Origin of the sequence: Pseudoalteromonas sp. A3, assembly GCF_025942345.1 — a bacterium.
Lineage (GTDB): Bacteria > Pseudomonadota > Gammaproteobacteria > Enterobacterales > Alteromonadaceae > Pseudoalteromonas > Pseudoalteromonas atlantica.
In genome coordinates, this window is sequence record NZ_JAPCKL010000001.1 from 126,146 (window position 1) to 241,488 (window position 115,343).

General features: G+C 39.9%; 95 protein-coding genes, 5 tRNA genes and 2 pseudogenes (1 of these 102 cut by a window edge). 62 read left to right on the forward strand and 40 right to left on the reverse strand.

Annotated elements, in window-relative coordinates:
- The 8 genes and pseudogenes from OIZ54_RS00575 to OIZ54_RS00610 all read left to right on the forward strand — a co-directional run.
- Positions 1–622 (forward strand): annotated as a pseudogene (locus tag OIZ54_RS00575) (galactokinase); the annotation flags it as partial.
- A 10-nt stretch (positions 623–632) separates the two neighbouring features.
- Positions 633–1,661: a UDP-glucose 4-epimerase GalE gene (gene galE / locus OIZ54_RS00580; RefSeq protein ID WP_264389392.1), complete on the forward strand. Its 1,029-nt coding sequence runs from the start codon at positions 633–635 to the stop codon at positions 1,659–1,661.
- A 67-nt stretch (positions 1,662–1,728) separates the two neighbouring features.
- Positions 1,729–4,074, forward strand: a complete 2,346-nt coding sequence (locus tag OIZ54_RS00585) for an alkaline phosphatase D family protein (RefSeq protein WP_264389393.1) — start codon at positions 1,729–1,731, stop codon at positions 4,072–4,074.
- A 209-nt stretch (positions 4,075–4,283) separates the two neighbouring features.
- Positions 4,284–7,748, forward strand: coding sequence for a TonB-dependent receptor (locus OIZ54_RS00590; RefSeq protein WP_264389394.1), 3,465 nt, complete (start codon positions 4,284–4,286; stop codon positions 7,746–7,748).
- A 73-nt stretch (positions 7,749–7,821) separates the two neighbouring features.
- Positions 7,822–9,702, forward strand: a complete 1,881-nt coding sequence (locus tag OIZ54_RS00595) for a TonB-dependent receptor plug domain-containing protein (RefSeq protein ID WP_264389395.1) — start codon at positions 7,822–7,824, stop codon at positions 9,700–9,702.
- A 24-nt stretch (positions 9,703–9,726) separates the two neighbouring features.
- A complete protein-coding gene (locus OIZ54_RS00600) occupies positions 9,727–11,055 on the forward strand; it encodes a c-type cytochrome (protein ID WP_264389396.1) in 1,329 nt (442 codons plus the stop codon).
- Between the two features lie 7 nt (positions 11,056–11,062).
- On the forward strand, positions 11,063–12,514 hold the full coding sequence (locus OIZ54_RS00605; protein WP_264389397.1) for a hypothetical protein: 1,452 nt from the start codon (positions 11,063–11,065) through the stop codon (positions 12,512–12,514).
- A 7-nt stretch (positions 12,515–12,521) separates the two neighbouring features.
- Positions 12,522–13,427 carry a ThuA domain-containing protein gene (locus OIZ54_RS00610; RefSeq protein WP_264389398.1) on the forward strand — a complete coding sequence of 302 codons (906 nt, stop codon included), beginning with the start codon at positions 12,522–12,524 and terminating at the stop codon, positions 13,425–13,427.
- A gap of 229 nt (positions 13,428–13,656) precedes the next feature.
- On the opposite strand, the gene OIZ54_RS00615 is transcribed toward OIZ54_RS00610, so the two are convergent.
- Genes OIZ54_RS00615 through OIZ54_RS00625 form a run of 3 tightly spaced genes read right to left on the reverse strand, consistent with a single transcriptional unit; the run spans position 13,657 to position 16,523 of the window.
- Positions 13,657–15,585: a CRTAC1 family protein gene (locus tag OIZ54_RS00615; RefSeq protein WP_264389399.1), complete on the reverse strand. Its 1,929-nt coding sequence runs from the start codon at positions 15,583–15,585 to the stop codon at positions 13,657–13,659.
- A 12-nt stretch (positions 15,586–15,597) separates the two neighbouring features.
- Positions 15,598–15,813, reverse strand: coding sequence for a hypothetical protein (locus tag OIZ54_RS00620; protein ID WP_264389400.1), 216 nt, complete (start codon positions 15,811–15,813; stop codon positions 15,598–15,600).
- Positions 15,814–15,818: 5 nt separating this feature from the next.
- A complete protein-coding gene (locus OIZ54_RS00625; RefSeq protein WP_264389401.1) occupies positions 15,819–16,523 on the reverse strand; it encodes a hypothetical protein in 705 nt (234 codons plus the stop codon).
- Positions 16,524–16,929: 406 nt separating this feature from the next.
- On the opposite strand from OIZ54_RS00625, the gene OIZ54_RS00630 reads away from it, so the two are divergent.
- Positions 16,930–19,293 (forward strand): alkaline phosphatase D family protein, encoded by a 2,364-nt coding sequence (locus tag OIZ54_RS00630; protein ID WP_264389402.1) that lies wholly within the window; start codon positions 16,930–16,932, stop codon positions 19,291–19,293.
- A 231-nt stretch (positions 19,294–19,524) separates the two neighbouring features.
- Here the strand turns inward: OIZ54_RS00630 and OIZ54_RS00635 are convergent.
- From OIZ54_RS00635 to OIZ54_RS00655, 5 genes are all read right to left on the reverse strand, one after another.
- Positions 19,525–19,606, reverse strand: a tRNA-OTHER gene (locus OIZ54_RS00635).
- Positions 19,607–19,651: 45 nt separating this feature from the next.
- A tRNA-Val gene (locus tag OIZ54_RS00640) sits at positions 19,652–19,728 on the reverse strand.
- A 45-nt stretch (positions 19,729–19,773) separates the two neighbouring features.
- Positions 19,774–19,850 (reverse strand) — tRNA-Val (locus OIZ54_RS00645).
- A gap of 113 nt (positions 19,851–19,963) precedes the next feature.
- Positions 19,964–21,010, reverse strand: a complete 1,047-nt coding sequence (locus OIZ54_RS00650; protein WP_264389403.1) for a DUF3080 domain-containing protein — start codon at positions 21,008–21,010, stop codon at positions 19,964–19,966.
- A complete protein-coding gene (locus OIZ54_RS00655) occupies positions 21,003–22,352 on the reverse strand; it encodes an MATE family efflux transporter (RefSeq protein WP_024033477.1) in 1,350 nt (449 codons plus the stop codon). The genes OIZ54_RS00650 and OIZ54_RS00655 overlap by 8 nt, the downstream gene beginning before the upstream one ends.
- A gap of 128 nt (positions 22,353–22,480) precedes the next feature.
- Here OIZ54_RS00655 and OIZ54_RS00660 point away from each other — a divergent pair, with 128 nt between their 5' ends.
- A complete protein-coding gene (locus tag OIZ54_RS00660) occupies positions 22,481–23,107 on the forward strand; it encodes a riboflavin synthase subunit alpha (RefSeq protein WP_126007261.1) in 627 nt (208 codons plus the stop codon).
- On the opposite strand, the gene OIZ54_RS00665 is transcribed toward OIZ54_RS00660, so the two are convergent.
- Both OIZ54_RS00665 and OIZ54_RS00670 read right to left on the reverse strand, forming a co-directional pair.
- Positions 23,104–23,307 (reverse strand): CPXCG motif-containing cysteine-rich protein, encoded by a 204-nt coding sequence (locus OIZ54_RS00665; RefSeq protein WP_004586763.1) that lies wholly within the window; start codon positions 23,305–23,307, stop codon positions 23,104–23,106. The genes OIZ54_RS00660 and OIZ54_RS00665 overlap by 4 nt on opposite strands.
- Before the next feature lie 197 nt (positions 23,308–23,504).
- Complete coding sequence (locus OIZ54_RS00670) at positions 23,505–24,368, reverse strand: fructosamine kinase family protein (protein WP_264389405.1); 864 nt, start codon at positions 24,366–24,368, stop codon at positions 23,505–23,507.
- 109 nt (positions 24,369–24,477) lie between these two features.
- On the opposite strand from OIZ54_RS00670, the gene OIZ54_RS00675 reads away from it, so the two are divergent.
- Complete coding sequence (locus tag OIZ54_RS00675) at positions 24,478–25,170, forward strand: hypothetical protein (RefSeq protein WP_055253787.1); 693 nt, start codon at positions 24,478–24,480, stop codon at positions 25,168–25,170.
- Positions 25,171–25,219: 49 nt separating this feature from the next.
- Here the strand turns inward: OIZ54_RS00675 and OIZ54_RS00680 are convergent, their stop codons facing one another.
- Entirely contained in the window at positions 25,220–25,585 is a 366-nt protein-coding gene (locus tag OIZ54_RS00680; RefSeq protein ID WP_054982616.1) for a DUF3718 domain-containing protein, read from the reverse strand.
- A gap of 250 nt (positions 25,586–25,835) precedes the next feature.
- Between OIZ54_RS00680 and OIZ54_RS00685 the strand changes: the two genes are divergently transcribed.
- The 3 genes from OIZ54_RS00685 (at position 25,836) to OIZ54_RS00695 (ending at position 29,359) form a co-directional block, all read left to right on the forward strand.
- Complete coding sequence (locus OIZ54_RS00685) at positions 25,836–26,621, forward strand: hypothetical protein (protein WP_264389406.1); 786 nt, start codon at positions 25,836–25,838, stop codon at positions 26,619–26,621.
- A gap of 100 nt (positions 26,622–26,721) precedes the next feature.
- Positions 26,722–28,104 (forward strand): amidohydrolase, encoded by a 1,383-nt coding sequence (locus OIZ54_RS00690; RefSeq protein ID WP_004586758.1) that lies wholly within the window; start codon positions 26,722–26,724, stop codon positions 28,102–28,104.
- A 10-nt stretch (positions 28,105–28,114) separates the two neighbouring features.
- The gene (locus OIZ54_RS00695; protein WP_264389407.1) at positions 28,115–29,359 is read left to right on the forward strand and encodes an amidohydrolase family protein; all 1,245 of its coding nucleotides are present in this window, start codon (positions 28,115–28,117) and stop codon (positions 29,357–29,359) included.
- Between the two features lie 282 nt (positions 29,360–29,641).
- Here OIZ54_RS00695 and OIZ54_RS00700 read toward each other — a convergent pair whose 3' ends face one another.
- Both OIZ54_RS00700 and cspD read right to left on the reverse strand, forming a co-directional pair.
- A complete protein-coding gene (locus OIZ54_RS00700) occupies positions 29,642–31,864 on the reverse strand; it encodes an NADP-dependent isocitrate dehydrogenase (protein WP_055253781.1) in 2,223 nt (740 codons plus the stop codon).
- 448 nt (positions 31,865–32,312) lie between these two features.
- Entirely contained in the window at positions 32,313–32,531 is a 219-nt protein-coding gene (gene cspD / locus OIZ54_RS00705; RefSeq protein ID WP_004586755.1) for a cold shock domain-containing protein CspD, read from the reverse strand.
- Between the two features lie 209 nt (positions 32,532–32,740).
- On the opposite strand from cspD, the gene clpS reads away from it, so the two are divergent.
- Entirely contained in the window at positions 32,741–33,049 is a 309-nt protein-coding gene (gene clpS / locus OIZ54_RS00710) for an ATP-dependent Clp protease adapter ClpS (RefSeq protein WP_004586754.1), read from the forward strand.
- Positions 33,050–33,117: 68 nt separating this feature from the next.
- Positions 33,118–35,379, forward strand: coding sequence for an ATP-dependent Clp protease ATP-binding subunit ClpA (gene clpA, locus OIZ54_RS00715; protein WP_004586753.1), 2,262 nt, complete (start codon positions 33,118–33,120; stop codon positions 35,377–35,379).
- Between the two features lie 245 nt (positions 35,380–35,624).
- Here the strand turns inward: clpA and infA are convergent, their stop codons facing one another.
- From infA to trxB, 4 genes are all read right to left on the reverse strand, one after another.
- Positions 35,625–35,843: a translation initiation factor IF-1 gene (gene infA / locus OIZ54_RS00720; protein WP_002962494.1), complete on the reverse strand. Its 219-nt coding sequence runs from the start codon at positions 35,841–35,843 to the stop codon at positions 35,625–35,627.
- Positions 35,844–35,933: 90 nt separating this feature from the next.
- Positions 35,934–36,638: an arginyltransferase gene (locus tag OIZ54_RS00725; protein ID WP_264389409.1), complete on the reverse strand. Its 705-nt coding sequence runs from the start codon at positions 36,636–36,638 to the stop codon at positions 35,934–35,936.
- Positions 36,631–37,347, reverse strand: a complete 717-nt coding sequence (aat, locus tag OIZ54_RS00730) for a leucyl/phenylalanyl-tRNA--protein transferase (RefSeq protein ID WP_004586751.1) — start codon at positions 37,345–37,347, stop codon at positions 36,631–36,633. Before aat ends, OIZ54_RS00725 begins: the two co-directional genes overlap by 8 nt.
- 93 nt (positions 37,348–37,440) lie before the next feature.
- Positions 37,441–38,391 (reverse strand): thioredoxin-disulfide reductase, encoded by a 951-nt coding sequence (trxB, locus tag OIZ54_RS00735; protein WP_024033489.1) that lies wholly within the window; start codon positions 38,389–38,391, stop codon positions 37,441–37,443.
- 287 nt (positions 38,392–38,678) lie between these two features.
- Here trxB and pssA point away from each other — a divergent pair, with 287 nt between their 5' ends.
- Positions 38,679–40,004, forward strand: coding sequence for a CDP-diacylglycerol--serine O-phosphatidyltransferase (pssA, locus tag OIZ54_RS00740; protein WP_264389410.1), 1,326 nt, complete (start codon positions 38,679–38,681; stop codon positions 40,002–40,004).
- 115 nt (positions 40,005–40,119) lie between these two features.
- Here pssA and ald read toward each other — a convergent pair whose 3' ends face one another.
- Positions 40,120–41,241: an alanine dehydrogenase gene (gene ald / locus OIZ54_RS00745; RefSeq protein WP_004586748.1), complete on the reverse strand. Its 1,122-nt coding sequence runs from the start codon at positions 41,239–41,241 to the stop codon at positions 40,120–40,122.
- 142 nt (positions 41,242–41,383) lie between these two features.
- Here ald and lrp point away from each other — a divergent pair, with 142 nt between their 5' ends.
- The 6 genes from lrp (at position 41,384) to serS (ending at position 48,195) form a co-directional block, all read left to right on the forward strand.
- On the forward strand, positions 41,384–41,863 hold the full coding sequence (gene lrp / locus OIZ54_RS00750) for a leucine-responsive transcriptional regulator Lrp (protein WP_004586747.1): 480 nt from the start codon (positions 41,384–41,386) through the stop codon (positions 41,861–41,863).
- A 154-nt stretch (positions 41,864–42,017) separates the two neighbouring features.
- A complete protein-coding gene (locus OIZ54_RS00755) occupies positions 42,018–44,546 on the forward strand; it encodes a DNA translocase FtsK (protein WP_264389411.1) in 2,529 nt (842 codons plus the stop codon).
- On the forward strand, positions 44,546–45,172 hold the full coding sequence (gene lolA / locus OIZ54_RS00760) for an outer membrane lipoprotein chaperone LolA (RefSeq protein ID WP_096739538.1): 627 nt from the start codon (positions 44,546–44,548) through the stop codon (positions 45,170–45,172). Before OIZ54_RS00755 ends, lolA begins: the two co-directional genes overlap by 1 nt.
- Positions 45,165–46,508, forward strand: a complete 1,344-nt coding sequence (locus OIZ54_RS00765; RefSeq protein ID WP_248442183.1) for a replication-associated recombination protein A — start codon at positions 45,165–45,167, stop codon at positions 46,506–46,508. Before lolA ends, OIZ54_RS00765 begins: the two co-directional genes overlap by 8 nt.
- A complete protein-coding gene (gene crcB, locus OIZ54_RS00770; RefSeq protein ID WP_004586743.1) occupies positions 46,501–46,881 on the forward strand; it encodes a fluoride efflux transporter CrcB in 381 nt (126 codons plus the stop codon). Before OIZ54_RS00765 ends, crcB begins: the two co-directional genes overlap by 8 nt.
- 9 nt (positions 46,882–46,890) lie before the next feature.
- Positions 46,891–48,195 carry a serine--tRNA ligase gene (gene serS / locus OIZ54_RS00775; protein WP_055018482.1) on the forward strand — a complete coding sequence of 435 codons (1,305 nt, stop codon included), beginning with the start codon at positions 46,891–46,893 and terminating at the stop codon, positions 48,193–48,195.
- A gap of 225 nt (positions 48,196–48,420) precedes the next feature.
- On the opposite strand, the pseudogene OIZ54_RS00780 reads toward serS, so the two are convergent.
- Positions 48,421–49,382, reverse strand: a pseudogene (locus OIZ54_RS00780) (integron integrase).
- A 251-nt stretch (positions 49,383–49,633) separates the two neighbouring features.
- Here OIZ54_RS00780 and OIZ54_RS00785 point away from each other — a divergent pair.
- From OIZ54_RS00785 to OIZ54_RS00815, 7 genes are all read left to right on the forward strand, one after another.
- Positions 49,634–50,050 carry a hypothetical protein gene (locus OIZ54_RS00785; RefSeq protein ID WP_264389412.1) on the forward strand — a complete coding sequence of 139 codons (417 nt, stop codon included), beginning with the start codon at positions 49,634–49,636 and terminating at the stop codon, positions 50,048–50,050.
- 81 nt (positions 50,051–50,131) lie between these two features.
- Positions 50,132–50,548 carry a hypothetical protein gene (locus tag OIZ54_RS00790; protein ID WP_264389413.1) on the forward strand — a complete coding sequence of 139 codons (417 nt, stop codon included), beginning with the start codon at positions 50,132–50,134 and terminating at the stop codon, positions 50,546–50,548.
- 152 nt (positions 50,549–50,700) lie between these two features.
- Positions 50,701–51,261 carry a hypothetical protein gene (locus tag OIZ54_RS00795; protein WP_264389414.1) on the forward strand — a complete coding sequence of 187 codons (561 nt, stop codon included), beginning with the start codon at positions 50,701–50,703 and terminating at the stop codon, positions 51,259–51,261.
- A 211-nt stretch (positions 51,262–51,472) separates the two neighbouring features.
- Complete coding sequence (locus OIZ54_RS00800; protein ID WP_264389415.1) at positions 51,473–51,775, forward strand: GNAT family N-acetyltransferase; 303 nt, start codon at positions 51,473–51,475, stop codon at positions 51,773–51,775.
- Positions 51,776–51,856: 81 nt separating this feature from the next.
- Positions 51,857–52,831 carry a transposase gene (locus tag OIZ54_RS00805; RefSeq protein ID WP_096041621.1) on the forward strand — a complete coding sequence of 325 codons (975 nt, stop codon included), beginning with the start codon at positions 51,857–51,859 and terminating at the stop codon, positions 52,829–52,831.
- A 625-nt stretch (positions 52,832–53,456) separates the two neighbouring features.
- Positions 53,457–54,266 (forward strand): hypothetical protein, encoded by an 810-nt coding sequence (locus OIZ54_RS00810; RefSeq protein ID WP_096739541.1) that lies wholly within the window; start codon positions 53,457–53,459, stop codon positions 54,264–54,266.
- Entirely contained in the window at positions 54,254–54,646 is a 393-nt protein-coding gene (locus OIZ54_RS00815) for a hypothetical protein (protein WP_264389416.1), read from the forward strand. Before OIZ54_RS00810 ends, OIZ54_RS00815 begins: the two co-directional genes overlap by 13 nt.
- A gap of 127 nt (positions 54,647–54,773) precedes the next feature.
- Here OIZ54_RS00815 and OIZ54_RS00820 read toward each other — a convergent pair whose 3' ends face one another.
- Positions 54,774–55,961: a PQQ-dependent sugar dehydrogenase gene (locus tag OIZ54_RS00820; RefSeq protein WP_264389417.1), complete on the reverse strand. Its 1,188-nt coding sequence runs from the start codon at positions 55,959–55,961 to the stop codon at positions 54,774–54,776.
- Here OIZ54_RS00820 and OIZ54_RS00825 point away from each other — a divergent pair.
- Positions 55,946–56,401, forward strand: coding sequence for a hypothetical protein (locus OIZ54_RS00825; RefSeq protein ID WP_264389419.1), 456 nt, complete (start codon positions 55,946–55,948; stop codon positions 56,399–56,401). The genes OIZ54_RS00820 and OIZ54_RS00825 overlap by 16 nt on opposite strands.
- Positions 56,402–56,485: 84 nt before the next feature.
- Here the strand turns inward: OIZ54_RS00825 and OIZ54_RS00830 are convergent, their stop codons facing one another.
- Positions 56,486–57,748 (reverse strand): valine--pyruvate transaminase, encoded by a 1,263-nt coding sequence (locus OIZ54_RS00830; RefSeq protein WP_264389682.1) that lies wholly within the window; start codon positions 57,746–57,748, stop codon positions 56,486–56,488.
- Positions 57,749–57,987: 239 nt separating this feature from the next.
- On the opposite strand from OIZ54_RS00830, the gene OIZ54_RS00835 reads away from it, so the two are divergent.
- From OIZ54_RS00835 to OIZ54_RS00845, 3 genes are all read left to right on the forward strand, one after another.
- On the forward strand, positions 57,988–59,082 hold the full coding sequence (locus tag OIZ54_RS00835; RefSeq protein ID WP_264389683.1) for an endonuclease/exonuclease/phosphatase family protein: 1,095 nt from the start codon (positions 57,988–57,990) through the stop codon (positions 59,080–59,082).
- A 144-nt stretch (positions 59,083–59,226) separates the two neighbouring features.
- The gene (locus OIZ54_RS00840; RefSeq protein ID WP_264389420.1) at positions 59,227–59,646 is read left to right on the forward strand and encodes an MAPEG family protein; all 420 of its coding nucleotides are present in this window, start codon (positions 59,227–59,229) and stop codon (positions 59,644–59,646) included.
- A gap of 124 nt (positions 59,647–59,770) precedes the next feature.
- Positions 59,771–61,147, forward strand: coding sequence for a hypothetical protein (locus OIZ54_RS00845; RefSeq protein WP_264389421.1), 1,377 nt, complete (start codon positions 59,771–59,773; stop codon positions 61,145–61,147).
- A gap of 169 nt (positions 61,148–61,316) precedes the next feature.
- Here the strand turns inward: OIZ54_RS00845 and OIZ54_RS00850 are convergent, their stop codons facing one another.
- From OIZ54_RS00850 to OIZ54_RS00870, 5 genes are all read right to left on the reverse strand, one after another.
- Positions 61,317–62,189 carry a family 16 glycosylhydrolase gene (locus tag OIZ54_RS00850; protein WP_171036152.1) on the reverse strand — a complete coding sequence of 291 codons (873 nt, stop codon included), beginning with the start codon at positions 62,187–62,189 and terminating at the stop codon, positions 61,317–61,319.
- Between the two features lie 453 nt (positions 62,190–62,642).
- Positions 62,643–63,917 carry an Ig-like domain-containing protein gene (locus OIZ54_RS00855; protein WP_096041629.1) on the reverse strand — a complete coding sequence of 425 codons (1,275 nt, stop codon included), beginning with the start codon at positions 63,915–63,917 and terminating at the stop codon, positions 62,643–62,645.
- A gap of 33 nt (positions 63,918–63,950) precedes the next feature.
- Positions 63,951–64,463, reverse strand: coding sequence for an outer membrane beta-barrel protein (locus OIZ54_RS00860; protein WP_096041630.1), 513 nt, complete (start codon positions 64,461–64,463; stop codon positions 63,951–63,953).
- A 174-nt stretch (positions 64,464–64,637) separates the two neighbouring features.
- Positions 64,638–66,485, reverse strand: coding sequence for an ABC transporter ATP-binding protein (locus tag OIZ54_RS00865; RefSeq protein WP_264389422.1), 1,848 nt, complete (start codon positions 66,483–66,485; stop codon positions 64,638–64,640).
- Positions 66,486–66,576: 91 nt separating this feature from the next.
- The gene (locus tag OIZ54_RS00870; protein ID WP_064385110.1) at positions 66,577–67,416 is read right to left on the reverse strand and encodes a hypothetical protein; all 840 of its coding nucleotides are present in this window, start codon (positions 67,414–67,416) and stop codon (positions 66,577–66,579) included.
- A 204-nt stretch (positions 67,417–67,620) separates the two neighbouring features.
- Here OIZ54_RS00870 and OIZ54_RS00875 point away from each other — a divergent pair, with 204 nt between their 5' ends.
- On the forward strand, positions 67,621–68,025 hold the full coding sequence (locus OIZ54_RS00875; protein WP_264389423.1) for a GFA family protein: 405 nt from the start codon (positions 67,621–67,623) through the stop codon (positions 68,023–68,025).
- A 1-nt stretch (position 68,026) separates the two neighbouring features.
- Here OIZ54_RS00875 and OIZ54_RS00880 read toward each other — a convergent pair whose 3' ends face one another.
- Positions 68,027–68,824, reverse strand: a complete 798-nt coding sequence (locus tag OIZ54_RS00880; protein WP_264389424.1) for a hypothetical protein — start codon at positions 68,822–68,824, stop codon at positions 68,027–68,029.
- A 228-nt stretch (positions 68,825–69,052) separates the two neighbouring features.
- Here OIZ54_RS00880 and OIZ54_RS00885 point away from each other — a divergent pair, with 228 nt between their 5' ends.
- Positions 69,053–70,456, forward strand: coding sequence for a M28 family peptidase (locus tag OIZ54_RS00885; RefSeq protein WP_138611494.1), 1,404 nt, complete (start codon positions 69,053–69,055; stop codon positions 70,454–70,456).
- 142 nt (positions 70,457–70,598) lie between these two features.
- Positions 70,599–71,045 (forward strand): DUF4826 family protein, encoded by a 447-nt coding sequence (locus OIZ54_RS00890; RefSeq protein ID WP_264389425.1) that lies wholly within the window; start codon positions 70,599–70,601, stop codon positions 71,043–71,045.
- A 46-nt stretch (positions 71,046–71,091) separates the two neighbouring features.
- Here OIZ54_RS00890 and OIZ54_RS00895 read toward each other — a convergent pair whose 3' ends face one another.
- The 5 genes from OIZ54_RS00895 to mnmA all read right to left on the reverse strand — a co-directional run bounded on the left by OIZ54_RS00895 (position 71,092) and on the right by mnmA (position 75,888).
- Positions 71,092–71,550: a GNAT family N-acetyltransferase gene (locus tag OIZ54_RS00895; protein ID WP_024033514.1), complete on the reverse strand. Its 459-nt coding sequence runs from the start codon at positions 71,548–71,550 to the stop codon at positions 71,092–71,094.
- 9 nt (positions 71,551–71,559) lie between these two features.
- Positions 71,560–72,705: a cupin domain-containing protein gene (locus OIZ54_RS00900; RefSeq protein WP_264389426.1), complete on the reverse strand. Its 1,146-nt coding sequence runs from the start codon at positions 72,703–72,705 to the stop codon at positions 71,560–71,562.
- 77 nt (positions 72,706–72,782) lie between these two features.
- Complete coding sequence (gene purB / locus OIZ54_RS00905; protein ID WP_024033516.1) at positions 72,783–74,153, reverse strand: adenylosuccinate lyase; 1,371 nt, start codon at positions 74,151–74,153, stop codon at positions 72,783–72,785.
- 32 nt (positions 74,154–74,185) lie between these two features.
- Positions 74,186–74,788 (reverse strand): high frequency lysogenization protein HflD, encoded by a 603-nt coding sequence (gene hflD / locus OIZ54_RS00910; RefSeq protein ID WP_004586725.1) that lies wholly within the window; start codon positions 74,786–74,788, stop codon positions 74,186–74,188.
- Positions 74,788–75,888 carry a tRNA 2-thiouridine(34) synthase MnmA gene (gene mnmA / locus OIZ54_RS00915; protein ID WP_004586724.1) on the reverse strand — a complete coding sequence of 367 codons (1,101 nt, stop codon included), beginning with the start codon at positions 75,886–75,888 and terminating at the stop codon, positions 74,788–74,790. Before mnmA ends, hflD begins: the two co-directional genes overlap by 1 nt.
- A gap of 339 nt (positions 75,889–76,227) precedes the next feature.
- Here mnmA and OIZ54_RS00920 point away from each other — a divergent pair, with 339 nt between their 5' ends.
- Positions 76,228–77,496 carry a sensor domain-containing diguanylate cyclase gene (locus tag OIZ54_RS00920; RefSeq protein ID WP_264389427.1) on the forward strand — a complete coding sequence of 423 codons (1,269 nt, stop codon included), beginning with the start codon at positions 76,228–76,230 and terminating at the stop codon, positions 77,494–77,496.
- 54 nt (positions 77,497–77,550) lie between these two features.
- Here OIZ54_RS00920 and OIZ54_RS00925 read toward each other — a convergent pair whose 3' ends face one another.
- The 7 genes from OIZ54_RS00925 to OIZ54_RS00955 are packed head-to-tail and all read right to left on the reverse strand — an operon-like array spanning position 77,551 to position 80,696.
- Positions 77,551–77,994, reverse strand: coding sequence for an NUDIX domain-containing protein (locus tag OIZ54_RS00925; RefSeq protein WP_248450907.1), 444 nt, complete (start codon positions 77,992–77,994; stop codon positions 77,551–77,553).
- Complete coding sequence (locus OIZ54_RS00930; protein ID WP_264389428.1) at positions 77,987–78,673, reverse strand: rRNA large subunit pseudouridine synthase E; 687 nt, start codon at positions 78,671–78,673, stop codon at positions 77,987–77,989. The genes OIZ54_RS00925 and OIZ54_RS00930 overlap by 8 nt, the downstream gene beginning before the upstream one ends.
- Positions 78,673–79,002 carry a TusE/DsrC/DsvC family sulfur relay protein gene (locus OIZ54_RS00935; RefSeq protein ID WP_004586720.1) on the reverse strand — a complete coding sequence of 110 codons (330 nt, stop codon included), beginning with the start codon at positions 79,000–79,002 and terminating at the stop codon, positions 78,673–78,675. The genes OIZ54_RS00930 and OIZ54_RS00935 overlap by 1 nt, the downstream gene beginning before the upstream one ends.
- Before the next feature lie 3 nt (positions 79,003–79,005).
- Complete coding sequence (gene tusB, locus OIZ54_RS00940; RefSeq protein WP_264389429.1) at positions 79,006–79,272, reverse strand: sulfurtransferase complex subunit TusB; 267 nt, start codon at positions 79,270–79,272, stop codon at positions 79,006–79,008.
- Positions 79,269–79,625, reverse strand: coding sequence for a DsrE family protein (locus OIZ54_RS00945; protein ID WP_264389430.1), 357 nt, complete (start codon positions 79,623–79,625; stop codon positions 79,269–79,271). The genes tusB and OIZ54_RS00945 overlap by 4 nt, the downstream gene beginning before the upstream one ends.
- Positions 79,622–79,975 carry a sulfurtransferase complex subunit TusD gene (gene tusD / locus OIZ54_RS00950; protein ID WP_264389431.1) on the reverse strand — a complete coding sequence of 118 codons (354 nt, stop codon included), beginning with the start codon at positions 79,973–79,975 and terminating at the stop codon, positions 79,622–79,624. Before tusD ends, OIZ54_RS00945 begins: the two co-directional genes overlap by 4 nt.
- Before the next feature lie 55 nt (positions 79,976–80,030).
- Positions 80,031–80,696, reverse strand: coding sequence for a Bax inhibitor-1/YccA family protein (locus OIZ54_RS00955; RefSeq protein WP_004586716.1), 666 nt, complete (start codon positions 80,694–80,696; stop codon positions 80,031–80,033).
- A 251-nt stretch (positions 80,697–80,947) separates the two neighbouring features.
- Here OIZ54_RS00955 and OIZ54_RS00960 point away from each other — a divergent pair.
- The 21 genes from OIZ54_RS00960 (at position 80,948) to OIZ54_RS01060 (ending at position 110,521) form a co-directional block, all read left to right on the forward strand.
- A tRNA-Ser gene (locus OIZ54_RS00960) sits at positions 80,948–81,038 on the forward strand.
- A 52-nt stretch (positions 81,039–81,090) separates the two neighbouring features.
- A tRNA-Ser gene (locus tag OIZ54_RS00965) sits at positions 81,091–81,181 on the forward strand.
- 770 nt (positions 81,182–81,951) lie between these two features.
- Positions 81,952–82,332 carry a hypothetical protein gene (locus OIZ54_RS00970; protein ID WP_264389432.1) on the forward strand — a complete coding sequence of 127 codons (381 nt, stop codon included), beginning with the start codon at positions 81,952–81,954 and terminating at the stop codon, positions 82,330–82,332.
- 128 nt (positions 82,333–82,460) lie between these two features.
- Positions 82,461–82,919 carry a GAF domain-containing protein gene (locus OIZ54_RS00975; RefSeq protein ID WP_264389433.1) on the forward strand — a complete coding sequence of 153 codons (459 nt, stop codon included), beginning with the start codon at positions 82,461–82,463 and terminating at the stop codon, positions 82,917–82,919.
- Positions 82,919–83,197 (forward strand): hypothetical protein, encoded by a 279-nt coding sequence (locus OIZ54_RS00980; RefSeq protein ID WP_004586713.1) that lies wholly within the window; start codon positions 82,919–82,921, stop codon positions 83,195–83,197. Before OIZ54_RS00975 ends, OIZ54_RS00980 begins: the two co-directional genes overlap by 1 nt.
- Before the next feature lie 15 nt (positions 83,198–83,212).
- Positions 83,213–83,851: an RNA chaperone ProQ gene (proQ, locus tag OIZ54_RS00985; protein ID WP_004586712.1), complete on the forward strand. Its 639-nt coding sequence runs from the start codon at positions 83,213–83,215 to the stop codon at positions 83,849–83,851.
- A gap of 26 nt (positions 83,852–83,877) precedes the next feature.
- Positions 83,878–85,902, forward strand: a complete 2,025-nt coding sequence (prc, locus tag OIZ54_RS00990; protein ID WP_248442228.1) for a carboxy terminal-processing peptidase — start codon at positions 83,878–83,880, stop codon at positions 85,900–85,902.
- Positions 85,903–86,083: 181 nt separating this feature from the next.
- The gene (nhaC, locus tag OIZ54_RS00995) at positions 86,084–87,544 is read left to right on the forward strand and encodes a Na+/H+ antiporter NhaC (protein WP_264389434.1); all 1,461 of its coding nucleotides are present in this window, start codon (positions 86,084–86,086) and stop codon (positions 87,542–87,544) included.
- 42 nt (positions 87,545–87,586) lie between these two features.
- Entirely contained in the window at positions 87,587–90,181 is a 2,595-nt protein-coding gene (pepN, locus tag OIZ54_RS01000; RefSeq protein ID WP_264389435.1) for an aminopeptidase N, read from the forward strand.
- A complete protein-coding gene (locus OIZ54_RS01005) occupies positions 90,182–90,403 on the forward strand; it encodes a DUF2835 domain-containing protein (protein ID WP_024033528.1) in 222 nt (73 codons plus the stop codon).
- A gap of 250 nt (positions 90,404–90,653) precedes the next feature.
- Positions 90,654–92,747: a DUF1302 domain-containing protein gene (locus OIZ54_RS01010; protein WP_264389436.1), complete on the forward strand. Its 2,094-nt coding sequence runs from the start codon at positions 90,654–90,656 to the stop codon at positions 92,745–92,747.
- Positions 92,748–92,760: 13 nt separating this feature from the next.
- On the forward strand, positions 92,761–94,125 hold the full coding sequence (locus OIZ54_RS01015; protein ID WP_024033529.1) for a DUF1329 domain-containing protein: 1,365 nt from the start codon (positions 92,761–92,763) through the stop codon (positions 94,123–94,125).
- 127 nt (positions 94,126–94,252) lie between these two features.
- Positions 94,253–95,248 (forward strand): WD40/YVTN/BNR-like repeat-containing protein, encoded by a 996-nt coding sequence (locus OIZ54_RS01020; protein ID WP_024033530.1) that lies wholly within the window; start codon positions 94,253–94,255, stop codon positions 95,246–95,248.
- Positions 95,248–97,569 carry an efflux RND transporter permease subunit gene (locus OIZ54_RS01025; RefSeq protein WP_096041646.1) on the forward strand — a complete coding sequence of 774 codons (2,322 nt, stop codon included), beginning with the start codon at positions 95,248–95,250 and terminating at the stop codon, positions 97,567–97,569. The genes OIZ54_RS01020 and OIZ54_RS01025 overlap by 1 nt, the downstream gene beginning before the upstream one ends.
- A gap of 213 nt (positions 97,570–97,782) precedes the next feature.
- Positions 97,783–102,624, forward strand: a complete 4,842-nt coding sequence (locus OIZ54_RS01030) for an NAD-glutamate dehydrogenase (RefSeq protein ID WP_054982573.1) — start codon at positions 97,783–97,785, stop codon at positions 102,622–102,624.
- 117 nt (positions 102,625–102,741) lie between these two features.
- On the forward strand, positions 102,742–103,752 hold the full coding sequence (gene pyrD, locus OIZ54_RS01035) for a quinone-dependent dihydroorotate dehydrogenase (protein ID WP_264389437.1): 1,011 nt from the start codon (positions 102,742–102,744) through the stop codon (positions 103,750–103,752).
- A gap of 130 nt (positions 103,753–103,882) precedes the next feature.
- Complete coding sequence (locus OIZ54_RS01040) at positions 103,883–104,413, forward strand: cell division protein ZapC (RefSeq protein ID WP_024033533.1); 531 nt, start codon at positions 103,883–103,885, stop codon at positions 104,411–104,413.
- A gap of 89 nt (positions 104,414–104,502) precedes the next feature.
- The gene (rlmKL, locus tag OIZ54_RS01045; RefSeq protein WP_054982571.1) at positions 104,503–106,620 is read left to right on the forward strand and encodes a bifunctional 23S rRNA (guanine(2069)-N(7))-methyltransferase RlmK/23S rRNA (guanine(2445)-N(2))-methyltransferase RlmL; all 2,118 of its coding nucleotides are present in this window, start codon (positions 104,503–104,505) and stop codon (positions 106,618–106,620) included.
- A complete protein-coding gene (locus OIZ54_RS01050) occupies positions 106,613–106,849 on the forward strand; it encodes a glutaredoxin family protein (RefSeq protein ID WP_264389439.1) in 237 nt (78 codons plus the stop codon). The genes rlmKL and OIZ54_RS01050 overlap by 8 nt, the downstream gene beginning before the upstream one ends.
- A 13-nt stretch (positions 106,850–106,862) precedes the next feature.
- Positions 106,863–108,773: an ABC transporter ATP-binding protein gene (locus OIZ54_RS01055; RefSeq protein ID WP_264389440.1), complete on the forward strand. Its 1,911-nt coding sequence runs from the start codon at positions 106,863–106,865 to the stop codon at positions 108,771–108,773.
- An 11-nt stretch (positions 108,774–108,784) separates the two neighbouring features.
- Positions 108,785–110,521 (forward strand): DUF3466 family protein, encoded by a 1,737-nt coding sequence (locus tag OIZ54_RS01060; RefSeq protein ID WP_264389441.1) that lies wholly within the window; start codon positions 108,785–108,787, stop codon positions 110,519–110,521.
- 137 nt (positions 110,522–110,658) lie between these two features.
- On the opposite strand, the gene OIZ54_RS01065 is transcribed toward OIZ54_RS01060, so the two are convergent.
- A complete protein-coding gene (locus OIZ54_RS01065) occupies positions 110,659–111,171 on the reverse strand; it encodes a DUF2062 domain-containing protein (protein WP_024033538.1) in 513 nt (170 codons plus the stop codon).
- Between OIZ54_RS01065 and OIZ54_RS01070 the strand changes: the two genes are divergently transcribed.
- The 3 genes in view from OIZ54_RS01070 to lpxK are tightly spaced (at most 60 nt apart) and all read left to right on the forward strand, a layout consistent with a single transcriptional unit that may run on beyond the window.
- A complete protein-coding gene (locus OIZ54_RS01070; RefSeq protein ID WP_264389442.1) occupies positions 111,151–113,415 on the forward strand; it encodes a DNA internalization-related competence protein ComEC/Rec2 in 2,265 nt (754 codons plus the stop codon). The two genes, OIZ54_RS01065 and OIZ54_RS01070, sit on opposite strands and share 21 nt — an antisense overlap.
- A gap of 60 nt (positions 113,416–113,475) precedes the next feature.
- Positions 113,476–115,221 carry a lipid A export permease/ATP-binding protein MsbA gene (gene msbA, locus OIZ54_RS01075; RefSeq protein WP_264389443.1) on the forward strand — a complete coding sequence of 582 codons (1,746 nt, stop codon included), beginning with the start codon at positions 113,476–113,478 and terminating at the stop codon, positions 115,219–115,221.
- Positions 115,218–115,343, forward strand: partial view of a tetraacyldisaccharide 4'-kinase gene (lpxK, locus tag OIZ54_RS01080; RefSeq protein ID WP_264389445.1) — the start only. The gene runs 855 nt beyond the window's last position; the window shows 126 of its 981 coding nt (coding positions 1–126); the start codon lies at positions 115,218–115,220; the stop codon falls past the right edge of the window. The genes msbA and lpxK overlap by 4 nt, the downstream gene beginning before the upstream one ends.

A 115,343-nucleotide genomic window follows, 5' to 3' on the forward strand; every position in this document is an offset into this window, starting at 1 on the left:
AGCATGTGGTAAGCAGGGGCAAGCACTGGGTATTGATTGCCGCTCACTTGATTTAATTGAAGTGGGTATTGACCCAAGCATGAGCATTTTGATGATTAACTCTAACGTTAAGCGTGGCTTGCTAGATAGCGAATACAACTTACGCCGCGAGCAGTGTTATGAAGGTGCTGAGGCCTTAGCTAAATCAAGCTTACGTGAGGTTAGTATTGAGGAGTTTGAGGCGCAAAAGCATACCTTAAAAGCAGATGTTGCAAAACGTGTTGAGCATATAGTGTATGAAAATGCGCGAACTCTAGAGGCGATGCACGCGTTTAGTAATAACGACACCACAGCATTAAGCAAACTGATGATGCAAAGCCATGAATCCATGCGTGATTTGTTCGAAATCACGACATCAGAAATTGATTTTCTTGTGGATATTATTGCAAATGTAATTAATACACATGGCGGCGTAAGAATGACGGGCGGTGGTTTTGGTGGCTGTGTGGTTGCATTTGTTCCTAAAGTTTTAGTAAAGGATGTAATTTACGCTATTGAATCGCAGTACGAGCAGCAAACTGGATTAAAAGAAACAATATACACAAGCGTACCTTCAACAGGTGTATCACTTATTAGTGCATAAGGAGAGCCAAATGGACAAAGTACTGGTAACAGGTGGGGCGGGCTATATTGGCAGCCACACTGTTTTAAGCTTATTAAGAGATGGTTTTGATGTAGTTGTAATAGATGATTTAAGTAACTCAAGTCGTGAAGCGCTAACTCGTGTAGAGGCCTTAGCAAAGCGCAAAGTAGAATTTATTCATGCCAGTTTACTCGATACTGACAAGTTATCTGCCACATTTTGCGAGCACAAGTTTGATTCTGTTATTCACTTTGCTGGCTTAAAAGCGGTTGGCGAATCAATAAAAAAACCACTTGAATATTACTATACCAACTTGGTATCTACCTTAAACTTATGCCAGTGCATGCTTAAATATAACGTTAATAAGCTAGTTTTTAGCTCTTCAGCAACGGTTTATGGTCAAGGTGCTTCAGTCCCTTATACCGAAGACTTACCGCTTGGACGCGCGGCAAGCCCATATGGGCAAACCAAAGTAATGATCGAACAAATTTTGCAAGAAATCGTTGCCTCTAACACAGCTCTCCAAGTGGCAAGTTTGCGATATTTTAATCCTATAGGAGCAGATGTTAGCGGCCAAATAGGAGAAGACCCATTAGGTATTCCTAATAACTTAATGCCTTTTATTGCTCAGGTAGCTGTAGGTAAACGTGACAAACTCGCTATTTTTGGTGGTGACTATCCTACAGAAGATGGCACGTGTGAGCGTGACTATATACATGTGAGCGACTTAGCCGAAGGACATATAAAAGCGCTTGTATGGCTAGGTGAGCAAAAGCATAGCCTTTATGAGGCATTTAACTTAGGTACAGGCACGCCTTATTCTGTGCTTGGCATAGTAAAAGCATTTATTCGCCATACGGGGGTTGATATTAAGTTTAACATAGTCAAAAGACGCGATGGCGACCTTGCCGCGTTTTGGGCTGACTCTACGAAAGCGAAGACTGTTTTAGGTTGGTACTGCAAATATACTCTCGAAGATATGATGAAAGATACATGGCGTTGGCAAAGCAATAATCCTAATGGCTATTTAGGTGTATAACTCCCTTTTGTATAAACACTTTTTATACAACGCAGTTTAACTCACACACAATAATACAGGTGATTAAATGAAGCGTAGAAGTTTTTTAAAACTCAGTGCCGGCTTAATTGGCTCAAGTATGTTAAATGGCTGTGCTGGGCTATTTGCCTCCTACAGAGGAGATTTAGCATCAACAGCACCTATAGATAACAACATGCTGAGTAAGCAAGTATGGTTAGGAGCGCATTTTTGGGGAAACAGACTTCAAGATTGGCAGCGCGAAGGGAATGAGCTCATATGTATACGAGAAGGTAAAAGCTTTGAAGCACGCACCGTCTCGTTATTAACTAGGCAGCTCAATAGCTCTTTACAAAGCGCTCGCCTAAAAACCACCGTACGTAATTTAACCCCGGGTGAAAATGGGTTCTGTGGATTTTTACTTGGCGTTGGAAAAGGGGAGTTAACCGCTAAAGGAGCTGCACTGGCTCAGCGAGCGGGAGGAGTCAATGGCGGGATAATTGCAGCATTTGAAAGCAGTGGTAAGCTTTCGTTTCGACGCTTTGATGATGAAAATAAACCACTTAAATTTGAGACAATTAATAGAGACCTGTTCACCTTAAAGCAGTATCAAGATGGAAAGAAAATAACGCTTGATTGCCATATAGATCCCATAGAAAGCGAGTATTTTGATATACGTTTAGTGGCTACTGATGCAGAGAGTGGTCAAGAGCTTGGTTTTGCTTTACTTCACAAAGTACCAAGCGAGCAATTACAAGGCGGCATTTCTTTATTAAGCTCCTCTGAACCACTAGGAGATGGCGCGCGTTGGGGGTTTAGTGAGATTCAAACTGGTGGAGCAAAAATAACTAAAAATATTAGTAATACATTAGGACCCGTTGTAGGTTGCATGTATACAGTAAATAAGGAGGTACTAAAGTTAACGTGCCAATTAATGCCGCTTGATACACAGGCTTTGCCATCCGTAAGCTTAGAATATAAAACGCAAGGTGATAAAAATTGGCGATTAGCTGCCAATGCAAAGATTGAAGATGGCTACGTAGCGCGCTTTAGAGTCACTGGCTGGGATTATTTACACACTCACTCATACCGTATAGTTGACCCAAATAATGCGCGCGATAGTTTATACCACGGCACCGTGGCGAAGGACCCTCAAAATAGTAAAGAGTTTGCTATTGCACTGTATTCTTGCATTATACCTACATCGAAAAGCCTTGATAATACCTATTACACTAAGCTTATCGCCACAGAGCGAGAACTTGGACGCTACACTAAAGACAATATTTTATTTCCCCATACTGAACTGATAGAAAATACTGCTTATCATAATCCCGATATGTATGTCTTTTGTGGTGACCAATACTATGAAACTTACCCAACTCGGTATGGCCGCCACACACCTGATGCCAAGCTAGATACCCTATATAAATGGTATTTATGGTATTGGGCGTTTGCCGACAGCATAAAAGACAAACCAACCATCATCCTTGCTGATGACCACGACGTATTGCAAGGTAACTTGTGGGGAGATGGTGGTGAAAACTCAGATAAAGCAAAAGAAGAAGATGGTGGCTTTAAATGGGATAAAGATTTGATCAGAATGGTTTATCGCATTCAACATGGGCATAACCCGGATCCGTACGACCCTACACCAATTAAATATGGCATTCCAGTGGCTTACGCCACATTTGAATATGGTGGAATTAGTTTTGCCATTGTAGAGGATCGTAAATTTAAATCTCCACCGGATTATAAAGCAGACAAACTTGCAACAACGGGTGAACTATTAGGTCAACGCCAAGAGGAATTTTTAAAAGCTTGGCAAAGCATGCACCCAGGTAAACCTAAAATTTGTATTACGGCATCAATATGGGGGTCACCACAGACAGATGAAAAAGGGGAAGCTCTTATTGACTTTGATTCAAATGGTTACCCAGCGGATGGTAGAACCAGGGCAGTTAAGTTGGTCAGTGAAGCCAATGCGTTGGTTATTGCCGGTGATCAGCATTTAGGCTTGTTAGCTTATCAAGGCATTGAAGATTACGATGATGGTAGTTTATTTTTTGCCTGTCCTGCCAGTGCCGCATTTTGGCAGCGTTGGTTTGAGCCTAAACCAGCGCTCTCAAATCAACGCAATAAGGATAGAAATACGGGAGAATTTATTGATACCTTTGGTAATAAAATGCGTGTATTAGCGGTGGCAAATCCAAAAATTAGCCACCTAGAGTTTGCCAAACAAAATAACAGCTGGGGCAAATTTTTGGCCGACCGAGAGCTCAAAAGTGAAGGCTATGGCATTATCAAGGTCAATCACCAGCAGCAACACTATCAATTAGAGTGTTGGGAATGGCGCACCGACCCTGCAACGGGTAAACAATTTGCAGGTTGGCCTTATGTTAAAAAATTTAACAAATAATTTAACTGACTTTATAAATAACGTTGAATCCCTTTAATTTAGCGAAACCGTGATAAAGGGTGCGAAGTAAGCGTGAAAGCAGCTTCGCTTTTTTTAGAATTAATTTAATATTGTTAACAAAATACAGTTGACAATGAATTGCTACTCATACTATGTTTACAAAATAACAATCTGACAACATAATAAAACCTTCAACAGGGAACACACACATGACGACAATAAAGAAGACATTTAAACTCAGCGCATTGACAGCAGCGCTATTTGCTTCGAATTTGATTTATGCACAACAACAAGAAGATGAAAAAACAAAAGCTGAAGATGATATTGAAATTATTGAAGTAAGTGGATTAGCTGCAAGTGTAAAAAAATCAATTAATGATAAACGTTTTGCTGAAAACGTAGTTGATTCAATTAACGCTGAGGATATTGGTAAATCGACAGACCAAAACATTGCCGATGCACTCTCACGTGTAACGGGTGTGTCAGTACAGACAGTAGATGGTGAAGGCGCACGAGTGACTGTTCGTGGTGCTAACTCTCAGCAAAATAATATTAGTATGAATGGTGTACAGCTCGGCTCAACGGGCTATAGCCAAGGTGTCGATTTATCTCAGTACTCATCAGATATCTTATCAAAAATCGAAGTCGTAAAGACCCCAAGTGCAGATCATGAAGAAGGTGCATTAGGTGCGAATATTAATTTGACCACAACCAAGCCGCTCGATTTAAATTATGAAATAAACACCATGACGCTTGAAGGTCGTTATAACGACTTATCAGAAGAAGATAACTATAAAGTCTCGGGCACGTTTTCAAGAAAATTCTTTGACGATACTTTTGGTTTTGTTTTTACGGCTGTCAAAGAAACTAATGCGTATCGTAAAGATCAATACTCTGCAACAGAGTGGTATGCAATTGAGTCACCTTTAGCAAGAGATACTGAGGGTAATATAGTTGAAAATGCAGTTGGTATTACACCGCGTAATGTGCAGTATCAATATCATGAAAGTCAAAATGATCGTATTAACTTTAATTTAGGCCTGCAATGGCGAGCCTCAGAGGACACCGAGTTTAACTTTAATGCTATTATTGGTAAGCAAGATATTAATAACTCAATGCACGGTATTAATACCCGCTCAGTGGAGACCAAAAACTTAGTTGAAGGTGAAGATCCTGGATTAGCGGGTGTTATCGCGGGTTACACCGATCCAGAAGAAGATTGGCGTACCATTGATTTAGAAACCAATACATTCACTAAATACGTTAACCGTTTCGGTAGTGGTGGTTTAGTACAATCTGAAGGCGATTTTGAAAATAAAAATCAAATATTCTCTTTAGATATGAAGCATAATTTTAGTGATTCACTGACTATGGATGCGGGTATTGGTTACTCTAAAACAGAGCAAATTCCAAATAACTCTGTGTTTGTGGCATTACAAAACTTTGCCAATATTAGTGCATGGAGTTTGGCAACGGTGCCTCCAGAAGATATGGAGCCTGTGGGTTATGATTGTAGCAATGGTGGGCAATGTAATTTAGTAACCGGAACGGGCTTAATTGACTATGGCGAAAATGATACTTTTGGTGATCCTAACAGCCTTTGGGATAATTACAGCACCACGGGTTTTAATCCGGACGAATTAGATGCTCAGCATCTATCTTACATGGGCAGAACATTAAACACTGTAGAAGATGAGCAAAAGTCTTTGTTTGTCGACTTTGACTACGTGCTTGATTCCGATAACTTTCGCTCAATTGAGTTTGGCGCGAAGTGGTCAAATCGCACTAAGTATGTTGATGCGCAACAAGGTACTTTTAATAATGTAGGTGAAGGAGTTGTAGTAACAAACCCAAACACTGGATTGCCAGCGGTCCTGGGCAGTGGCCTGCGTGATATTACCGGTGAAATGATAACCGATGGTGGAGAATTCCCTGTTGATGACTTTATGGCGGGCCTTGGATATGGTCGCGATGCTGTGACAGATGGTTGGAGTAGTTTCTCTGCATTCAAAGCGTTTGAAGTAGCATTAGGTAGCCCCGAAGTAGCATTTAATACGGATGATTCGAATACCCGAAATACAGAATTAGATAATCTAGCATTTTACACAAAGCTTAACTTTGACCTGCAGGATGGCCGTATCACTGGTGATGTAGGTATTCGTTATGTAAAAACAACGGTTGAAGTGCAAGGCGCCTCTGGTGTGCAATTTGCTTATGACCCCTCAAATAATGCCCGCTTAATGGACCCTTTCAAGCTTGCTGAGCTGCGCGACCCAAGCTTACCACTTTGTGCTGCGACGCCGTTCTATGGCACCGATTATAATGAAGAAATTCGTTGGTCTAGAACAGATGGCTTGGGTTATGACACCTTAGGAACCAATGATAAGACTGATGATGTTAAGATACCAGATCAAGGTCCGTGCCATGATCCTAATGCAATACAAGGTAGTGAGTTTGAATCAGAATGGTATTTATGGCGTCACGCTGATGTGTCTACAGAGAAGCATTGGATATACGGTGAACGAGTTTATGATGAAGCAGGTAACTTATTACCAACGGAAGATAGAAGCTTACGTTCTTTTGCCGTTACAGATGAGCACGAATATGATTTATTTTTACCGAGCTTAAATGTCAATTACTTATACAGTGAAGACACAATTATTCGGTTCGCGGCATCAAAAACAATGGCACGCCCACAGATTGATTCGCTTCGCCCTGGCTTTAAAGTAAAGGAAACGCAATGGGGCGGCGAAAATCGTAATAACACCATTACTTTGACGAATCCTAAGCTAGATCCTTTGGAGTCATTTAATCTCGATTTATCCTATGAGTGGTATTTTAATGAATCAGGTTTATTAGCGGCTACTTTATTTTATAAAGACATGACTAACTTTGAAGAATCAGAAACCATCGTTACCTATATGGATGATTTACGTGATGTTGGTTTAACTGAGGGGGAAACATATGATCCAAATGATCTCGTACTGATTGCTGGTGAAGATAGCTTAGAGGGGTGTATGCCTAAGCGTTTTCAAGGCGGCCAAGATTACGAGCTAGATTGGATGTATTCAGGTGATTTAGAGCAAATGTGTGCCAAGTTTAATACAACACAGATTAAAAATGGTAAAGGTGCATCAATTAAAGGTCTTGAATTACAGTACATGCAAACGTATGACTCACTCCCTGGGATCTGGTCTGGTTTAGGCTTGCAGGCAAATTATACCTACCAAGATTCAAAATATGATCAAGAAGTATCTTCAATTGATAGCGATGTGAAAGTACCTTCTCTTGCTGTGGCGTATACCCCTGAGCATAGCTATAACTTGACCGGCTTTTGGGAGAAAAACGGTCACCAGTTACGTTTATCGTATCAAGGTACAACTGATCAGTTAGTTCAACGCTCATGGGAGAATGGTTCGCTTTGGGAAGAAGGCCGTCAAACACTTGATTTCTCAGCAAGTTATAAAGTGAATGATAATATCAGTGTTTCTTTTCAAGTCGCTAACCTAACAGATGAAGGCGTTAGACAATATTTCACTAGCCGTTTCTTACAAGCGGGTGGTGTAACCTTTGATGAAGGGAGCCCACTTGAAGGTGAAGCCACTAAATCACGTACGGTTTATCAATACCATACCGGACGTACATTTAGACTTAATACCCGTATTAATTTCTAACTATTTTGCCTAAGTACGTAGCCCGCAGTATTGCTGCGGGTTTTTTGGTTTAGTTATAAAAAATAGGGTTGTAATGTTTTATCAAATGAAATTAATGATGCGTGCGACAATAACGTCATTTATCTTTGTCGCGTCGGTTAACGCGCAGATTGAGCAGCTGCAAGTTTACGGTAATTACTATCCCGTAGAAGCAAATCAAATACCGAGTTCACTATTCGTACTCGAAAAGAGCCAAATAGACACTATCGCAGGGTTGTCGGCACTCGATATATTAACCTTGGTGCCAGGAATTCGAGTACAAAAATCAGGTGTAAGCCAAGAAATTTTTTTACGTGGTGCTGAAACAAACTTCGTTATTGTTCAGATAGATGGGGTGCAAATAAATAACCCATTGGACAGTCGTGGCGGCAGTTTTGATTTAGGTACGCTATCGAAAGACTTGATTCAACGTGTAGAAGTGATTAAAGGCGCACAATCGTCAATTTATGGCTCTGATGCCATTGCTGGTGTGATCAATTTTATTACCTATGATGCTGATGCCAGTAACACCTTGGTTTCGGCCGGTGCCTTTGATAATGGTTCACAAACCGCGACGGCGACAGTCGCGTTCGATAGCGCAGAAATAGGTTTAACGGCAATCAATAGTGACGACTCGGCTACTGGTGATGAGCAAGAATCTATTGAACTGAATGCACACAGTGTCATTAGATATAATAACGACAGTGAGACTAAGTTGAGTGTTCGTTTCAGCGATTATCAACAAAAAGCGCTTGCAGACCAAAGTGGCGGCATTTTATATGCTCAAGACTCGATAAAAGATGACAAACAAGGCCAAGTATATTCAGGTAGTGTACGTCATAATCAAGTGATTTCACAAAGTCATCAGTTAGCATTGCAGGCAGAAGTTTTCAGCTCGTCAGATAGTTTAAAATCCCCAGGTATAGCACCTTATTTTTCAGCGCCACCAAGCTACTCTGAGAACGACTACTCGTACTACAAATTACGATTTTTAAATGGGTTGCAGTTTAACCATGCACTGGTCACTGTGGGTATTGATTTTAAATCAGAATCGGGTGAAACCAATGGCAGTACGCAAATGCATACCTTTACAGATATGGGACAAATGGTTGTGTTTGATCTGCCTAGCGAATATGACATAGACAGAGAAAACCTAGCAGGCTTTGTAGATGCCAAGTGGCAAGTGGATAGATTAACGGTTTTCTCAGGTATTAGATACGACAGCACCAAAGATTTTGGCAATCAAACGACGTGGAAATTAGGCGTAAATTATCAATTTAATGAACAAGTGCGAGTGTTTGCCAATACTGGTACCGCTTTTAAATTGCCAAGTTTATATGCACTGAGTAATAACTTGATTGGTAACCCTAATTTGAACCCTGAGGAAGCAACAAACCAAGACATTGGTGTTGAGTTTATATTAGAACAAACCAACGTTAGCTTGTCAGTGTTTAACTATGAATATACCGATCTTGTTGATTTTGATTTCGCCACATTTTCACTGGTAAACCGCTCAAAAATCATTAGCTCAGGTATCGAGCTAATTGTGCAAGGACAACTGAACGATGATTTTTCATATAATTTCGACCTTACTTACATTGACCTTCAAAGTAGCGAAAATGAAATTCTAACTGGGCGTCCTGATTGGCAGGGCGGCTTAGGAATTCAATACCAAGTGAATGACAATGTGACCACTTCGCTAAATATGGATTATGTTGGAGAGACCCTTGGAACAAGCCAACATACTGGCGAAAATAGCGTTTACGACTTGGGCGCTTACAATAAAATTGATATCACGACACAGTGGCAAATTCGTTCAGACATTAGATTAAACGTCTATGTACAAAACCTTTTTGATAAAAGCTATCAAGTGGCCGTTGGTGTTCCAGGCCAAGAGCTTGGATTTGGTGCAAACGTTCAATGGACGATTGATTAGTCTTTGACTGTGGAGTGTATTGATATGATAAAACGACTTTTTATTGTTGCTCTAATGCTGTTTACGGCTGTTGAGGTTAATTCTGAAGAGCTAGATGAAAGTCTGATCCAAAGCAGTACTAATCCTGTTGTGTTGCAACATGGGAAAGTACTGTTTGAGCAGGTTTGTGCGTCTTGTCACAACAAAGATTTGAGCGGCGCAAGTGGATTTAATTTAAAAGATGGCGAATGGGTTCACGGAAAACGACCCTCAGAAATATTAAACAATGTAAAAAACGGTTTTATGAGTGCCGGAATGCCTGGGTTTGCTGATGTCTTTTCTGAAGAACAGCTTCGCTCAATTGTTTCATATGTGTTGTCAAAGCGAGAAGGGTGGGATGATCTTCAATATAAGCTCTATCAATTAGACAATGAACATGATCAGGTTGTGAGGGAAGACAAATTGATCAAGTCTGGGCAACTTGCAAAGAACCTTGCTGACTTTGCGATACCTGAGGTACAAGATTATTTTATTGAGTTTGAAGGCGATTTTTACGCGCCTAAGGATAAAGATGCTCAGCTTTGGTTAGAGTGGGGCGCACCTCATGAAATGGAAGTATTTATAAATGGCAAGCAGGTTCAAAGAGGCGGAACGCCGTGGTTTCCAACCTGGCGACTTAAGCGAGGCAAACAGCGTTTAAAGCTTACTTACCGCTCTGGAAAGAGTAAACCTGGGCAAAGAAACTTAACCGTTATCGCTACTAATTTAGACATGACCATTAAGTTATTTGCAGTTTCGAGCCGCGCTAAAGTGATCATGGACGGCAAAAAATTTGAAATCAAAGCGACGTCAGACACCATAGTTCTAAGAAAACGCATCCATAAGCTTCCGCCTTTGAGCATATCTGTAGGAATGCCAACCAAGTTGAACTATGCATTCAATAGCAAAACTTGTTCTATTAATGGGCTATGGCAAGGAGATTTGCTCAATATAGGGCCAAATATATCAGGTCGCGGTGAAGATCCAAGTTTACCGTTGGGTGAGTGGATATTTAAGTCGCCTCAAGGCATAAAGCACGTAACCGACGCTCAGCAGGTGTGCAGTTATAAAGGCTATCAACTGGTTAATTCAAACCCTATTTTCAACTATGCAATTGGGGATATTAATTTTAGTGTCACTGCAATTGCTAAACACAGCAACAAAATAAGCTTTTTGTTCAACTCAAACAACGAAAATAAAACAGTCACTTTACGTTTGCCCACCTCTGAGAACTTAATTTGGTCGTCCGAGAATGGCAAAATCACTGCGGATAAAGCAGTCATTACTACTAACAGCAAAGGCTCGTTTGAATTGACAGCCTCAATAGAGAAGTGAAACTAGTATGAAAATAATAACTAATTTTTTATCATCGATAATAATGCTGTCCGTTGCTTTGTCGATTAATGCACAACAAGCGCCACAACATGAATATAAACCTGATGGGTATAAAATAATCACTGTGGAAACACCAAAAGATGTTCGTTTTCATGTTACTGGGTTAGACAGTGATAGTGCTGGCATTATTTGGGTTGCCACTCGTTTTGGTGAGGTTTGGTATCTTAAGCAAGGGCAATGGTCAAAGTTTGCTGAAGGCCTACATGAGCCAACGGGGTTAATGGTTGACGACGATGGCTCAATTTTAGTTGCGCAAAAACCAGAACTGACGCGATTAATTGATACTAATAATGATAATAAAGCAGATGCTTATATACCCGTGGCAAATGATTGGGAGTTTCACGACAATTATCATGAGTTTACCTTTGGGCCTGTAAAAGACAATGCGGGCAATTTATTTGGCACTCTTAATTTGAGCCACAATAACCCCGATGCTTTCACTATGGGCGCGATGGGAAGCGCTGGTGGAAATCGCGGTTTTGCCTTTAAAGTAGATGAAAATGGTCGCTACTCTCCTTATGCGTTCGGCTTACGTTCTCCTGCCGGGATCGGTGCTAGCCCTAGTGGCGAAATATTTTTTACCGATAACCAAGGGGATTGGGTACCAACCTCAAAGATGCATTTGTTACAGAAAGATAAGTTTTACGGCCACCCTGTATCTTTGATTGAAATGGATGGTTTTACTAAAGAAAAAATAAAAAATTTATCGTTAGACACCTTGGCAGCAATGAGTGAAAAACCAGTGGTTTGGATACCACATGTAGAAGTCGCCAACTCACCCGGCAACCCCGAATGGAATACCACGAAAGGAAAATTCGGACCATTTGAGGGGCAGATTTTTATAGGCGACCAAACGCAATCAAACGTTTTCCGTGTTTTATTGGACCAAGTGAACGGCAAATACCAAGGTGCGGTTATTAACTTCATGAATAGGTTTCAAAGTGGCAATGTGCGTGCAGAATTTGACGTTAACGGCCAACTTTGGATTGGACAAACTGCAAGAGGTTGGGGGGCACAAGGTGGCAAACCATTCGGTTTAGAAAAAGTGGTTTGGGATGGAACCAATCCATTTGAATTATTAGACATTAAACTCACCAAAACAGGCTTCAGATTAACATATACGGATGAGTTGGACGCAGCGTCTGTGAAATTGGACAGTTTGTCGGCGCAATCTTGGCATTATCATTATTCAGGCAATTATGGTTCGCCGAAAAAAGACTTAACTCAGTTATCAGTCAGTCACATAACGCTAAGCAAAGACAAAAAGTCGATTGATATTGAACTGCCATTAATGGCAGATAAAATTGTGCAAATTGACTTTGCTGGTCTCAAAGATATCAATGGCCGAAGTGTTAGCGTAGAGAAAGTCTATTACACATTAAATGAGCTTATTGAATAGGAATTTCATGATCAAATTACTCATCACGTTATTAACAGTGCTTTTGTGCGGTTGTACATCACTATTTGCCAGTACTTCATCAATAAAAGTGTTGCTAGTAGACGGTCAAAATAACCATTCTGTTTGGCCGAAAACATCGAACATGGTGAAAACATTTCTTGAGCAAACAGGTCAGTTTGAGGTTGATATTTATCGAACCGCAAAAACGTGGAATGGTGGCAAGTTGCAGGAGCAATTTCCTGCTAATGATGGAAGAAAGCATCAAGATTTCGAACAGCCTGTAACAGACGAAACATTTTCACCTAACTTTGCTGATTATGATGTAGTGATTTCTAACTTTGGTTGGAAAGCGGCACCTTGGCCGAAACAAACAAGATTAGCGTTCGACAAATTTATGAAAAATGGTGGTGGTTTTGTATCTGTTCACGCTGCTAACAACTCGTTTCCTGAATGGTTTGAATACAATCAAATGATTGGACTGGGTGGTTGGGGCGGTCGTAACGAGAAGAGTGGCCCTTACATTTATTTTGATGAACAAGGACTATTAAAGCGTGATACATCAAAAGGACAAGGCGGTGGACACGGTAAAGAGCATGTATTTGAAATCGTTTTAAGGCAGCCGCACCCGATTACACAATTACTTCCTCAAAGGTGGACTCATAGCAAAGACGAATTATACAACCGCCTACGCGGCCCAGCACAAAATTTAACAGTGTTAGCAAGTGCATTTGACGATAAAAAATTCAATGGATTTGGACGCCATGAGCCTGTGCTGATGACGGTCAAGTATCATCAAGGTCGAGTGTTTCACACGACGTTAGGGCATGGCATTGAAGTATTCGAAGATGAGCACTTTATAAATGTTATGCGCCGTGGGGTGGAATGGGCAGCGATAGGCAAGGTAAAAGATTAAACCAATGCATTAATTATGAAATCCAAACTAAAATATTTGATGGTATTTACCTTGTTGTATTAACAAAGGCTCAGCGTAATTTTTATTGGATTAATAGAGACTTAACTATTATCAATAATCGACATCATTGCTTTGAAGGTACTTCAAATTTAAGTTTGAAAACGTGATAACTCTTTATGAGAAAAAACAGTTGTTAAATATTAAAAAGCCCCAAAACTGGGGCTTTTTATCAGTATTTTATATTACCTATATCGATTAAACGGTCTGCGGGTTGATTACGCAATACTTGATTGCTGCCATCACGCCAAGTGACATTAATCGCCTTGATGTTAGCATCATTCCCTAAGCCAAAATGGGCAATGTTCATTAAGCTTTGTGAGTGGTTTGCACTGTGCGAACCGACAACTTGATATTGGGTCGTTTGGGCCGTTTTTATTTCAACCTTTGCCCCTATTGCATCAATCCCTGATGGCGAATATCCGATACGCACTAAGCTATAATGGTTATTAAGCATCGCTGAGGTGTTTTTATACAAGTGCCAACGACCGTTGTCGTCATCGCCACTGAGCAGATCAAGCTTACCGTCATGGTTGTAATCAAATGCTGCGCCCATATCACCATGAGAATCTTGATTTAACTCGCTGGTGGCTGAATTTAATAGCTGGCTAGTAAATTGGTTATTGCCTTGGTTAATAAGCATCACATCAGCCACGCGTTGCTTTAAATGGCCAAATCGATACACCACGAAATCAATTAAAGTGTCATTATTAAAATCACCCGGCACCACGCCCCAGTTATTATCAATAGTTTGTTTTGGTAATTGCGCTGATATATCCGTAAGTTGACCTTTATCGTTACGTAGTAAAATATCACTTAATGCTAGGTTTTGTGGTGTCCAATCTGTGTTATAGCTAGTGACATTTTTGAACGAAGCGCGCACATCCCATGCTAAATTATCCTCTAAATACCATTCTACCCGCCATTTGTTGTTACCTAAATGACCAATATACCAGCCTGTTTTATTGATATTTTTTGCAAATCCTTGGGCTTGATCTGCAGCGATGCTTTGCTCTGAGACTGGCGTGTTTATGGGTAGCTGTTCGGCACCTAAAAAGACCGGCATAGCTTTCATTTTTTTGCCCCGAGGAAAATGATAAAAATCACTTAGAATCAAATCCCCCTGTGTTGTTAGGCTCAAGCCATCATGACTTTTATTGCCTTCGTCTCGTAAGTCTAAACGCTTTAGTTGGTCATTGTATGAGATACTATTATTGGCGATGGTGTAATGTAATTTGCCCCTAGCAAGGTAGTAGTCCATATCTCCATCATTATCGATATCGGCATGGGCAAGAGTTAAAGTACCCGTTGTATCGATTGATTGTGGCAACACCTTAGCTGTGACATCGGTAAAACTAAAATCATTGTTGCCTTGTAAAATTACTAACGGGCTGTAACCATTAAAGCCGAAAATATCAGGAATGTTATCGTTATTAAAATCAGTGATCAGCACGCGCTCGCTATTTAAATTTTCAAAGACGGGGGAAGGGTGATAATCGAATGTTCCATTGCCGTTATTTTCAAATAAAATGTTACGGGGGCTTTGCTCTGTCACCATTTTTTCAGCGTTAACTTGCATAAAGTCCAAGTCGCCATCGTTATCTAGATCAATCCACCGAACAGAACGTCCTCGCGCTCCCATTTCTGATAAGCCAGCTTGCGCTGTAACATCAGTAAATTGACCTTGGTTGTTTTGTAATAACCGCTGTGGTTGCGGGCTAAGGCCATTACCGCCGCCTAATGATAATAAAATGTCATTATCGCCATCATTATCGTAATCGCCACTGGCCATGCCGTGTAAGTCAACTCGTGGGTAAATATCAGCTTGCTTGGTAAAACTAAAATCACTATTTGATAAGAATAACTGAACAGGCGTAGAGTCATGATTAGTTAGTAATAAATCATAGAGGCCATCATTATTTAAATCAGAGAGGGATGGGCCGCCGTACTTCCAGTTTTTATCAGTTGTTAATCCCACTTCAACAGAGACATCGTCGAACATTATTTTAGGTTTAGCTTGCATGCTGGTGTGTTGATTACTGCAAGCTGTGATGCTAAGTGCAATAGATATAGCACTGAGTTTAAATACTGTATTGCTCATAGAAAATACTCCTTATAAGGTGTTGGTTGTGGGCTTAACCAAAGTAAACTCATTAATGTAGCTTTCTAAGTTTTCAACAATATCAGCTAAGTTATCGACCGTTTGTTGGTTACTTTGGATAGTACTTGTTACAGATTGAGCATCAGTGTTGATTAAGGTTATTTGCTCATTGATGAAATTAGACACTGATGTTTGTTCTTCTGTGGCTGTGGCAATTTGCAGGGCCATGTCGATCAGCTCTTTAAGTACATTTCAATGGTGCGCTGTTGTATGGCTGACACATTTTTAACAACCTCTGGCCAATAAGTGCCAGCGATATTTAGCGGTTTATTGATTGTTTGATAGATGTTTTCACGGGTTTGTAGCGTCACTTCTTCAGACTTTAAATAGCTCACGTTTTGCGTCATTTGAATAAACGCACATTGTGTATTTTCAGTGGCAAAATTATAAAATAGGCCATTATAAGTTTGCACTGCGGTCGCGCTTCTGAAAATTTCGCCGTATATGTATACATCTAATTGTGTATTGCTTGCAGTATTTATAACGCTATCGTGAAATGAGCGTTCGACACTACTGGTGATGACCACAATTTCACTCAATGTCATTAATAGTTTGCGGATGAGATTGTTAATTTCATACATCGTGTTAACTTCTCGACCAAATTGAGCTATGTATGCTTTACTTAGGTGATTTTTTTCATCAGCTACTTGTCTGACTATTTGCAGATCGCTTAATTGTTTATCGATTATTTCTACGTGGTTATTCAAGGTCGGAAATTGCTTAACTGGCTGCTGGTTCTCAGTAATGAATTGTTTAAACTGATTAGTATTTGTTAGCGCGTTTTGTCGATAAGCGAGCCTCTGCTGCTGCGCCAAAGAAGATCGTACTTTTTCAACTGATATAAGCCCTGTAATTAGTAATGGAATAAGCACTAGCATTAAAATTCGTGTCTTTATTTTATAGTTATTTAGGAATGACATAACAAGTTAAGTTTGCTGTTAATTGTCAACAATTAACTTAGGTTACATTTTTTTGTGAGCAAATAGCAACCATTAATTAGTGCAATAATAAAGCAAAGCATAAAGTTGGGTGCTCAGCGTTTAGTTAAATGTTTTATCTTGGTGCGTGAGTAAATGCCAAACGTTTTAAATATAAGGGACTAAATCAATGTTGAACCGTGTGTTATTGCGGGTGAAATAGGGTCTTCAAAACATGTAATCTTACATTTGAATGAAGTTTTTATAATTTCTTAATGTTTTTCTGAAAACAAATGCTGATATTTTTAACGAAAACATATATTGTTTGTTTACTGTTAACAATATTCAATGTGTGAGATTGAAAATTATGAATAAAAATATATCTCGTCGCTCAGTTCTTAAAATGTTTGCTGCTGGGGTTGTTGCCACTGGCGTCTCTGGCTGTACTCGTCATTTAGGTGCTATGACTTCAACCGTTACTCGCGGTAACAAGGCTCACCGTGATAACTGGTATAAAACGTATAATAGAGTTTGGCTTGGCAAACAGTATTGGGCTAATCCGATGGAAGATTGGCGTGTGAATAACGGTGCGGCTGAATGTATAACTCGTGGGGGGAATCGCAGTGTTCACTCTTTAACTCATCAAATAACGAATATTGACCAAGCTTTTTCCATGTCAGTGGAGGTTACGCGTTTAAAGCAAAATAACAACGATGGTGGCGCGGGTATTCGTCTTGGCGCTAAAAGTGAACTCAATGAATACCGCAGTAACTGTTTTGTTCAACAGGGATATGACCTCGGTATTAAAAATAATGATTTAGTGTTGGGTAGCAACACTGTGCCTTTAAAAATTCCGTTAGAGAATCAAGCCGTTACTTTAACACTTATTGGGACTCCTCAATCAGGTGCTATGGCGTTAGAGCTAACTGCTCGTTTAACATCAACTGAAAATATAATCGGTACGGTTACCCATTTGGTACCTGCATCAGAGCTATTAGGTAATGTCGCGCTAGTGAGTAATTTCTCAATTCCATCTGTTACTTATGAAAATGTGCCTGAAGACAAATTAGGCGCACGTTATAAATTTAGCCACTGGGCTATGCAAGGTGAAGCGTTCTCTGTTACTGATGAACAGTCATTTGGCCCTATTCTTTGGACTATGTATTCATTAAGCGATACATTAAGTCATGACGGTTTTGTGATGAAATTGAGTGCTTACACAGGACCAATAGGTGGGCAAGACAATCAACAATTAGAGCTGCAAGTACAACGTGACAATCAATGGATTGCTATCGACTCACAGCGTATTGACCATGATGGCTGGTTGGCGACTTTTCGTATTGCCAATTGGGATGAGAAACAAGATACGCCTTATCGAGTTGTATATCATGAGAAATTCAGCGATGGTACACACACACCAGATATATATTCAGGGATTATAAAAGCAAACCCAAGTAATAATACGCTACGAATGGCTGCATTGACCTGTCAAAATGATTATGGCTTTCCGTACCAACCTGTTGCGCAAAATGTCGAAAAATTAAACCCCGATTTAGTGTTTTTCTCTGGCGATCAAATTTATGAAAGCCATGGGGGATTTGGTGTTATTCGTACGCCGGATGATTTGGCAATTTTAAACTATTTACGCAAATTTTATCAATTTGGTTGGGCTTTTAAAGAAGTCATGCGTAATCAACCGACAATTTGTTTACCTGATGATCACGATGTACTGCAAGGGAATTTGTGGGGGGAGGGAGGCGCAAAAATGCAAAATATTGCAAAAGACCCTTCAGCAAGTGTTTTAGGCGGTTACATAGATTCTGCGCGGGTGGTTAATATGGTACATAAAACAACGCTTAACCATCACCCAGAACCTTATGACTCTACACCAACTAATGGCATTAGTTCGTATTATGGGGCGATGCTATACGGCGGTGTTGGTTTTGCCATTCTTGCCGATAGGCAATGGAAAAGTGGCCCGGAGCGTATTAATGTTTCGGTAGGAGAAACAGGGCAAGACGAAGATACGCTTTATTATAACCCGTTATTCAATCCTCCAGGTTTGGATCTGCTAGGAAATCGCCAAGAGAATTTTCTTAAAGCGTGGGGTAATGACTGGCGCGGGCATAAATTAAAGGCGGTATTAAGCCAAACCGTATTCGCTGCTATTTCTACTCATCAGCCTTTGCCAGATCGTTTCTTAAAATATGATTTTGACTCAAGTGGTTGGCCTGCCTCTGCGCGTAACCGTGCAATTGATGCAATGCGTGACTCTATGGCGTTACATATTTGTGGCGATACCCATTTAGGTTCTTTATCGCAATATGGTGTAAATCAACAAAGAGATAGTAATTGGGCTTTTTGTACGCCTGCTATTTCAGCAGGTTGGCCAAGGTGGTGGAAACCTGACTCGATGAATATGCCTTATCAAAACCGCCCTGCACATGGACTTGCCGAAACAGGCGAATATAATGACACCTTTGGCAACAAGATTTATGTCTATGCGGTTGGTAATCCAGAGGTTGGAAAATCAAATAACCGCTATGTGAAAGCACATGAAAAAGGCAGTGGTTTTGGGTTTATTACGTTTGATTGTGACAACCTCACTTACACAATGGATGCCTATCGATTTTTAGTCGATGTTAACGATGGTAAAGCAAGTAATCAGTTCCCGGGCTGGCCTGTAACAATTCATCAGCAAGAGAACAAAGGTAACAACCTGTTAAGTTAATTCAGGTTAAAATTACTCGTGTACTTTTTAAAACGGCGGTTGATATATTCAACCGCCGTTTTTATTGACGCAATTTTAAGTAAAAAATAATGTCTTAGCTCTTTCAGTAATGCGGTTCTGAATTCGGCGCGGGGCATAAAGATTAGGAAGCGCGCTAACCAACTGAGTTATGGTTTAACTATTTATAGGAATAGGTTAATTAAATTGATTCAGTGGAATGAATAATTTTGTTACGACTGAGTGGATTCGAACCACCGATTTCGGCGTGGGCATAGAGAGTAGGTAGCACTGTACCCAAATGAGCTACAGTCGTACAAATAGTATCTTAATTATATTTATTCAGAGGGGAGAATAGTTTTGGTACGACTGAGTGGATTCGAACCACCGACCTCTACCATGTCAAGGTAGCGCTCTAACCAACTGAGCTACAGTCGTACAAATAGTATCTTAATTATATTTATTCAAAGGGAAGAATAAATTTGGTACGACCGAGTGGATTCGAACCACCGACCTCTACCATGTCAAGGTAGCGCTCTAACCAACTGAGCTACGGTCGTATTACTTAATTAAGATGCGATAAATTTAATTATCAGCGGCCGCTAATATATAGCGTGGTGAGTGGTGAATCAAGCAAGTTTGTTGCTTTTACGTTTATTTGCCGTTTTTTTATTCATATTGGGCTAATTTCACACGTTTTATAAAAGTTTTGCCACCAGGTAACATGTTTTTTGGCTGAGCCTTTAAGCTGGTTTAGTAGATTGATTTGTGAATCGAGCGCTATAAAAGTATTTATTTGCTTATTTGTTATGGCTTGGTCAAACCACAGTTGGTTATACAAAGGTAAAAGTGTTTCAAGGTAGCCTGCTAAATTAGCCTGATAAGGCTGTATTTCTTTAAGGAAATACTTTTGAAACACGTTACTGACGATAACGGCTACTTTTTTATTTTTTCCTGCTGGGCATATTTCATCAATGGATTGCGATTCAATAAATTGCGTGGCTGAATTATTAAACGCTATTTGCAGCCGTGCAGAATAAATGAGTAATTGGTTAAAACGGTATTTATTAAGCTGCTCTAACGCGTTAAAAATGTCTGCGGAGTTAATTTTTAAGTAATGTTTATTGAGTATGTGTTGTTTTATGAGCGCAAGCTGCTGCATGGCCGCTACCGTGTCGCTAAACCCTGCCGGGGAAGCAGAAAGCTCTGCGCTGCTAGCTTGCCACGTGTTTTTTAGCTCAAATTCGTTATACAACATTAAATTAAAGTAGTGGTTTAGTGTTTGCTCTTTTTGTGTTTTTGCTTTTAACAGGGTTTTATAAACTGCTGAGTCAGGCTCAAGCGTGCTTAAGCACTGCTGTGCATTTTGCACAAACTCTATTTGATACTTTAAAACACCGGCATGTCCGGCCGTTTTACCTAGCTGATTGTTGTGCTCACTAATAAGTAAGCTGAGCTTACAATGGCTTAAGCTGGCAAGTTCAATCAAGCTAATGGTGGTGGTGTTTAAAAGCGTGTTAGGGGGTAAAAGCGGGCTAATTGCTTCAGGTTTACTTAAACCGGGGGCTTGGGTTTCAAGGGGATTACTTAAGCGTGCTATGTATGTTTGATAAGTGTTGCTGGGCGCTTTTGAACACCCAGCAAGCACGGCGCAACACACCGCTAATAAACAACTTAACCATGTTTTGCTTGGTATTAATGTTCGTGCATTTTTATACAAATGGCGCCTGCTTTAATCGCTTATTAACGGTGAACATAAGCCATACAGCAGCAACGGTTAAGCCAAAAATAATACCTATCCAAAAACCGTGCGGCCCCATGGCGGGCACAATTAAATCTGTTCTTCCCAATACGTAGCCTAAAGCAAAACCGATTAACCAGTAAGATATAAACGTTATATACGATATAGGCTGTGTATGTTTTAAACCTCTTAAAATACCGTTCGCAGCGACTTGAAGTGCATCAGGAATTTGATAAATACATGCCAAAATCATAATTGAGGTCGCTAATGCAATAACAGCTGGGCTGTCGGTGTATAGTTGGCTTATTAAATCGCGGCCAATAAAGGTTATAAAAGCTAAAAATAACGCAATAGCAATGGCTAATATGTAGCTGGTTGATATAGCAGTTTTTAATTGGCTTAAATGGTTTTGACCAAATAAATTACCAATACGAATACTAATGGCGATAGATAAGCTCAGTGGCATCATAAATAATAACGCGGTCACGCTTCCCGCAATTTGATGACCCGACACAGCAACAGCACCTAAGTGTGCAATAAATAATGGTATACACGCAAATAGCGTAATTTCAAAAAAGGTGGCCAACGAAATAGGTATACCTAATTTAGTAATAATTCCAATGGTTTTAATATTGGGCTTTTCAAAATTTGCCAGCAGGGCTTTTGCATCGATTTTTTTACTAAACTGGCAATACGTTACTTGTGCAACAGCCATTACAGTCAGTACCAATGCCGTAGCAATGCCACAACCAGCGCCGCCGTAGGCTGGTAAGCCAAATAAACCATTTATAAAAATATAGTTAGCCGGAATATTAACGCCAAGGCCCAGCAAGCTGATATAAAAAGCGGGTTTTGTCATCCCCATGCCTTCGGTCATATTGCGATAAACGGTAAAAATTAAAAAACCAAAGGCTCCCCATTTCACAAAATGGATATAGTCATACGCAAGGCTTGCGATAGCGGGGGTTGTATCGAGTTTTAAAATCACTATATCGGCTAGGTTGGCTATACCAAAACCAATTGCGCTTAAAATAGCGGTTAAATAAAGAGCTTGCTGAAAATAATGGCTAATACCCTTTTTATCATTAGCGCCCGCAAATTGGGCAATAATACCGGTTAACGCGAGCAAAATACCTTGTAGCGCCAGTAATAACGGGTTCCATATACCGGTTGCAATCGACAGCGCAGCTAAATCTGTTGGGCTTACTTGGCCTGCCATAATGGTGTCGACCACCGACATTAAAACGAGTGTTACTTGTGCTAAAAATACAGGTACGGCAAGGGTGATTAAACGTTTGGCTTCCCAGCTACTAAAGGTCATAAAAACAGCTATTTGATAAAACAGGGCGCAATTGTAATCGATTGTGTTTCAAATAAAAATCACTGTAGTGAATGATTTTACGAGTTGATACGTTAAACTAGCACTTTGTAATAATTTTAAGTGATTTTATGTTTACAGGAATCGTTCAAACTCAAGCTACTGTTGTATCTACCACGCATACCGAAGGGGTTTTACGTTTGGTTGTATCGGTAGGTGATGAATACGTTAAACATTTAGATTTAGGCGCGAGCATTGCAATTAATGGCTGTTGTTTAACGGTGGTTAAAGTTGAATTAAGTAACCACGATGTAGTGGCGCAAGTACATTTTGATGTAATTGATGAAACACTATTACTAACGAATTTAGGCAAGCTTGCACTAGGTAGCTTAGTTAATTATGAGCGCTCAGTAACCTTTGGTACTGAATTAGGTGGGCATATTGTGTCGGGGCACATACACTGCACTGCCCGAATTGGGCAAATAGTTAAGCAACAAAATAACTGTAAAATTCAGTTAAGCTTACCTACTAAATGGCAAAAGTATGTTTTGTACAAAGGCTTTGTAGCAATAAATGGCGCAAGTTTAACCGTGGGCGAAATTGACGAGCAGGGGTTTTGGTTACACCTGATCCCCGAAACGCTGGCCATTACAAATTTAGGCAACGCTCAAGTGGGTGATGAACTAAATATAGAAGTTGATCAGCAAACTTATACGATTATTAACACGGTAGAAAATTACTTACGCCACCAAGGCTAAAAAATTTGTTCATCGTCGCTGTCTATGTGTAACTCTAATTTTTTATGAGCATGGTCTATGTGCATGTTTAAATGAATAGGGTTACAACAGGCACTGCATTCTTCTACGTAGTCTTGATCCCCCATACTTGCGTCAATGTCTAGGTGTATGTGGTTGCCACAGTGTGGACACGTGATACGTTGTGATAAAAAATCTTTCATAATCACTCCAATAGTACCAAGGTAAGAATTAACTTGTTGATACGCGTTAATTAAGTTGTGCAGTTATACTAGCAACAACTTGATGGCTCAAAACTGAACTAAACAACAAGGTATTGAGCCTAAATAACATCCTTTTTAAATATAGTGCTGAAGCAACGATTATGACAGTTATTTTACGTCTTATGAGGCGTTATTATTTAAAGCGATAGCAGCTCATCAATATGCTGCTTAGCCTGAGTAAGATAGTGCCCTGCAAATATATTTGCGTGATTTAAAATAGGGTAAAGTTGGTATATTGCTTTGCGCTTTTTATAGTTTTCGCTTAATGGGTATTGCGCGTTATAAGCGTTATAAAAATCATCAGGTAAAGGGGCAAATAGCTCGCTCATTGCAATATCTACCTCGCGGTCTCCGTAATAACAAGCGGGATTAAATAAGGTCGGTACATTTTTAATAAAGCCCATATTTCCTCGCCAAAAGTCGCCATGTACTAAAGAGGGCTCCACAATATGGCTGTGCAATTGCTCTTTTACCAAATTAATTAATAGCTCAGGCTCTACAAGCTGAATGCCTTTTTCGGCTAATAGTTGCAGTTGCCAGCCTATGCGCTCTTCTGCGTAAAATAAGTCCCATTTTTTATGCCATTGGTTTGGTTGCACGGTGGTGGCTAGGTAATTATCTCCATCAAAGCCAAACATTGCTTGGTCGTGCTTTTGGTGCAGCTTAGCCAGTTGTTTACCCATATCGTGCCAATGCGTATGGGGCTGTTTATCAAGTACTAACCATTCGAGTACAATAAACGAAAATTCAATATTAGCACCTGTTACAATGCAGTCGGGCACCATAAAAACACTATTTTGGGTGAGCTGCTTAAGTCCTATAGCTTCGCTTTCTAGACGATCTAGTTCGCTTTTAAGGGCAATTTTAACCAGGTAATTGTGTTTTCCATCGGTGAGTTGATAGAGTTTATCGGTATTTGTACTTTGCAGCTGACGTTTGTAAGTATGTTTAAAGTCATAATGAATGGCTTGGCTAATGTGCTCGTTTACTGTTTTCCACATATCAATTGCTCGCCTTTTAAACAGATACTTAAACTATGGCAAAAAAGTATTAATTTAACAAACTAATCGTTGTAAAATTAACGATATAAAAAATGCTAATGGAGTAACAATGAACAAAAGTTTTATCACCAATTTGCTTGCTGTCTTGTGTGTAGTTATAGGCTACTTTTTTAACCACGCTATTGTGTTATCGGTGGGGTTATTTGCGCTATCTGGTGCTGTCACAAACTTATTGGCTGTTCATATGTTATTTGAAAAAGTACCTTTATTATATGGCTCGGGTGTTATTGCTCTAAAATTTGAAAGTTTTAAAGTGGCTATTCGTAATTTAATTTTGACTGAGTTTTTCTCTGAGCAAAAAATTAATAACCTACTTAGCAAAGCACAACCTAATATCGACTTTGAGGGCATTATTACTAAGGTTGATTTAAACCCTGCATTCGACAACCTACTTCAAGTAATAGAGCAATCTCAGTTTGGCAGTATGTTAGGTATGTTTGGTGGCACAGCGGCTATAGAGCCAATGCGAGAAAAGTTTATTGAAAAAATGCAGCTATCACTTGCGCAAATTAGCCAAACAGACGATTTTAAAGCGCTAGTAAACGATACGTTATCGCAAGGGAATAGCGCACAAAGCTTACATGCTACGGTACTTAAATTAGTTGATGAGCGCTTAAATGAACTCACCCCTAAAATGGTTAAAGACATTATGCAAACTATGATACGTGAGCATTTAGGCTGGCTAGTAGTATGGGGCGGTGTGTTTGGCGGTTTATTTGGATTAATTGCGGCCATTATTTAATAAATTAAGCCTGCTTACAAAGCAGGCTTAATTTTGTGTTAACTCCATACTATTTTGGCCCTGTGATGATTACTTTTTCTGGGTTGTACGATTTAGCTAAATCTTTAATTGATGTGCGAGTACTGGTATCAATATTTAAATAATTTGCGCTTTTATCAAGGTTATACAAAGTAACAAAATCGCCCATTGATAAGTTATTACAGTGCAGCTTTTTGCTCATTACCGCTTTGCTTATATTTAAATCGCGTGACGCTTTACGTACTACGTACGATTTATTTGCTGCAACAGCCATACAAGCCTGTGTACCTGGCGATGAATCGGCCGCGACAAATTGGGTGGCTAATGCTGGTTTTGCAATTAGTAAAGTTGCGCCTAGTACCATAGTTGTGCATAAAGTAGCTTTTAACGTGTTCATAATTAGTCCTCATTGTTTGTGGTTCAGCTTTATTATTGAGCGATTTAAACTAAAAAGCTGTTAACCAAACGCAACAAGGTGTAAGCAGGTATGTTTAAAAATACACACTTAAGCTAGGTGACTGAATTTAAGCCCTAATAAATGTGTTTTTTGACACACTTAGGCAAAATTATTTTATAGCTACTGACATATTTTCTCAGCCTGCTATTATCGCCCCCATTATTTACGCGCTTAATTTTTAGGAGAACCAGTGAGCAAAACGTTAGCCAGCTATTACCAGCAAGCGTATGCCTGCGAGCACAAGCATTTTAATCAATGTTTTTATTGTGGATGCGAAGCCACAGAGCGCGATCATTGCCCGCCGTTACATATGCTACAGAGCATTATTGATTTAGGCGAAGAGGCCGACTTTGTCTCTATTGCCGCGTGTTATGAGTGCCATGCCTTATTGCATAATGAAAGGCTAATGACGATAGATGAGCGTTTTACAAAACTTAAAAAAAAGCTCTCTAATAAGTACGCTAAGGCGCTGCGTGTTTATAACATGTGGGAAGAAAATGAATTAAGTGAAATGAGTGACGAATTTGCGCACAGCATTCAAGCGGGTATGAAATTAGGTAAAGAGGCATCTGAGCGTTTAGCGTTTACAGGCTTTACATATGCCACCGAAGAAGCCCGCGTGACCGTACGCGAAAAAACCAAAGAGTTTGATGTAGAAGGCGCCGTTTTTACCGACTTTAAAAACGCGTTAAATTACTGTATTAACGTACTTAAAGTTCAAAAAAGTGACTTTTATAAAATATTGGTAGAGGATTATAACGGCGACTTTAATAGAGCACTTAGCCAGTATCGTCATCGCCATGATAAAGTAACAGCAGCAAGCGATGGCAATACATTAATTAAGGATTTTGCTAAGCAACATAAGCAAAACTCAGACTTTGTAACTCGCACCGTAAAACACTTTATAAACAAAGACCCATCGCTTACAACCGAAGGCGCACTTGAAAAGCTGTATAACAATTATATAAAAAAATAATTACAGCTGTTTAACTCATTTAATCGCTTTTTTACCTGTTTTTTTAGCTTTATTACGCCGCTTTAGCTAAAGTAGCAAAAAAACAGGAGAACCTAACAACATGCAAAAATTTGCTCCCTCATTGTTAGCAGTTGGTTTAGCTGCTGCCCTTGTTGGCTGCCAAGAAAACGGCCCACAAGATGCAAAAATCACCATTAATAAAAACCCATACCCAAGCACCTACACACCGCTTGCAAGTAAAAGCACATTAATTACCAATGCAACAGTACTTACTGGCACTGGCGAGCGCTTAGATGACGCCGATGTGTTACTTGTTGATGGTAAAGTACAACAAGTAGGTAAAGACTTATCGGCCAATGCAGATGCAACCATTGATGCACAGGGCAAATGGGTTACCCCAGGTATTATTGACGTACACTCTCACTTAGGAGCTTACCCAAGCCCATCGGTTGAGTCTCATCAAGACGGAAACGAAATGACCAGCCCAAATACTGCTGAGGTGTGGGTAGAGCATTCGGTATGGCCTCAAGATCCTGGCTTTAACCGCGCGCGCGAAGGCGGTATTACTTCACTACAAATTTTACCAGGCTCAGCAAACTTATTTGGTGGCCGTGGCGTAACACTTAAAAACATTCCTGCGCATACCATGCAAGCAATGAAATTCCCTGATGCGCCTAATGGTTTAAAAATGGCCTGTGGCGAAAACCCAAAACGCGTATATGGTCGCCAAGGTACTTTGCCTTCAACCCGTATGGGTAACATGGCCGGTTACCGTATGGCATGGGCAGAAGCACAAGAGTACAAACGTGCATGGGATAAGTACGACGCCGATTACGAAGCAGGTTTAAACCCAGAAGCACCAGTTCGCGATATTAAGCACGATACTCTTCGAGCGGTCATTGAAGGTGAAGTGTTAATTCATAATCACTGTTATAAAGCTGAAGAAATGGCGATGATGATCGATCTTTCAAAAGAATTTGGCTATCACGCAGGTACGTTCCATCACGGTGTAGAAGCTTATAAAATTGCAGATTTATTAGCTGAAAATGGTTCGTGTGCTGCACTTTGGCCAGATTGGTGGGGCTTTAAAATGGAAGCCTACGACATGGTTCAAGAAAACGTAGCTATTGTTGATGCGGTAAAAAATTCGTGTGCCATTGTGCATTCTGACTCAGACACCACTATTCAGCGCTTAAACCAAGAAGCGGGTAAAGTAATGTACCGTGCAAACGAAAATGGCTTTGATATTTCGGAGCAGCACGCGATTAAGTGGATCACCTCAAACGCGGCTAAATCATTAGGTATTGAAGATAAAACTGGTTCGCTTGAAGCAGGTAAGCAAGGCGATGTGGTTATTTGGAACCAAAACCCATTTAGCGTTTACGCAAAAGCTGAACAAGTATTTATTGATGGCGCAAAAGTTTACGATAGAAACGATAGCGCATTTCAAGCACAAAGTGATTTTATGTTAGGCCAACAATAAGGAGCCCAGAATGAAAAATTTATCACGTTCGTTTTCGCTATCTCTGGTTGCTGCCGGACTATTAGCCTCAGGTGCAGCCAATGCACAATCGCTTGCTATTATTAATGCCACGCTGCATACGGCAACCGAGCAAGGCGTTTTAGAAAACGCCAGCATTGTTATGGATAACGGTAAAATTACCGCTATTAATCCACAGCAAGTACAAGCAGATAAAGTTATTGATGCGAATGGGCAAATTGTAACCCCAGGTTTTATTGCTAGCATTAATCAACTTGGCTTAGTGGAAGTAAGTGCAGTTGCAGGCTCACGCGATGCAGGCGAAGAAAAAGCAGGCATTGATTTTGATGTAAGCCTTGCTTATAACGCTCACTCAAGCCTTATCCCGTATGCACGTAAAGGCGGTGTAACCCGCGATGTAATTACCCCGCACGGTGGCGATAGTATTTTTTCGGGCTTAGCAAGTGTGGTTGATTTAAGCGGTGATTTACAAGGCGACATACAAAAACAAGCTGCATTAGTGGTTTATTTAGGTGAGCGCAGTAAGGGCTCGCGCGCATTTACATTGCAAACGCTAATTAATAAGCTTGAAGAGCACCAAACAAAAGCAGCTAAAAAGCCTAAAAAAGACGACGACAGCACCCCAAGTACTGAAGATAAAGTAATGGTTAAAGTACTTAGCGGCGATATGCCACTTGTAGTGGGTGTATCTCGTGCGGCTGATATTATTGAGCTACTTAAAGTTAAAGAGCAATTTGGTATTAATTTAGTGCTCAATGGTGCACAAGATGCTGTTGTTGTTAAAGAGCAGATTGCTAAAGCGCAAGTACCAGTAATTATGAGTGCTATGGATAGCTTACCTTCAAGCTTTGACTCTTTACATGCCAGTTTAGATAACGCAGCCGCGCTTGAAAAAGCTGGGGTAAAAGTTATTTTAACTGTGGGTGGCGATGCCAGTCATAATATTTATCAACTTCGATTTGATGCAGGCAATGCCGTATCATATGGGATGAGCCAACAAGGCGCATTAGAGGCCGTTACATCTAATGTGGCGAGTGTGTTTAATATTAATGCCGGCAGCATTGAAGTTGGTAAAGCCGCTGATGTAGTGATGTGGAGCAACGACCCGTTTGAGCTAAGCTCACACGTTAGTAAAATGATTATTAACGGTGAAGAAATATCTACGCAGTCGCGCCAAGATAAACTGCGTGAGCGTTATACCACTGAGTCATCTATGCCGCGAGCTTATACAAAATAATTAATATAGCTTTAATTATTTAAAGGCCGCTATTTTATAAATAGCGGCTTTTTTGTATCAATTGCTTAATTAAGGGGATTATTTTGAGGCTGAAAAAACGTGTTGAAAGCTAAGCAAAAAAATCGCTATTGAGTTGTTATACAGGAGGTTTTTTAACGCAGGTAGCGACATGTGTAGCCCCGCCAAATGGTTAAGTATTACTGCGGGTTGCTATTATATAAATTACAGGCACAAAAAAACCGCTTACTTTAAACGTAAGCGGTTTTTTAATTTAATCTAAAATTATACTAATTTAGATAAAATTTCGTTAAATGTTGCACTTGGGCGCATTGCTTTAAACGCTGCATCATCATTTGGTTGGAAGTAACCACCAATATCCATTGAAGGACCTTGTGCATCGTTAAGCTCGCTTACGATTTGCTCTTTTTGCGTTTCTAAATCGCTCGCAATTTGTGTAAATTGCGCTTTAAGCTCGCTGTCTTCGTCTTGCTTTGCCAGCTCTTGTGCCCAGAATAAAGATAAGAAGAAGTGAGAACCACGGTTATCAATTTCTTTTACTTTACGTGAAGGCGACTTGTTTTCAGCTAAGAACGTACCTGTTGCTTTATCTAGTGTGTCAGCAAGTACTTGTGCTTTTTTGTTGCCTGTATTGACGCTTAGGTGCTCAAGCGAAGCCGCTAGTGCTAAAAACTCGCCTAACGAATCCCAACGTAAGTGGTTTTCTTTTTCGAACTGTTGAACATGCTTAGGTGCTGAACCACCTGCGCCAGTTTCAAATAAGCCACCACCGTTCATTAGTGGCACAATAGAAAGCATTTTAGCACTGGTACCCAGCTCTAAAATTGGGAATAAATCTGTTAGGTAGTCACGTAATACGTTACCCGTTACAGAGATAGTGTCTTTACCTTCTTTAATACGCGCTAATGAGAATAAAGTTGCTTCAAGCGGTGCTAAAATTTGAATGTCTAGGCCATCAGTATCGTGATCTGGTAAGTATTTGTTTACCTTTTTAATAAGCTCTGCATCGTGAGCACGGTTTTCATCTAACCAGAAAATAGCTGGTACGCCCGTAGCACGTGCGCGGTTTACAGCAAGCTTAACCCAATCTTGGATTGGTGCGTCTTTAACCTGACACATTCTCCAAATATCGCCTTGCTCAACAGTGTGCTCAAGTAATGTTGTGCCATTTGCATCAACAACACGAATAGAACCATCCGCTTTCGCTTCAAACGTTTTATCGTGAGAACCGTATTCTTCTGCTTTTTGAGCCATTAGGCCTACGTTTGGTACGCTACCCATAGTGGTAGGATCGAACGCGCCGTTTTCTTTACAAAAATCAATTGTAGCTTGGTAAACGCTTGAGTAGCTACGATCTGGGATCACAAAGCTAGTGTCTTGTAGTTTACCGTCGTTGTTCCACATTTGACCGCTTGAACGAATGGCAGCAGGCATAGACGCATCAATGATCACATCGCTTGGAACGTGTAAGTTAGTAATACCACGGTCAGAATCAACCATTGCAATAGCAGGACGCTCAGCGTAAACCGCTTGAATGTCTGCTTCAATTTCTTCGCGCTTAGCATCATCTAATGTTTGAATTTTAGAATAAACGTCGCCTAAACCGTTATTTACATCAACACCTAGCTCTTCAAAAAGCTCGCCGTGTTTAGCAAATACGTCTTTGTAGAAAACTTTTACCGCATGACCAAAAATAATAGGGTCAGATACTTTCATCATTGTCGCTTTCATGTGAAGCGAAAATAATACGCCTTTTTCTTTAGCTGCATCAATTTCTGCTGCTAAAAACGCTTGTAGTTTAGCTGCGCTAATGCGCGATGCATCAATTACTTCGCCAGCAATTAGCGGCGTGCTTTGTTTAAGTACAGTCACATCGCCATTAGTCGCTACGTGCTCAATACGTACATCAGTTGCTGCATCAACAGTTACAGATTGCTCAGAACCAAAGAAGTCACCTTCGCTCATGCTTGCAACGTATGATTGTGAGTCTTTGCTCCACGCACCCATTGAATGAGGGTTATTGCGTGCATACTCTTTAACAGAACCTGGTGCACGACGATCTGAATTACCTTCACGCAATACTGGGTTTACAGCACTGCCTTTAATTTTGTCGTAAGTTGCTTTAATTTTAGCTTCTTCATCATTTTTAGGCTCAGCAGGGTACTCTGGGAGTGCGTAGCCTTTTTCTTGAAGCTCTTTAATGACAGCGCGTAATTGCGGTACAGACGCACTGATGTTTGGTAATTTGATGATGTTTGCTTCGGGTGTTTTTGCAAGTTCGCCAAGCTCTGCAAGCGCATCGCCGATGCGTTGCTCTTCAGTAAGGTAATCAGCGAAGTTTGCAATTACACGACCTGCTAATGAGATATCGCGAGTTTCAACTTCAACACCTGCCGCATTTGTATAGGCTTGGATAATTGGTAGCAACGAGTAGGTTGCTAGCGCCGGAGCTTCGTCCGTTTTAGTGTAGATAATTTTTGATGTCATCATCATTCCTAGATAGTAGGCCGCAGTGGCCGTATTCAACAATGCAAAGAAACTCATTAGCGCATGGTTGCGTTAACAAGCAGTTTGTTAGGTGTCGGTACTCTTAATATGCCAAAAGGCAGAATAGTCACACCTGACTAACTGATTTTTATAGGTTGCAAAGTACACGTATTTTAGCCGCGTAAAAGCATAAGCTAAAATGTAACCGCGTAATTTAGCAACAAGAGTGTAACAAGCTTGTTTAAAAAGGGCTAGCGCTTGCGCTTTTGAACAGCCTTAATTAGCAGGTAACTGTTAGAACATTGGGGTATATAAAATAAAATCAAGGAAAAGGGTTGAATTTAGCGTGTACAGGAGCAATTTAGTAATAAGAAGAGAGTTGAATGGTAAGTGGGGAATTAAGCGAGGATCTAAATTAGGTCGCTCGCTTTAGTCGAACAAATTTTGATCACTCTAAAATGTCGCCGTTAGGCGCAATGTTTTTAGCGTGTAAGCCCTTAGGGCCTTGTTCTAGCTCGAATGTTACATCCTGACCAGCTTTAAGTGTCTTATAACCGTCCATTACAATCGTTGAGTAATGAGCGAAAATATCATTCTCGCAGCCGTCTTCTACGATGAAACCAAAACCTTTGGCGTTGTTGAACCATTTGACTTTACCACAAGCCATACTTCTACATCCTTCTATAAGTTGACTAATTTAGTTATTCTAAACCGTATAATTTGCTAGACTGACTAAGGATTAATCAATCTACTTCTGACTGTAGTTTATTTGGCCAGTCAGTCAAGTGTTTTGTGGTATTTTTTTAACATTTAATTTATTTTTTATTCAAGTTTGCTTGAGTTCTAAAGACAAGACTATATTTAATTATGAGTGGTATGAAAGATTCAGGTGTCATCGACACAGTTCGCGATAGTGAAAAGCAAAAGCTGCAGCCACCGCGAAAATACAAAGTTGTTTTAAATAACGACGACTACACGCCAATGGACTTTGTAATAGAAGTTCTAATGACGTTTTTCAATATGGATAGCGATAGAGCAACTGATGTGATGCTACAAGTTCACGAAAAAGGTAAAGGGATATGCGGTGTATTTAGCGCCGATGTAGCCCATACCAAAGCGGAACAAGTTAACCGTTATGCACGGGATAACGAGCATCCACTGCTTTGTAGTTGTGAGCAGGAATAAATACCAATTAGGTGATCAATCATCTCATTGTTGTGGTATAAAATAATTATCTCAGTAAGGGGTTGCCAATGCTAAACAAAGACTTAGAACTAACGTTAAATGCCGCGTTTCGTGAAGCGCGTACACGCCGCCATGAGTTTATGACGGTAGAACACCTTTTACTTGCGCTTTTAGATAACCCTTCAGCAGGCGAAGCGCTAAACGCCTGCGGTGTTGATATTTCTGGTTTAAAAACCGAACTATTAGAATTCATAGACGAAACCACACCGGTTATTCCCGATTTAGAAGAAGAACGCGAAACCCAACCAACACTGGGCTTTCAACGCGTGCTTCAACGTGCGGTTTTTCATGTTCAATCATCTGGTAAAAACGAAGTTACAGGCGTTAACGTGCTCGTTGCTATTTTTTCTGAACAAGAAAGCCAAGCGGTTTATTTACTTAAGAAAAGCGATATTTCTCGCTTAGATATAGTGAATTTTATTTCTCATGGTATTTCTAAAACGGATGATGAGTTAGGAGATGACACTGACGACATTCATGAAGAAGTACAAGAGGTTCAAAACGAAGAGGCAAGTAAGTTAGATAGCTTTACCACTAATTTAAATGCCCAAGCCAAAGACGGTAACATTGACCCATTAGTAGGGCGCGACAGCGAAGTAGAGCGCACCGTGCAAGTTTTATGTCGTCGTAAAAAGAATAACCCACTGCTTGTTGGTGAAGCAGGGGTAGGTAAAACAGCCATTGCAGAGGGCCTTGCGTACCGCATTGTTAATGAACAAGTGCCTGAAGTAATTGCCGATGCTGTTGTATACTCGCTTGATATGGGCGCATTGCTTGCCGGTACTAAGTACCGCGGCGACTTTGAAAAACGCTTTAAGAGCTTATTAAAAGAGTTACAAGCAAAACCTAATTCAATTTTATTTATTGATGAAATACACACTATTATTGGTGCAGGTGCTGCATCGGGTGGTGTTATGGATGCCTCTAACTTACTAAAACCGCTGCTTTCAAGCGGGCAGTTACGTTGTATGGGCTCAACCACTTACAATGAATACAAAAATATATTTGAAAAAGACCGTGCGTTAGTACGCCGATTCCAAAAAATTGATGTACTTGAACCAAGTGTGGCCGATACCACTAAAATTTTAAATGGTTTAAAAGAGCGTTATGAAGAACACCATGGTATTCGTTACACGCAAAAAGCATTAAAAGCAGCTGCTGAACTAAGTGCTAAATACATTAATGAGCGTCACTTACCTGATAAAGCCATTGATGTAATAGATGAAGCCGGTGCCAACCAACGTTTGCAGCCAAGCTCTAAACGCAAAAAAACCATTGGTGTATCAGATATTGAATCGATTATTGCTAAAATGGCGCGTATCCCAGCTCAAAGTGTGTCATCTACCGATAAAGAAACGCTTAAAAATCTTGATCGTAATCTTAAAATGTTAGTGTTTGGGCAAGATCAGTCTATCGACGCGTTAACATCTGCGATTCGTTTATCTCGCTCGGGGCTTGCAAACGAAGATAAGCCAGTGGGCTCGTTCTTATTTGCGGGGCCAACGGGTGTAGGTAAAACCGAGGTTACTAAACAGCTCGCTAAATGTATGGGCGTTGAGTTTATCCGCTTTGATATGTCAGAGTATGTTGAGCGCCATGCAGTAAGCCGTTTAATTGGTGCGCCTCCTGGGTATGTTGGTTTTGAACAAGGCGGCTTACTTACTGAAGCCGTTATTAAAAACCCGCATGCAGTTGTATTATTGGATGAAATTGAAAAAGCCCATCCAGATATTTACAACATATTACTGCAAGTAATGGATCACGGTACGTTAACCGATAACAATGGTCGTAAAGCTGACTTTAGAAACGTAGTGGTGGTTATGACAACCAATGCCGGCGTGCAAGAAACCACACGTAAATCGATTGGCTTTACCGAGCAAGATCATACGCACGATGCAATGAGTGAAATTAACAAGGTATTTTCACCTGAATTTAGAAACCGCTTAGATAATATCATTTGGTTTAACCACCTTGAAAAAGACGTTATCTTGCAAGTGGTCGATAAATTTGTAGTTGAGTTGCAAGCACAATTAGATAAGAAGTCAGTTAACCTTGAGCTGACCTCTAAGGCCCGAGAGTGGTTAGCAGATAAAGGCTACGATAAAGCAATGGGTGCACGTCCAATGGCTCGTGTTATTCAAGATGAGCTTAAAAAGCCATTGGCTAACGAAATACTCTTTGGTGAACTGGTTGATGGCGGTACTGTTAAAGTATCAGTTAAAGATAAGAAAATTAACTTTGACTATGAAAGTAATTTAACACCCGCTTAAATAAGTGTATTCACTTATAGTACCCATCCGCAAAATAAATAACTTAATTATGCGGATGGGTATATAAACTAGCCTGCGCGATACGCGTGGGCTTTTTTGTGCTTTTTTTATAGGCAACAAAAAACCCAGCAAAAGCTGGGTTTTTTGTTTATTAAATGTAATTGCTAGTCAGTACCATCAATTACATTTAATAAACGCTTTAAGCTAGTTATTCACTAGCCAAAAACTAAATCTCGTTTACGCACTTAGCGAGCACGGAATACGATACGTCCTTTCGATAAATCGTAAGGAGTCATTTCTACCGTTACTTTATCGCCGGTTAAAATACGGATATAGTTTTTGCGCATTTTACCTGAAATATGAGCCACAACTACGTGACCATTTTCTAGCTCAACTCGGAACATTGTATTTGGTAAAGTATCAAGGACTGTCCCTTGCATTTCGATTACGTCTTCTTTCGCCATGTTTAGCGTAACACCTCTTTAATAGTTAAACGCTGCAGATTTTGCCCAAAATACGCCAATAAGTAAAGGCGCAGCGGGCATTTTTGCAAATTAAATAGCCAACCACTGGTCATTAACGTGTTTTTGCGCGGGTAAAAACTGAGTTTTGTATTTCATTTTGGTGCATTCATCGATTTGGTAGCCCAAATACACAAATTCTTTATTTTGCTGTTTGGCAAATTCGAGCTGTTGTAAAATCATCACAGTCCCTAAACTGTAGTGTTCAAAGTTGGGATCGAAAAACGTATAAATAGCCGAAACAGCGTTATCCATGCAATCTGTTACGGCCACTGCAACTAAAGTATCTTGGTGCCAAAGCTCAATAAACGTTATTTCTAACCAGCTACAAAATAAAAAACTTTGAAACTGTTCTAAATTAGGCGGAAACATAGTGCCATCGCTGTGGCGCATTGAAATGTATTTACTATAAAGTGGGTAATATTCTTCGCGCTTAGCTTGTGTGTATTTAACTTCAAAGTTTGCTTTTACTTTATTTAGTTTTCTTTTTTGTGACTTTGAAGGGGTAAACTCTTGGGCTAACACGCGCACCGAGTTACAGGCGCTACACGAAGGGCAGTGCGGTCGATAAATTTGGTTACCACTGCGCCTAAAACCGAGCGATAAAAGCATCTCAAATTTATGCGTGCTGTAACAGGTTGGGTCAAGTATTACCAATAATTGCTCTTGCCTGTCAGGTAAATAGCTACAAGCAAACTCTTGGCTAAGGCCAACGCGTGCAGGAATGTGTTCACTCATAAATTGCTGTTAACTCCTGTGGTTGCCACATGGTTGAGTTGAGGGTGTAAGCATTTGCTCGTTTAAGTTTAGTCAAAAATTCTGAGCGAGGGATCACTTTTGCGCCTAAAGAGGTTAAATATGGGTTTTCTAGTTGGCAGTCAATAAAATGTGCGTTATGGCGTTTTAACCAATTAACTAACGCCCACATGGCCAGTTTTGAGCAATTAGTTTGATGATGAAACATCGACTCGCCACAAAAAACGCCATTTTGCATAATGCCATACAGCCCACCGGCAAGTTCGCCGTCTTGCCATACCTCAACACTATGCGCAATATTAGCGTCATGTGCAGCAATATAAGCGCTTAACATGTCGTTTGTTATCCATGTGCCTTCGGTGTCTATACGTTGCTCACAGCACGCTTCTATCACCTCAGCAAAGGCATTGTTAACAGTTACTTTAACAGGGTGTTTTTTTAAATGTTTACGTAAGCTTTTACTTATATGAAAGTCATTTAGCTCTACAATGCCGCGTTCACTTGGCGACCACCACATAATGGGCTCACCTTCGCTAAACCATGGGAAAATACCCATTTTATAGGCATTACTTAATCGTTTTACAGATAAATCGCCGCCTATGGCAAGCAGTCCATCGGGGGAGGTAAGTGCATATTCGGGATTTGGAAATGCTATATCGGTTTCACTTAGTTGGTATAGCTGGTTTCTCATAGAGGGCTTAACTTATTAATAATCATAAAAGTGTAACTATATTTTAGGCATAAAAAAAGGCTGAACTAACAGCCTTTATTAATTTTGTAGCGTTTATAGGTTATCTAAGAAACGCTCTGCATCTAGGGCTGCCATACAGCCTGTACCTGCAGACGTAATTGCTTGACGGTAAATATGATCAGACACATCACCTGCGGCAAATACGCCAGGTACGCTTGTTTGTGTAGCGTTACCGTTAAGACCAGACTCAACCACTAAATAGCCATCTTTCATTTCTAGTTGGCCTTCAAACATGTCAGTGTTTGGCTTATGGCCGATAGCAATAAACACACCCGCTAAATCAAGCTCTTCAGTAGCATCAGATTGTGTATCTTTAATGCGTACACCAGTTACACCCATGTCATCGCCAAGTACTTCGTCTAGCGTTCGGTTGTAGTGCATTACTACGTTACCATTTTGCGCTTTTTCGTTAAGACGATCAGCAAGAATTTTTTCACTGCGGAAGCTATCACGACGGTGAATAACGTGTACCTCATCCGCAATGTTAGATAAGTAAAGCGCTTCTTCTACAGCAGTGTTACCACCACCTACAACGGCAACTTTGCGCCCTTTATAGAAAAAACCATCACATGTAGCACATGCAGATACACCACGACCTTGAAAGTTAGTTTCAGACTCTAAGCCTAAGTATTTAGCCGATGCACCAGTGGCAATAATTAAGGCATCACATGTGTAAGTACCTTGGTCGCCAGTAAGCGTGAAAGGGCGCTTAGACACATCTACTTTATTAATGTGGTCAAACACAATTTCCGTTTCAAAGCGCTCAGCGTGCTCTTTCATACGGTCCATTAATGCAGGGCCTGTTAAACCGTGCGCATCGCCTGGCCAGTTTTCAACTTCAGTTGTGGTCGTTAATTGGCCACCTTGTTGAATGCCGGTAATTAAAACGGGGTTTAAATTTGCACGTGCGGCGTATACTGCGGCAGTGTAACCCGCAGGGCCAGAGCCTAAAATTAGTAACTTAGAGTGTTTTGCTTCAGTCATGATCTTTTCCTAAACGTTTAATACTGAACTTAATGGCTTCGATTCTAAGAAAAACAAGGCACAAGTAAACAAATTATGTGAATATTTTTTTCTGACAAAATTAAAAGCTGTGCAATATTATGTACTGACTTTGCCTGGAACGATAAAATAGCCCGTGTAAAGGCTAAAAAACAAACAGATGAGCAACAAAGCTTCGTTAATTCATGACCCGTTAGTATTTTTTTGATATGTTTTACCTAATTTTATTTGTCACTGATAGATTATGTGACCTTAGTGAATAGGCAACTATGTTATTTTGGCAGGAAAAACCCGCATTTGGGTTGACTTCAAAAGACGTTAACGTCTTAACCAACGCACAAGAGTACCGTACGCAATTGCTACGTTTAATTAGCAATGCAAAAAAAAGAATCTACATTACGGCACTTTATTTACAAGATGACGAAGCAGGGCGCGAAATACTTGAAGCGCTGCATCGTGTGTCGTTGGCAAACCCCAACCTTGAAATAAAAGTGTTGGTTGATTTTCATCGTGCTCAACGTGGTCTTATTGGTGCAAAAAAATCAGACGGTAACGCAAGTTTATATTGTGACTATTTAGAAAAATTTAAATCAAACGTACAAGTTTACGGTGTACCGGTTAAAGCCAAAGAGTTGTTTGGTGTGTTACACCTTAAAGGTTTTGTTGTAGATGATACTTTATTATACAGCGGCGCCAGCTTAAATAACGTGTACTTACAATACAACGAACGCTACAGGCTCGACCGTTACTTTTTAGTTGCCCAAGCAGCACTGTGCGACTCTGTGGTTGATTTTATTGAGTCTAAGCTAATAGGCTCGCAAGCCGTGCCACGTATTGATACACGCCCGCTTAAGCGCTTAATAGACTTTAAATTTGAACAAAAGCAATTAATGCGCGAGCTAAAGTCGGCCAGTTATGCAAACCCAACTACGCCCAATACCGACCCACTCGGTGTGCGTTTGTTTTTAGGTTTAGGGCGTCGTAATAATAGCCTAAACCGATTAATTAAAAACTTGTTTGATACCACAGAGCAAGAGCTTGTACTTTACACACCGTATTTTAATTTTCCGGCACCGCTTATGCGCTCACTACGTCGATTATTAAAACAAGGCAAGCAAGTAACCATTGTAGTAGGTGATAAAACCGCAAACGATTTTTATCTGCCGCCAAGTGAGCCATTTAGTAAAATTGGTGCACTCCCGTATTTATACGAAACTATTTTGCATAAATTTGTAAAATCGCAAAAGCGCCATATAGATAACGGCAATTTAAACGTGTATTTATGGAAGCACGAGAGTAACTCGTTTCACTTAAAAGGTATTTGCGCCGACCGACAACGCCACTTATTAAGCGGCCATAACCTTAATCCGCGAGCATGGGGCCTTGATATCGAAAACGGTATTTTAATTGAAGACCCACAGCAAAGTATTATGCAAGCCATAGATAACGAAAAGCAGGAAATTTTAAAACACTGCCGCCGTTTAACTGGGCCAAATGATTTAGAAACAGTAGAAAATTACCCGCAACCGGTTAAAAAGCTACTTGGTCAGGCTAAACGCGTGAAAGTAGACTTTATAATTAAGCGTTTTATATAAATTAATTTATATAGTCAAAATTTAGATACAAAAAAAGCAGCTAATTAGCTGCTTTTTTATTGCTTGTAGTTAGGTAACTATTTTATTTAATAACACCTAACGACTAAACGCAAAATTACGCGTTTTCTACTGCAGTACGAGGGTCAACATATTCCATGTTGAACGCTTCAGCTACTTCTTTGTAAGTTACTTGGCCTTTAATTACGTTTAAGCCTTTTAAGAAGTGCGCGTCATCTAGTAGTGCCTTTTTGTAACCTTTGTTTGCAAGGTTAATAATAAACGGCAATGTTGCATTGTTAAGTGCAAAGGTAGAAGTACGCGGTACTGCACCTGGCATGTTAGCAACACAGTAGTGAACAACTTCATCAACAATGTATGTAGGATCAGCGTGCGTTGTTGCTTTAGAAGTTGCAATACAACCACCTTGGTCAATAGCAACATCAACAATTGCAGAGCCTGGCTTCATTGCTTTAATGTGATCGGCTGTTACTAGTTTAGGTGCTGCAGCACCTGGAATTAGTACGCCACCAATTACTAAGTCAGCTTCTAGTACGTGTTTTTCAAGTGCGTCAGCTGTTGAGTAAATCGCTTTAACTTTGTTACCAAATTGCGCATCTAGTGCACGAAGTACATCTATGTTGCGGTCAAGTACTACAACGTCTGCGCCCATGCCAACAGCCATTTGCGCTGCGCTACGACCCACCATGCCGCCGCCAATAACAACTACTTTAGCTGCTTCAACGCCCGGTACGCCACCTAGTAACATGCCACGGCCGTGGTTAGATTTTTCAAGCGCTTGTGCACCGGCCTGAATAGACATACGACCTGCTACTTCACTCATTGGTGCAAGAAGCGGTAAGCCGCCACGTGCATCAGTCACTGTTTCGTAAGCAATACAAATCGCTTTGCTTTTAACAAGGTCTTCAGTTTGTGGAAGATCAGGTGCAAGGTGAAGGTAAGTAAATAAAATTTGGTCTTCGCGTAGCATTGCACGCTCAACAGCTTGTGGCTCTTTTACTTTTACGATCATGTCTGCTTTTGCAAAAACATCAGCTGCAGTTGCTAAAATTTCAGCGCCAGCTTGTGTGTAATCTTCGTTAGTAAAACCAATGCCCATACCTGCATCTGTTTCAACAATCACTTGGTGGCCGTGATTTACTAATTCACGAACACTCGCAGGAACCATACCTACACGGTATTCATGGTTTTTAATTTCTTTAGGTACACCAATAATCATAAAATTTGCCTTATTAAGAACGGATTAACATTTTTCACTATTATATTCATCATAAGGTAGTGTGTCTCACCTTTTTTAAAAGGCTAACTAGTGTTATTATCTAAATAATAAAAATAAACAGAATATTAAACTAGTTGGGTGTATGCATCAGTTATTAGATAGAATTGACCGTAAAATTTTAATGGAATTACAGCACGATGGACGCCTTTCTAATGTAGAGCTGGCCCGACGAGTTGGCCTGAGCGCCACGCCCTGTCTGGAACGCGTAAAAAAGTTAGAACGTGAAGGTTATATACTTGGCTACAAAGCGGTGGTTGATCCAGCAAAGCTTGGCCAAGGCTTATCTGTGTATGTTGAGGTAACTATTACCAAAACATCGCCCGACGTATTTGATGAGTTTAGTGCGGCGGTTAAACAGCACGAAGAGATAATAGAGTGTCACTTGGTATCGGGTAATTTTGATTTTTTATTAAAAACACGCGTAAACGATATGTCAGAATACCGCGGTGTACTAGGCGACATTCTTTTAAAGCTGCCAAACGTGAGTGAAAGCCGCACCTATGTAGTAATGGAAGAAGTAAAAGGTGAAGACGGCGTAATAATTCGCCCTTACATTGCGTAAATTTAACCGCAAAAGATAAACACACTCTAATTTATAAAAACTTGTTCATAATCAGGCCATACACATTAAGATAAAGTGCATCAAATTGCATTTCCTGCTAAGGTATTTGATTGCAAGCAAGTGCCAATAGAACAATAAAGAGGGATAGGAAGTTATGCGCCTAAACGGTGTGCAAAGACTATTAGAAACAGGGCTGATCATCAGTACCTTTGCGGCAATATTCATTTTATGTGCTTTAATCAGCTTTGATCCCGCTGACCCTGCGTGGTCGCAAACGGGTGAATTTAGAAACGTAAAAAATATTACAGGCACTGCTGGTGCTTGGGTGGCCGATATATTATTACTGTCATTTGGTTGGCTTGCTTATTTAGTGCCAGCCGCTATTCAGCTGTTTGGCTATTTATTATTTAAACAACCTCATCGTATTTTACAGCTCGATTACACCACACTTGCCTTGCGTGTTATTGGCTTTGCTTTATTTATTACATCAGCAACGGCAATCAGCAGCATTAACTTTGATGATATTTATAACTTTTCATCCGGTGGGGTAGTGGGCGATGTGATTGCATCGGCCATGATGCCAGCATTTAACTTTACCGGTACCTCTATACTATTATTGTGCTTCTTTTTTGCTGGGCTTACTTTATTAACCGGTGTGTCGTGGGTTGAATTTGTAGACTACCTCGGCGATTTAGTGGTTAGAGGCTACCGTTACATTGCTAATTACGCCCAAGGTTGGATGCAACGAGAGCGTATTGCGGCAAATCCGGTGCAAGCCGATGCGCAATTTAATGATGAGCCTGACGATTATGAGCAAAGCGATGCCAGATTCGAGCAATCACCAGAATTTGAACAAGAGCCTGCAAAAAGTAAAAAACCAGCTAATCAAAAAGCCATTACGAAAGAGCAGCCTACCTTTAGCGAGCCGCAAATTAGTGATGACTACAGCCCATTTGATGAGCTAGACGATATACTCGACCAAGAAATTGGCTTTAGCGCCATAGACGATGAGCCAATGGATACAGCGGCTGCACTTAATGCGCTTGATCAAAGCCAAGTTGTTGAGCCTGAAAAACCGGTTACCACGGTGGTATCGCCAGCAAGGCCTATGCCTAAGCCAAAACCTGCATATCAGCCTCCGCCAACAGCAAAAGAAAAGTTTGAAGAGTTACTTGATAAAGAGCCACCGCCAGGGCCATTACCGTCGCTTGATTTACTCGACAGACCGGATAAAGCCAAAAACCCGATATCGGAAGAAGAGCTTGAAAGTGTATCGCGCCTTGTTGAAACAAAATTACTCGACTTTAACGTACAAGCAAAAGTGGTTGGCGTATACCCAGGCCCAGTTGTAACACGTTTTGAGCTTGATTTAGCACCGGGTATAAAAGTGTCTAAAATTACTGGTTTATCAAAAGATTTAGCCCGTTCGTTGTCGGCAATTAGTGTACGTGTGGTTGAGGTGATCCCAGGTAAAACTTACATAGGGATAGAGCTGCCTAATAAGTACCGTGAAATTGTACGTTTATCTGAGGTAATTAACGCCCCTAAATTTGAGCAAAATCCATCGCCACTAACCATGGTGTTAGGTAAAGATATTGCAGGGCAACCTGTGTGTGCCGATTTAGGTAAAATGCCCCATTTACTGGTAGCGGGTACCACAGGTTCGGGTAAGTCAGTGGGCGTTAATGTAATGATATTAAGCTTACTGTACAAATCGGGCCCTGATGATGTTCGTATGATCATGATTGACCCGAAAATGCTTGAGCTTTCGGTTTACGAAGGTATTCCGCACCTATTGTGTGAAGTAGTTACCGACATGAAAGAAGCCGCTAACGCACTACGTTGGTGTGTAGGCGAAATGGAACGCCGTTATAAATTAATGTCGGCGTTGGGTGTACGTAACTTAAAAGGTTACAACCAAAAAGTACTTGGGGCCAAAGAAGCGGGTTACCCAATTCTTGACCCATTATTTAAAGACACCGACGGCATGAAAGAAGGCCCAGACGAGTTAGATAAACTACCGAGCATAGTGGTAGTAATAGACGAATTTGCCGACATGATGATGATTGTAGGTAAAAAAGTTGAAGAGCTAATTGCCCGTATTGCGCAAAAAGCACGTGCCGCAGGTATACATTTAGTACTTGCAACACAGCGCCCATCGGTAGATGTAATTACCGGCTTAATTAAAGCCAATATACCTACGCGTATGGCGTTTCAGGTGTCGAGTAAAATAGACTCGCGTACCATATTGGATCAACAAGGCGCAGAAAACTTACTCGGTATGGGTGATATGCTTTACTTACCGCCAGGCACAAGCGTACCAGAGCGTGTGCATGGCGCATTTGTAGACGACCATGAAGTACATGCGGTAGTAAACGATTGGAAAGCACGCGGTAAACCTAATTACATTGATGAAATTTTAAATGGTGATGCAACAGAAGATGTTTTATTACCAGGTGAAACCAGTGAAAATGCAGATGAAGAGTCAGATCCGCTATACGACGAAGCCGTTGCGTTTGTAATCGAAACCGGTAAAGTATCGGTATCATCAGTACAACGTAAATTACGTGTTGGCTATAACCGCGCAGCACGACTAGTAGAACAAATGGAAACATCGGGTATCGTGAGTTCACCAGGCCATAACGGCGCTCGCGATGTATTAGTACCTAATGGAGCAAATTAATGAAAAAGTTAAACAGTTTATTATTAATGCTTGGCAGTTTAATTGCCACGCCTAGCTTTGCTGATGACAGCCAAGCACTGCAAGACAAACTCGCAACCCTTAAAAGTTTTAAAGCGCAGTTTTCTCAAAACGTAACCGATCCGCAAGGCCAAGCGGTTATGCAAGGCGAGGGCACAATTGCCCTTAAACAACCTATGATGATCCGCTGGCAGCAAACAAACCCAGACGATACCTTATTTGTATCCAATGGTGACAAAACCTATTACTTCGACAGCTTTGCTGAGCAAGTAACTATTATGGATACCCATAGCCTTATAGATTCAACACCGTTTGTACTGCTTACTTCAAAAGATCCCGCACAATGGGAAAAATACAGCGTTCAAGCCACAGAGTCTGGCTTTAGTGTAACGCCAAATAAAGGCGTAGAGAGCCAAGTAGAGCAACTTGATATTACCTTTGCAGGTAACGAGCAAGGCCTTGCTAAGTTAGTTGTGACTGATAATTCTGGTCAGCTTTCATCGTTTAGTTTTAACAATGCACAAGTAAATACCGCGCTTGATACAAGCACCTTTGAATTTACCCCACCAGAGGGTGTAGAAATAGACGATCAGAGTAACGGTGAATAATTTAGGCTTTAACTTTGGGCCCGATGTACGCCCACTTGCGGCGCGCATGCGCCCAACAACGCTTGACGAATACATAGGTCAGCAGCATTTACTAAGTAGCGACAAGCCCTTGCACCAAGCCATTGTTGCAGGGCGTTGCCACAGCTTAATTTTGTGGGGGCCGCCCGGGGTAGGTAAAACCACCCTTGCGCAAATTATTGCAAATCACGCCGATGCCGAACTTATACAAATGTCGGCTGTGACTGCAGGCGTAAAAGATATTCGCGACAGCGTAACGCAAGCGCACGATAACCTACAAAGCCGCGGGCAACGCACCTTAATGTTTGTGGATGAAGTACACCGTTTTAATAAATCGCAGCAAGATGCATTTTTACCTCACATAGAAGACGGCACTTTTATATTTGTAGGCGCGACAACCGAAAACCCTTCATTTGCACTTAACAACGCTATTTTGTCGCGTGCACGCGTGTATGTTTTAAAGTCGCTAGCCGATACCGACCTATACACCGTGATAGAGCGCGCACTTAAGCAAGATGAGCAACTAAACCAAAAAAACATTCTTATTGCCGATAACGCCAAACAGGCGCTTTGCCAAGCAAGCGGCGGCGATGCCCGTAAAGTATTAAACTTGCTTGAGCAAGCGGTTGATTTAACGAGTGAGCAAAACGGCACATACAACGTAGATGAGCACGTATTAAGCCAAGTACTGCCAACCCATTTAGCTAAATACGATAAAGGCGGCGATGAATTTTACGATTTAATATCGGCTTTTCATAAATCAGTACGAGGCAGCTCACCCGATGGTGCGCTGTATTGGTATTGCCGTATTTTAGCCGGCGGCGGCGACCCACTTTATGTAGCAAGGCGTTTACTTGCCATTGCCACAGAAGACATAGGTAATGCCGATCCGCGTGCGATGGAAGTGGCCTTAAACGCATGGGATATTTTTCAGCGTGTAGGCCCAAGCGAGGGCGAACGCGCCATTGCTCAAGCCACTTTATATTTAGCCAGCGCACCTAAAAGTAATGCGGTTTATATGGCATTTAACCAAGCAAAGGCTGATGCCAAAAACGAGCCAAGCTACCCAGTGCCAGAGCATTTACGAAACGCGCCTACAAACCTAATGAAAGATTTAGGCTATGGTGCCGAGTATCGCTACGCACATAACGAAGAGGGTGCCTTTGCCGCTGGTGAAAAATATTTACCGCCAGAAATTCAAGACAAACACTATTATTTACCGAGCGATCGTGGCCTTGAGCAAAAAATTAAGCAAAAGCTTGATTACTTAAAAGAACGCGACGCGCAAAGCCCACTTAAACGATACGAAAATGATTAAACTTTATATGATGATCGCCCTTGGCGGCGCCTCAGGAGCATGTTTACGATTTTTTATTAGCGAAACCATGCTAAAACTCCTTGGTAGGGGATTCCCTTTTGGCACGTTGACGGTTAATATTCTGGGTTCATTGTTAATGGGCATTTTGTACGGTTTGATAGAGAAAGAAATTATCGCCACAAGCCCCGCTAAAACCCTTATTGGTATTGGCTTTTTAGGTGCGTTAACCACCTTTTCAACATTCTCAATGGACTCGTTGTTGTTATTACAACAAGGTCACTTTATTAAAATGGCCCTCAATATCATCTTAAATGTGATGATCTGTATTTTTATGGCTTGGCTGGGCCTTCAGCTGGTAATGCAAAAAGGTTAAAAAACTAACATGTTAGATTCTAAATATTTACGACAAGACGTTGAGCAAACTGCAGCACGCTTAGCGGCTCGTGGCTACGAGCTTGATGTTGCAAAAGTGACAGAACTTGAAGAACAACGCAAAACATTACAAGTAAAAACGCAAGAGCTTCAAAGTCAACGTAACGCCAGTGCTAAAGCCATTGGCCAAGCAAAAGCAAAAGGCGAAGACGCACAACCACTACTAGACGCAGTGGCAAATTTAGGCAGCGAATTAGACGCAACTAAAAAAGCGCAAGACGAAGTACTCAACGCCATTAACGACATTGCATTAGCAATTCCAAACTTGCCAGACGAATCAGTACCAGAAGGCGCTGATGAAGACGACAACGTTGAAATACTTACCTGGGGCACGCCTAAAAAGTACGACTTTGAAGTAAAAGATCACGTAGACGTAGGCCAAGACCTAAACGGCCTAGACTTTGAAATGGGCGTTAAAATTAGTGGCGCACGTTTTACAGTAATGCGTGGCCAAGTAGCGCGTATGCACCGTGCACTTACGCAATACATGCTAGATACCCACACAGATAAAAACGGCTATACAGAAATGTATGTACCGTACTTAGTAAATAGCGCAAGCCTTTACGGCACAAGCCAATTACCTAAGTTTGCAGGCGATTTATTCCATACATTAGGCCTAGTAAACGACGACGGTGAACAACAAGCTGGCTTTAGCTTAATCCCAACAGCAGAAGTACCGCTTACTAATAGCGCACGCGATGAGATTTACGAAGAAAGCGATTTACCGATTCGCTTAACTGCGCACACGCCGTGTTTTAGAAGTGAAGCGGGCAGCTACGGTCGCGATACACGAGGCTTAATTCGTCAGCACCAGTTTGATAAAGTTGAACTAGTTCAACTAGTAAAACCAGAAGATTCAATGCAAGCGCTTGAAGAGCTAACAGGCCACGCAGAGCAAATTTTACAAGCACTAGAACTACCATACCGTAAAGTAATTTTATGTATGGGCGACATGGGCTTTGGCGCAGCTAAAACATACGACTTAGAAGTATGGTTACCGGCGCAAGATACCTACCGCGAAATTTCGTCTTGTTCAAATATGGTCGATTTCCAAGCGCGCCGTATGCAAGCACGTTTTCGCCGTGAAGGTGCTAAAAAGCCAGAGTTACTACATACACTAAATGGCTCAGGTTTAGCGGTTGGCCGTACACTCGTAGCCATACTAGAAAACTACCAACAAGCCGATGGTTCAGTAGTAGTACCTGAAGTATTACGCCCATACATGGGGGGACTTGAAGTGATTGGGAAAGTTTAAAGTACTAGCTGTCATTTTTTAGCTGTAAGCTTTAGAAAGAAAGCCGCTGTTTTAACGAACAGCGGTTTTTTTGTTTTAGGAAAAGGTTCGAGGTTAAAGGTAAAAGCTGAGATATTAATTCGCAGTGAAATTCATTGTGTAAGAATCGGCTTCATACATATCGGCGCTATTTTTGTATAAGGCGTACTTTAACGCGTGACACACAATTAAAAACTTTTGCTGGTTTTATAATCTCGAAAATGGGCTTACAACACCATTGGCTCCTTGTTGTAAAACATGAGTATATATTTGGGTTGTTCGCACATCACTATGGCCTAATTGTGCCTGAACCGTGCGAATATCAGCGCCACTTTGCAATAGGTGCGTTGCAAATGAATGGCGTAAGGTATGTGGTGTAACGTGTTTCCTAATTTTTGCATCGTCAGCAGCCTGTTTAACAGCGCGTTGTAATTGCTTTTCATCAATATGATGACGCCTCAGCTGCTTACTCTCAGGATCAATGCTTAATTTATGTGATGAAAATAAATATTGCCACCCTAATTGTTTGTTATGGTTTGGATATTTTTTACGTAACAAATGCGGCATGTAAGCGCCGCTATATAAGGGGTTTTTCAGATCTAATTGCAGGTAACTATCAACTAATTGTATTTGAGAACGTAATTGCGGTATGAGCTCTACTGCAAGCGTTACAACACGATTTTTACCTCCTTTGCCATCCCAAATTCGAATGCAGTTATAGTCAGAGTCAATATCGTGTACTCGTAAACGCAGTACCTCCATTAATCGCATACCACTGCCATAAAGTAGTCCACAGGGTAAATAATGCTTCGCAGAGCACACTTTAAAAAAATTATTTATTTCCTGCTGCGTTAAAACTACCGGTAGTTTAGTTGCTCGTTTGCTCTTAATAAAACCTAATGATAATGAGAGTGGCTTTTTAATCACTTCTTTAAATAAAAAGCTCAACGCATTTAAGGCTTGTGTTTGAGTATTAGGAGCAACATTTTGTTGGTTGACTAAATGATTTAAAAAAGTTCGACCTCATTATCTCCCATCGTTGTTGGGTGCCTCATAGAGTTAAAACGAATAAACGAAGCTATCCAGTATAAATACGCTTTAATGGTACTTTTAGCATAACGCTTTAGATACATTTGTTCGGCTATCATAGTTAAAAAAGGTGATTTCATGATATGAATCTCTAGTAAAATTTAACTGTATATATAGACAGTGAATATTGTTTTGTCCAATATTACTGATCTCCACCATTTCGATGTATTTTCGCACTGATTAAAAATAATTTTCAGTTAACTAATTGTTTACAGGTGTTTATTTGATGGTTAAGATAAATGCATTGTAATATATGGACATTTGTCGGTTTATAAAACGACAAATGTCGTAGACAAAATTGTTAGCATGCTGTTCAAGCCAAGGAGTTACTTTGCAAAAAGAAGATTATTATTCGTCATTGGGCAGCAGCGCTAGAGATTGGGTAGACCTCCAGCAAGCTGAAGTAAACAGATCGCTAAAAGTGTGGGCTGCTTGTTCGATACTTGCCATATTATCCCCAATGTTAGCTTTTTTGTTAGTTGATACATCAACAAACTTGCCGCAATGGTTTCAGCGAAGCGGTACACTTTTATTAGTGTTCTCGTTACTTGCTGAGATTAAAGCGCAAGTTGTCAGGAAAAGTATTTTCGTTGTGGATGCTAATCGTCTTTATTGCCATCTGCACATAGAATCAAAAAACAAAAAGTGGATGCCATTTGTTCAGTATTTCACCTATTTTTTGGTTGCTGTTGGAACTTTAATAACTGGCTATGGCGACATTATTTTTAACAAAATATGTAACATGTAGGATGCTAACAAACAAAGCCAGCCGAGCGCTAGCGCCGCCTGCTTTGAGCGTTAGCTGTAAAAACAGGTATCGGGATGTGTAATGTTTAGAGCTCATTTTATATTTGTAGTAATAGTTCTTTTTACTGGAAATATAATTGCAACAATAATAACTGCCAATTCAGGGAATCCGGATAGCGCATGGTGGCCAGTGTTCCTGTGTGTTTTCAGCGCAGTATCACTCGTCTACGCAGGTCTTTTTTCTCTTCTAGCCAAATGGAAAAAGATGAGTATCTTTCCTGCTGGTTACGTTCATATTCTAGTTGCAGTTTCGTTTGTAGTTTTAATTATCCTATTTTATAAATTACCAACGGACTGGAATGCAATTAACAATGGTGCAGAGATGTCTTCCTTACAAAAACTGGTGCACTCCGATATCAGCGGATACATTTTGTATTTAGTTGGCTTTCTAATGTCATTGTTGGTGGGTTATACGTCAAAAAGCGGAGAAATCAGCTAACAAGCCAATGTACGCCGACAGTGTACAAGCTGTCCGAATTGGCGTTCCGCTGCACTCCACGTTACGCGAATTCGATCAGCTTATACACTGCGGGTAATTGGGGCGTTAGCTTTTTACTAGCATTGAGTTAAAAATTACTCCACAGGTAAAAGATGGAATCACAAAAACACATAATCACTCGCTCTGAATCATCGATTAGGCTATTAGAGTCGGCTCATAAAATGTTCGCCTACGAATTTGATGATCTTGCGACATTTTCAGTTCTTGGAGCAGTGGTTATTGCCAGCGCCGAAGAGCTCCATTTGGAAAAATTGGATTTACAAGAAAACAACCCTTTTGGTGATGTATTATCTAAAGACATCAAAAATCAAATAGGCAAATGGTTTAACTTTCTTAAGCATGGTGCAAGAGGACCTCGTAGTCCTGGAGAGGAATGCGATTTTTACTTTTTGGCGAATGAAGAGGAGCGGGATTTACTTCTTTTTCAGATATTATGGCATGCAACTTTGTTCCATATGGCTGCTTATGGGAATAGCAGCCCTATAGTTCAAACAGTTATAATGACACCGATTCTAATGTTTTGTATTGATGACGATGAAGATCCAGAGGAAGTCGAACCGCTACAACAATCAATGCAAAAAAATATAAGAAAATTATGTAAAATGCACTATGAAAGAGAAGGGAACGCTCTGAAAAATGGTATAGATTTGTAAAAGGCAGACAAAGATTTTTCCGAAATGATTAGACATTTAATCGAGCCGCTAATCAATACTCCCAAGCGTGAAATTAAAAACATACGGTCGAAAGCCAAAAGCTAACAAGTTACTCAAACGGACGCTAAACAGTTGGCTAACGCTTGTTCCTCGCAATTTTAGCCAACAATTTCGCGCCGCTTAGTAAGGCGTTATAAGGCATAGTCGAAGAATGTTGAAAACGGAAAGATTACTGCTTCGTCAATGGACAGAGGATGATTTTCTTCCATTCGCTGAAATGTGTAACGATAAAGAAGTAATGGAATTTTTTCCAAAACTTCAGACCCAAGAAGAAAGTTTTGAGATGGGGAGAAAAATCCTATCCCTTATCAATGAGCGAGGATGGGGTTTATGGGCAATAGAAATTCCTAATCAGCATAAATTTATTGGCTTTGTGGGTTTGCATACTCCTACAAATAAAATGCCGTTTTCACCTTGTGTAGAAATTGGGTGGCGATTATCAAAAAAAGAATAAACAGGACACCCATCTTAATTTTGCAGTTTAGCAAACGTAGTACTAGGCTTTCATCAGTATAAAAAACAAGTAGGGTGTCTTATGGCAATTGCAAGAAAGCGACAAGTAAGTTTGGTTGATACAAAATATTACCACTGTGTCTCGCGCTGTGTTCGACGTGCTTTTCTGTGTGGCGAAGACCACATTACAGGTCAATCTTACGAGCATCGACGAGGGTGGGTTGAAGATAAGTTGCTTGAATTAGCCAAGATATTTTGTATTGACGTCTGTGCTTATGCAGTCATGAGCAATCATACGCACTTAGTGTTATATGTTGATAATAAAAAAGCGAATAGGCTTAATGATAAAGCGATTGTTATTCGGTGGCACAAGCTGTGCAAAGGCACCGTACTTACGCAAAAGTACATACAGGGCGAAAAGCTAGGTAAAGCAGAGCTTATCTTTTTTAATCAAACAGTAAAAGAATATCGAGAGCGCCTATCAAGCATTAGCTGGTTTATGCGCTTATTGAATGAAAATATAGCGCGTAGAGCAAATAAAGAAGATAACTGCACAGGTAGATTTTGGGAAGGTCGGTTTAAATCTCAAGCACTCCTTGATGAAGCCGCACTTGCCGCCTGTATGGCGTATGTAGATTTAAACCCCATCAGAGCAAAAGTAGCAAATACACCAGAAGACTCTGACCATACAAGTGCTCAAAGGCGCTTAAAAAGCGCAACAGAAGGTAAGCAACCTAAACAGTTACTTCGCTTTGCAGGCATGTCACGTCAAATTATGCCAAAAGGGTTACCGTTTGAGCTTAAATCGTACCTTAAACTTGTAGAGTTAACAGGGCGTTGTATAAGAGAAGATAAGCGAGGGTATATTAAAAATAATCACTTACCCTTACTCGAAAGAGTGAATATTTCCCCCGAAAACTGGTTAAAACTCACGACCCGATTTACACGCGTATTTCATGGTGCAGTAGGCAGGCCCACTTCACAAATAGGTTACTGCGAAAATTTAAATCGAAAACGGCGCGCGAATATTGGTAACTGTGTAAAGTTGCTTGCATAGATTAAAAACCACAAAGAAAAAAATTTAAATTGCAGTTATGCAATCATTTTCATGCTTATAATTTAGGGTTTAAGGGTAAAATGGCTCATTTACTACATGAAAGGAAGTAACGCAGTCGTGAAAAATCAATTATTGACCTAAAAAAATAAATCTAGTGACTCAGCTTTGCTTGCTAAATTATAGTGGGTGTCTGTTTAATTTGTTAATAGGTTACTGCGAAAATTTAAATCGAAAACGGCGCGCGAATATTGGTAACTGTGTAAAGTTGCTTGCATAGATTAAAAACCACAAAGAAAAAAATTTAAATTGCAGTTATGCAATCATTTTCATGCTTATAATTTAGGGTTTAAGGGTAAAATGGCTCATTTACTACATGAAAGGAAGTAACGCAGTCGTGAAAAATCAATTATTGACCTAAAAAAATAAATCTAGTGACTCAGCTTTGCTTGCTAAATTATAGTGGGTGTCTGTTTAATTGTAGTGGGTGTCTGTTTAATTTGTTTTTGAGATAGGTACTCTTGACACTAAAATCTTTGAAAAGTATATTGGACTATTTAGAGGAACTAATAGAATTGTTAAACGAAAAACATCTTAGCAATGATTACTAACTATAATGGAATATAAAATGGATTCAACAGCTGCGAACCCTCAAAAACACTCTCTTACGCTCGATATTTTTGAAGAGCATCTTCATAAAGCAATTGATAAACCCACTGTTAATTATCGTATGGTACGGGTAGGACCCTCCCGAAATGGGCGAGGTAGCAAGCTAAAAGTTCACAACGGGGCTCATAAGGCAACTTGGGCTAAAACGACCATTAATAGCCGCTTAAGAACCATCAATATTGATGTTTACCTTAATTTTAAACAAAACAGTTTGCAACAAGGCGATTACCTTAAATTAAAAACGTTGGCTATAGCTGGTATTAAACAATATTGGTCAAATACAATTACAGTGGCGGGTGTGCGTTTTAATGTAATAGTTAATCCTTTACATAAAAGTAGTTCTGATGCCATTCCTGTAGACCTAGAGATAGAAGAAAGTGAAAGTTATGGTCGTTCAATGAATCCAGCTATATTAGGTATTGATGCGAGTTTTATTTATCAAAGAGGATCTGTAACAGCTGGAATACCATCAAAATTGATCGATGATGAATTTAAGTTGGTTTCAGCGCATGAGTTTGGCCATTCTGTACTTATTTATGTAGGAGGTATTAATTTATCTTGGGGTCATAAAGGTAGTACAAATATTCTCCTTCAAAATGTTAAAGCGTCTTCTCCAGGTTATCCAAATCAAGGAAAGATTGATCTTATGAAGTACTACAATGACACAAAAAATACGGCTAATCTAAAGCAACGCATTACACGCAGTGAAGCGCTTGAAGTTGATATAAAAAGATTAATTTGGAGTTCTGAGGTCCTATGGAAAGATTAAAGGTATTAATTTTTGGATTACTAATAATTTTTGTATTGAGCTCATGTTCAAGCATTTACTGGGCTAGTGTTAAAAACTCTACAGCTGAAGAGTTAATGGTTAAATTGGTCTTTAAAACTGAGTACGGTACTCAGGTAATGGACATGCCATTAAAAGCAGGTGAAGTAAATGTTTGGCAATATGAGCAGTCATCAAGTGAATCAAAAATAATGGATAAATATTTATCTTCAATTGAGATAAGTGACGACAGTGGCTGTTACATAGCTTTTAATAGAGAAGAGGTAAAAAAGAAGGTTAAAAATACAACGCGGCAAATCATAATTTCTCCTGATGATTTTCAAAAAGCATGCGAGAGGAAATTTAATTTAAACACACCATAAAAATCTTTTGTAAAGCTCCCCAAAAGGTCTGAGTTAAGTATAAATTGTTTAGCCTTGTAAGATTTATTTTCAAAGTTAAACATTAAAATAAATCTTACAAGGCAATCATCATTCATTTAAGTGAGTATCACTTTGGCGTTACCATCATCAGCTTTGCATCTTTCCCATCCATTAATACTGCTACATTACCCTCAGTGGTTACATACACATCCCTTATTCGGCCTTTTGCTCCTGGAAATATGTGTGACTGGGTGAATTCGCCATTAGCCAGATTAACGCTGTAGAGCTTTTTATCAACGAGTGTGGTGATGAGCGCATGCTTTTGAAGTGAAGGGAATGCGGCGTGTTTAGAGCCGTAATACGCCATACCCGATGGGGCGATTGATGGCGTCCAATCTACGCTTGGTTTTTGCATGCCGGGGTAATCTCTAAAAGGAGAAATACGTGCTTGTGAATAATCGTCACCGTAGGTGATCACCGGCCAGCCGTAGTTGGTAGCTGGCGTTAAGTAATTTAACTCATCGCCACCGGCGGGGCCGTGCTCGTGGCTAACAATTTGCTCGGTATCGTAATCATACACTAAGCCCTGTGGGTTTCGGTGACCAAGCGAGTAAACAGCGTGTGCATTGGGGTTTTTGTGATTAATAAATGGGTTATCTTTTGGGATAGTGCCATCTAGGTTTATACGTAATAGTTTGCCAAGTTGGCTGGTTATTACTTGTGCTTGCTCTCTAAAATCAAAGCCATCTCCGGTTGAAAACAGTAGAGTGTTGTCGGGTAAAAAGAGGGCGCGGCCAGCGTAGTGTTGTGGGGTATTTTTATCAGTCGCTACTGTGTAAATAATAACAGGCGTTGAAAAGCCGGTGCCATTAAAGGTAGCTTTTGCAATTACTAGGCGATTAGCCTCAGCTGTGCCTTGTGCGTAGGTAAATATAGCTTCTTTGCTGGTGTTAAAATTAGGCGAGAGCACTATATCAAGTAAGCCGCCTTGGCCTGCAACGTATAAACCTTCAAGGTTTAAATTTACTCTAGTTTGCTGATTGTTTTTTACAATAACAACGTGGCCGTCGCGCTCTGTAATTAGCCATGACCCGTTTGGTAGCTTAACCATGCTCCACGGCGAATTTAATTGTGCTGCGAGTGTGTGAGTGCTGTACTGCTCTTTAGGTAATGTAGCTGCACTGGCGGTAGACGCAAAAAGCCCTACAAACAGCCATAGCGCTAATTGAGAGAGTCGTTGTTTACATTGCAAGCCTTTGCTACTGTAAGAAAAAAGCTTTATTTTAAGTTGAGATAACCATGCCATTTTTAACACGTTTACTCCCTATATTTTTAGTTTCTTGGTTATTTACCTTTACGCTTGCTAGCTTGTTTCATAGCCAATACGTTGTCAATCAATTAGTTGATGTGGGCGTGATGGTCAGCTTAAGCGACCGTATTAATTTAACGCTAGATGATTGGTTAGGGCTATTACCTACCTATGGCGCTATTATTGCCATTGCTTTAGCTATCGCTTTTTTTGCTGTTGTGTTACTTGTTAAAAAGTTTGAAAAATACAGCATGGTGTTATTTGTGGCATCGGGTATCACTGCTTTTGCCGTGGTGTTAGTGGCCATTGAGTCGATTATGAATATTCATATTATAGCGGGCGCACGTGGAAGGGGATTTTATTTGCAATTACTAGCAGGTGCTTTTGGTGGCTTGTTGTTTGCCTTGTTAACCAAGGCGTTAGCCCCTAAACAGTACATTAAATAAAAAAAATCAGTGGCTAACGCTAACCGTTAACCACCACGTTAAAATACGATGTAAAACGTTAATTAAAGCGCTACACAATAAGCGCTACATGATAAGCGCCTTAATAGCCTCTAAGCCTTTTCTGAGTGTGGCTTCATCGTTAGCGTAGTTAATGCGTACGCACTGGTGTTTGTGCTCCCATCTATCTTCAATGCCAATAAAAAAGTTATGCCCAGGAATTATATATACATCTTGCTCTTTGAGTTTTTGATAAAGCATTTCGCTGGTTATTTTTGAGTCTTTAAACCATAGCCACATAAAAAACGCGCCTTCGAGTTTATGTAAATAAACAGGCAAGTCTGCAAAAATTTCATCAAACAGGTTTATGGCTATCTCTGCTTTATTTTTATAAAAAGGCAATACCGTATTTTTACACAAAGGCAGTAATTCGCCTTCGTTAATTAAGCGGGTTACTAAGCTTGGGCCAATAGCGTTAGGCGATAACACCATAGAGCCGTTAACACGGCCAATGGCTTTAATTATTTCGTTATTGGCAACCACAATACCAGTGCGCAGGCCTGGCAAGCCCAGTTTTGAAAGCGACATACACAATATAATGTTTGAGTTCCACGTAAGGTTTGCATCGGTGTAAATACAACCTGGGAAAGGGTCGCCGTAGGCGTTATCAATAATTAGGGGAATATTGTACTTGTGTGCAAGGGCGTCTAGATGGCGTACTTCATCATCGGTAATGACATTACCAGTTGGGTTGGTAGGGCGCGATACGCACAGTGCACTAATACTGGTATCGTTGGCTAATACGTTTTCTACCGCGTCAAAATCAATGACATATTTAAACTGCTTAGAGCCATTGAAGGTATTTAAAATTTCGATGTCGGGTTTTATTGCCACAAACATATCATCAGATAAACCTTGGTCGGCGTAACCTACGTATTCAGGCGCAAGCGGAAACAATATACGCTTATTAGTGCCATCGCTCATTTTGCCCGCAAGCATATTAAACAATACAAAAAAGTTAGCTTGGCTGCCGTTACCCAGTGCTATGTTTTGTGGTGTTAAGCCCCAGTCAAACTCGCTATTGAGCTGTTTAGCAAGAGCCGCTCTAAATTCGTCATTGCCAGTTGGCCCGTCGTACAAACCAAATACTTGCGATACTTTATTACTGGCTACTAGCTTTTGTAATTCATCTAAAAATACAGCATTAACCTGTGGTACGTGTGCAGGGTTACCGCCACCTAGCATAACAATATTTGGATTATTGCTTGCGTTAGCGCTGCCTAAATCTTCCATAAGCTGCGTTATTCCGTTGGGTTGTGTAAATTTAGTACCAAAATTTGAGTAGTTCATAATACCTATGTGTGCGCTAATAACGAGGAGGGCAGTATAGCCTAAATAAAGGGCTTTATTTGCATGTTGAGAATAATTCACGGTTTAGAACTTTAAACCCTTTAGGGTATAATTAATGCACTTTTATTCGCTAGGTTATTGTTATCAGTAATTTTGAATCGACTTTACATCACACTACGCTTGAGGCTGAACCTGCCGCTGATTTAAACGAGCCTGTAGTAAAAAACACGCAATTTAAAATAGCCACGTTTAATTTATTTAACTACCTTGAGCCGCCTAATGCGTATTACGATTTTGAAAAAATTTATACCGCAGAGCAATGGGCACGCAAACAGCGTTGGATTGTAGATTATTTAAATGAGTACGCGCCTGATGTAGTAGGTTTTCAAGAAGTATTTAGTATTGAACCGCTAAAAGCGTTAATGGCGCAGCAAGGCTATACATATTTTGCTGTGGTTGATACGCCAGAGGTGATTGATGATTTTATTTTTAAGCGCCCGGTTGTGGCAATAGCGTCTAAATTTGAGATTGTTGATGTTGCTGCGGTTAAGCACAATACGGAGCTTGTTGAAATGCTTGGCCTTAATAGTAATTTTACGTTTAGCCGTAAGGTGTTAAGAGCCACCATTAAATTACCCCATGTAGGTAATACCGACTGCTATGTAGTGCATTTCAAGTCAAAACGAGCCATGATTGAAAGTGATGAAAGTACTACTAGCTCAGCCAAAACCGAGCCACCCTCAAGCGAAAAAAACATAATAGACACTCTAAAAGCAAATGTGGCCGGCTCGTGGGGCTCAACCATTCAGCGCGGCAGTGAAGCCACTTTACTAATGATAGAAATGATTGCTCGACGCGAAGCTACACAACAGCCTATGGTGTTAATGGGCGATTTTAATAACGACCTAGCCGATGGCGTGTTGAGCCATTTACTAACGAATACATTGCGATTTGCCCCAGCGTTTGATGTTAAAACATACCTTGCTAAATATTGTTTAAATGACGCATGGCAGTTATTTAAAACACTAAAAATGAGCCAATTTACGGCGCACAATACACAGCAAAACGCTGGCAGCCATGCAGATGCTCAACAAAGTAATGGCCCCTCGGCGCCGTTATTAAATCGCAGCCCTACCAATTACTATGGAACAAGTAGTACGGTACTTGATTATATTTTACTCTCGTGTGAATTTGACCCAAGTTACGATGATAGCTTTTATGAAGTGAGTGATTATCATACATACGACAGGCATTTAATAAACCCAGAATACGAACGAGACGATTTAACAACCGATCACGCAGTGGTATCAATTACGCTAACGTTAAGGAGTTAATACGTGGGTAACATTTATAAATAGGTTTGCAGCTTTTACATTATTATTGAACCTATAAATTATAAGTTATTAATTATAATGAACTTATTTTAGGCTTGAAACTTGCTATTACTACTGAGTTAAAACAATTTTAAGGACATAAAAATGACTGAAGTTGCGCTTTCTGCCTATATGGCGTTTTACGTTTACTTAATAATGTTAGTGGTACAATGGTCGGTAGCTACCTTTAGCAAAGCTAAACGGCCTAATGCTGTACCAGGTAAAATTAGCGATGATTTATCGCACGACAGTTTTATATTTAGAGCCCATCGTACTTTTCATAACACACTAGAAAACAGCGCGCTGTTTGTTGGTACTGTGCTGTTTGCATTTGTTATAAATTACCAAAGCCCTATATTTGCCATGTGTGTTTGGGTGTATGTAATAGCGCGATTAATTCATATGGCGCTGTATTACGCTATAGCCACAGAGAAAAACCCAAGCCCACGCACGTATTTCTTTTTAATCAGTTTTATAGCCAATATTGTTATGCTAATTTTAATTGGCTTAAGATTATTGGCTTAATCAAGTTAAACGGAAAATAAAGTTAACAACCACTATTATTTAAATTTTTGGCGATTGGATAATAAATGGGCAATGCTATATAGTTAAAATTTATGAATTAATATTTAACTTTCAAAGGCAACGGATGAAATTTAAAATAGCATTTATGTTTTTACTCGTTTCAATGTTTTTAATTTACAAGTTTTATTCTCCCCAAGAAACCAATAATAGTGGTTCTAGTAATGCTTTGAATAAAGGCAGTGAAGCGGGTTTAAAGCTATTGAATAATTTATCACTGGGCAGCCAAACTAAGCAATTTGAGTTATGTTCAAATAATTTAGAAACGTTAAAAACTAACGACGATTACTCTACTTGTGTTGATAGCGTATTGATTAATGAAAATAAACGTCTTTTAAGAGAACAAGCTAAGTTAGTCGAACCAATTTACTTAGCCTGGATATACTTTAATTGGCAAGAAGCTTTATTGCATTTAACTAGTTTAAAATTGGAACTACAGGATTTTTTAATAAAAAAAATCGCGTATACCGTAGGGCAAATAGATTTACAAGAATTACTCATTTGGATTGATAATAGTAAATTAAATAATGATATAAAGGCAAAACTAATTACAGCTGGGTATTTATCCTACATGGAAAGTAGACCAGAAACAGTTCTAGAGGAAGTAAGCTACCTCTCCAATACCTCGATCAAAATGGCAGTAATAGATAATTTGCTAACGCAATGGGGCGTTCAGGACACACTAGAAGCGCTTAGCTGGATTGAGCAACAACCCAGACCTGATATGTATATGCGGTTGATATTACCTATGTTAACGGCATTAATTGATAAAGATACTTCTTTGGCTGAAGAGACTATTTTATTACTAGACGATTCACAAATAAAATATGACGCCGTTGCGTATTTCACACAAAAGCTTGCTAGTGATGATATTGAATCATCAGAAAGCTGGGTATTGTCATTACCTGGTGGTCCTGTAAGGCAAGCTGGTTTGCGCAGGCTAGTAGAGGTAATGGCTACACAGAGAGTCGAACTCTCACGTATACTCGATATCATTTTAGCTGAAAATGACTTAACACTTCAGGGTAAATTATTGACAAATTTAGTCGCTACTTCGCCTGAAAAAGGACTAGATGCGTTAAAAGAAATAATCCCCACATTATCATTTCCTATAGCGGTTAGAAAGTCACTTTTGGCTGCACTTACCAAGCGTCTAATTGCTCAAAACCCTGATGCAACAAAAATATGGCTTAATTCATTAACTCCTAGTGAAGAAACTAGTTATGCTAAGCGTTTGGCTGGCGAGAATATGTTAGCCAGCAGCTTATCATCAAGCATAGAGATTGCGAATAGTATGTATAGTTCAAAAGAGCGAATACTTTTGATTGAAGCGGCATTTTCATTTGTAAAGCAACAAGATGAAATTGATTACAATTTTCTGTATAGAAGTTTAGTTTTGACTGAAAGTGAAATAACCCATTTAGAAAATCACTATAATGATTAGTTGTTAGGTGAGGGAATTTAAAGCTTAGTGAGTGCATCAGCTTATAAGTACTTTGCATTAAGTCTCAACGAATGTGTTTTAAAACTTATTAAATGCAGTGAGTATATCGCAAACATTAGAGGGTTTGTAAACATAAGTTCCGCACTTAATAAGTTAAGTTTTTAATATATTACTGGGCTTTATAAACTCGTATCCAATCTACCCAAAATATACTTTTATTGGGATCTGCAAGCTCAGATGCATTAGGCTTAACGTCTCGCCATGGCTGATGTTCCATATCCAGTATTATGTGCATAGGCTTGTTTAAGCCTGTTCCGTTAGTATAGTTTTCAGGATCAATAATATTTGGGCCAGAGACACTTCGAACCAAAACACCATCTATATAGTAATCTAAATTCCACGCATCCTTCCAATGTACTCCATATCTACGAAATTTATTGCGGTATGTTTCTCCGTTGTTGTAAACCCAAGAGCCAGCGTCCTTTGGCTGGTAATCTTGAAATGGGTCTCGAATAAATACGTGATGACTAACATGCATACGTTGGTCAAACCACTCTTGGCCAATTCGGTCGCTACCATATGACTCCATAGCATCGATTTCTTGGGTAGAATCAGCACTAAGCATCCATACAGCATTTGCCATAGTGTTGTTTGTTGGTTTTACCATCGCCTCTAGGTATAGGGGGTAAGTAAAGGTTGCTTTAGAAGAAATAATACCTGAGAGAACTTTGTTCGTACCTGCTTTTTCGGTTGCTTGCAGACCAAGCGCCCCGCCAGTTGTATATGAGTGGCCAGCGCTAAATTCTGTATCGCCAGGACCTAGCCAAGCATTTATATAAGATGCGTTCCAACGATTATTAAAAGCAGCTGGTTTATTATTAGGTTGTGCAATGTAGTTAAACTCATCTGAAACACTTTGTAACTGCCAGCTTTTACCTGCGCCTGCTTGTGCTGGAATACTAAAAGGGCTCCAATCAGCTGCCTGGACTGAAGTGATAGACATAAACAAAGTGCTACCTATTAGTAGCTTTAGCTGTTTCATATAAAATCTCCATTTAAATTAATGTTGAAAGTTTAAAGAAATAGATAAACCTTCTTTAATTTGCCGATACACATTTTTTAGATAGTCACACGATAATTTCGTCTTGAATAACGCAAATATGTGAAAAGGCTGTCAGTAAAATATTCTTTTTAAGTCCGATAATTCGCTTAAAAATCGAACTAGGTATAATATTGCATAGATGTTAATCGTTAACAATATTTAATCAACAAAAATAATAGTAAGGGATGTGCAATGAAGAGGAAGAAGTGTTCTATAAGTTTTTAGTAGTAAAAGTAAAATGTTGGATGCTATTTAAAAACTTTGCAACTTTAGAGGGTTGTAAAAACCAAGCGACAAACCTGTAAAGAGGAATAGAGTAGAAAGGGTAAAGTGAAGGCCTAGTAAATTAAGGCCTTCGTTCTGAGCTATTTACTTGACGTATTTAACTATTTTTTATTCAATATTGATTTGTGTACTTGTTACTATCCCATCGTAATTGACAGAAACGATAACTGTACCGTTACCATTTGAATTACTCGTTAATCTATATCTAGCCTGATTGGTTCCAATATTAATTAATTCAGCATTTGCAATTGTGCTACCATTTACACTCCAATTCGCAAATTCTGAAACATTCAAGCTAGAAGAGGTATCACTATAGTTAGCGGTTAATGTTAAATCTAAAGTACCCAGAGGGCTCAAAGTTAATGGATTTTCAGCGCCATTAATTTGAATACTTTCTAGGGTTGCGTCGCCTTCAACTTGTACGGCTACTGTTTTATACACTCCACCACAGCTCGCAACAAGCTCTGTAACGCCTGGTTTTAATGCGAGTAAAGTACCTTTATTTTCGCCCTGTTTTGTAACACCGACAGTATATGAATCTAACGTAGACCACTTTATAGTATTGTCTATATCGAAAGGAGAAGGATTGTTTATTAGATTGGCTTGCGCAGCTACGCTTATACGAGAACCTAAGTTTAATTTGATAATATCCTTAGATGTATCATCAGAAAGAATATCAATACTCTCTAGGTTAACTGGGTTGGCTGTGACAATTAAGGTATCCGATATGTTACCTATATTCGCAGTAATTGAAGTGTTCTCAATTTCACTTGATGAGGTATATAGTGTACCGTTGTTATCGATTAACGCGCTTGTTTCATCATCAAGAGTAAAACTAATATCTTTTATTGTATTTAAAGATATATAGCCATCTGAATAAGTAATATCTGCACTAATACTTGCTTCTATACACGTATTAATGTCACCTATTTCTGGTGAGGCTTGTTTTAGTTCTATGTTCGAAACGGCTTCATCACTAATTGACATTTGTCCTTCACCGGATATTTCATTTATTGTAGTGCCAGTAACCGTAATCAAACCTCTATCCAGTGGAGAATTAGTAATGGCTGTCACTAAGCCACGACTATTGACAGTGGCTACTTCTGGGTCGCTTGTACTCCAAGTAAGCTCATCGGTTACATCTCTCGTTTCTCCGTTACTATCTATACCCATGGCTTTAAGCTGAAATTGTTCTCCAGGTCTAATGCGTGTTTGATTATTGATAATAGTAACGGATTCTATAATTGTACCTTCAGTGCGAAGCTCTTCGAGAGTTACTGCTTTTTTTAGGTCGGTTGACTCAGTATCAGAGCCACAGCCAGTAACTGCTATTAATAATATCGAAATAATAGAGAGTTTGTGAGAGGTGTGTTTTATTGCCATTTTAGGATTGTACCTTTTAAAATGAGAGAATGACTAAAATTGGTAAGTAAAACCAAGAGAAATAGCTGTTATCTCGATATCGTCTTTGTCATAAAGTGATTGATAGCCAAGCCTTACTTGGGTGCTGTTTAAGTATGGAATATCTTGGTGCATTGCCACACCCCAGGCAAAACCTTTATATTGAAATTCATCATTTATAGTTTCTTCAGGGCCATTAACTGTAATATCTGTTTGCGCATAGCCGACTGAAACATCTAAACCGAAACCATTAACAACATCAGACTGCATTACGAAAAATAATGCGGCACTTTTTTCTATATCGAATTCAATGCGATAAAGGTTATCTTTCTCGTTGGCGGTTAGGTATTGGGCTTCAAAAGCCATATTATTGTTACTGACCCCTAAACGAAGTGCAGTTGATTTTGGCTTAACATCTTCGTTACTAATTGCCATTTCAGGTAATACATAGTCAACACCAATATATGCGGTGTCTGCAAAACATTGCGTTGAGGCACAGAATAGGAGTAGATAAAGAGTTTTTTCCATGTGAAAGTAAACTATCCGTAAATTATTATAAGTAAGGATGGTATATAATTGACTTAACTTAATCAAGGGAAGAGATTCGCTTGGATAAAATTAGGAACAAATTATAAATACCTGATTTAATAGCGTAATGCGCAATAAAAATCGCGCTATTTTCGGCTTATAATCTTATCTTGGCTAATCTACACCAATAAACCCACCGGTTTGATGCGCCCAAAGGCCAGCATAAATACCATTTTGTGCAATGAGCGCTTCGTGGCTGCCTTGCTCTACAACGCGTCCTCCATCAAGTACAATAAGTCTGTCCATTTGCGCAATGGTCGATAGCCTGTGAGCAATGGCAATCACAGTTTTACCTGTCATTAAATCATCTAGGCTTGCTTGTATTGCGGCTTCAACTTCTGAGTCGAGCGCACTGGTGGCTTCATCGAGTATTAAAATAGGTGCATTTTTCAGTAATACCCGCGCTATAGCGATACGCTGGCGTTGCCCACCAGAGAGGGTTACACCGCGCTCGCCTACTTGAGCATCAAACCCTTTATTGCCTTTGCTATCTTCTAAATCGCTTATAAACTCGAGTGCTTTAGCTTGCTTGGCAGCGCTGAGCATTTCGGCTTCTGAGGCATCGGGCCGGCCGTATAAAATATTATCTTTTACAGAGCGGTGAAGCAGGGAAGTGTCTTGCGTAACCATGGCTATATAGCGGCGAAGGCTTTCTTGGCTTACATCGGTAATGTTTTGGCCATCAATTTTAATCGTACCAGAATCGGTATCGTAAAAGCGTAGAAGTAAATTAACTAACGTTGATTTACCAGCGCCAGAGCGACCCACTAAGCCAATTTTTTCACCGGGTTTTATATGTAGGTTTAGGCCGTTCATTACCGGACCGCGATTGGTTTCGTTAGCGGCTTTGCCGTAGTTAAAGTGAACATTTGAAAACGCTATATCGCCCTTAGAAACGTTAAGCGTTTTTGCATCGGGTTTGTCATCTACTTTAATGGGCGTAGATAAGGTTTTCATGCCATCGGTGGCGGTACCAATGTTTTCAAACAAGCTGCTTATTTCCCACATGATCCACTGCGCCATGCCATTTAATCTAAGCGATAAACTAACAGCAACAGCAATGGCGCCTGCGCTAATTGCACTTAACGACCATAAATAAAGGGATAGTGCGGCCACACTAAATACTAATAAGTAATTTAGGCTATTAATAGCAAAGTTAAGGCTGGTTACTAAACGCATTTGCTTATAAACAGGCTGTAAAAATACATCCATACTTTGTTTAGCGTATTGTTCTTCACGTTGTGTGTACGAAAAAAGCTTAATGGTCGATATATTTGTATAGCTGTCAACTATACGGCCGGTCATTTCAGAGCGCGCATCGGCCTGCGAGCTGGCAATTTTTTTAAGTTTTGGCACAAAGTACATTTGAATGGCGGCATAAATAATTACCCACACTAAAAGCGGTAGCATTAAACGCCAATCAGCTTCTGCAACTAAAAACACCATAGCGCCAAAATAAACCACAATATACATTAGTACATCGAGCAGTTTCATTACGGCTTCTCGTACGGCCAGTGATGTTTGCATTACTTTTGTGGCAATACGCCCTGCGAACTCGTTTTGATAAAAGCTAACACTTTGGCGTAATAAGTATCTATGCGCCGACCAACGAATCGACATAGGGTAATTACCCAGTAATGCTTGGTGCAAAATAGCCGAGTGAAAAAACACCACAATAGGCAATACCACTAAAAGCACTACCGCCATTTTTATAAGTTCGGCTTTTTGCTCTTCAAACAGGGTTTGCGGTGTGTAGGTGCCCAACCAATCAACCAATTGGCCCATATAGCTAAATAACGATACTTCTAAAATGGCAAGCAGGGCAGCACTAACAGACATTAAAACTAACGAAAGCTCCATACCTTTAGTGTAATGACGACAAAACGCAAATAATGTAGAGGGCGGCTGCGTTGGCTTTTGCTCAGGAAATGCGTTGGTCATTTTTTCGAATAATCGATACATTTTATAAACTTAAATGACAAAAAATAGAAAAGGATCATACCATTTAAGTGGCGCGCTGTAGATCTTTAGCGACTAATTTACACTGCTACTTTTATCGAATAGGGTTTGTGAGGTTTACGCCTTTAATCATATAAATGTCGTCATAGCGTAAACCGCCATTTCCGTAGGGCTTTTTGTGTGGGCCCGTATTACAGTTAGCTAAAAAATAGTTAAGTGGGCGCTCGCGTTTCATTCTAAAGGTGGCATTTTTATACACTAAGGTTTGGTTTTTAAATTCGCCGCCTTGAACGTATACATTGTATTGCTGGCCTTGCATTTTTACCGATGCATTATTAACAACGTACCAAATGTTGTACCAACTGTTTGTATCAAGTGGTTTAGCCGATTGCGCTTGTGCATAGTTTTGGATATTACTATAGCCCTTATCAGTTTTGACCATTAGCGCCCCGGTATTGACTAACCCATTTGATTCGGTTTTATCGGTTACTCGTAGAGTGGCTTCAAAGGCGTCGTAGCCATGAACGTTTATTTGCTCTGGCTCTAAGTTACTTAATCCAAAAGCATGGTTATTTGGAAAAGAGGCAACGTTAATGCGGGTAAAAAAAGTGTAGGTTTCGCCAACGGGCACTGTTTTTGGAAGCTTTTTATAGCTGAGGGCTTTTCGGTTGCCGACAATACCATTTTCGGCAGGCTTTTTAATTAAAAAATGGTTAATCCCTTTGGCTGTATCCTCAACTTCTATTTTAGTTACTTGTGGGTTAGCAACATAAGGTTGAGTTTGATTGTCTGTGTCGGCCTTTGTCCAGCCTTTTAGCGGTTGTTCAAAGTTATCTACTAATAGCCACTTTGCAGAGGGGGCGTTTTGATTGTTTTGGCTACAGGCTAATAATCCTGAGCAAGCCACTAACAGTAAGCTGTATTTAACGCGCATAATCCCTCTTTTACTAATGTAAGTATAAGCATATAAATTGGTAAACCAATATATGACTTTTAATTTTTCAAACTTAAAATTTATATAACCAATTTGGTGTAAATTAGTCAATCAATATTGTGTTTTATCTATTCTACTGACGTTTTTATTTTAAACGCGTAAAATACCTAACAACACACAATTAAAAATAATAAAAGGGATTATATGTATACTGGAACGTGCTTATGTAAAGCGGTAAGCATTGAAATTAAAGGGGCTATTTCTCAAATTATTCATTGTCACTGCTCACTTTGCAGAAAAAACAGCGGGACTGCTTTTGCGACTAATGGTTTTGTAAACACTCACGAATTTACACTTACCAAAGGTGAAGATAATTTAACTGAATTTAATTTCAAACCTGGGCGTGCGCGCTTTTTTTGTAAAACATGTGGCTCACCTATTTACAGTGCTAATGCAGAGGATAAATCTCGCTTGCGAATACGCCTAGGGTTGATAGATGACGATATTGCTGAACAGGTAATGTCGCATAATTTTGTTACCTCTAAAGCCAATTGGGAGCAATTAGAAACCCATTTGCCGTGCTATGAAAAACACGAACCAGGGCGCTAAATTACTCTATGTGATAAATGCTGTTTATGTCGTTGTGAAGGGTGGGCGCCCACGTTTTAAATAATGGCGAATGGGCTATTTCTTCTTTATTAATGTGCACTAAACTTTGCTGAGAAAGTATCACGACAATATTTTTGTATTCGTTAAACTCTATAAGGGCAATACAGCTAAAGTGTTGCCTAAACAAGACGAGTAAAGCTTGGAGCTCTTTTCCTGTTTTAGGGTTTAAATTTATAATAATTTGCGCATTTAGCCCGCTGCAGCGACGTATGTTTTGCCAAAATACGCTGTTAGATAAAAAGTCTTGATGTACATCGCCACTAAAAATATCAATTGTAATTACATTGTATGTGCGCGTGCACGTTGCAACAAACAGCTCTGCATTTTGTAAGTGCACAGTATGATGAGCAGGCAAGTTAAAATGGTGCTTAGCAACGCTTATCATCGCGGGGTTTATTTCTACACTGTCAAACACAGCTAAGTTATTTATAAAAGCCGTTTTGTTATGTAAATAATGAATGGCTCGCTCAATGCCCGCAGTACCTAAACCTAAATTTAAAACACTTAGAGGCTCAGCTGCTTTAAGTAAAAATAACAGCATGCATTGATTAACCGCAATCAGTAATTGTTCATTCTCATTAAGGCTCATCACCCCTTGAATAGTGATATTGCTTTGCGCATTTTGGGCAAGTGTTAACCAGCGATAGGCCGTATTTTGATAAACACAAATAGGCCCATATTGGTTGTTACTAGTGGCAATTAAATTAGCAGAGACAGTGTCGGCTTTAAGCTGGCGCATAGGTTACAAATACAAATAAAACACCCCATTAGTTTGCCACGAAAACACGCTATGTATATAGCGTATTTATGTAACAAGGTTTGTAATACGCTTGATTACTTAAAAGAGGGGAGTACTTATGTGTGGTTAATTTTTACAGTTGAGCTTACTTGTATAAAGCTTTAACTCAAAATAGTTGCACTAAATAGGTTGTTGAGTAATGGTAAGGTAAAAAATAAGGAGCTTATAATGCGCAAAACCCCTTTTTCTATTACAACTAAACTTATTAAATTGAGTACGTTAGCCTTTGCTTGTACGGCAGGATTATCAGCACAGGCTCATGCCAGCATAAAATATGAAGAACAACAAAAGCTACATGATATTGCAGCGCAGGTATCAGCTAAACGTATTGGGAGCGACATACAAACGCTGGTGGATTTTGGTACCCGCCATACGCTTTCTGAAACTAAGTCAGATACACGGGGCATAGGTGCTGCACGGCGTTGGATTAAAAAAGAGTTTGAAAAAATATCAGCGCAATGTGGTGGTTGCCTAGAAGTTATTGAAGTTAAAGACACTATATCAGGTGAAAAACGAATTCCTAATCCTGTTGAAGTGGTAAATATTGTGGCCATTCAGCGTGGTAGCACTGAGCCAAACCGAATGGTTATTATGTCGGGCGATATTGATTCGCGCGTGAGCGATGTAATGGACTTTACCAGTGATTCACCGGGTGCTAATGATAACGCTTCAGGTGTGGCAGGGGTTATTGAAGCTGCACGTGTACTAAGCAAGCATAAATTTAATGGCTCAGTTGTGTATGCAGCGTTGTCGGGCGAAGAGCAGGGTTTATTTGGCGGTAAAATACTCACAGCGTATGCGCAAGAGCACAATTGGCAAGTACATGGCGTTTTAAATAACGACATGATTGGCAATATTACCGGTATTAATGGCGTTACCGACAATACAACAGCTCGTATTTTCTCAGAAGGCACGCGTGTAGTAGAAACGAAACAACAAGCAAGAACGCGCCGTTTTACAGGTGGTGAAGTCGATTCGGCGAGTCGTAATTTAGCGCGCTATATAGATACAATTGCCGATAGGTACATTCCAAATTTAGATACAATGTTAGTTTACAGGTTAGATAGATTTGGCCGGGGCGGGCACCATAGACCGTTTAACGATGCAGGTTTTGCAGCAGTCAGAATTATGGAAACTAATGAGCATTACGACCGACAACATCAAGATTTACGTACAGAAAATGGTGTAGTTTATGGCGATACCATAGATGGCGTTGATTTTGACTACACAGCAAAGCTTACATCATTGAACGCAGTAACAATGGCTTCAATGGCTTGGGCGCCAGCTCCTCCTAAGCAGGTAAAAATTGAAGGCGCGGTTAAGGCTGACACTACGCTTTCGTGGCAAAGTTCTGATGATGATAATATTGCCGGTTATCGTATTTATTGGCGCTATACCAGTGAGCCACAATGGCAATTTAGTCAAGATGTGGGCAATGTAAGTAAAGCTACACTTAAAAACGTTGTTATAGATAATTACTATTTTGGTGTTGCAGCGATAAGCAAAGACGGGATTGAATCGCCAGTGGTGTTCCCAGGTGATGTAGGCTCGTTTGATCACAATATAAAATAACAGCGATTTATTATTGCTTAAGTGCAATTGTGATTAAAAACAAATCAAATGGTGTATTTAAGGTGCAAAGCAGGTGTTTTATGCTTGCACCTTATTTGTTATGCACTTAGAGTGTAGAAAAAAAGCAGTAAGGGTTAATAAAATGCAGCAAGAAGAAAAAAAACCATTAACAGCGCAAGAGCAAGCACAAATAGAGCAACAACGGGTTGCTTGGCAACGCGAGTGTTTTCAAAACGCCCAAAAATACTTAGCAGAAAAAGGCATTATGCCTAAATCAGTAATAGACAAAGACAGCCGCTTTTTAGCACCATTGTGTGCTATGTGGAAATTTAAAGCGCAAAACGGCAAGAGCTACTGGGTAATAACAGGGCGCTTACCCACTGATCATGCAGAAGTAAGTGCAGCAAAAGATGCGCGCGATGCTATGCGTTATTTTTCATTACAATGGCAGTTAAAAGCAGATCAAATAATGAGTGCTGGCGCACGAGATAAAACCCAGGTCGACTTTGCTAACTTACTTATAAACCGTGCACACGGCTTATACGAAATGCATGAAAACGAGCAACTTTGGGCTAATGAACCCAAATAAGGTATTGCTTGTATAAACGTAAAAAAGGGCTATTAACGGCCCTTTTTTAATGTACTAATGTAAATGGTTTAGTGACAAACTCAGACACTTGGCATTGCATTCGCTGCCTAGGTATACCTGCTTCCATAAAAACACCGCCTTGTTGTATAAAGCCGTTTCGCCTAAAGCGTTCAACTTCGTTTAAAATACAATTAATACTAATAACTTGGTGGCCATCGTTAGCGGCAAGATTAACAATAAAAGTAAGTAATGAAGTATAAACGTGGCGATTACGGTGTGCGGGTAAAACGGCTATTCGGCCTATTAAGCCATCTGTACACAGCCTACCTGTGGCTACGGGTGCGTTACTGTTGTGAGTAACTAGCACATGGTGTGCTAGTTTGTCTTGGCTATCAAATTCTATTCGTTTGGGTATGTGTAACTCATATACAAATACTTTTTCACGTATTTGTTGTAGCTGGTCTTTTTGCCTATCCCACTCGACCTTATTAATTTGATAGCCCATAGCGCACCTCTAATTAAACCACATCCCCTCATTAACTAGTGTAGTAAAGGTTTGAATAAAAACTAGGCTAGGCTGCGCTGCGTTTAAATCGTCGGTATTAACATAATCATGATCTGTTAATAGTGTAACGGCATTTAAGTCGCAAAGTGGCAACGGGTAGTTTTCGCCATTAATACTTAATAATAGGGTGTCTTCTAGCTGCTGATAGATAGCACGTACGCCGCCTAAACGCTCAAATTCTTCTGCATTGTTTGCTATTAACTCACTCATTTGCTCACAGGTTATAGGCTCTTCAAGCGGTGCTAAGTCCATTTCGTGCTTGGCTTGGCTTAAGGTATTACCAAGCCAATGCTTAAATAGCTCATCGTTATTAAGTAGCGCTTGCATAAGGGTTTTAACTTTATCGGTTTCGCTCTGTAAAAGCTCACCTTTAGAGTCCCTAAGGGCTAAAGTATGATCGGTATAGCGTTTTTGGCCGCTGTCGGTATCAATAACATGATCGGCAAAACTAGAAAATAAGTCTTGTTGATTAGGCGCTCTAAATCCAACCGAGTAGTTAAGGGCGTTTTCTATTGCATAACCTTCGTGAGGGCACCCAGGTGGTATGTATAAAATATCGCCGGGCTCTAAAATACAATCTATAACGGCTTCAAATTGCTCAACTTGCAGTAGTTTTTTATTTTGCGCAAATTGTTTAAGTGTTGGATCAGGCAAGCCAACACGCCAATGACGCTTACCCTCGCCTTGTATAATAAATACATCGTACTGATCTAGGTGCGGACCTACGCCACCTTTAGGGGTTGAGTAGCTGATCATTAAATCATCTATTCGCCAGTTAGGTATAAACCTAAATGGGCGAAGCAGTTGTGCTGCATCGCTATGCCAATGATCAACCGCTTGTACCAATAAAGTAGCGTGTTGCTCAGTTAATTTTTCAAAGTCTTCAAATGGGCCTTGGTATGCTTGCCAATCGTTATTGTGGTTGGTAACAATTCGCGACTCTATACTTTCTTCCATAGCAAGACCGGCAAGCTCTTCTGCCTCTATTGGGTCTTGAAAGTCTGTAAAGCCTTGTTTAATTAATAGCGGTTTTTTTTGCCAGTATTGGTTTAAAAATTCTTGCTCACAGAGGTTGTTTATTTTTAATTGGTACATAGAGTTGGCCTATAATTTTTAGTACAAAAAAAGCGAAAGGGATTATCCTTTCGCTTTTTATATGCGCAATTTAGTATTTAAACTAAATCGTCAATAAACTCAACAGCGCGGCCAATGTAGTTGGCAGGTGTTAGTTTTTTCATTTCTACTTTAGCGTGCTCTGGCAGGTCTAAACCATCGATAAAGTCGGCCATTATCTCTTGATTTACACGTTTACCACGCGTTAAATCTTTAAGTTTTTCGTATGGTTTTTCAATACCGTATTTACGCATAACCGTTTGAATTGGCTCAGCAAGTAATTCCCAGTTTTGATCAAGCTCATCAAGTAAACGTTGCTCATTTACTTCAAGCTTGCTTACGCCTTTAAGTGTAGATTGATACGCAATAAGCGTGTAGCCCATACCCACACCTAAGTTACGTAAAACGGTTGAGTCGGTAAGGTCACGCTGCCAACGAGAAACTGGCAGTTTTTGTGCAAGGTGAGCAAATATAGCATTTGCTAAACCTAGGTTACCTTCTGAGTTTTCAAAGTCGATAGGGTTTACTTTATGCGGCATTGTTGAAGAGCCGATTTCGCCAGCAATGGTTTTTTGCTTAAAGTGGTTAAGGGCAATGTAACCCCAAACGTCACGATCAAAATCAAGTAAAATAGTGTTAAAGCGAGCAATAGCATCAAATAGCTCGGCAATGTAGTCATGCGGCTCTATTTGTGTAGTGAACGGGTTAAAGGTTAAACCAAGGCTAGTTACAAAGTTGCTTGCGTGGGTATGCCAATCGTAATCTGGGTAAGCACTCAGATGAGCATTGTAGTTACCTACAGCACCGTTAATTTTACCTAGCATTTCTACCTGTGCGATTTGGTCGCGCTGGCGTTTTAAACGCATGTATACGTTAGCAAACTCTTTACCCATTGTTGAAGGCGTAGCTGGTTGGCCGTGGGTACGCGTCATCATAGGTACTGCTTTGTACTCAATGGCTTTTTCTTTTATAGCGTTAAGTAGTTGGTCGCAGTATGGAAGGAGCACATTATCACGAGCTTCGCTTAGCATTAAACCATGAGATAGGTTATTAATATCTTCTGATGTACAGGCAAAATGGATGAACTCGTTAATAGCGTTAATTTCGCTGTTATCGGCTACTTTTTCTTTTAGTAAATATTCTACCGCTTTAACATCGTGGTTTGTGGTGCGTTCAATGTCTTTAACACGCTGTGCGTCTGCTTCGCTGAAGTTATCAACTATGGCATTTAAAAGTGCATTGGCTTGTTCGCTAAATGCAGGTACTTCTTTAATATCGCTTGCTGCAGCTAAGGCTTGCAACCAACGCACTTCAACGGTTACGCGGTATTTGATTAAGCCAAATTCGCTGAAAATACTGCGTAGTTCAGTGGTTTTGCTGCCGTAGCGACCATCCACTGGAGAGATAGCGGTTAACGCTGAAAGCTCCATAATAACTCCTAAATTTTAGTTTTGAACGATAATTAAATGTTTGTTTTTGCAATAGCGAGAATTTTTCTTTTTGCAAAGAAAAAGTGACGGCGTTTACCGCCCATTTGTCGCCATAATACAGCACTGCGAATTCCTGCTAATAAAAGGGCACGAATTTTATTTTGCGTTTGCTGCTGTTTTAATAACTCGGGTTTACCATAAACCTGAATTCGGTGCCCAAGGGGGCTCAGCACCGACGAGTATATATCTGCTAAACCGGCAACTACTGTGTCATCGGTTATAGCAAAGTGATCTAAGCGACGATGAATGTCGTCGATACGACGGCCAAGTTCAGCTAAGCTTTTTGGCTCGTTATTTAAAATACGTTCAAGCTGCATTAAACCACCTACGTACTTAACTATTTCCACATCTTTTTGAGCGCCAGCAGTAAGCTGCGCCATTAATGTTTTATAGCCGTCGCGCAAGTTATGCGTACCTTGGTAAACATCAACCGGGGATGCGGGTGATGTTTGTACAATACTTGTAAATAGCACGTCTAAGTCTGAATCGTTTGCGCTGCCGTATTGCGCAATTTTTTGTACTTGTTTAGCCACTTGGCACATGGCGGCAAGCGCCATGACTTGGTGTTGATTCATTACTTAATCACCGAATCTATAATACCGCCACCTAAACACACATCATCGGCATAAAAAACAGCTGATTGACCTGGTGTAACGGCTTTTTGTGGTTCATCAAACAATACGCGTGCCATACCATCTTCCCCAACGAGAAGAGTACAATTAATATCTTCTTGGCGGTAACGGGTTTTAACGGTGCAGCGCGTTGTACCTTGAGGACCAACACGGTCTACCCAATGTAATTGATTGGCGTTTAGGCCATTGCTGTACAGGCGAGGGTGGTCTTTACCTTGTCCGACGACGAGCACATTGCGCTCAACGTCTTTATCTACAACGTACCATGGCTCGCCAGAGCCTTCTTTCATGCCACCAATTAACAAGCCTTTACGCTGGCCAAGTGTATGATACATAAGCCCTTCGTGCTCACCTACGTTGTTGCCGTCAGTATCTTCAATCACACCAGGTTGAGCAGGTAAAAACTTTTGTAAAAAGTCTTTAAATTTACGCTCCCCAATAAAACAAATACCGGTGCTGTCTTTTTTATCGTGGGTGATTAAGTCTTGCTCTTCTGCAATACGGCGTACGTCTGGTTTAGCTATATCGCCTACTGGGAAAAGAGTTTGGCCTATGTGTTCATGGCTTAAGGTATATAAGAAATAGCTTTGATCTTTGTTATCGTCTAAGCCTCGGCACATAACGTATTTGTCGTCTCGTAGTTCACGACGAACATAATGGCCTGTTGCAATATAATCGGCGCCAAGTGCTTGTGCTGCAAATTCTAAAAATGCTTTAAATTTAATTTCTTTGTTACACATAATATCTGGGTTTGGCGTACGGCCCGCTTTGTACTCTTCTAAAAAGTACTCAAAAACGTTATCCCAGTATTCGGCTGCAAAGTTAACGGTATGAAGCTCGATGCCTAATTTGTCACACACTGCTTGTGCATCTTTTAAATCTTCAGCGGCTGCACAGTATTCGTCATTGTCGTCTTCTTCCCAGTTCTTCATAAACAGGCCTTCTACTTGGTAGCCCTGTTGTTGTAATAAATATGCAGATACAGAAGAATCAACACCGCCGGACATACCAACGATGACTTTAATGTGACTATTTTCGCTCATGAATAATTTCGCTTATACAGATTGCTGTTAACTAGGAAAGGCCGCGATTATAGCACGCATTTTGTTTTTGCTTAAAGGGAGGAGTGGCGCAAACACACGATTTTGTAGTTATTTTATTCATATAATAAATAGCAAATAAGACTGAAACGCATTTAACATAAAAAATGATGAAAAATTTAAATAATCGATTGTAAAAAGATATTTCGGTGCCATTCTTACTCTATTAAATGATAATAATGCTTTTATTACCTTGTTCTTGCTTGTAAATTCAGCTGCCAGTAAGATTTAGCTTATTAGACTCACTTTTTATTATAAAAATATTTTCAACGGAATGAATATATGAATTACGCCTTCCAGGTAAAAAAGCTTTCAACGTTAATACAATATTATGCTGCAAACTCACGCGATGAACTAAATGAGTTGCTCATAATGCCTACAAGCGACTTAAAACGTGATACGTATACGCTTTTTCATGAAGTTTTTGAGCACACTTTACCCTCAGATGCCAAGCAAAACAGTCCTATTGATGAGATTTTCAATGCTGTCTCAAGTTCTTTTGAATTAGTTGACGAGACAGAAACTGCCTTGTTTGAGACTATGAAACGCTGGTGGGATGAATGGTATTTTGCATTAAGTATGGATAATTCGCTTTCTAATGAAAAAGAAGATGCGCCATACAGTTTCCTTTCTAAAAAAATGCATCATCCTATGAAGCGCCACGAGATGAGCCACTACGCCCATTTATTTACTATTTTGCCTATGCCTATCTCTAATGTGTGTGTTAAAACCGGTGATATTATTAGGATTAATCAGCGCTTTATAGATGTATTTGGTTATACCATTGATGACTTACCTAACTTAGAGCAGTGGTGGGTTAATGCATACCCAGACCCTCATTATCGAGAGGCCGTGAAAAAAACCTGGCAATCGACTTTAGAAATTGGCAATGGAACAGGGCAAGACATCCCCGCGCATGATTACCATGTTACTTGTAAAAGCGGTAATACAATTACCATGGAAGTATCTGGAATCAATTTGGGCGATGAATATATTGCTGTATTTAATGATGCGACCAAGCGTTTAGAAGATCAAAATATTTTACGCGACATGGCTTTTTTAGATTCGCTAACACAAATAGCAAATAGACGTCGTTTTGATGAAAAGCTAAGTAAAGAGTTCGAAAAAGCCGTTGAGTGTGGTGACGATTTGGCAATTATTTTAATCGATATTGATCACTTTAAACTCTTTAACGACCGCTACGGGCATGTTGAAGGTGATTTAAGTTTGTATAACGTGGCGCAAGCAATAGCGTGTACGGTAAGCCGCACCGAGGACTTTGTGGCGCGTTATGGCGGAGAAGAATTTGTTGTATTGCTGCCTCAAACCGATAAACAAGGGGCCTTATTTATTGCTGAGCATATTCAAAAGGCAATTGAAGAGCTGCACATCCCTCATGAAGACAGCTTTACCGGCTACTTAACTCTGAGCATGGGTATTCACGCAATTAATAAAGAGGATAGTTGCGATCAAAAAGAGTTTATTAAGGCCGCCGACAGCGCACTTTATTATTCAAAAAGGCAAGGACGAAATTGTTTAGCATTAAGTTAATTTATAGCCTTGGACTATTTATATAGCTTTGAGAATTATACAAAGCGCAGATGTTTAATTATCGTCGTAAATAAAGTCTACGTCTTGAATAGGGCGGTTTAGGCTGTCTTCAATACACTTTAAAACTAAATGGCTTCTTAGAGGCAGTGCTTTTATGTCTTCTAAACTGTGCCAGTTGGCACTAATTATATCTGCATCTTTTGGGCAGGGCTCAGTGGTGATTTGAGTGCCATCAAACATAAAACAAAAGCGTAAGTAATGCACCCCATTAGCCGCATGTAAGTTATAAACACCGATTAAGCCAGTGGGCGTTAGGGACAAACCTGTTTCTTCAAAAAGCTCTCTACTGGCTGCTTGAGCCAGTGTTTCGTTTAGTTCTAAATGGCCGGCAGGTTGGTTATAACAAATATTAGAAGTAAATTTATCTCGCTCTTTTACCAGTAAAAAATGCTCTCCTTTTTTTACTACAGCAGCCACCGTTACATGGGGTTTATGCATTTACCTCACCTTTTATAACACTGTACTGTGCGCTGCTTATGCCATCTAGCGTGTAATTGCCAATACTGTAGCGAATAAGCCTTAATGTAGGGTGCCCAACATGGGCGGTCATACGGCGAACTTGCCTATTACGTCCTTCATTAATTGTAATACTTAACCACGTTGTAGGAATCGATTTTCGCTCTCTTACCGGCGGCACGCGAGGCCAAAGTTTTGGCTCGTCAATAATTTTTACGTTTGCGGGTAAGGTCATCCCATCTTTTAGTTCAACACCTTTACACAGGGCATTAATGGCCTCTTCACTAGGCTCGCCTTCAACTTGCACCCAATAGGTTTTATTGGTTTTTTTACTCGGTGCGGTAAGGGTATTTTGAAGCTTTCCGCAGTTTGTTAAAAGTAACAAGCCTTCACTGTCTCGGTCGAGTCTGCCTGCAGCGTATACATCTTTAATGGGAATAAATTCAGCCAAGGTTTTTCTATTGGCATCGTCTGTAAATTGGCAAAGCACATCGTAAGGCTTGTTAAATAAAACAATTTTTCTATCTTTAGGCGCTATAGCGGGTTTAATTTCACGCGAAGTTGTACTTTTTTTAGTGAGCGCACTGCGTGAGTAAGTTCTACCCGTGGTTCGTTTAGTGGTACTTTTACTTGCGCGATTATGCATTGGTTTGTTCGCCATTAAATACACCTAGCGGGCTTGGGTAAGCCGGCAATTTTTGTGGCTTGTTTTGCAGGCCCCTTGGGAAATAATTTATACAAATAAATACTATTGCCTTTGTCCTCGCCAAGCGCTTTAGCCATGGCTTTAACAAGCATTCTTATTGCTGGGCTGGTGTTATATTCTAAGTAAAAATTGCGCACAAAATTAATCACTTCCCAGTGTTGTTCACTCAAGATAATGTTTTCTTGCTCGGCGATAATGGGGGCTAACTCTTTTGTCCACAAGGTGTAATCTAGCAAGTAGCCTTGTTTATCAGTGTCGATTTGTTGATTATTAAATTCAAGCATGGATTACCAGGTAATAGATTGGTTAGTAGATAGAGTAAGGGCAACAAACTCATCGTAATTAATAAGTGTTTGGCCTGGGCTTAGTTTAACTGCGCGTGCCTGCGCATCCTCTAAAAGCAACAATAATGGATCGTTTAATTGAAAATACTGCTTAGCGGCATAACAGGCATCACCAACAAGGAGTACTTTATCAGTGTCTTTAATTAAGTTTTCAAGCTGAGTAGAGTCGTAATAAGCCAGTGGCTTTGAAAAAATGTGTAATGTACTCATAGGTTCACCACAAAATCTTGCTGGCCGATCAGCTGCTGTTGCTCAGTGTAATTGAGGCTGATTGAATCAATAATTAACTGAGATTTGTTTAAGTTATAATCAAGTAACGATTTTTCACATACATATATGTTTTCTACTTCATAGATTTCAAGCGTTTTGATGTTTTTAAAAAAATCTTTTACACCAAGTTGCTGTGTTGATTGATTATGTTTTAAAGCAAGCACTGCAGGGCCGCTAAATAGCCAGCTAATATTTTGATCAACTGCGGCAAATATCAGTGCCATGTCTAGGGCATCGCGGGTATTAAGCTCATCAAAGGGGCTGGATTGGCTCATTACTAAAACGTTTTTCATTTAAACTGTATCCATTTATCTGCATCACTCGCTAGCATGGTAAATTCTGCAAGCCCGGCTACAGTAAACACACCTGTTTGGCTTGTGTTTAAGCCACGTTTTTCTGCTGCAGTAATACATAGCATTAAGTTGACGTTTTTATCTGCAAGTTGTTGCCATTGCGTAGGAATTTGCAGCTCGTCAGAGGCTAGCTCAAAGTGAGCTGACGCGTGATAAATCCCATTTTGATACAAAAATATCGCATCTATGGTGTGGCCTTGTGCTAAACATGCATTCGCAAACTTTATAATACGTTGCGTTGAGTCATGATCTGAAGGAGGAGTATGTAAAGAAAGAACAAATCGCGCCAAAACAATTCCAATAAAAAAGCCCCAATAAAGGGGCTATTTTAACAGAACTATTTAATTAGTCATCACTTGCGCCAAGAAGGTGCAGTAAAGAGGTAAATAGGTTATATACGTTTAAGTATAGAGCGACCGTCGCGCGAATGTAGTTAGTTTCGCCGCCATTAATAATACGGCTAGTATCAAATAAGATCAAGCCAGACATAATTAACACAACAGCAGCGTTAAGCACCATAAACATTAGCGAGCTGCCAATGAAGATGTTAACTATGCTTGCAACAATAACCACTAGTAAGCCTACTGTTAAAAAACCACCCATAAATGAGAAGTCTTTTTTAGTGTTTAATGCATAAGCCGATAGACCAAAAAATATTAATGCAGTAGAACCAAGCGCCTGCATAATAAGCATAGGGCCATTAGGCATAGCTGCATAATAGTTAAGTAGTGGGCCAAGGCCTGCGCCCATACAGCCTGTAAAAGCAAACACCCAAAACACGCCTGAGGCTGAGTCTGCTTTTTTGTTTACAACAAATAATAAACCAAACGAAACCAGTGTGAACACAATTCCCATAAAGTAAGGTAATTGTAATGCCATTGAAATACCCGCCGTAACAGCACTAAATGCTAATGTCATGGCCAGTAAGAAATAGGTGTTTTTAAGTACCTTGTTTGTTTCAATGGTCGACATTACCGGTTTAGCGGTATTGTACGAATGATTAAATGCCATTGTAGAGCTCCTTTAAGTGAAACATGTTTGTTTCGATAATTTAACTAAAATTAGATTACCAACTCTTATATGTTTGGGCAAACCTTTGTAGATCAATAGAGTGTTATTTTTTAATTAAAGTTCATTTAAGCATCAAAAAGAAATTATTTGTTTCATCTTTAAACAAATTAATTGTTTTTTAAGCACTTAAACAATTTTTTTAAAAAAAAGCTTCACAAAGCCAATGGGTTTCCCTATTATGCAGGCCGTACGGAGAGATGGCAGAGTGGTCGAATGCACCGGTCTTGAAAACCGGCATAGGTTTGTAGCCTATCTAGGGTTCAAATCCCTATCTCTCCACCACCTTATTACAATAATTATGAGTACACTCTTACTTGTAATTTATAGCACTTTCGGAGAGATGGCAGAGTGGTCGAATGCACCGGTCTTGAAAACCGGCATGGGTTTGTAGCCCATCTAGGGTTCAAATCCCTATCTCTCCACCATTATATTAAAGCCCGCTTTTTAGCGGGCTTTTTTGTTTTTACGCTTTATTATCAGGCCACCTTAGGCTTCCTCGCTTATTTGCCCATTTCGGTTTGCTATTAGCCGCTATTAATAGATTATTAACATATTTATGAGCTGCTTTTATTTTTTAGATTTTAAAATTGCTTATTAAAATAGTATGTTGTGGCTCAAGGATGATTTACCTTCAAGAAAACTTATTGTTTATCGTGCAATGATGCTCATTGATAACGGTGTTTGTTTTATTTGTATTCCAACCTTTTGACACAATTAACGATACATCATCACTTTTGCAGCTTTACTGTGCTGTATACCTATGACGCTTGGCTATGCGTAAATCAGTCATTACTTGAAGAACGTATTTAATATTGAAATCTAAAGGTTAGGTTATATTGAAGATAACACCTATAAGGTAGTGAACTTTGTCTTATAGGCGACTAAGCAGCTCAAAGTAAGCGTGGGTTGGCAGCACAATGCGTGTTTGTTTTTAGTTAGCAAAACCATTTATTAAACCATTCATTAAACAGCGCAGCAGAAACTAAATCTTCAAATTATCACATCTTGCAAAGAGGTCTAAATACCCTTACTAGAAACGCTAAGGTATATTTTTATAAAATTAAAATGCCGAGTTACAGCAGTTTAAAGAGTGCTTGTTTTCCCATCATAAATTACGACCATAGTCTCTGTTTCTAACCTTAAGAACTTGGTGCATGCTTAAGATAATGTTTGTAGTGTGTATTTAGGAACTTATATGAAACATCAACTAGCCAAAAGTGTCGCGCTTTCTTTATTATCCCCTGTGATTGTTGGTAGTTTACTTGGCCTTTATTATGGGCTCACTATGAATGGCGATGCGGCTACCATTTTTTTACAACTACTGATGAGTGCAATCGCGAACGCACATATTGTTGGACTGACTATGGCCGCTTTTGTCGTACCGGGTTATTTGCTTATGTTTAAGTATGCAAAAGTGAATTATTCAGGTGTACTGACTCTTGGGCTGCTCGGTGGCGCAATATTTAGTTATTTACTCAGTGCTACAACAGGCGAGATATGTTTAATTAATAGTGTAATGGCCGCTTTTGCCGCAGGACTATTTTTATTTGGCCTGCGTAAAACATCAAAAAAATAATTGCAGAAATATTAATCAAGCGTGCTGAAAAACGGCGCTATTTCTGTTTTTTTGCCTGTAAAAGGTTTCAATTTTTCACGACAAAGAGTACCTTTAGCTACTGTCTGTTTAATAAGAAGTAGTTTGGTATGCAAAAGCACGATTTTTACCAGTCATTAGTTAAGCAAACTGAATCACTAATTGCTGGTGAATCTAATGTCATTGCTAATATGGCTAACGTAAGTGCGCTATTATTTACCTCATTAGAAGATGTAAATTGGGCGGGCTTTTACTTTATGGATTCGCCAAGTGAATTAGTGCTTGGGCCTTTTCAAGGTAATCCAGCGTGTATTCGTATCCCTGTTGGTAAAGGGGTGTGTGGTACGGCTGCAGCAACGTTAGAAACTCAACTAATCGAAGATGTACATGTGTTTGATGGCCACATAGCCTGCGATGCAGCGTCTAACTCTGAGATTGTTGTACCTATCATGAAAAATGATAAAATAGTTGCTGTTCTTGATATCGATAGCCCAACTATTGGTCGATTTGATACTGATGACCAAGCAGGTCTTGAAGCATTAGTTAAATGCTTAGAGGCAAGCTTATAATGAAAGACTTGCTAAATGTTCAAGACTACCTATTCGCAGTACAAGATGTAGGCGATTGGGAAGGGGAAGAAGAACATGTAGCGGAAACGCTCAATGATTTGATTCACATAGCCTGGGATAAACTTCCAGATGATTTAGATTGTGAATCAATCGATGAAATAATAAATGGTATTTGGGAACACCTTCGAGGTGATTTGGCTGTACTTGAAGCCGACTTCGAAGAGTTAATCGACTGGGTAATACACTACGTTGACTCGTCCCTTGATGAAAAGATGTGAAAAATAGGTTCTAAAATGGAAACCACAAACAAGCTAAAAGATATTAATGAAGTGCTGGAATTTCTTTATCAAGAATTTCCACAATGTTTTAAACAAAAAGACGGTATTAAACCGCTTAAAGTCGGTATTTTTAAAGATATTGCCGAGCGTATCGAAGGGTCTGAAAAAGTAAGTAAGACTCAAGTACGTCAAGCGCTTAGAAAATACACGTCTAACTGGCGTTATTTAGAAGCTGTGACAAAGTCAGAGTTTCGTATTGATCTTGATGGCAATCAAGGTGAAAAAGTTGAGCAAGAGCACATTGACCACGCTCAAAAAGCACTAGAAGAAAGCCGTGCTAAAATGGCAAAACGCAAAAAACAACAGCGTCCACGCCAAGATTCAGATTCTAAATCTTTCAAGAAAAAACCAGCCCACGCTAGCAAAAACAATGCACAAGCTAACAAACCAGCTAAAGCAGCCCCTGCTAAACGTTCAGGAAAAGTTGAACCTTTACCTGCAAGTGAGGTCAAGGTTAATAACAAGGTTAAGGTTAAACTTGGCCAAGCACTTGTAAATGCGGTAATTACTGAAGTAAACAAAGACGAAGTTCATGTTGAATTAGTAACTGGCATGCAAGTTAAAACCAAAGCTGACAGCTTATACATTATTTAAGTTGTAAATAAATTAAGGAGTTGTGTATGAGTAAAAAGTTTACGCTCATTCCGTTAGTTGCTGCCCTGTTTTCGGGTTCTTTATTCGCTTCCGTAGAAGCGGCAAAACTTGAAGACTTGCCTGTACTTAAACAAGAAAGTCAACATGGCACTGCCAGCAAACGAGTGGCTAACTTATTTGCTCGTTCACACTATACACCGGTTCGATTTAACGATGGGCTTTCTAGCAAAGTGTACGATCGTTATATCGAATCCCTTGATTTTAATAAAAGTGTGTTTTTAGCAAGCGACATTGCTGCGTTTGAAAAATACCGCAACGATTTTGATAATGCTATTACCACCGGTAAGCTTGGCTTTACGTTTGATATTTTTAACTTAAGCTTAAAGCGCCGTTTTGAACGTTATGATTACTCTTTATCATTACTAGATAAAGAAATGACGTTTGATAAAGACGATGAATACTTTTTTGACCGTGAAGATTCAGCATGGCCAGCATCGCAAGCTGAGCTTGATGAAATTTGGCGTGAACGTGTTAAATACGATGCCTTGCGTTTAAAAATGACAGGCAAAGATTGGGAAGGGATCAAAGAGGTCCTTACTAAGCGTTATAAAAATGCACAAAAACGTTTAGTGCAAACAAATTCAGAAGATGCATTTCAAATTGTAATGAACTCGCTAGCGCGAAGCATTGAGGCGCATACGTCGTACTTATCGCCGCGCCGCGCAGAACAATTTAAAATGGATATGGACTTAGAGCTTGAAGGCATTGGCGCCGTTTTAAGCCCAGATGAAGATTACACCGTTATTCGTAGCTTAGTTCCAGGTGGTCCTGCCGATAAAACAGAGCAGCTTAAAGCTGACGATAAAATTATTGGCGTTGCCCAAGATCAAAAAGAGTTTGTTGATGTTATTGGCTGGCGTTTAGATGATGTAGTTGATTTAATCAAAGGCCCGAAAGGCACTAAGGTACGTTTACAGTATCTTAAAGGTTCTGATGCACATGGCACGCCTAAAGTAGTTGAAATCACCCGTGATAAAATTCGCTTAGAAGATAGGGCTGCTAAATCTGAAGTATTTGAAGCGAGTTATTCAAATTTAACTTCAAAAATTGGTGTTATTGAGATCCCAGGCTTTTACAACAATCTTTCAAAAGACGTTAAAGTTGAATTAGCTAAACTTAAAGAAGAAAACGTAGACGGTATTATTATTGATTTGCGCCAAAATGGCGGTGGATCATTATATGAAGCTACACAGCTATCAGGCTTGTTTTTTGACCAAGGTCCGGTTGTACAAATTCATACATTAAATAACCGTATCGAAGAGCAAAAAGACCGTGACGGAATTACCTACTACGACGGCCCATTAACTGTTTTAGTTGACCGTTACAGTGCTTCAGCCTCTGAAATTTTTGCCGCCGCAATGCAAGACTATGGCCGCGCAGTAATTATAGGCGAGCAAACCTTTGGTAAGGGAACGGTTCAGCAGCACAAAGGCTTAGGTCGTGCGTACGATTTATACGACAACGACTTAGGTAGCGTACAATACACTATTGCTAAGTTTTACCGTATAAACGGCGGCAGTACTCAACATAAAGGGGTTATTCCTGATATTTCATTTCCTTCTGCGATAGACCCAGCAGAGTGGGGCGAGAGCAAGCAAGATAATGCATTGCCGTGGGATAGCATAGTACGAGCTAAGTACAATAGGCAGGGTAATTTAACGCCTGTAATCACTTATCTTGAAAAACAGCACGAAGTACGTATTAAGTCAGAGCCAGAGTTTGGTTACGTATTTGATGATATTGCCCGTTACAATGAAGAGAAAGACCGCAAAACTATTTCTTTAGTTGAAGCAGACCGTATTAAAGAAAAAGATGAAAATGAAGCACGTACTCTAGCGCGCACTAATGAGCGTTTAAAGCGTTTAGGTAAAGAGCCAATAGAAAACCTAGATGATGTACCTGAGGTAATTGAAGAGCTTGACCCTTTCTTAGAGGAGGCAGCACTGATCACTCAAGATTACATTAACTTTGGCCGTATCGCTAAAAAATAAACACGTGTTTACCCCGTTTAAAAGGCGCTTTTTGCGCCTTTTTTGTTACCTAAATTTCGCTAAATTGCTATAATCGCGAATTACTAAATTGAGTTACATTACTGTGGCTTAAAAAAAGCACTGATACGCTAAAAATAATAAATAACCACGCCACGATATGTGGTGTGCAGGAGTCACTATTTTGAAGCCTTTAGAAAAACCGATTAAACCCGCCTCGTTTTTTGATGCACTTGTTCCTATCACTGTTTTAATTTGCCTTTTAGGCGCAGCGGTATATTTATTTGGCGATAACTCGTCATCAGGTCCTAACCAAATAGCGTTATTATTTGCCACCTTTGCTGCGGCACTAATAGGGCTAAAAAATGGCTACACGTGGAAAAAGCTTGAAGAAGCCATGATTGAAGGTATTACCTTATCATTGGGGGCTATTTTAATTTTATTAATGGTGGGCGCCTTAATTGGTACTTGGTTGTTGTCGGGTACCGTGCCAACGCTCATTTACTATGGCTTACAGGTTATTAACCCAAGCTGGTTTTACGCCGCAAGCTGCTTAATTTGTGGCATTGTTGCAATGAGTATAGGTAGCTCTTGGACCACAGCTGCCACCATAGGTGTGGCGCTTTTAGGGGTGGCCACCGGGTTAGGGCTTGATCAAACTGTGACGGCAGGGGCGGTTATTTCGGGTGCTTACTTTGGTGACAAACTCAGTCCGCTTTCTGAAACTACTAACTTAGCACCGGCTGTTGTAGGAGCTGATTTATTTGAACATATTCACCACATGTTATGGACTACTGTTCCTAGCTTTGTTATTGCTTTAATCATTTTTATATTTATGGGCTTTAATGCAACGGCTTCTAACGAAGCCGGCAGAATTGACGAAATAACAGCGATTTTAGAGCAGAACTTTAATATTGGCTTTGAAATGTTAATTCCATTAATTGTGCTGCTAGTTTTAGCTATTAAAAAAATGCCAGCGTTTCCGGCTATTTCAATTGGCGCTGTAATTGGTGCTGTGTGGGCAATGTTGTTTCAGTCTGATTTAATTGCGACACAAATTGACCTTTCTCAGGGTGAGTTGGTTGGTTATTTTAAAATTATTTGGACAACTTTTTTCGATGGTTTTAGCATCGACACGGGTGATGGCAAAATGGATTCATTGCTCAGTGGTGGCGGTATGGCAGGGATGTTAACTACAACATGGCTGATCATGACAGCTCTTATGTTTGGTGCCATTATGGAAAAAACCGGCTTATTAGATATTTTTGTTAAGAGCATTTTAAAAATTGCAAAAAGCACGGGCTCGCTTATTACATCTACCATTGCTACTTGTGTGGGCACAAACTTAATAGCGGCTGATCAATACATTGCTATTGTAGTGCCAGGTCGTATGTTTAAAGAAGAATATAAAAAGCGTGGTTTAAAGCCCGTTAATTTATCGCGTACTTTAGAAGATGGCGGCACAATAACAAGCCCGCTAATTCCGTGGAATACCTGTGGTGCGTACATGCAAAGCGTTTTATTAATAAACCCATTTGACTATGCCTTGTATGCTTTCTTTAATTTAATTAACCCTTTCTTAGCCATTATTTATGCGTACGTAGGCATTAAAATTTTACGCATTGAACCCAAGCAACCTGCTTAAATCTAAATAGCTCCTTTTTAAGGAGCTTTAGTTGGAGTAACTATGACTGTTTCAGCAAAGCCAAAAGCGCAATACTTAAAAGACTACACTGCGCCTAATTTTTCTATAGAGCACACTGAACTCACTTTTGACTTACAACCACTAAATACAAAAGTGACGGCGCTACTAACGCTTAAAAGAACAACAAATCAAAACTCAGCGCTTGTGTTAGATGGCATAGACTTACAATTAGTGGAGCTGCAAGTAGATAATGTTGCTTATACTAATTATAAGATTGAAGGTGAGCACCTATTCATTAATGATTTACCTCACACATGCCAGCTCAAAATTGTTACTGAAATTTCTCCTGATACAAATACCTCTTTAGAAGGCTTGTATTTATCTGGTGGAGCGTATTGCACGCAATGTGAAGCGCAAGGTTTTAGAAAAATAACCTACTTTTTAGACCGCCCTGACGTGCTAAGCACGTACGATGTGACGATTATTGCTGATAAAAGCTTTAAGCATTTACTGTCAAATGGTAACCAAATTGACAGTGGTGAAACAGCTGATGGCCGCCATTTTGCTAAATGGCAAGACCCATTTAAAAAGCCAAGTTACTTATTTGCATTAGTAGCGGGTGATTTTGATGTACTAAAAGACACTTACACAACAAAAAGTGGGCGCGAAATTGAGCTTGCGTTATTTGTTGATAAAGGCAATTTATCTAAAACACCACATGCAATTAACTCATTAAAAAAAGCCATGCATTGGGATGAAACACGCTTTAACCTAGAATACGACTTAGATATTTACATGATTGTTGCCGTAGATTTTTTCAATATGGGAGCAATGGAAAACAAAGGGCTAAACGTATTTAATAGTAAATGCGTATTGGCTAACCAAGAAACCGCCACCGATAAAGATTATCACACGATAGAGTCGATTGTTGGTCATGAGTATTTTCATAACTGGACGGGTAACCGTGTTACCTGTAGAGACTGGTTTCAGCTATCGTTAAAAGAAGGGCTCACAGTATTTAGAGACCAAGAATTTAGTAGCGATTTAGGCTCTCGCGCACTTAACCGCATTGATGCCGTTAAAGTAATGCGCACACATCAGTTTAGTGAAGATGCGGGGCCAATGGCGCACCCAATTCGCCCTGAAAAAGTTATCGAAATGAATAACTTTTATACCGTAACGGTGTACGATAAAGGGGCTGAAGTTATCAGAATGATGCACACCCTGTTAGGTGAGGTTAACTTTCAAAAAGGGATGCAGCTTTACTTTGAACGCCATGATGGCCAAGCGGTTACCTGTGATGATTTTGTTGCTGCAATGAGTGATGCTTCAGGCATAGATTTAACGCAATTTAAGCGTTGGTATAGCCAATCTGGTACACCACGATTAAATGCAACACAGCACTATGATCACGATAAGCAACTTTATACTTTAACAATTGAGCAATCAGCTCCGCTAAATCAGCCAGATAATAAGAGCCTTCACATTCCATTTGCCATCGAATTATTAGATGAAAATGGGCAAAGTATTGCACTTACTTATCAAGGTGAAAAACGCGACCACGTGCTTAACGTAACTGCGCCAACGCAAACGTTTTACTTTGATCAAATACCTGCTCGCCCAGTGGCTGTACTACTTGAAGATTTTTCAGCGCCCTGTATTTTAAGCCAGCAAAATTCAGAACCTGATTTACTGCATATTATGCGTTATGCGCGCAGCGATTTTTCGCGTTGGGATGCGCAGCAGCAGTTATTTATTAATGCAGTTAAGCAAGCAGTCAACGCACCTGAACATGCAACATTAAGTGAAAACGTTATTAATGCACTACGTGTGTTAATAAGCGCACAAAGTGGCGATTTAGCACTGGTAGCAGAGCTTATAAAACTGCCAAGCTTTGACACGTTTGCCGCTGAGTTTGACATAATTCCTGTTGACGAAATCATTACAATCACAAGATTGTTTGAGCAACAGATTGCCGAGCAATTATCTGATGAGCTTTTACATTGTTACAGCTCGTTAGTAGACGATGGCAGTATAAATGCAGATGCAGTGGCTATAAGAGCGCTTAAAGGTGTTTGTCTACATTACTTAGCTAAAATACCTTCTGAGCAAGTTGGCCGCTTTATTAAAAAATCGGCAGATTCACCGAATATGACCAATGTTTTAGCTTCATTAAGTGCGGTAGTAAAAGCATCACACCCATTAAGAACAACGTTGTTAGATCATTTTGATAGCCAGTGGCGTCATGATGTTTTAGTTATGGATAAATGGTTTGCGCTGCAGGCTATGCAATCTGGTGATGATGCTATTGAGAATATAAAAGCGTTGTACGCGCATCCTAGCTTTGATTTTTCAAATCCAAATCGTGTACGGGCATTAGTGGGCAGCTTTAGTCATTTTAATACCGCACAATTTCACCGAAAAGATGGTGAAGGTTACGCATTATTAGGTGATTTACTTATTAAGCTAAACGCGATTAATCCGCAAAATGCCTCTAGAATGTTAACGCCTTTCATGTCGTGGAAACGCTTTGACACAACCCGTGCTCAAGCAATGAAAGCACAGTTGCAACGCTTAGCAAACCTTGAAGGATTAAGTGCTGATTTATTTGAAAAGGTTGAAAAAGCGCTTAATTAAATGATTGAGTATTACTTTTCTTTACACCTGAGCTATAACAAATGCATGGACTACTACCATGGTCGTTTTAGCTCAGTACAAGTGGTTGAGGATAACGGTAAAACAATACGTTTTGCCGCCTCGCACTTACGCCCTTACATTTCATCTATAGGAATAAGAGGGCGTTTTAGACTTTTACTTACCCCCGAGAATAAATTTATTCGCCTCGAACGTATCGCCTAACCTGCTGTTTTTATGTTATAGATACATAAAAATATTATCTTTTTGTTAATTTCAATTTGTTCTATTGTTAATTTACGTGTATAAATTATCTGGTATGACGTCTTACCAATACGTAAACGTCAGCTCAAAAAATATAATAATTGATTGAACGCGACCATTTGTAATTTTTTATAATCGCTTCTATCGTTAAGATTACACTAAAAACAATAACTTGATCACACATAATTACCCACGACAGGGGGGATACACAATGATAAGAAGATCGCTTTTTGTTAAAAACAAAATAGCTATAGGTTTAGCAGCCGCAAGCTTAGGTTTATCTGCAGCAGCGAATGCAGCAAATTTTGAGGTAGGGGGCTTTGATGTCACCTTCGACTCAACTTTTTCCTATGGTCAAAGCGTCCGTGTTGAAGACAGAGATTTCGACATTATTGGTAAAAGCAATAATCCTGCATTTGATTGGACTGGGTATAATCCTTCATTAAATACAATTTATTCTTCTCAAGATGTTTGGGCCCAACCAGGCTCTTACTCTAATAATGGCGATGCAGGTAATCTTAATTTTGATAGCGGTGATTCGTTTTCAAAATTATTGAAAGGAACACACGACCTTTCAATTAGCAAAGATAACTACGGCTTATTCACACGTTTTATGTACTTTTACGATTTTGAGTTAATGGATGGTGATAGAGCCTACGTTAACCCAACCTCAGGACAAGGCGTAGATCCATGTGATGATGACGACACAAAAGAGCAAAGCTGTGCCGACATTCGTTTATTAGATGCTTACGTTTGGGCAAATTTTGACTTAAACGATGGCAATAACCCGCTGTCAGTTCGCCTTGGTCAACAAGTAGTTAACTGGGGTGAGAGTACACTTATCTCTCATGGTATTAACGTAAACCCGGTCGATATTGACCGCTTAAAAGCGCCAGGTGCTGAGCTTAAAGAAGCATTTATTCCTGTAGGTATGCTTTGGGCGTCATTAGGGATCACTGAAAATATTACTTTAGAAGGTTTTTATCAGTACCAATGGCATGAAACACGCCTACCGGCTGCGGGTACTTATTTTTCTACCAATGACTTTGCAGCAGAAAACGGCTATCAGCAAAATGTACAATTAGGTTTTACTTCAAACCCTGACATTGATATGGCCTTTTTAACCGACAGCCTTAATAACCTTTATACTAATTTTGCTCAGGTAGCCGCAGCACAGGGTATTGACCCAACAAGTGCTGAAGGCCAAGCCCTGCTTGCAAACATGTATTTAGCTCATCCAACTAAAGTTGCACTTAAAGGTAAAGGCGATAACGGTAAAACAGAGCCAGATGACGGCGGCCAATATGGTTTACGTTTAGGTGTATTTTTACCAGAGTGGAACGACACAGAAGTGGCGTTATACCACGTTAACTACCATAGTCGACGTCCGCTAATTTCTGGTCGTGTATCTAACTTTTCTCAAGCTGCCATCGCACAAGATCTAGCGATGATTGCAACAACAGAAATTACAGATGACAACGTGGCAGATTTAGTTGCGTTTTCAAAAGCAGAAAATGATTACCCAGAAGATATTAAACTTTACGGTTTAAGCTTTAACACCACAATTGGTGAAACCGCGTTTGCTGGTGAGTTTGCATTTCGTAAAGACGAACCATTACAAATAGACGATGTGGAGCTACTTTATACCGCCATGCCTGAACAATTGGCGCTTGCCGGTATTCGCCCAGACTTTGCGGGTATTTCGCAAATGAGTTTTGGTGATGCGATTAGCTCTGTAGCGGCAGGTGAAGTTGCGCAAGGTTACATTGAACGCGACACATCACAAATTCAGTTTACTGCAACACATTTATTTGGCCCGTCATTAGGTGCTGATAGCTGGGCTGTAGTAGGTGAAGTAGGTGCTGTGAAAATTCATGATATGCCTGATTATGACGAAATGCGTTTAAATGTGTCGGGTACAGGTCGAAGCGGTGTGATCACAGGCCCAGGCACTACTGACTACACAACATTACAACTAGGCCTTTCTAATGGCCCAGAAGAGAAGTCGTTTGCAACGGCCTCATCTTGGGGTTACCGCTTAATAGCTAAAGGTGATTACTTTAACCTTTACAATGGTATTAACTTCTCTCCACGATTTGTATTTTCTCATGATGTAAACGGTAACACACCTGATCCTATGTTCTTGTTTATTGAAGACCGTAAATCGTTGGGTGTAACGATGAACTTTAATTACCAAAATGCATGGTCACTTGATGTGAGCTACAACTCATTTTGGGGTGGTGGCGATATTAATACTTTCTCAGATCGTGACTACGTTTCTTTCAATTTAAAATATTCTATTTAGGGGTAATATTAGTATGATTAAAAAACCTACCCTCATCGCTACCGCTTTGTGTAGCATGTTTTTAAGTTCAGCGGCAATGGCAAAAATGAGCGCTGAAGAAGTTGCACGTTTAGGACAAGACTTAACGCCATTTGGCGCAGAAAAAGCAGCCAATGCTGATGGGTCAATTCCAGCGTGGAATGGCGGTATTACATCTGCACCAGAAGGTTATGAGCCAGGCATGCACCATTTAGACCCGTATTCTGCGGACAAAGTGTTGTTTACCATCGATAAAACAAACCTTGATAAGTACAAAGCTAATTTAAGCCCTGGTCAAATTGCTTTATTCGAAGCATACCCAGATACGTTTAAAATGCCTGTTTATGAAACGCGCCGCTCTGCGTCTTACCCACAGTTTGTATACGATGCAACAAAAGAGTTTGCTGCAACGGCTGAGCTTATTGAAGGTGGCAACGGAATAAAAAATACCGCAATTGGTATTCCATTTCCTATTCCTAAATCTGGCTTAGAAGCTATTTGGAATCACTTATTACGCTATCGTGGACAATCAATAGAGCGTTTTGGTGGACAAGCTGCACCCACCGCATCGGGTTCGTACAATTATGTAGGCTTTGATGAACAACTATTGGTTAAATATTCAGATCCTAAAGCGACTCCTGCAGAGCTTCAAGACTCAAACATTTTGTTTAAATTTAAGCAAAAGGTGACAGAGCCAGCACGCCTTGCCGGTACAGCGCTACTTGTACACGAAACTATGGATCAAATTTTAACGCCTCGCCAAGCGTGGACATATAACTCGGGTCAGCGTCGTGTTCGTCGTGCACCAAATGTTGCATATGACGCTCCAGGTACAGCCGCAGATAGCTTACGTACTACCGATGATTTTGATATGTTTAATGGCTCACCTAACCGTTACAACTGGACGTTAAAAGGTAAGCAAGAGCTATATATTCCGTACAATAGCTACAAGTTACACAGTGATAAACTAGAGTACGACGATATTTTAAAACCAGGCCACATTAATCCAGAGCATACGCGTTATGAAAAGCACCGTGTATGGGTTGTTGAAGCTAACTTAAAAGATGATACACGCCATATTTATAAAAAACGCGTGTTTTATATTGATGAAGATAGCTGGCAAGTACAAGTGACCGATATTTATGATAATCGCGACCAGCTTTATCGTGTAGCAATGGCATATGGCTTAAACTACTACGAAGTACCTACGCAGTGGAGTACCTTAGAAGTGTATCATGATTTAAATTCGCGCCGTTACTTAGCTATTGGTTTAGATAACCAAGAAAAAATGTACGACTTTTCAGAGTCGTTTAACGATAACGAATTTACTTCAAGCGCTTTACGCCGTGAAGGTAGATAACAACGTAATATGCAGCTAACAGCCCGTTAGCTGCTTTTTTCTTTCTCATCGCGTTTGTCTATACGACACGCAGGATTTTCCTCAGCAAACAGACAAACAATTCTTCAGTTCAAGGCGATTAAAATTTATGAAGTATTTGGTATATGCCAGCCTGATCATAAGCGGTGCGAGTATTGCACAAGATGCACCTCAGTATGCTATTAGCGCAATCAACGCAAATAAAACCCTACTAACTGATATTACCAATACAGGTGCAGGTTTAGTGGCTGTAGGTAAGCACGGTACGGTAATAACAAGCAAAAACGCTGAGCAATGGCAGCAAGCGCAAAGCGTCCCTACACAGGTATTGCTAACGGCTGTCGATTTTTCTAATGAAACCCACGGGTGGGCGTGCGGGCACGATGCCACAATAATTAATACCACCGATGGTGGTTTAAATTGGCAATTACAACAAGCAAAGCCAGAGCTTGATAAGCCGTGTTTAGATATTTACTTTGAAGATGACTCAAATGGTTTTGCTGTTGGTGCTTATGGCATGTTTTATCAAACCAGTGATGGCGGCAAGCACTGGCATAAACGCTTTTTAGACTCTTTACTGTTTAGTGAAGATAGAGAATATTTGAATGATTTAAAAGAAAATGATCCTCAAGGCTACGAGGCCGAAACAGCATCTATTCTGCCTCATTTTAACCGTATTGAAAAAACAGACAGTGGTTTGATGTTAGTCGGTGAAATGGGGTTAATGGCCAAAAGCAGTGATAATGGCCAAACATGGCAACGCCTTGATGAAATTTACCCAGGTTCTTTTTTTGCGGTAGCATCAGATCCGCAGCAAGAGATTGTGGCAGGGCTCAGAGGAAATGTATTTGCTAAAAATAAAAATGAACAACAATGGCAGCATTTTGAAAATGTTAAAACGGCCACGGTTAATAACATTATAAATTATAATAATGAGCATTGGTTACTGCTGGCAAATAGTGGTGTGATCTTTCATTTAAAAGACGGCTTACTTACACATGAACAACGCCCCGATGGTAAAGCTATTCTTGATGGCGTAATAATTAATAATAAATTGGTCATGGCAACAGAAGATGGCATTAAAGTGAAGGAGTTGAACCCTTAATGCATACGTTTTTAGATTTTTTAGAAAAGGCGGTGTTTAGACACCGTACTATCATGTTGATCGCTTTTGCGCTAATCACATGTTTTTTAGGCTATAAAGCCACTCATATTGAATTAGACGCCTCGTTTAACAAAAATATTCCGCTGAATCACGAATACATGAAAGTGTACACCAAACACGAAAAACAATTTGGTGGCGCAAATAGCATTTTAATTTCGGTGTGTGATGACAGTGGCAATATTTTTAACCCCGAATTTTTCACCCAGTTAAAAGCAGTACACGATCAACTGTATTTTATTCCTGGTGTAAACCGCCCATTAGTTAACTCTATTTTTGCGCCCAGTGCGCGTTTTGTTGAAGTGGTTGAAGATGGTTTTGCTGGCGGCCCGATTATTCCTGCAAACTTTAAAGCTGACCAAAAAGGTTTAGCGGTAGTTAAAGAAAACATTGAAAAAGCAAAAGTAGTAGGGCGAATGATTGCCAGCGATTACTCATGTGCCATGGTGACCGCGCAACTACTCGAAACCGACCCGCAAACTCAGCAAAAGCTAGATACACTCGCATTTGCAGATAAGTTAGAAACGCAAGTAAGAGAGCCTTTAAGTACAGATAAAGTCAGTATTCATATTATTGGATTTGCCAAAATGGCCGGCGATATTGCTCAAGGGGCAAAAGGCGTTGTGCTATTTTTTGCTATTGCCATTGGTTTTACCTTTATTATGGTATGGCTATTTTGTGGCAGTTTAAAGCTCACCATTTTACCTATAGCGTGTTCAATTATTGCCGTAATCTGGCAAATGGGTTTATTGTCGAGTCTAGGTTTTGGTCTCGACCCTATGTCTATATTGGTGCCGTTTTTAGTATTTGCGATTGGTGTAAGCCACGGCGTGCAGATGATCAACGCCATTGGTAAAAAAGTAGGTGAGGGCAAAAGTACCCGCATTTGTTGTCAATCAAGCTTTAGAGCATTACTTGTACCTGGTGGTATTGCGCTGCTTTCAGACACGGTGGGCTTTTTAACCCTGCTGACTATTGATATAGGTATTATTCGTGAACTTGCGATCACAGCAAGTTTAGGTGTTGCGGTTATTATATTTACTAATTTAATTTTATTGCCAGTGTGGGCCTCGTATATGAATTTTGCCAACACTGTGCATATTCAATCAGGCGATGCGCAAAAGCCAAATATGCTAGATGCGATACGCGATTTATTAGTAAAAGCCACAGACCCTAAAACCGCAAAAATGATTATTGGTTTTACCCTGGTGTTATTTGCCTTAGGTTACTGGCAAGCAGATAAAATGCGAATTGGTGATTTACATGCAGGTGCGCCTTCGTTGCATCAAGATGCTCGCTACAATCAAGATACTTTTTTAATATCGGACAAATACACCATTTCGTCGGATATTTTAAAAGTGATTGTTGAGGCTTACCCTGCGGCGTGTACAGAGCACGATGTGATGGCGCGCATTAGCCGTTTTCAGTACAAGGTAGAAAACGTGCCAGGCGTACAATCGGCGGTTAGTTTAAGCTCTGTGGCGCAGTCGGTTAACGCAGGTTACAACGAAGGTAACTTAAAATGGCAAAGCTTGCCGCGTAATTCAGCCAGCTTAGTGCAATCAACAGCCCGTGTAGAAACAAGCACAGGATTACTCAATGGCGATTGCTCAGTCATGCCGGTGATTATATTTTTAGATGATCACAAAGCAAATACAATCGATACCGTTATTCAACGTGTTAAGCAATTTGCACAAGAAGAAGGCACAGACAAGTTAGCCTTTAAGTTAGCGTCTGGGCCTGTAGGGGTTATGGCGGCAACAAACGAGTCTGTTTCTGCGGCGCAAATTCCGATGATGCTTTACGTTTACGGCGCAGTTATTATTTTGTGTTTGTTAAGCTTTAAGAGTGTGAAGGCGACAATCGCAGTGGTATTACCTCTGTATATTGTATCAACTCTTGCACAAGCACTTATGGTTCAATTAGAAATTGGCTTAACGGTATCTACTTTACCTGTTATAGCCTTAGGTGTGGGTATTGGTGTGGATTACGGTATTTATATACTTTCTTCGATGATGGGCCAACTTAAGCAAAACGTACCGCTGAGCGTGGCGTACCGTAATGCCCTTGTTGAGCGTGGCAGTGCTGTATTGTTTACCGGTATTACCCTTGCGATAGGTGTTAGTACGTGGATATTCTCTGATCTTAAGTTTCAAGTAGATATGGGAATACTGCTTACCTTCATGTTTTTAGTAAATATGTTAGGTGCGGTACTGCTATTACCCGCAATTGGTAGTCTGCTGTGGACTGACCAGAAAAAATAAAGTGAATAATTGTGCTCCTAAATGACCTGTAATGGTCATTTATATCTATATTTTGTGAATAGATGACCAAATAGCTGAAATGCTTAAAATGTTTTCATCGAAAAGGCTGTTTATTAGCGCTAAAAGGGTTAGAATTTAACTGACTCCACGCTAATAAATGGCTGTACAAATATTCTGCTTAACTAAAAGCAGTAATAGATTAAGGAACATACAATGACACGAAATGAAGGCCAAGCCTCGGTTATCCTAGATAATGTCTGTAAGCTTATCCAGAAAAAAGTTCACGCTGATAATGTGTTACTCGTTGAGAAATTCGCCAAAGCCTTGTACAGCAATATGTCTAAAGAGGATTTGGCAAATCGCAATGATAGTGACCTATACGGTGCTGCACTCAGCCTTTGGAATGCACTAGAAAAAAACACCACGGACGACGCAGTAATTCGCGTTTTCAACCCTGAAGTAGCAAAAGATGGCTGGCAGTCATCACATACAATTGTAGAAATTATTGCTAAAGATATGCCATTTTTAGTAGATTCTGTTCGTATGGCTATGACCCGTGAAAATATAGCTTCTCACTTATTACTTCACTGCCCACTAAAAATTCAGCGTGACGATAACGCTAAAATTTCTGGTTTATCAAATTTAAAAGCAGAGCAAGAATCGACCTCTACTAAAACAGTGTTCTTTATTGAGATTGACCGCCAAACCGATGCATCTGTTATTGCTTCTTTCAAAAAAGAGCTCGAATCAGTATTGGTTGATGTTTCTATTGCGGTAGATGATTGGCAGCCAATTCGCGAAAAATTAGTCTCTGTTACTAAAGAAGTACCAAAACGTAAGCACAATAAAAATAAAAACGAAGTATCTGAAGCCGTAGAGTTTTTAGATTGGCTGGCTAAAGATAACTTTACTTTAATGGGTTATCGCGAGTACGAGCTTACCCCTGTACAAGGTGATTACCAGTTAAAAGGTAAAATGGACACAAGCCTCGGCCTGATGAAAAATTCAACCGATGAGCACACACGTTTATTATCTGAATTACCTGAATTTGCTCGCCAAGAAGCCCTTAGTAGTAACTTATTAGTATTAACAAAAACGAACTCTGTATCGCGCGTTCATCGCCCAGCCTACATAGATTACGTTGGTATTAAACGCTTTGATGATGAAGGCAATGTGGTTGGTGAAGACCGTTTTATCGGCCTATTTTCATCAAGCTTTTACAACAACAGCGCAGCAGATGTGCCTGTTCTAAAAACTAAAATTAACCGCATCATGGATATGTGTGACTTTGCAAAAGGCACCCATGCATACAAAGCGGTACTTAATATTTTAGAAACGTACCCACGTGATGAATTAGTTCAAGCTCGCGAGAGCGAGTTACTCGAAGTAGCAATGGGTGTTTTACAAATTCAAGAGCGTGACATGTGTCGCTTGTTTGTTCGTAAAGACGCCTACGGACGTTTCTTCTCTTGTATGGTGTACGTTCCGCGTGAGCGATATAACACAGCGCTGCGCCGAGAAACACAAGACATTTTAGCTAACGCCTTTAATTCTGACGAAAAAGTCGAATTTACTACCTATTTCTCTGAGTCAACACTGGCGCGTACACATTACACCGTTCGTGTGACCGATAACAATATCGAATATAACGTGAAAGACATCGAAAACAACCTAGTAGAAGCTGCTCGTACATGGGAAGATAAATTACAATCTGCACTGTTAGAGTCAGCAGGGGAAGCCCGCGGTAATGAGCTAAATCGTAAATATTGCAACGCGTTTGCACGCTCTTACAAAGATGAAGTACTACCAAGTGCTGCGGTTGTCGATATTGAAAAACTAGAATTGTTAAACGACGAGAACAAGCTTGAAATGCTGTTCTACCGTCCACAAGAAGAAGCTAACAGCAATATTGTACGCCTAAGCTTGTTCCATAAAGATGAGCCAATTCACTTATCTGATGTTATGCCAATGCTAGAAAACTTTGGTTTACGCGTTGTAGGTGAAACGCCATATTCTGTTAAAACAAGTGATGGTCGTATCAATTGGATCATGGACTTCTCTATGCTGATTGACAGCAAAGGAATGGCCGACTTTGATAAGATTTCTGCTCGTTTTCGCGCTGCATTAACTAATGTATGGGGCAACCGCCTTGAAAACGACGGCTTTAACCGCTTAGTATTAATGGGTGGTTTAACAGGTCGTGAAGCCTCTATATTACGTGCCTATGCAAAATATATGCGCCAAATTGGGGTTACTTTCTCACAGACCTACATTGAGAGTACGTTTGCAAACTACCCGCATATTGCTGCGCAAATAGTTAACTTATTTGCTAAAAAATTCTCAGTAAAAAGCCCTGCAAGCCCTAAAACACTTGAGAAATTAAGTGCACAAATTTACTTAGAGCTTGAAAACGTAGCGAACCTTGATGATGACCGTATTATACGTTTATACGTAGATATGATTGTCGCAACACTGCGAACTAACTACTTCCAAAAAGATGAAACAGGTCAGTTTAAATCTTACGTGTCGTTTAAAGTACAGCCTAGCTTAATTCCTGATATGCCGCTTCCGCTACCAGCATTTGAGATTTTTGTATACTCTCCGCGTGTAGAAGGTGTGCATTTACGTGGTGGTAAAGTTGCTCGTGGTGGTCTTCGTTGGTCAGACCGTCGTGAAGATTTCCGTACTGAGGTATTGGGCTTAGTAAAAGCACAACAAGTTAAAAACACCGTAATTGTTCCGGTAGGTTCTAAAGGTGGTTTTGTATGTAAGCAGCTACCGAGTGAACGCGAAGCCTTTATTAAAGAAGGTCAAGAGTGTTACAAAATTTTCATCCGTGGTTTATTAGACATTACCGATAACATTGAGCGTGGTGAAATTGTACCGCCAGCTAATGTAACGCGTCACGATGAAGACGACCCATACCTAGTAGTTGCAGCCGATAAAGGTACAGCTACCTTCTCTGATATTGCTAACGGTATTGCTAACGAATACAACTTCTGGCTAGGTGATGCGTTTGCATCAGGTGGTTCAGTAGGTTATGACCATAAGAAAATGGGCATAACAGCAAAAGGTGCATGGGAGTCTGTTAAACGTCATTTCCGTGAAATGGATATTGACTGTCAAACTACCGATTTCACTGTGGTTGCTATTGGTGATATGGCCGGCGACGTATTTGGTAACGGCATGTTATTGTCTAAGCACATTCGCTTACAAGTCGCGTTTAACCATATGCACATATTTGTAGACCCTACACCAGATGCAGCGACCTCTTACCCAGAGCGTGAGCGCTTGTTTAACCTGCCTCGTTCATCATGGGAAGATTACAATAAAGATCTGATTTCAGCGGGTGGTGGGATTTTCTCGCGCGCAGCTAAATCGATTTCTTTAAGCCCAGAAATGAAAAAAATGCTTGGCACTAAAAAAGCAAGCATGACACCGAATGAGTTAATTAAAGCCTCATTAATGATGGAATTTGATTTACTGTGGAACGGTGGTATTGGTACTTACATTAAAAACAGCCACGAAACAGACGCTGATGTAGGGGATCGTGCAAACGATGCGCTGCGCATAAACGGTAAAGACCTTGGCGCTAAAATTTTAGGTGAGGGTGGTAACTTAGGTGCAACCCAATTAGGGCGTATCGAGTTTGCAGCCAAAGGCGGGCGTGTAAATACCGACTTTATTGATAACGTAGGCGGTGTTGCGTGTTCAGATAACGAAGTAAATATTAAAATTTTACTTAACGGCTTAGTTTCAGAAGGGGATTTAACACGTAAACAACGTGACGAGTTACTTTACTCTATGACCGACGAAGTCTCTGAGCTTGTACTTAAAGATTGTTACCGTCAAACACATACATTGTCGATTACACAGTCTAAAGGTGCATCAACTCTTAAAGAGAAGATCCGCTTTATTCATGCCCTTGAAAAAGAAGGCAAGCTAAACCGTGCAATCGAGTTTTTACCAACTGATGAAGAGTTGGCAGAGCGCGCTGCAGCAGGTAAAGACCTAACACGTCCAGAGCTTTCAGTATTAGTTTCGTACGCTAAAATGGTGCTTAAAGAGTCGTTAGTAACAGATGAAATTACTGAAAACCCTTACTACCGTCAGCTACTAGTTAAGTCTTTCCCGCGTCCACTGCGTGAAAAATTTAACGACGCGATGGATAACCACCCACTGCGCAAAGAAATCATTGCAACAAAACTGGCGAACAATATCGTTAATGACATGGGCTTAAACTTCATGGTACGCATGAACGAAGAGACCGGTGCTAACGAAGCTGAAATCGCAATGTGCTACTCAATTGCGAGTGAAATTTTTGAAATGCGTGAAACCTGGTCATCAATCAGCGCGCTTGATAATAAAATCCCAGCAGCAGTTCAAACCGAAATGCTGTATCAATTACGTCGTACTGTTCGTCGTGCAACACGCTGGTTCTTGCGTCATCGTAATAAAGCACAAACAATTGAACAAGCTATCGAGTTCTTTGCGCCAACGTTTAAAGATTTAAGCGAAAACTTAAATACGTACATGCAAGACAAAGAACACGAATGTTTGACTGGCAAAGCAAATGAGCTAGTTGAAAAAGGTGTACCTAAGCAAATTGCTAAGCGTATTATTGACCTTTCTAGCCTGTTCTCTGTAATGGATATTGCTGAAATAGCGCATAATTCAGGCCGCAGTGTGGCGATGGTATCTAATACCTACTTTAAACTTGGCTCGCGTATGGGCTTACACTGGTTCTTAGATCAAATTACTAACCAGCCTGTTTCTAACCATTGGCAAGCACTTGCCCGTGCGTCGTACCGTGAAGAGCTTGATTGGCAACAACGTACGCTTTCTCATGTTGTGCTAAACAGCTTTGAAGGTGACGAAAACGATGTTGATAATCAAATCGATCAGTGGATGGCCAGCCAAGATCTGCTGCTACAGCGTTGGAAGCAAATGTTAGCTGAATTTAAAACCTCGCAAAGTCACGACTTTGCTAAGTTCTCAGTTGCACTGCGCGAATTAATGTTGTTAAGCCATAACTGTGATACATCAGGAAAATAATTTAGCTTTAATTGGTTATTTATTCAGTAAATAATCAGTTAATTGTTAAAATTGTTATACAATACCTCAGCCTAGTCTGAGGTATTTTTTTGTCTGTAATTTAAAGAGGAACAATTCATGTTTTACGATTTAGCCCGCCGTTTTATGTTCACCCGAGATGCTGAATGGGCACATGAGTTTGCGCTTAATAATTTACGCCGTTTTGCACACACCCCTTTAAACGCAGCTTGGTCACAACAACTACAAAACAAACCAGTTAATTTTTTAGGCCTTGAGTTTAAAAACCCTGTGGGTTTGGCTGCAGGTTTAGATAAAAACGCTGAATGTATTGATGCCTTTAGCCAAATGGGCTTTGGTTTTGTAGAAGTTGGCACAGTTACCCCGCGCCCGCAAGCAGGTAATGATAAGCCGCGCATTTTTAGATTGCCGCAGTCAAATGCCATTATTAACCGAATGGGCTTTAATAATAAAGGGGTCGATAATTTAGTTAATAACGTAAAAAATGCCAAGTACACCGGTATTTTAGGTATTAATATTGGTAAAAATAAAGATACCCCGAATGAGCAAGGTAAAGACGACTACATTCATTGTATGCGTAAAGTGTTCGAGCATGCTTCGTATATTACGGTCAATATTTCATCTCCAAATACCCCAGGGCTGCGCGATTTACAATATGGCGCCGCGTTAGATGATTTACTGCAAAGTTTAAAGAATGAGCAGCTTGATTTAATTGCCAAGCATAACAAGCAAGTTCCTATGCTGGTTAAAATAGCGCCAGATCTTGATCAAATCCAAATTGAGCAGGTTAGCGAGTCACTATTAACTAATCAAATTGATGGCGTAATCGCAACAAATACTACGCTTGAACGTAGTGCAGTAATGGGTCAGCAATACGCCGATGAGGCGGGTGGTTTATCTGGCAGCCCAGTAAGAGAGCGCTCTACACACGTTGTTAGCGAACTTAAACGTTTAACACAAGGTAAATTACCAATTATTGGTGTAGGTGGTATTGATGATGCGCAATCTGCTCAAGAAAAGCTAAATGCAGGCGCAAATTTAGTGCAGGTTTATACTGGGTTCATCTACAAAGGGCCACAATTGGTAAAATCGATCGTTGCTTCCTTATAAGGATCAGTTATGTAAGCTTTTGATCGTTCAATAAATGTTCTAAACAAATGTTTTAAAAATGGTCAAAAGCCGTTATAATCTAATATTAATGTCTTAATTAAAAATAAATTTTTAAACAAGGAGGAGGCAAATGTTACAAGCAACAAAACAATGGCAGTGGATTGCATGTGCAAATAAAAACCGCTTACTACTTGATTTAAATGATGATATGCAATTATGCACACCGTATAAATTAAGACAACTCACCGACTGTGTATTTGAAAACCCGCGTTTTAGCTTAGAAGATGCTGCTTTTTATGAACAGGTATATAACTACTTAGATGGTTTTGAGCTGTATAAGCCTGCACAAATTTGCCAGATTGCGCTCAATGCCACCGCTGTAAAATTTCATTTAAAACCGGTACTGGCTAAAAGTTGGTTTTTTGAAGAGTACACAGGCACCCAGCCAAGTACAGAAGCCATCGTTAAACTTACCTCAAAAGCGCAAACCGGTGAGTTTTTAATTGTTGAACATTGCCCTGATGCTTCAATTTGCCTAAACCTTAACGAAACATTCAAACTTGATGATAATTTGTCTCTTGAACAGTTTGAAGTTATCCGCGTTTTAAACAATCGTGTTCACCCGCTATTACTTGAGCAATATCACACTAAATCAGCTTAGCAAATTTACAAATCGAGCTGCGTTTATCAAGTGTTTGTCAGCCAACCTATGTTATAATCCTGCGCAATTAGCTATTAAGGGTTATTACTTTGCAATTTATCGCACTTACTTCTATCGGAATCGAAAATTTACTTGTTGATGAACTAACAGAATTAGGCGCCGTCGTGTCTAAACAAACTGTGGGTTCTGTTCGCTTTGAGGCAGATTCAACATTGGCGCAAAAGGTTTGTCTATCAACTCGTTACGCAACACGTGTGCTGATGCTTATTGAAGAAAAAGAAGGCGTGAATGATAAAGATAGCCTGTATAAATTTGCTCGTTTTCAGCCATGGCAAGAATGGTTTGGCCCTACCCAAACATTTGCCGTTGACTTTAATGGTACCAACGACTCTTTAAAAAATACCCAGTTTTCAGGCTTGGTAATTAAAGATGCGATTGTTGACTACTTTAACGATTTATACGAACAGCGCCCAAATGTAGATAAGCAAGATGCGAATGTGCGTGTTGTGGCGCGTTTAAATCGCCATGGTGTGGCTTTGTATATTGATTACTCGGGACCTCGTTTGTCTGAGCGCGGTTATCGCCAAGGCCAAGGTAAAGCGCCTATTAAAGAGCACTTAGCGGCCGCGATTATTAAACGCAGTGGTTGGCTTGAAAATGTAAATCAACCTTTATTTGACCCATGTTGTGGTGCCGGCACTATTTTAATAGAAGCGGCGGGCATGGCGCGTAACGAAGCACCTGGTTTATTTAGAGAAGGGTTTGCTTTTGAGCGTTTACCTAGTTTTAGAGCGGCCAAATTTAAACAACTGCGTGAAGAATTAATTGAGCAAATTACCGATCCTAAATTGTGGTTAATTGGCCACGATTACGATGCGCAAGTTCTTGATAAAGCCATTGCCAATGCCGAGCGTGCAGAGCTGGGTAATGTTATTAAGTTTAAGCAAAGTGATGCAACAAAGCTTACCTCTGTTGCTAAATTACCCGGGGTGGTTATTTCTAACTTACCGTACGGCGAACGTATTGGCTCTATGGCTGAGCTGGTAAATTTACACCGCAGCATGGGCGTGGGTTTTAAAAAGCACTTTAATCATTGGAAGCTTGCGTTACTAGGCATGGATGAAAGCTTATTTAAGCTGTTAAAACTGGTTAAACAAAAGCGTTATAAATTTAAAAACGGCCCATTAGATGTAGAGCTAAATTTATATCAGTTAGATGATAAACAAGTAAGCCTGACAAGCGATGACAAACCGGCTCTTAATTTTGAAGGCTCAATGTCGTTTGCTAATCGTTTGAAAAAGAACAAACAAGGCCTAAAAAATTGGCTTAAACAAAACGAAGTACAAGCTTATCGCGTATACGATGCTGATATTCCTGAATACAACGTAGCGGTTGATATTTACGGTGACTCTGCTGTTATTTTTGAATACGCAGCACCTAAAGAAATTGACGAAAAAACATCAGAAAAGCGTCTTCAAGATGTGATTAGCTTAACTGCACAGCAGTTAAACATAGCACCTGAAAACATAGCCGTTAAAGTGCGTAAAAAACAAAAAGGGGAAGAGCAGTACACCCCAATGGCTAAACAAAACCGTACTATGGTGGTGGAAGAGTTTGGCGCTAAGTTTAAAGTAAACTTGTTTGATTACCTCGATACAGGGCTGTTTTTAGATCATCGCTTAGCGCGTCGTTATATTCAGCAAAATGCAAAAGACAAACGCTTTTTAAACTTATTTGCCTACACCGGTACAGCCTCTGTGCACGCGGCATTAGGGGGTGCAAAAGCAATTACCACCGTTGATTTATCAAAAACTTACCTTAAGTGGGGCCAAGATAACTTTGCGCTAAATGATATTAGCAATACCCGCTACCGTTTTGAGCAAGCTGATTGTTTAAAATGGCTAGAATACGCACAAGGCCAATACGATTTAATCTTTTTAGACCCGCCTACGTTTTCTAATTCTAAACGAATGAAAGACGCGTTTGATGTGCAAACCGATCATATAAAATTACTTACTTGGGTTAAAAAAATCTTGAGTCCGTCGGGTACATTAATTTTTTCTAATAATAAACGTGGTTTTGTAATGGATGAAGTAGGTTTGATGGGCTTAGGGTTAAAAGCTGAAAATATTTCAGAAAAAACGTTATCACCTGATTTCAAACGTAATAAAAAAATACACAACAGTTGGTTAATTACCCATGGCTAATTATGTTTTATACCACACCGATGGCTGTCATTTATGTGAGCAAGCCGAGCAGGTTTTATTATCGGTTTTGGATAAAAGTAGTGAGCTTAAATTAATTGATATACTCACTGATGAGCAGCTAATAGGGCGTTTTCAGTTAAGTATTCCCGTATTTGAGAGCAAAAGCGGCCACCATTTGTACTGGCCGTTTGATGCACAAACAGTGCATGAATTTTTAGCGCAAGAATAAAAGAGCAGTATTTATGGATTTAATTAGAATACAAAAAGCGCAGTTAGCTTATGGTACGCATCCATTACTTGATGATGCTGATGCAGTGATAGAAAGCGGTGAGCGCGTCTGTATTGTAGGGCGAAATGGGGCGGGTAAATCTACACTTTTAAAAGTACTAGATGGCCAAGTTATTTTAGATGATGGTGAAATTAACCAGCTTGGCGGGATCAAAATATCTCGCTTAGAGCAAGATCCTCCTAAAGGAGCAAACGGCTCAGTATTCGATTATGTAGCGCAGGGTATGCCTGATATTGCTAACTTGCTGATTGATTATCATCATGTGAGCACGCAGTTACAAACCGATTGTACCGACAAACTGCTAAATAAGCTTGAGCGTTTATCTAACGATTTAGAAGCGTGTGACGGTTGGCGTTTTGATTCGCGTATTCAATTAGTACTCACGCGTTTAGAGCTTAGCCCAGATGCTAAATTAGAGTCGCTCTCAGGTGGTTGGTTGCGTAAAGTTGCCTTAGCACGTGCTCTTGTGAGTGAGCCTGACTTATTGTTACTTGATGAGCCAACAAACCATTTAGATGTAGACAGTGTTAAATGGCTAGAGCAGTTTTTAAAAGAATTTAAAGGTGGTATTGTATTTATATCGCATGACCGTGCGTTTATCCGTGCTGTTGCAACGCGTATTTTAGATTTAGACCGCGGTAAACTTATCTCTTACCCTGGTGATTACGCGACCTACCTTGAACAAAAAGCGCATGACTTAAAAGTAGAAGAATCACAAAATGCACTTTTTGATAAGCGTTTAGCAGAGGAAGAAGCCTGGATACGCCAAGGTGTTAAAGCCCGTCGTACCCGCAACGAAGGCCGTGTACGTGAACTTAAACAGCTACGTGTTGAGCGCAAAGCCCGTGTAGAGCAAGTAGGTAAAACCGATTTTAATATTGAAACGGCTGATAGATCGGGCAAGCTAGTGTTTGAGGCAAAACACCTTAGCCATGCATTTAAAGATAAAGTGATTGCTAATGATTTTTCTACCCTTGTTATGCGCGGTGACCGCATTGGCTTAGTAGGCCCAAATGGTATTGGTAAAACTACCTTACTTAAACTGCTGTTTGGTGATTTAGAAGCCGATAGCGGCCATGTTAGACAAGGCGTTAATTTAGAATTTGCTTACTTTGACCAATATAGGCAAAAGCTTGATGAAGAGGCCACTGTTCAAGATAACGTTGCCGAGGGTAAACAAGAGGTAATGATGGGCGGGCGTTCTCGTCATGTACTTGGTTACCTGCAAGACTTTTTGTTTCCACCTGCACGTGCGCGTACACCTGTAAAAGCACTTTCTGGTGGTGAGAAAAACAGACTTTTACTTGCAAAACTATTTCTAAAACCCTCAAATATTTTAGTACTCGATGAACCAACTAATGACTTGGATATTGAAACATTAGAGTTACTCGAAGAAATTATTAATCAGTATCAGGGTACTGTGCTTATAGTAAGCCATGACCGTGAATTTATTGATAATACGTGTAGTAGTGTATGGGCGTTTGAAGGTGATGGCAAAATAACTGATATGGTAGGGGGTTACACCGATTACCAAGCTTATTTAAGCTATTTAGCCGAGCAGGAAAAACAGCAACAAGCACCAAAAAAAGACGTTAAACCTGCGCCTGTAGCCGCGACAAAGCCTGAAAACAAAAGCACTAAGCTTTCTTACAAATTAAAACTTGAATTAGAGCAACTACCCAATAAAATGGAACAACTTGAAGCCGCTGTAGAAGCGCAGCAAGCTGTAGTGAGCGATCCTGACTTTTTCAAACAAGATAGCGACGTAACCACTAATGCATTGAACCATTTAGCAAAACTTGAGTCTGACCTTGAAGCCGCGTTTGAGCGCTGGGAAGAACTTGAAGAATTACAGAATCAGTAGTAAGGATTAAAATGAAATATAAATTACTCGCTGCCAGTATTTTAGCGACATTGAGTACATCTGCATTAAGTGCAACCTATGAATTAACAGAACTAGGTACTCTTGACGGCGCTAAACATTCTTACGTGACTGACGTAAGCGAAAGCGGGCACATTATTGGTACTGCCAACGGATTGTATAATTTACCAATCGATATTAGCTATATCGACTTTACCGAAAGCGTTATTGAAAATGCGTACGATAGTGAAGAGTACAACTTTGAGCTAAGTGATAAAGAAATTACTTTTACACTTGATGATATAGAAAATAACGATGCGGTTTTTAATAACGCCGATGCGCATTCATTTATGGTTAGCTTTTTAGCTGGCAGACCAACGGATTACGAGTACCAAAAGTTAAGCTCGGTAGTTGGTATCAAGTTTGACGATGGCATAGTTACTGAGCAAATACTGTTTGATGAAGAGTCGGTAGATTACGATGGTTTAACGCGTTCGGTTAGTAACTTTTACAACGCGGTAAGCGAAGATGGCGTGAGCGTTGGTTGGAGTGCGGCTCCATATGATAAAGTTTTATTTACGCCAGATGATGAAGATGAAGAAGAAACATGGTTTACCCATGACTTTATTGAGCGCGGAATAGTTATTTCTGAAGATGGAACGCAAAAGATTGAGTTAGTTCCAGACTTTGACGATTACGGCGGTACTAGCCGAGCTAACGATATTGTTAAAACAAATGACGGATACACTGTTGTTGGTTATGTTTCTACAGGTATTCCTGAAGACAGGCTTGATAATATTGAAGATAACTGTGATAACGAAGACGAGCCAACCAATACCTGTGTGGAATTATTAAATTCAAGTGTAACCACCGGCGTATTTGATGAGCGCGCGGTAAAATGGGAGCTTGATGAAGCATTTAATATCACTTCTACTGAAATACTAGGCCTTGCCTTAACGCCAGAAGAAGATGATGACTTTGCTTTTACAAGTACCGCTCTTGCACTAAATAATAATGGCACAGTGGTGGGCTCTTCAAATGCTCGTTACTATAAAAATGACGACACTATTTTAACAATGCCTGTTTATTTTAAAAATGGTGACGTGTTTAATTTTATAGACCAAGAAGATGATTGGCTTTCTGGTAAAGCGCTTGCTGTCAATGACAACGATGTAATTGTTGGTTATGCATCAAAGCGTATTGAAACCACGATCCGTGATCAGTTTTTCTATCATGATATAAGTACTGGCAATACCGTTTTCCCTACCGGTTACTTTAATAGCTCAAGCGCTTATGGTAATGATATTAATAACCAAGGTTATGTTGTTGGTGAAGGCGAGGTAGGTACATCTGAAAACAGCCGTCGTAAAGAAGCGTTTATATATAAAATTGGTGACGATAAAATTACCAACTTAAACGATTTACTACCTTGTTACGAAACAGATGGTGAAACAGACTACGCCTACACAATGGCTGAAGCGAAAGTTATTAATGAAGACAATGAAATTTTTGGTGTAGCTACCAAAACCGTTGAAAAGCGCGATACCTTTGGTAATGTAGAAACCGATATTGAAGGTAATATTGAGTACGAGAGTGTTGCTGTTGCAGTAAAACTAACACCTATTGATGGTGAAGTAGAAGACTGTACACCAATAGAAGAAGAGCTCTATGAAAGAAGCTCAGCAAGCTTCCCTTGGTACACACTGTTATTATTGCCGCTAGTGGGCTTACGCAGAGTATTTAGATTTTAAGCTTTTTACTTTTCATAAAAAAACCAACTTATAAAAGTTGGTTTTTTTTCGTCTATAATAAAGTGCTTGGCGTTAATTAGTTATCTCAATTTGCTTCATTAAGTCATTCTATTTGAGCACTTTAATAGTTGGCTTTATTACGTATTAGTATTTCGCGCTAACCAGGCTTTGCGCACAGAGCGTCGCCAAATAATATCAATACCTAAATAAGCAATAATTGCGGCAACAGAAGCGCATACCAGTGAGCCAATTAAAAATGCAGGTCCGATGGTAGAAAGGCTTTCTAAGAACCATGCCCAACTGGCTTCAAATGCAAAATGCTGCTCTGGTTGATTTAAAACAAGCGTACCTACAAGGTATGAGCCGTAAAATATTGGCGGCATAGTCAATGGGTTGGTAAGCCACACCAATGCCACAGAAATAGGTAAGTTAACTCTAAATACAATAGCTGCCGCAGCGGCTAAAACCATTTGAAAAGGAACAGGGATGAACGCAAAAAATAAACCAACCGCAAATGCGCCCCTTGCCGAGCGTCTGTTTAAATGCCATAGGTTGGCGTCTTGTAATAGGCGGCCGAATATTCTAAGTGTTTTATGATGCCTAATTTTATTAGGATCAGGTAAAAATCGTTGGATCGTTTTCTTAGGCATTTCAAGCAACCATTTACTTCAGTGTGGATTAGTCTTGGATTTGTAATAGGTTGTATTTCAACCGTATTTTATTATCAAACCCATGAATTTACAGTCATCACAATATCTGTCCTTATTGCGAGCGCCTATTTTAAGCCGTTTTTGAATGTTTTGTTAGGGTTTATTTTAGCTATTTGCTGCATTGTTGTGCACTTTTACCTGTTTTATAGCTATACATTGCCAAATGATGAAAATAACTATGCTTACCCTGCCACAATTCTTGTTGATGACGTTATCTCTGCAAAGCAACCACAGTATATAAAAGCAACGTTATTAAAGTTAAATGGGGATGAAATACACAAATTTAAAGCACCTAAAGCCATGTTAAGTGTCGATTCTGCACAGCTTATTAAGCAGGGCGATACTTTTGAGGCAACAATAGCGCTGAAAAAATTCAGAACAATTAAAAATATCGGTGTGTTTGATAATAATGTGCATGCCTTTAAACAACGCATACTATTTAAAGGCAAAGTACTTAATAAACAATTGCGCATTACTAGCGCGGCTTCACCTTCAATAATTTATAAATACAGGTCGTTTTTAAAACACACTTATCAAAAAACAACGCTTAATTGGCTTTATTATGCATTGCTTAGTGGTGATAAATCACTGATGTCGTTTGAAAATAAACAAACAATGCAAAGTTTAGGGCTCAGCCATTTATTAGCTATTTCAGGGTTGCACATAGGGCTTATATTCAGCTGTTTTTATTTACTGAGTAAGTACACAGCATACATCCTTAAAATTAAAGTATTGCAGTCTATTAATTTAACTATTGTTTATTGTTTTATCGGGTGGTTAGCGGCATTTATCTATGTGTATTTAAGTGAATTTTTACTCTCAGCGACTCGCGCATTTATTATGTTAAGTTGCGTATTAGGTCTTTACTTTATTGCCAAACAGCCACTGCGCTGGCGAAGCATTTTATATGCTTTAGTCGCTGTATTACTCATCAATCCTTTTAATGTTTTAAACCCAGGGTTATATTTTTCTTTTATTGCGGTTGCAATTATTTTCCTTGTTATAAAGCACCTTCCTAAAACTAAATATAGTTGGCTTAGCGTGTTTATAGCGCTGTGTATTATTCAGCTTGCTTTATTTATTGGGCTTTTGCCTATTACCCTTATTTATTTTAGTGGGGTAAGTATTGCTGGGTTGGTTATTAATTTATTGGCAATTCCATTATTAAGCGTGGCAATCATGCCACTTTTGCTGCTATTTACGATAATAAGTGCTGTGGTAGATATAACGCCCGTCATTTTATTATTCGATAGTGTACTTATAACATTGTTTAAGTATATGGATGCAATCCCTTGGCATTACAGATGGTTAGATATAGCTAAACCGCGTACATTGTACTTAGTTGCAGCTTATCTATGCATACTAATCGCTTGGTTTAGTCCCTTTAAACGTTTAGCACTCATTCCTCTATGCGTTACATTAATAGATTATCTGTATTTACCAAAACCTCTTTGGCAATTGCATGTGTTTGATGTTGGGCACGGATTAATGACGTTACTCGAAAAAGACAATCAAGCGCTGGTTTACGATTTTGGCCCGAGTTATTTTAACCGTTTTAGCCGTACATACAGTGTGTTAATTCCCTATTTAAAAACACATAACTTAACCGTCAGTGATGCAATAATAAGCCATCAAGACAACGACCATGCAGGAGGCGCAGCACATTTTATTAATGCAGGGTATGGTGAAAGCTTTAAGCGTTTTCACCCACACGGCACAACCACACAGTGTATGTCTTTAGATTATAACTTTAATGGATTACGCATTAGCAGCTTTGCTGATAGCACATTTAATAACGAAAACGATAATTCGTGTGTGCTTTTAATCAAATCACCGCAACTTACTATGTTATTAACGGGTGATATTTCTAAAGCACGTGAGCTGAGCCTTATTAAAGCTCACTCATTACAAGCCGATGTGATTTTAAGCCCTCATCATGGGAGCGATACGTCTTCAAGCATAGAATTTATCAACCATGTAAATCCGCATACGGTTATTCACTCAACAGCATTTCAAGGCCAGTGGCAATTTCCCAGTGAAAAAGTGGTTTCGCGCTACAAAGCTATAAATGCTAAACAATATGTTACGGCACTTGATGGGCAAATTACGGTAAGTATTTATCAAGATAGCTTTAAAGTGACAACTGCGCGCAAACACGAAAGTTATTGGTTTATAGAAGATTGACGTTTAGTTTTAACGGTTTGAAGGATACAATAAGGGCTGTAATTGTATAACGAGAGTAATATGAGTCAAAGTACTACACAAATTTATAAACGGTTGATTTCTTACGTTGGTGATTATAAAAGCGTTGCCTTCGTCGCTATTATTGGAATGATCGGCTATTCGGGTATGGATGCTTTATTTATTCAATTAATGAAACCCTTTATTGATGAAGGCCTAAACCAGCGTAATAACGAAGTGCTAGCTTATGCCCCATTTGTGGTAATTGCGCTGGTAATAGGGCGTGGTCTGTTTAATTTTATGTCTTCGTATTGCCTAAGCTATGTAGGCTCGCAAGTAGTTCGTTCGTTACGCCAGCAGTTATTTGAACACATATTACATTTGCCTGTTTCGTTTCATGATAAAAACTCAACAGGTGATTTAATTTCAAAAATTACTTTTGATACAGAACAAGTTCAGCAAGCGATCACCAAAGCACTGTTAATTGTTGTAAGAGAAGGCGCTTTTGTCGTTTTTCTACTTGCCCTTATGTTTTATACCAGCTGGCAGCTTTCGCTGATTTTTTTAGTGATCATTCCATTAGTGGCAATTATTGTAACGTTTGTGTCTAAACGCTTTCGCCATATTTCAAAAAATATACAGTCTGCAATGGGGCAGGTCACCCGTAGCTCTGAGCAAATGCTAAGTGGACACAAAGTTATTCATGGTTTTGGTGGGCAAAAACAAGAAATCGACCAGTTTTCAAAAATCAATAATCATAATCGTCAGCAACGTATAAAAATGGATGCCACTAAAGCGTTAAGCGTGTCGGTAATTCAAGTGCTTGCAGCAAGTGCAATGGCTGTTATTTTGTGGGTTGTATCTATGCCTTCAATGATAGATACGATCAGCTCTGGCGATTTTATGGTACTCATCTCTTCTATGATGATGCTTTTACGCCCGCTTAAACAATTAGCAAACGTGAACAGTGATATGCAGCGCGGTATTTCTGCAGCGCAAAGTATTTTTTTAGTTTTAGATGAAGAAATTGAAAAAGACAAAGGGACTTACACCGTAGATAAAGTGAAGGGCGAAATTGAGGTTAAAAACGTTACCTTTAAATACCCAACTAAAGATGAAGCTGTTTTAAATAACCTATCAATAAGTATAAAAGCCGGTGAAAGCATCGCGCTTGTAGGGCGTTCAGGCTCGGGTAAATCGACTATTTCTAATTTATTACCGCGTTATTATGATTTAGAAGCACCAAGTGAAATTTTATTGGATGGCGTTGCGCTTGAGAAATATAAACTGGCCGATTTACGCCGCCAGTTTGCCTTAGTATCTCAGCAAGTTGTGTTATTTAACGACACAATTGCCAATAATATTTGTTATGGCATAAGCCGCGAAATAACACAGCAGCAACTAGAAGAGGTGGTTAAACAAGCCCACGTGTGGGAATTTGTTAAAGACCTACCTGAGCAACTCAATACCATGGTCGGTGAAAACGGGGTGATGCTCTCTGGTGGTCAACGTCAACGTATAGCAATTGCTCGCGCTATATTAAAAGATGCACCTATTTTAATTTTAGATGAAGCAACTTCAGCCTTAGACACAGAGTCTGAAAAACTAATTCAGCAAGCTCTTGATACCCTTATGCAAGACAAAACGTCTATAGTCATTGCCCATCGTCTTTCAACCATTGAGAACAGCGACAAAATATACGTTATTGATGGTGGTCGGGTGATTGAAAGTGGCGATCATCAGAGTTTACTAGCTAAAGATGGTACTTATTCAGCTCTATGTAAAATGCAGTTTGGTGAGCACGGGTGAGTAAAATAGAGCAAAGCTGGTATAAACCATTTAGTTTTATAACGCTACTTTTACTGCCATTAGCTGCGCTTTTTTGGTTAATTTCAAGCATTAGGAAATGGTTTTTTAAGGTTGGCTTTGCC

Bases quoted from the DNA above. Each gene is read 5' to 3' on its own strand.
- galE (WP_264389392.1), top strand. From the start codon at position 633: ATGGACAAAGTACTGGTAACAGGTGGGGCGGGCTATATTGGCAGCCAC.
- OIZ54_RS00585 (WP_264389393.1), top strand. From the start codon at position 1,729: ATGAAGCGTAGAAGTTTTTTAAAACTCAGTGCCGGCTTAATTGGCTCA.
- OIZ54_RS00590 (WP_264389394.1), top strand. From the start codon at position 4,284: ATGACGACAATAAAGAAGACATTTAAACTCAGCGCATTGACAGCAGCG.
- OIZ54_RS00595 (WP_264389395.1), top strand. From the start codon at position 7,822: ATGTTTTATCAAATGAAATTAATGATGCGTGCGACAATAACGTCATTT.
- OIZ54_RS00600 (WP_264389396.1), top strand. From the start codon at position 9,727: ATGATAAAACGACTTTTTATTGTTGCTCTAATGCTGTTTACGGCTGTT.
- OIZ54_RS00605 (WP_264389397.1), top strand. From the start codon at position 11,063: ATGAAAATAATAACTAATTTTTTATCATCGATAATAATGCTGTCCGTT.
- OIZ54_RS00610 (WP_264389398.1), top strand. From the start codon at position 12,522: ATGATCAAATTACTCATCACGTTATTAACAGTGCTTTTGTGCGGTTGT.
- OIZ54_RS00615 (WP_264389399.1), bottom strand. From the start codon at position 15,585: ATGAGCAATACAGTATTTAAACTCAGTGCTATATCTATTGCACTTAGC.
- OIZ54_RS00620 (WP_264389400.1), bottom strand. From the start codon at position 15,813: ATGGCCCTGCAAATTGCCACAGCCACAGAAGAACAAACATCAGTGTCT.
- OIZ54_RS00625 (WP_264389401.1), bottom strand. From the start codon at position 16,523: ATGCTAGTGCTTATTCCATTACTAATTACAGGGCTTATATCAGTTGAA.
- OIZ54_RS00630 (WP_264389402.1), top strand. From the start codon at position 16,930: ATGAATAAAAATATATCTCGTCGCTCAGTTCTTAAAATGTTTGCTGCT.
- OIZ54_RS00655 (WP_024033477.1), bottom strand. From the start codon at position 22,352: ATGACCTTTAGTAGCTGGGAAGCCAAACGTTTAATCACCCTTGCCGTA.
- OIZ54_RS00660 (WP_126007261.1), top strand. From the start codon at position 22,481: ATGTTTACAGGAATCGTTCAAACTCAAGCTACTGTTGTATCTACCACG.
- OIZ54_RS00665 (WP_004586763.1), bottom strand. From the start codon at position 23,307: ATGAAAGATTTTTTATCACAACGTATCACGTGTCCACACTGTGGCAAC.
- OIZ54_RS00670 (WP_264389405.1), bottom strand. From the start codon at position 24,368: ATGTGGAAAACAGTAAACGAGCACATTAGCCAAGCCATTCATTATGAC.
- OIZ54_RS00675 (WP_055253787.1), top strand. From the start codon at position 24,478: ATGAACAAAAGTTTTATCACCAATTTGCTTGCTGTCTTGTGTGTAGTT.
- OIZ54_RS00680 (WP_054982616.1), bottom strand. From the start codon at position 25,585: ATGAACACGTTAAAAGCTACTTTATGCACAACTATGGTACTAGGCGCA.
- OIZ54_RS00690 (WP_004586758.1), top strand. From the start codon at position 26,722: ATGCAAAAATTTGCTCCCTCATTGTTAGCAGTTGGTTTAGCTGCTGCC.
- OIZ54_RS00695 (WP_264389407.1), top strand. From the start codon at position 28,115: ATGAAAAATTTATCACGTTCGTTTTCGCTATCTCTGGTTGCTGCCGGA.
- OIZ54_RS00700 (WP_055253781.1), bottom strand. From the start codon at position 31,864: ATGACATCAAAAATTATCTACACTAAAACGGACGAAGCTCCGGCGCTA.
- cspD (WP_004586755.1), bottom strand. From the start codon at position 32,531: ATGGCTTGTGGTAAAGTCAAATGGTTCAACAACGCCAAAGGTTTTGGT.
- clpS (WP_004586754.1), top strand. From the start codon at position 32,741: ATGAAAGATTCAGGTGTCATCGACACAGTTCGCGATAGTGAAAAGCAA.
- clpA (WP_004586753.1), top strand. From the start codon at position 33,118: ATGCTAAACAAAGACTTAGAACTAACGTTAAATGCCGCGTTTCGTGAA.
- infA (WP_002962494.1), bottom strand. From the start codon at position 35,843: ATGGCGAAAGAAGACGTAATCGAAATGCAAGGGACAGTCCTTGATACT.
- OIZ54_RS00725 (WP_264389409.1), bottom strand. From the start codon at position 36,638: ATGAGTGAACACATTCCTGCACGCGTTGGCCTTAGCCAAGAGTTTGCT.
- aat (WP_004586751.1), bottom strand. From the start codon at position 37,347: ATGAGAAACCAGCTATACCAACTAAGTGAAACCGATATAGCATTTCCA.
- trxB (WP_024033489.1), bottom strand. From the start codon at position 38,391: ATGACTGAAGCAAAACACTCTAAGTTACTAATTTTAGGCTCTGGCCCT.
- pssA (WP_264389410.1), top strand. From the start codon at position 38,679: ATGTTATTTTGGCAGGAAAAACCCGCATTTGGGTTGACTTCAAAAGAC.
- ald (WP_004586748.1), bottom strand. From the start codon at position 41,241: ATGATTATTGGTGTACCTAAAGAAATTAAAAACCATGAATACCGTGTA.
- lrp (WP_004586747.1), top strand. From the start codon at position 41,384: ATGCATCAGTTATTAGATAGAATTGACCGTAAAATTTTAATGGAATTA.
- OIZ54_RS00755 (WP_264389411.1), top strand. From the start codon at position 42,018: ATGCGCCTAAACGGTGTGCAAAGACTATTAGAAACAGGGCTGATCATC.
- lolA (WP_096739538.1), top strand. From the start codon at position 44,546: ATGAAAAAGTTAAACAGTTTATTATTAATGCTTGGCAGTTTAATTGCC.
- crcB (WP_004586743.1), top strand. From the start codon at position 46,501: ATGATTAAACTTTATATGATGATCGCCCTTGGCGGCGCCTCAGGAGCA.
- serS (WP_055018482.1), top strand. From the start codon at position 46,891: ATGTTAGATTCTAAATATTTACGACAAGACGTTGAGCAAACTGCAGCA.
- OIZ54_RS00790 (WP_264389413.1), top strand. From the start codon at position 50,132: ATGTTTAGAGCTCATTTTATATTTGTAGTAATAGTTCTTTTTACTGGA.
- OIZ54_RS00795 (WP_264389414.1), top strand. From the start codon at position 50,701: ATGGAATCACAAAAACACATAATCACTCGCTCTGAATCATCGATTAGG.
- OIZ54_RS00800 (WP_264389415.1), top strand. From the start codon at position 51,473: ATGTTGAAAACGGAAAGATTACTGCTTCGTCAATGGACAGAGGATGAT.
- OIZ54_RS00805 (WP_096041621.1), top strand. From the start codon at position 51,857: ATGGCAATTGCAAGAAAGCGACAAGTAAGTTTGGTTGATACAAAATAT.
- OIZ54_RS00810 (WP_096739541.1), top strand. From the start codon at position 53,457: ATGGATTCAACAGCTGCGAACCCTCAAAAACACTCTCTTACGCTCGAT.
- OIZ54_RS00815 (WP_264389416.1), top strand. From the start codon at position 54,254: ATGGAAAGATTAAAGGTATTAATTTTTGGATTACTAATAATTTTTGTA.
- OIZ54_RS00825 (WP_264389419.1), top strand. From the start codon at position 55,946: ATGCCATTTTTAACACGTTTACTCCCTATATTTTTAGTTTCTTGGTTA.
- OIZ54_RS00830 (WP_264389682.1), bottom strand. From the start codon at position 57,748: ATGAACTACTCAAATTTTGGTACTAAATTTACACAACCCAACGGAATA.
- OIZ54_RS00840 (WP_264389420.1), top strand. From the start codon at position 59,227: ATGACTGAAGTTGCGCTTTCTGCCTATATGGCGTTTTACGTTTACTTA.
- OIZ54_RS00845 (WP_264389421.1), top strand. From the start codon at position 59,771: ATGAAATTTAAAATAGCATTTATGTTTTTACTCGTTTCAATGTTTTTA.
- OIZ54_RS00850 (WP_171036152.1), bottom strand. From the start codon at position 62,189: ATGAAACAGCTAAAGCTACTAATAGGTAGCACTTTGTTTATGTCTATC.
- OIZ54_RS00855 (WP_096041629.1), bottom strand. From the start codon at position 63,917: ATGGCAATAAAACACACCTCTCACAAACTCTCTATTATTTCGATATTA.
- OIZ54_RS00860 (WP_096041630.1), bottom strand. From the start codon at position 64,463: ATGGAAAAAACTCTTTATCTACTCCTATTCTGTGCCTCAACGCAATGT.
- OIZ54_RS00865 (WP_264389422.1), bottom strand. From the start codon at position 66,485: ATGTATCGATTATTCGAAAAAATGACCAACGCATTTCCTGAGCAAAAG.
- OIZ54_RS00870 (WP_064385110.1), bottom strand. From the start codon at position 67,416: ATGCGCGTTAAATACAGCTTACTGTTAGTGGCTTGCTCAGGATTATTA.
- OIZ54_RS00875 (WP_264389423.1), top strand. From the start codon at position 67,621: ATGTATACTGGAACGTGCTTATGTAAAGCGGTAAGCATTGAAATTAAA.
- OIZ54_RS00880 (WP_264389424.1), bottom strand. From the start codon at position 68,824: ATGCGCCAGCTTAAAGCCGACACTGTCTCTGCTAATTTAATTGCCACT.
- OIZ54_RS00885 (WP_138611494.1), top strand. From the start codon at position 69,053: ATGCGCAAAACCCCTTTTTCTATTACAACTAAACTTATTAAATTGAGT.
- OIZ54_RS00890 (WP_264389425.1), top strand. From the start codon at position 70,599: ATGCAGCAAGAAGAAAAAAAACCATTAACAGCGCAAGAGCAAGCACAA.
- OIZ54_RS00895 (WP_024033514.1), bottom strand. From the start codon at position 71,550: ATGGGCTATCAAATTAATAAGGTCGAGTGGGATAGGCAAAAAGACCAG.
- OIZ54_RS00900 (WP_264389426.1), bottom strand. From the start codon at position 72,705: ATGTACCAATTAAAAATAAACAACCTCTGTGAGCAAGAATTTTTAAAC.
- purB (WP_024033516.1), bottom strand. From the start codon at position 74,153: ATGGAGCTTTCAGCGTTAACCGCTATCTCTCCAGTGGATGGTCGCTAC.
- hflD (WP_004586725.1), bottom strand. From the start codon at position 74,788: ATGAATCAACACCAAGTCATGGCGCTTGCCGCCATGTGCCAAGTGGCT.
- mnmA (WP_004586724.1), bottom strand. From the start codon at position 75,888: ATGAGCGAAAATAGTCACATTAAAGTCATCGTTGGTATGTCCGGCGGT.
- OIZ54_RS00920 (WP_264389427.1), top strand. From the start codon at position 76,228: ATGAATTACGCCTTCCAGGTAAAAAAGCTTTCAACGTTAATACAATAT.
- OIZ54_RS00925 (WP_248450907.1), bottom strand. From the start codon at position 77,994: ATGCATAAACCCCATGTAACGGTGGCTGCTGTAGTAAAAAAAGGAGAG.
- OIZ54_RS00930 (WP_264389428.1), bottom strand. From the start codon at position 78,673: ATGGCGAACAAACCAATGCATAATCGCGCAAGTAAAAGTACCACTAAA.
- OIZ54_RS00935 (WP_004586720.1), bottom strand. From the start codon at position 79,002: ATGCTTGAATTTAATAATCAACAAATCGACACTGATAAACAAGGCTAC.
- tusB (WP_264389429.1), bottom strand. From the start codon at position 79,272: ATGAGTACATTACACATTTTTTCAAAGCCACTGGCTTATTACGACTCT.
- OIZ54_RS00945 (WP_264389430.1), bottom strand. From the start codon at position 79,625: ATGAAAAACGTTTTAGTAATGAGCCAATCCAGCCCCTTTGATGAGCTT.
- OIZ54_RS00955 (WP_004586716.1), bottom strand. From the start codon at position 80,696: ATGGCATTTAATCATTCGTACAATACCGCTAAACCGGTAATGTCGACC.
- OIZ54_RS00970 (WP_264389432.1), top strand. From the start codon at position 81,952: ATGAAACATCAACTAGCCAAAAGTGTCGCGCTTTCTTTATTATCCCCT.
- OIZ54_RS00975 (WP_264389433.1), top strand. From the start codon at position 82,461: ATGCAAAAGCACGATTTTTACCAGTCATTAGTTAAGCAAACTGAATCA.
- OIZ54_RS00980 (WP_004586713.1), top strand. From the start codon at position 82,919: ATGAAAGACTTGCTAAATGTTCAAGACTACCTATTCGCAGTACAAGAT.
- proQ (WP_004586712.1), top strand. From the start codon at position 83,213: ATGGAAACCACAAACAAGCTAAAAGATATTAATGAAGTGCTGGAATTT.
- prc (WP_248442228.1), top strand. From the start codon at position 83,878: ATGAGTAAAAAGTTTACGCTCATTCCGTTAGTTGCTGCCCTGTTTTCG.
- pepN (WP_264389435.1), top strand. From the start codon at position 87,587: ATGACTGTTTCAGCAAAGCCAAAAGCGCAATACTTAAAAGACTACACT.
- OIZ54_RS01005 (WP_024033528.1), top strand. From the start codon at position 90,182: ATGATTGAGTATTACTTTTCTTTACACCTGAGCTATAACAAATGCATG.
- OIZ54_RS01010 (WP_264389436.1), top strand. From the start codon at position 90,654: ATGATAAGAAGATCGCTTTTTGTTAAAAACAAAATAGCTATAGGTTTA.
- OIZ54_RS01015 (WP_024033529.1), top strand. From the start codon at position 92,761: ATGATTAAAAAACCTACCCTCATCGCTACCGCTTTGTGTAGCATGTTT.
- OIZ54_RS01020 (WP_024033530.1), top strand. From the start codon at position 94,253: ATGAAGTATTTGGTATATGCCAGCCTGATCATAAGCGGTGCGAGTATT.
- OIZ54_RS01025 (WP_096041646.1), top strand. From the start codon at position 95,248: ATGCATACGTTTTTAGATTTTTTAGAAAAGGCGGTGTTTAGACACCGT.
- OIZ54_RS01030 (WP_054982573.1), top strand. From the start codon at position 97,783: ATGACACGAAATGAAGGCCAAGCCTCGGTTATCCTAGATAATGTCTGT.
- pyrD (WP_264389437.1), top strand. From the start codon at position 102,742: ATGTTTTACGATTTAGCCCGCCGTTTTATGTTCACCCGAGATGCTGAA.
- OIZ54_RS01040 (WP_024033533.1), top strand. From the start codon at position 103,883: ATGTTACAAGCAACAAAACAATGGCAGTGGATTGCATGTGCAAATAAA.
- OIZ54_RS01050 (WP_264389439.1), top strand. From the start codon at position 106,613: ATGGCTAATTATGTTTTATACCACACCGATGGCTGTCATTTATGTGAG.
- OIZ54_RS01055 (WP_264389440.1), top strand. From the start codon at position 106,863: ATGGATTTAATTAGAATACAAAAAGCGCAGTTAGCTTATGGTACGCAT.
- OIZ54_RS01060 (WP_264389441.1), top strand. From the start codon at position 108,785: ATGAAATATAAATTACTCGCTGCCAGTATTTTAGCGACATTGAGTACA.
- OIZ54_RS01065 (WP_024033538.1), bottom strand. From the start codon at position 111,171: ATGCCTAAGAAAACGATCCAACGATTTTTACCTGATCCTAATAAAATT.
- msbA (WP_264389443.1), top strand. From the start codon at position 113,476: ATGAGTCAAAGTACTACACAAATTTATAAACGGTTGATTTCTTACGTT.